Here is a 113,186-nt window from a genome sequence, read left to right on the forward strand (position 1 = left end):
GGCCGACATGGCCGCCAGCACGTAACGGCGGTCGATACGGTCGGAGAGGCGCCCGGCCGGAAGCTGCATTATGGCGCCGGCAAAGATGGTGGCGCTCATCATGACGGCGATCGCGGTATCGGAAAGGCCGGCACCCGCGCCGAAGACGGCGCCGAGCGTGCCATAGGCGCCGTTGGCGATGCCGACGAGCAGGATGCCGAGGCAGGAAACGGGTGAATTGCGATAGAGCGCCGGCAGGTCGAGTTTCACCGCCTTCAGAGGCTGCGGCGAGGCGGCGGTCGACAGCGTGGTCGGCAGCATGGCGATGCAGTAGAAGATGCCGCAGATCATGAAGAGCGCCGGCGTGCGCACGTCTTCCAGCGGGATCATCAGCTGGCCGCCAACGACGCCAAGCAGGGTGATGCCGATATAGAGCGAGAAAATCGCGCCGCGGCTTTCATTGTTCGCCCGCTCGTTCAGCCAGCTTTCGATGATCATCGACGTGCCTGCGGTCGAGAAACCGGTGACCGCGCGCAGGATGACCCACCAGACCGGGTCGATGATGATGCCGCTGACGAGCGCGATGATGGCGATGATGGCGATGAAGCCGGAGAAGGCGCGCACATGGCCGACACGGCGCACCATCTTCGGCGCGATCAGGCAGCCGACGACGAAGCCCGCCGCCCAGGAGGTTCCGAGCAGGCCGAGGGTGGTCGTGGCATAACCTTCGAGATTACCGCGTACGGGAAGCAGAATGCCCTGCAGTCCGTTGCCCATGAAGAGGAAGAGCGTGCCAAAGAGCAGCGCAGCGACGGACAGCAGATTTCTTGTCATATCCCCAGACTCGGCGTGTTCGCTTTGAGAAGGACATAAGGCGAGAGCTTGATCCGCCCAGTCCATAAGAATGTTGATTGTGCCCCGGAATGCCTTTACGGCGAGTAGATATCCTGTGTTCGCGTGAAAAAATGTCCGTCCTGTGACATTCTGATAGATGGAAAAAATAAAGCCATGACAAAGCTGATAGCGTTGCTGCTCATCCTTGCCATGGCAATCCAGGTCATCAAGCCGCTCGGCTATCCGGGGCTGCGCCGCCGGATGGATTTCTGGAAGATCGCGCTGATTGCCTTCGCCGTCTGGGCGGTGGCGCTGCTGACGCGCGATTTTTTCGTGCCCTGAAGCGGGACGCTATCTTTCAGATCCGCTTGCCACGCTTGGGCCTTGTTTTGCATGTCGCTCGCAAGACCGCCGAACGCCTTTGCGCAACCTGCTCCAGGCGGGTTCAGTCCTGCAGGAGGATCTCGCCTTTCATGACCGGCACGCAGCTTCCCGAGATCGTCACGTCGGTGACTGTACCGGCCTTCTTGACGACATCGAGCTCGATGATGCTGCGCCGGCCCATTTCGACGCCCTGCTCGATCGTCACGTGCTGGCTGATGTCCGTCTCCGGCAGCAGCGAGACGAGATAGGCGGAAAGGGCCGCCGATGCGCTGCCGGTCGCAGGGTCTTCGATGACGTTATCCAGCGGCGCGAACATGCGGGCGCGGATCTTCCATGGGGTGGCGGCAGGGCGAACGTAGAGGAACAGGGAGAAATCATGACTGCCGGCTGTCGTCCTTGCCGCGTCCTGGAAGCCGTTGAGATTGGGGCTTGCCGCGGCCAGGGCCTCCAGGCTTTCAAGCTCGGCAACGGCAAATTTCAGGCCGACGGAGACGAAGACAGGGGCATGGGTCTTCTTGCAAATCGAGCCGGGATCGATGGAGACGCAACCGGCGATCACGGTATCCGGTATCGTGCCTTCTATTTCAAGCGGCCGCGGAGCGCGGATCGTCGCTGCGACAACGCGGCCTTCGCTGCGCTGCAGGGCGACTTCCACAAGGCCGGCCTTCTCCTCGAAGCGCAGCGTATCGCCGACGGGGCGGCCGAAAAGCTCTCCCTGCCGCGCGATTACATAGGCGGTGCCGACATTGGGATGACCGGCGAAAGGCACTTCCATCGTCGGTGTGAAGATGCGCACCCTTGCCGTGTTTTCGGGATTCTCGGGCGGCAGCACGAAAGTGACTTCGGAATAGCCGAATTCGGCGGCGATCTTCTGCATCGCCGCGTCGCTGATGCCCCTGGCGTCGCTCATGACCGCGAGCGGATTGCCCTCGAAGCGGGTTGAGGTAAAGACATCGACGGTGACGTAGGACAGGCTGTTCATGGCGGCTCCAGCGGTTGGCGCGCCATGATTAGCGAGGCTGGCGGTTGCAGCGAAGAATTATCTTGTCGCCATGACAAATCGGCTTGGCGGCAGTGGCAGCACAAAAACGGGCGGCGAAGGTGTTCGCCGCCCGCATCATCTTTCAATCGTCAAAAGGCTTATGCGGCCTTTTCGAGCTCGGCCTTCCAGCTGCCCTTGGCGGCGAGGCTGTTCATTTCGGCGCGGTGCGCAAATTCGCGCTGACCGGCGGCGACATTTTCCTGCTTGCCGTTCCAGGCCTTGAGCGCGCTGTCCTGCAGGGCGCGGCCATAGGAGAAGGTGACGAACCAGGGCAGGTCGTAGCCGGAATTGATCGCCGAAAGATGGGCGGTCGCCTCTTCCGTCGTCTGGCCGCCGGAGAGGAAGGCGATGCCCGGGACGGCTGACGGAACCGTGCGCTTCAGGACCTGAACGGTGCGTTCGGCGACTTCGGCGACGGAGGCCTTGCGGGCGTTCTTGCCGTCGATGACCATGTTGGGCTTCAGGATCATGCCTTCGAGGCTGACACGGGCATCGGCCAGTTCCTCGAACACGATGCGCAGCGTGGATTCGGTGACTTCGGCGCAGCGGTCGATATTGTGGTCGCCCGGCTTGCCGTCCATCAGGCATTCAGGCTCGACGATCGGCACGATCTTGGCTTCCTGGCAGAGCGCGGCATAACGGGCAAGTGCCTGGGCGTTGGCGCGAACGGAGCCGCGGCTCGGCAGGGTCCCGGAAATGGCGATGACGCCGCGCCACTTGGCAAAGCGGGCACCGGCTTCGTAATATTTGGCAAGGCGGTCTGCGAGACCGTCGAGGCCTTCGGTGACGGTTTCACCCGGGAACTTGGCCATCGGCTTGGCGCCGGTATCGACCTTGATGCCCGGAATGCTGCCGGCGGCCTTGATGATGTCGACGAAAGGCGTGCCGTCGGCCGCCTTCTGGTACAGGGTCTCCTCATAGAGGATGACGCCGGAAATATACTTCTTCATCGCGTCTTCCGACCGGAAGAGCATCTCGCGATAGTCGCGGCGGCTGGTTTCGGTCGATTCAAGATTGATCGCATCGAAACGCTTCTTGATGGTGGAGGTCGATTCATCGGCGGCAAGCAGGCCCCGACCGCCAGCAACCATCTTCACTGCAATGTCTTCCAGTCGTTCGCTCATCTCGTTCTCTCCACAATGAAATCCGGCAGAATTGATAATATAGAACTCGGATAACAGAAGTTTATAGGCAGAAAAAAGAGCGGGCTAAGTCATTGAAACGATTGAAATGATTTCAATCGTTTGAAAGTTTGGGAATTTTTTCTCCGTTTGAGCAAAAGACCGCGGAAGCGTTCGCCTCCGCGGTCTATCCTGCTGGAATATCTGGTTAATCGACCGATCGATTATCGGGAGAGAACGGCCACTCCCGGCAGTTCCTTGCCTTCCATCCATTCAAGGAAGGCGCCGCCTGCCGTCGAGACGTAGGTAAACTCTTCGGCAACGCCGGCATGGTTCAGCGCCGAGACCGTATCACCGCCGCCTGCGACCGAGGTGAGCTTGCCGGCCTTGGTGCGTTCGGCTGCATATTTTGCGGCGGCAACGGTCGCCGCGTCGAAAGGCTCGATTTCAAAGGCGCCGAGCGGACCGTTCCAGACGAGCGTCGTGGCGCGTTCGATCCAGGCCTTGACGGAATCGACCGACTTCGGGCCCACATCGAGGACCATGGCATCGGCCGGAATGGCTTCGATGGAGACGATCTCGTTGGCGGCCCCGGCCTTGAATTCGCGCGCGACGATGCCGTCTTCCGGCAGGACGATCGCGCAGCCGGCGGTCGCGGCTTCGATCATGATCTGCTTGGCGGTATCGGCGAGATCATGCTCGCAGAGCGACTTGCCGACATTGGTGCCGCGGGCGGCGATGAAGGTATTGGCCATGCCGCCGCCGATGACGAGAGCATCCACCTTCTTCACGAGGTTCATCAGGAGATCGATCTTGGTCGAAACCTTGGCGCCGCCGACGATTGCGACGACCGGACGGGCCGGGTTGCCGAGGCCCTTTTCCAGCGCTTCGAGCTCGGCCTGCATGGTGCGGCCGGCATAGGCCGGCAGGTGATGGGCAAGGCCTTCGGTGGAGGAATGGGCGCGGTGAGCCGCCGAGAAGGCGTCGTTCACATAGAGATCGCCGTTGGCGGCAAGCGCCTTGGTGAATTCAGGATCGTTCTTTTCCTCTCCCTTGTGGAAGCGGGTGTTTTCCAGAAGCAGGATATCGCCGTCGTTCATCCTGGCGACAGCGGTGGCTGCTGCATCGCCGATGCAGTCGGAGGCGGTCAGGACCGCGTGGTCGAGGACTGCCTCAACCGACGGAGCGATCAGCGAAAGCGAGAACTCTGCCGAAGGGCCATCCTTCGGGCGACCGAAATGGGCAAGCAGGATGACCTTGGCGCCCTTTTTCGACAGTTCAAGGATCGTCGGCGCGACGCGCTCGATGCGTGTCGTATCCGTAACCTTGCCGTCCTTGACCGGGACGTTGAGATCGACGCGGACGAGAACGCGCTTGCCGGCGATGTCGTTGAGGTCGTCGAGGGTCTTGAAAGCTGCCATGGGAAGATCCGTTCGTGGTTGGCGAAAGTTGGCCGACCATAGCAAGGATCGAGGGAGACGCAAGGCAGTCGGCCGTCGTTTTAGCGTGGGCTTTCGTCACGTCCGGCAGTGCTTTCCGCCGCGGCTGCCTCGTGTTTTTTGCGCCCCTTCATACGGTCGCGCGTGCGCTGGATAATCTCGCGCAGATTGATGAAGATCGGCAGCGTGATGGCCGGTTCCACGGCCTCCAGCGACATGCCGACGGAGGTGATGTGGTCCTGGTCGTCGAGGTCGCGGACGATGAGGATGAGCGAGCCGAGACGGACGCGATCGGCATAATCGGCCTTGCCGCCGAGGCGCTGTTTCATCAGTTCGGCAATCGTCAGGCCCTTCTCGGATTCGTTGAGAAGGCCCGGACCATAGGCGGCATCGAGATCGGCCGCCGGGCGGGCAGGCGACAGCGCGAAGGCGCCGAAGAATTCGGCGTCATCCTCGTCGACAGGCGCGCGGCTGGCGAAGATGCGGTCGAGCAGACGCGAATAGCTGGGCGCGATGAAGAGGTAGACGAGGTCGTTCTCCCGCAGGCGACCGGCATATTGGTAACGCATCGACTTGCCGTCGCGGATCACCAGCGAAGGGGTGGCCCAACGCGGGATGCGCTCGCCGCGAAGGATCGGACTGTCCTTTATGACGCGGTAGGAGAGCAGTTCGTGATTGGCCGCACCCGGCAGGTCGACCTCGACTTTGTCGACTGCGCCGATGCGCGGCGGGATGATGAGGCCGAGGCGCTTGGCGACCGGTTTGATCGTCCAGCCCTGCACGAGCAGCGAAACGAGCACGATGATGAAGGCGGTGTTGAAATAGATCTGGCTATGCTCCAGCCCGCCGAGGATCGGCATGATGGCGAGCAGGATCGAGACGGCACCGCGCAGGCCGACCCAGGCGACAAAGCCGATTTCCTGCTGCGTATAATCGAAAGGCAGCAGAGACAGCCAGACGGCGAGCGGCCGGGCGACGAAGATCAGGAACAGGGCGAGCAGGACCGCCGGCACGATGATGACGGGAAACTGCGAGGGCGTCGCCAGCAGGCCGAGCACGAGGAACATTATGATCTGGGCAAGCCAGGTCATGCCGTCCTGAAAACGCCTGATGGTGCCGATCGCCTGCATCTTGCGGTTCCCGGCATAGATGCCGGCGACATAGACCGCAAGGAAGCCGCTGCCGCCGACAGCGCCGGTGAAGGAGAAGACGAGAAGGGCGAGTGCCAGCACGAAAATCGGTGTGAGGCCGCGATCCGTTTCCAGCCGGCCGGCGATGAGCACGATCATCATGCCGCCGAGCAGGCCGAGGATGACGCCAAGGCCCATCTGCTGGATGAACATGGCCAGCATGCCGATATTGATGCCGGCATAACGTTCGCCGCTCGCGAGAACCTCGACCAGGGCGATGGTCAGGAAAATTGCCATCGGATCGTTGGTGCCGGATTCGACTTCCAGCGTGGAGCGCACCTTGTCCCTGATATTGATGCCGCCGATGCGCAGCAGGAAGAAGACGGCGGCGGCATCGGTGGAGGCGACGATCGAGCCGAGCAGCATGCCTTCGAGCCAGGTGAAGTCGAGCAGCCAGCGGGCGGCGAAGGCGAAGAGTGCCGCGGTCAGAAGCACACCGATCGAGGCGAGCGTCAGTGACGGTATCGCGGCGATGCGGAAGGCCTGCATCGGCGTGCCGAAACCGGAATCGAACAGGATGATCGCAAGCGCGATGGAGCCCAGAATATAGGCGAGATAGTTGTTGCTGAATTCGATGCCGAGACCGTCGACGCCGGCGGCAAGCCCGATCATCAGGAAGAGCAGAAGGAGGGGAGCGCCGAAGCGGAAGGCCAGCAGGCTGGAAAAGGCTGCAAGAAGCACGAGCGCCGTCGCGACCAGCACCACGATATAAAACGCTTCCATGCCCACCCCTTTCGCTTCATCACGCCATTCCGCAGCTGCCCCGGCTGTTCCATGCCCCCACGTCCAGCGCGATCTATCAGTAAACGGCAAAATACGGCAGAAGGGTAGGCCTCGCGGCTTAACCTCGGCTGCATTGCTGCATCATGCTGCTGGACGGTCCTTGGGCTTGGGACCAGTGAAGAATGCTACGGGAAAAAGTCTGTATAAAGAATGTATAAGCAAATCAGGCGAGAGCAGGGCAGACAGAGGCCGCGCCACACTTTTTGTTGATGAGGCCGTTAGCGGCCGCTTCGATCTTCCTTGACCTGATATTGCTTCTGGATCCGGTCAACCGGCGTCCCGTCCCTGAGGGGCACTTTCTCGAGCGTGTTATAGGTGCGGAAGCCCATTTTCTCGTAATAGGCCAGTCCGCCGGTATTGTCGGCGCGGATGGTCGCGTTGATGATGTCGATCTTGCGCTTCCTGGCGGCGGCAAGTGTTGCGGCAAACAGCGCGGTGCCGACGCCGGGGATCTTCGGGTTCAGCCGCGCGAAGGTCGCGATATCGGCCCACGCCTCCGGCAGATCGCCGTAGAGGCTGAGAGACTGAAAGCCGGCAAGCCCGGAGCCTGCCTGCGCCACATGGCAGATGAGGGCGAATTCGCCCGATATGAACCAGTCGGCCAACAGTTCGGGGGAAAGGGGTTCCTCGATAGCAGTCGTGCCGCCGGCTTCGATGATCTCATTGATAAGCCCGCAGAGTTCCTCTGCGTCATCGACGGTCGCTTCGCGGATGGTCAATTGTGCCATGCTCTCCATCTTCCCGATCGCCGGAAACGAAAACGGCCCGGTTTCCCGAGCCGTTTTCCCGATCTCTGCGCCTTGGGCTCAGATGAGCTTTGCGAAGGCCACGGCCGTGTCGGCCATGCGGTTGGAGAAGCCCCATTCGTTGTCGTACCAGGTGAGGATACGAACGAAATTGCCTTCCATCACCTTGGTCTGGTCGATCGCGAAGATCGAGGAGTGGTTGTCGTGGTTGAAGTCACGCGAAACCAGCGGCTCCTCGGTGTAACCGAGAACACCCTTCAGCGCGCCGTTGGACGCGGCCTTGATGGCTTCGTTGATTTCGGCAACCGTCGTGGCCTTCTTGGCAACGAACTTGAAGTCGACGACCGAGACGTTCGGGGTCGGAACGCGGATCGAGGTGCCGTCGAGCTTGCCCTTCAGGTGCGGCAGGACGAGGCCGACAGCCTTGGCAGCACCCGTCGACGTCGGGATCATCGAGAGAGCGGCAGCGCGGGCGCGGTACAGATCCTTGTGCATCTGGTCGAGCGACGGCTGGTCGTTGGTGTAGGAGTGGATGGTCGTCATGAAGCCGTGGTCGATGCCGACGGCGTCGTCGAGAACCTTCACGACCGGCACCAGGCAGTTGGTGGTGCAGGAAGCGTTGGAGATGACCATGTGCTCCTTGGTGAGCTGGTTATGGTTGACGCCGAAGACGACCGTCAGGTCAGCGCCGTCGGCGGGAGCCGAAACGATAACGCGCTTGGCGCCGGCCGTCAGGTGAGCGGCCGCCTTGTCGCGGGCGGTGAAGATGCCGGTGCATTCCATGGCGATATCGACGCCCAGCTCCTTGTGGGGAAGCGTTGCCGGATCCTTGATGGCCGTGACCTTGATCGGCTTGCCGTTGCCGACGATGATCGTGTCGCCTTCAACCTTCACGGTCGCCGGGAAGCGGCCATGGATGGAATCGTAACGGAGCAGGTGGGCGTTGGTTTCGACCGGGCCGAGGTCGTTGATGGCGACGACTTCGATGTCGGTGCGGCCGGATTCAACGATGGCGCGAAGAACGTTGCGGCCGATACGCCCGAAACCGTTGATGGCAACCTTGACTGTCATGTTCATTCACTCCCTAGAGATTGGGATTGCGGATAGTAGTTGAGGAAGTGCCCGAAGGCACTCCCCTTAGAGCTTGGCTTCCGCCGCGGCGACGACGGCGTCGGCAGTGATGCCGAAATGCTCGAAGACCTTCTTGGCCGGACCGGAGGCGCCGAAGCCCTTCATACCGATGAAAGTACCTTCCGGGCCGATGAAGGCATCCCAGCCCTCGCGAACCGCCGCTTCGACGGCGATCTTGACCGGCGAGTTGCCGATGACGTCCTTGCGATAGGCTTCCGGCTGCTCGAAGAAGAGTTCCGTGCAGGGAACGGAGACGACGCGGGTGCTGACACCCTTGCCTTCCAGCGTTGCGCGGGCGGCAACGGCGAGTTCCACTTCCGAACCGGAGGCGAAGATCGTGACCTTGGCGTCGGCATTGCCGGCCAGCGTATAGGCGCCGAGTTCGCAGAGGTTCTTCTCATTATATTCGGTGCGGACCGTCGTCAGGTTCTGGCGCGTCAGTGCCAGAGCGGACGGATGATCCTTGCTCTTCATGGCGATCTGCCAGCACTCGGCGGTTTCAACCGCATCCGCCGGGCGGAACACATGCAGGTTCGGCACGGCGCGCAGGCCGGCGATCTGCTCGACCGGCTGATGGGTCGGGCCGTCTTCGCCGACGCCGATCGAATCGTGGGTGAGCACGTGGATGACGCGGATGCCCATGAGCGCGGCAAGGCGGATCGGCGGACGGCAATAGTCCGAGAAGATCAGGAAGCCGCCGCCGTAGGGGATGAGGCCACCGTGCAGCGCGATACCGTTCATGGCAGAGGCCATGCCGTGTTCGCGGATACCCCAGTGCATGTAGCGGCCGGCGAAATCCGTCGGCGTGATCGAATGCATCTGGCTGGTCTTGGTGTTGTTCGACGGCGTCAGGTCGGCAGAGCCGCCGAGCGTTTCCGGCACGAAGCCGTTGATGACTTCGAGTGCATCTTCGGATGCCTTGCGGGAGGCGATTGTCGGCTTGGTTTCGGCAAGCTTCTTCTTGTAGTCGTCGATGGCCTTGTCGAAGCCTTCCGGCAGGTCGCCGGCGAAACGACGGGTGAACTCGGCCTTGGCCGGCGACTTGGCAAGCGTTTCTTCCCAGGCCTTGACGATATTGTCAGAGCGGGTGCCGGCGGCGCGCCATGCATCGAGCACGTCGGACGGGACGACGAAGGGCTCGTAATCCCAGTTCAGCGCCTTGCGGGTAGCGGCGATTTCGTCGGCGCCGAGCGGATTGCCGTGCACCTTGTGGGTGCCCTGCTTGTTCGGAGCGCCGAAGCCGATGACGGTCTTGCAGGCGATGAAGGTCGGGCGGTCGGACTTGTGGGCGGCTTCGATCGCCTCGGCGATGGCGGCCTGGTCGTGACCGTCGATCTCGATCGTGTTCCAGTGAACGGCCTTGAAACGGGCGATCTGGTCGGTCGAGTCCGACAGCGAGACGGCGCCGTCGATGGTGATCGAGTTGTTGTCCCAGAAAAGGATCAGCTTGTTCAGCTTCAGGTGGCCGGCAAGCGCGATCGCCTCATGGCTGATGCCTTCCATCAGGCAGCCGTCGCCGTTGATGACGTAGGTATAGTGATCCTGCAGTTCCCGACCGAATTCCTCGCGCAGCTTGCGTTCTGCAATCGCCATGCCGACGGCATTGGCAATGCCCTGGCCGAGCGGGCCGGTGGTGGTTTCGATGCCGGTGGCATGACCATATTCCGGATGGCCGGCGGTCTTGGAGCCGAGCTGGCGGAACTGCTTCAGGTCCTCGATGGACATGTCCGGATAGCCGGTCAGATAGAGCAGCGAATAGAGCAGCATCGATCCGTGGCCGGCAGAGAGCACGAAGCGGTCGCGGTTCGGCCAATGCGGCTTCTTGGGGTCGAAGCGGAGATATTTGGTGAAGAGGACCGTTGCCACATCCGCCATGCCCATCGGCATGCCCGGGTGGCCGGAATTCGCCTTTTCGACAGCATCCATGGAGAGGAAACGGATCGCATTCGCCATCCGGTCGTTTTGTTCGCGTGAGGTCATGGCTTTTCCGCTGGTTCCGGGTTGGGGATGGCCTCGAGCCTGCCAAGACCATCAAAGAGAGCGGTCGAGACATAGCAGTTGGAACGGCCAAGTCAACAAAATGGAAGCCGTTTCGAGGCCGGGTGCGACGATTTTTGACATTTGACCGTCAAGTTTTACAAAAGACGAATTTTGTGTGACGGACTTATGTAAATCGCTCATCCACAGAATAGGGCGGGTGCGGGCAGGGCGGCTTTATTGACGTGTTCCAGCCTAGCTGCATATCCTTTTGAAAATACAGGATCGGCAGCAGGGGCCGATTCGCGGGTCTTGCGCGGGGAACCGGAAAGACATGACGCCCAACGGCAAAACCATCGAAGCTGCGCTTACGGAGCTCAAACAGGCAATCTCAGGCCTCGAGAACGCCGTCGACATGCGTATCGAGCGCCAGCGCGAGCAGGGCGAGATCGAGGGCGAGGTTCGTCGCGTCCATGCCGACCGTTCACGCCTTGCCCAGGAGCTCGACCAGGCCGAGTTCCGCGCAAACCGTCTGGAAGAGGTCAATCGCGAGGTTTCGCGCCGGCTCGTGACGGCGATGGAAACGATCCGCGCGGTGCTTGACCGCTAAGAGGACTTGGAAGACATGGCGCAGGTAACGGTGACGATCGACGGCAAGGCCTATCGCATGGCCTGCGAAGAAGGGCAGGAAGATCACCTGACCGACCTTGCGACCCGCTTCGACCGCTATGTCGGCCATCTCAAGGGGCAGTTCGGCGAAATCGGCGATCTCAGGATCACCGTGATGGCCGGTATCATGGTGATGGACGAGATTTCGGAGCTGACGCGGCGCGTCGCCGGGCTGGAATCCGAGCTGGAGACGCTGCGCAGCAACCGGGACACCGTGCTTGCCGCCACCGCGCGCACCGAAGAGGGCATTGCGGCGGCGCTTTCGGAAGTGACCAGCCGAATTCAGGGCATTACCGACAAGCTCAACGGCCGTGCGCCCGCCGAGCTTAATTAATTTGAGACAGCACCGCTGCCCCACTGGTGCGGCGAGATAAATGCCCCTATATTCGCGGTCGCGGTCTGTGCTTCTCGACAGGAACAAATGAATCCTCGGGGCCATACCCGATCCTTAGGGAGCTGTCCCTGTCCGGGCTCGTGGGTCTGGACACACGGCGCCCACCTACTTTCGTAGGCGCCCAGGATCGAAAGTTTCCACCGGTTGTCATGGATCGCACTTCTCTCGTTTCGGCCCGGTTCTTTTCAATCGGCCGGGCACGTCTCCCCAAAAGGCTTTGTTCTCAGTCGCCCGGTGGTTCCATCCATCCGGTAAGCCTTGCCCAATCGTAGGCGCCGTCCATGATGATATCGAAGACCGGATCCTTGATGTCGTAATAGGCATCGGCATTGTCGGGAAAGAAGCCGGCGAGGCGCTGTTTGATCAGCCCGTAGGCGGCGGCAGCCGTCGCATGGGCGCGCAGGAAGTCCCGGCAGAGGAGCGCGTAGCGCTGATTGAAGCGCCCCTTTTCCCGAACGTGGATGTTCGCAGGGCGGCCGGTGCTTTTGAAGTAGCGCTTCCTCAACTCGTTTTCGGCCAGATCGAGACCGGGCGGGCAATGATCCGCCACGATCGAGCGGCTTTTGAACCCTTCGCGCTCAAACGCCGTTTCATCGACCAGGTCAAGCGTATCGACGCTGACCTGAATATCGATGATGTCCTTCGCTGCGAGGCCGGGCACTGCGGTAGAACCGATGTGGTGGATCGTTGCGCCAGCGGGCGCGGCGCGCAAGATGGCCTGCTTCAGGTCTGCGAAGTCGTCGAGCCAGCTCTGTCGTGGCGGATGAATTTCTATCGGCATGAAGCGCTCGTTATGCTTGGCCCATGACGGGGCGATGACGGCGGTTCGCTGTCCCGGCCTCTTTATCTGATGTTTCTGACCAGGAAATCGATGAAGGCGCGAATGCGGGCGGCAAGATGCTCGTGACCGGGATACACGGCGTGGATGAGTTCGATATCCTCGGCGTTATAGGCTTCCAGCACGGGTACCAGCGTTCCGGCATCGATATCCGGCTGCACATGGAACTGGCCGACGCGGGCGAGGCCGAGACCGGCGATGCAGAGACTACGCGCGGTCGGTCCGTTGTTGGTTTCGAGATTGCCGAAGACGGGTCTCGAAAAACGGTCGCCATTCCCGGGATCACGAAACGGCCATTCTTCCGCGGTCGAACGGAAGCTGAAGGTAAGGCAGTTGTGGCGGTCGAGATCCTCGGGGCTTTCCGGCATGCCTGCTCTTTTCAGATAGTCGGGGGAGGCGACGATGACGCGGCGGCTTTCGAGCAGCTTGCGAGCCTTCAGCGAGGAGTCGCGCAGGGCGCCAGAGCGGATGGCGATATCGGCGCGCTCGCCAACAATGTCTATGATGCCGTCGCTGAGGGCGAGGTCGAGATCGACTTCCGGATAGAGTTTGAGGAAATCCGGCACCAGCGGCACGATGTAGCGCACGCCGAAGGCGACGGAGGCGCTGACACGCAGGCGCCCGCGCGCTGCCGTCGTGCCGCCGGCCGAAACCGCACGTTCCGTCTCCTCGATGTCGGCGAGGATGCGGCGGGAACGTTCGAGATAAATTTCCCCTTCGGGCGTCAGTTGCAGGGCGCGGGTGGTGCGCACCAGCAAACGCGTGCCAAGTCGGTCCTCCAGCCGGGTGACGAGCTTGCTGACGGCGGAGGGCGAGAGCTTGAGCTTGCGACCGGCGGCCGAAAAGCTCCTGAGCGCGGCCACCTGCACAAAAACATCCATCTCGCCGATCCGGTTGTCCATCCGTTTCCCATCTTGAATTGAATTCACAACTGTTGAGCCATTATAGGTGATTATCGAGCAAGTGCGCCACGCCCATATTCCGGCCCGAACAAGAACCAAACCATCGGGTCACTCTCATGCCACTTGCTCTCTTTGCGTTGACGATCGCAGCCTATGCGATCGGCACGACGGAATTCGTCATCGTCGGCCTGCTGCCGACGGTTGCCAACGACCTCCACATCACCCTGCCGCTCGCCGGCCTCATCGTCAGCGTCTATGCGCTTGGCGTCACCTTCGGCGCGCCTATCCTGACGGCACTGACCGGACGGATCGAGCGCAAGCCGCTTCTGCTCGGGCTGATGGCGCTCTTCATCGTCGGCCATATCATCGCCGCGCTCAGCCCCGGTTATGAAGTGCTGCTGATTGCGCGCGTCGTCTCGGCTTTTTCGCATGGCGTCTTCTTCTCCGTCGGCTCGACGATCGCTGCCGATCTGGTGCCGGAAAACCGCCGCGCGTCGGCCATCGCCATGATGTTCATGGGGCTGACGGTCGCCATCGTGACCGGCGTGCCGCTCGGCACCTTCATCGGCCAGACCTTCGGCTGGCGCACAACCTTTGCCGTCGTTGCCGGCCTCGGTGTCGTTGCCTTCGCAGGCATTGCCTTGCTGCTGCCGTCCAATCTCAAGAAGGCTCCGCCTGCCGGTATCGGCGAACAGATCCGCGTGCTTGCCACGGGCCGGCTGCTGCTCGTCTATGCGATGACGGCGCTCGGATACGGCGGCACTTTCGTCGCCTTCACCTTCCTTGCGCCGATCCTCGAGCAGATCACCGGTTTTGCCTCCTCCGCCGTCGGTCTGATCCTCATGCTCTATGGCGTGGCGATCGCTGTCGGCAACGTCGTCGGCGGGCGCATCTCCAACCGCGATCCCGTCAAGGCGCTGACCTTCCTGTTCATCGCCCAGACGCTTGTGCTTGTGCTTTTCGGCTTCACCGCCGTCTCGCCCTGGCTGACCATCCCCACGCTCGCGGTCCTCGGCTTCCTGTCCTTTGCCAATGTTCCCGGCCTGCAGCTCTACGTCGTGCAGCTGGCGCGCCAGCTGCGGCCGAATGCGGTCGATGTCGCCTCGGCGCTCAATATCGCCGCCTTCAACCTCGGCATTGCCATGGGTGCCTGGATCGGCGGTCTGGTGGTCGAATCCCGATTCGGCCTGGGCGCCACTCCGTTCGTTGCCGCGGGTCTCGTCACCGTCGCCCTTGGCCTCACCATAAGGAGCGGCGCGCTTGACCGCCGCTCCGTCCCGGCCGCAGCCGTTGCCGGAACTGCCGCCTGAATTCTCCCTCTCGAAAGGATAAAGACATGACATTCATCAGCGCCAACGGCGCCTCCATCCCCGCCCTCGGTTTCGGCACCTTCCGCGTGCCGGGACCGGATGCCGAACGCATGGTCTCGCATGTGCTTGCCAGCGGTTATCGTCATATCGATACGGCGCAGATCTACGGCAACGAGGCCGATGTCGGCGAGGGGATACGCCGTTCGGGTGTCGCCCGCAGCGATATCTTCCTGACCACGAAGGTCTGGGTGGAAAACTACAGGCACGATGCTTTCCTCGCTTCGGTCGATGAGAGCCTGAAGAAGCTGAAGACGGATTATGTCGACCTGCTGCTGCTTCACTGGCCGAACGAAGCCGTGCCGCTTGCCGAGCAGATCGGCGCGCTGAACGAAGTCGCCAAGGCGGGAAAGGTGCGTCACATCGGCGTGTCGAACTTCAACACCGACCTGATGCGGCAGGCCGTGGCGCTCAGCAGTCAGCCGATCGTCACGAACCAGGTGGAATACCATCCCTATATCGACCAGACGCCGGTTCTGCGCGCCGCAAAGCAGCTCGATATGTCGGTGACGGCCTACTACGCCATGGCGGACGGCAAGGTGTTCGACGACGCGGTGTTGACGGCGATTGCCGCCCGGCATGGCAAGTCGGTTGCGCAGGTCGTGCTGCGCTGGATCGTGCAGCAGGGCGTGATCGCGCTCTCCAAGACGGTTTCGGAAAACCGCGCGAAGGAGAATGCGGCAGTCTTCGATTTCGAGCTGTCGTCCGACGAAATGGCGGCAATCCATGCGCTGGCGAGGCCCGAAGGCCGTATCGTCAGTCCGGAAGGGCTGGCGCCGGTGTGGGACAAGGTCGCTTAGAGCCGCTTCAGGAAACGGGGCCTGGCCCCGTCTCCGTATGGCGATTGCATTGTTGGAGCGGCGGCGAAGACGAATGATCCGCCGCCGTTTGGCGTTTTACTTCCGCAGGCCCGGCAGGGTGACTTGATAGACCTGGAACATGGTATCGACATCGGCGCCGCCGTCAGCCTTGTAGGCAGCGCCCACCTGGAAGCCGTCCTGGGTGAAGAAATCGTTATCGTTGGCGATGAAGAGGAAGTAGTCGTCAGGCAGGTTCGGATCGAGGACGCTTGCAAGACCCATAGCTTCCCACTTTTCCGACAGGTCGTTCCTGTCGTTCGGCGCGCCATTGTGCAGGCCGAAGCGAGCGAGGTTCGCCTTGTCGTTGATATCGATGAAGGGCGTCAGGCTGGCCGGCGTGATCGAAGCATCGACGATGCCCTTGGGCGCGACCGGCTTGTCGGAATCGAAATCCGTGCCGGCGATATCGGTTGCACCCGACGTATCGACGATGCTGATGATGCGGTAGAGCGAAGTATCGTTTTTCAAACCCTGGCCGTTGCCGCTGTCGCGGGCCAGCATCAGGAAGCTCGTATCGGATAGCGCGACGATTTCGCTCTGGGCGGCGACCGTCGTCTTGTCCTTGGCATCCTTGAAGACCGGGAGCGGAACGACATATTCGTGCACCAGCTTCAAGTGATCGGGATCGGCAGCATCATAGACCATGGCACGGGTATTCTGGCGGGTCGCGCCGGAATCGCCACCGTCCTGACGGGCGGCCGATTGCAGCACGGCGACGATGAATTTGCCATCCGGCGTCATGGCCATGCCTTCGAGGCCCTGGTTGTTCTGGCGGCCGGTTTCGGGGTCCTTCGGATCGGGCGCGGAAGCGCCGGGGCCGGGATTGTTGGAAGCAAAGCTCAGCATGCCCTTGCGCATCGGCAGCAGTGCCTTCGGCGGTTGGGTTGCGCCGGTCAGACGGCCGTCGGCCGAGAAACGGTAGATGTAGGGGCCATATTCGTCGCTGATGAACATGCTGCCGTCGGCCATGCGGATGATCGCTTCATTGTCGAGGGCGATCTTGCCGTTGGTTGCCTGCGGCAGCGCCGGAAAATCGCCCGACGGGGCGCGGATGCCGGATTCCGGGTCGAGGCCGGTCGTGTCATTGCCCTTGTCGTCGAGCAGCAGCATGGAATCGGCAAGTGTCGCCTTGACGCCGGACTGTTCCTTGCCGGCTTCAGGCGTGGCGCCCGGAGCGACCGGTGTGAACTCGATCGACAACGTGTTCAGGCGCGGGCGATAATCGGTGGTGCCGACGGCGTTATAGCCGCGGTCCGGCAGCAGGTAGAGCGTGCCCTTGTAGGCGACGCCATCCCTTGTCCAGGCGGCGGGGTCGATCGCCATGCCGGAGCCGGAGCCGAAGGTCTCGCCGAACTTGTCGCGCTGATTGGCCGCGATGCGGCCGACGCCGACCAGGCCCTTGTTGACGAAGGCTGCGCCACCGACGGTGACGGAGCCGTCCGCAAAGGCGGCGGCGGGAAGGACGGCGGACGCCAGCAGCGCGGCCGTCAGCAGGCGCGTTGCAAATGAATTTGCGGTCATGATGGAAATATCCTCTCGGTCGAAAAGCGTTACCGAAACGGCGGCCGGCCGGCAGGCTGGACACCGCTTCAAATGACACCCCGGCTTTGGATTCGATTTCCGGCCGGTACGCACAGACCGCGGATTTCGCCCTTATTCCCCGCCAGACGATCTAGGATGCGAACGTGATATTCCGATGACGGTTTCCGTGAAGAGCGCGGCTTTTCTCCGAACTGGATCAACGGTGTCGGAGGGGGTAAGGCCCATCCGTGAAAAGCTCGTCATGATAACCTTTGGAGCCGACTGCCAGAGCAAGGGGGCTCCTCCATTCCCTGCCTTCGCGAAGGCAATCGAGCACATGGGAAAAATCATATTTCGGGCTCCAGCCGAGTTCCCGTCGTGCCAGCGCATTGACATAGACGCGGTCGAACTGGGCAAACATGGTCCAGCCGCGCGCAGCGTAGAGCGCCGTCATGCCGGGAAAGAGACGTTCCACCGTCGCGGGGGCGCAGCGACGCAGGTCGGCGAGATCGGTTTCGGTGAAAGGCGTGGTCGCAGAGACGATATAGCGGCCGAAACCGATGGCCGGCGCCCTGTCCAGGGCCAGCAGGTGGGCGTCGACCACATCCTCGATATCGACACGGCGATAGAGGAGTTCGTTGGCCTGAGCATTTTCGGTCGAGTAGCGGTTGCGGATATCGGCATCGTCGTCATCCTCCGGGAAAAAGCGCGAAGTTCTCAAGACGATGACGGGGAGGGACATGGTGCGCGCGAAGAGTTCGCAGACACTTTCCGCGGCTGTTTTCGTGACACCGTAGATATTGCGGGCAACGGGCAGCACATCCTCTGTGACCCAGGCGGCGGGTTGGCCCGGTGCCGGGCGCAGGGCCGCTCCGAAAGCACTTGTGGTGCTTGTGAAGACGAAGCTCCTGGCGCCGGCGGCAACCGCCTGTTCGAGAAGGACCAATGTGCCGGTTACGTTCGTATCGACAAAATCCTGGTTGCCGTGTGTTCCGACATGCGGCTTGTGCAATGTGGCGGCATGGATGACCGCAGTGATGCCCGTCATCGCGCGGCGGACGAAATCTGCATCGGCGATCGAGCCGGTCATATCGGTGAAGGGCGACGGCTTGATATCGATGCCGCGCGCCTGGCGGCCTCGATCCCTCAATGTCCGCATCAGCGCTTCGCCCAGATGGCCGGCGCTTCCCGTCACCAGTATCGTCATTCTGCATCTCCCGTCAGATGGAGACGGACGCTAACAAAGGCGACTTCCGCGGGACAACGCATAATTTATGCACTGGAATGCAGGAAATCTGAAGGCTCAGCCGAGGGTCGTGACCAGCCGGGCGGCGCGGCCATCGGCGAGGAGGATACGCTCCCACAATACCTGCCCTGCGACGATCGGCAGGTGTGGATTGCCGTTTGCGCCCGTTTCCAGCGTCAGCGAATTCACCTCGCCGTCGTGCCAGCCGAGGTCGACGAGGTCACGGTCTGCCGCCGCGATCTCGTCCGAGGCATAGGAGAGCAACGGTTTGCCGAGGAAGGCGGAGAGCGGCAGGCGCCATTCGCTCTGGCGGGCATGGGAGGCGGCGAGGAGCCGGTGCGTCCGGTCGCAGATCAGATGAACCTTGCGCCTGGAATCCTCGACCAGCCGCTTAAGGGCGGCATCCGCGGAAGATGAGGTGGAGGCGAGGATGTCTTCCAGGCGCCTTGCCTGCGCGGCCGTGACCGGCAGGATGCCGCGCTCCCAACGGGAGACGGTCGCCTGATTGACAGAAAGCAGTTCGGCCAGATGCTCCTGCTTCATGTTGCGCAGCCGGCGCATGCGCCGGATCGTCGATCCCTGTATCGGCATGGTTCTTTTCCCTGCCTGCACCGTAAGGCAGCAGCGCGTATCGTGGCAAGCTAGCGCGACGAGCCCTCGAGATCGCTTTTCAGCCGGTCCAGGATGGAGAGCGCATGGCCGGCATAGGCACTGATCCAGCGGTCGTGGATCTGCTTGATCGGCAGGCTGTTCAGCTGGTTCCAGCGCTCCCGTCCCTCCTTCCTCGCAATCACCAGGTCCGCCTCCTCCAGCACCTTCAGATGCTGCATGACCGTGCAGCGGTCCATCTCCGGAAAGGCGTCGCAGAGCGCGCCCGTCGTGCGCGGTTCCTCCTTCAGAAGGTCGAGAATATCGCGGCGGCGGCGATGGGCCAGCGCCTTGAAAATGGGGTCGTCATCCGATTCGCTTGACATGTTATATTTTTATAACATAATTGGGCCGGATACAACGCAGAAGGGGAGGAAGTCGCATGTCCCTCAATATTCGCGTCTCGGGCCGCATCGGCCGCCCGGTGGCCGATGTTTTCGACGCGGTGGTCAATCCGAAGAAACTGTCGAGCTATTTCACCACGGTAGGCGGAGCGAGCGCGCCGCTGGTGCAGGGGACGACGGTGATCTGGTGGAAGGATGTGCCGGTCGAGGTGATCGAACTCGTGCCCGACAGCAAGATCGTGCTGCGCTGGGACGGCGCAACGGACGAGCAGAAGAAGCCGTACAAGACGCTTGTGGAGATGAATTTCAAGCCGCTCGACGACGGGGGCACCATGGTGACGATCGCCGAGGACGGCTGGCGCGAGGATGAGCCAGGGCGCCGCGGGACCTATCTGAACATGGAGGGCTGGACGCAGATGTTCTGCTGCATGAAGGCCTTTGTCGAATATGGCATCAATCTGCGCGAAGGCATGTTCCTCAGCGAGATGCGCGGTGAGCAGGCCAAGGCGCAGGAAGGCTGACGTTCGACGGCAATCCGGCGGTTCGATCGATATGAAGCAGGACGATATGGCCGCCGCGAGGCGGCTATACGTCTTTTAGAGACTTGGAATTCCGCTCCAAAGACGGCAGATTGTTGAGCGCGGAGAATGCAGCCCGTGCAAGGTGCAACAGACGCGCTCGCCTTTGTGACAGAGACTTCGCTTGCCTGTCACGGTGCCAGTGTTAGTTTCCGGAATCATATCGATTAAATCCCAGGAGATTTCATATGCAGCTTGGCATGGTTGGTTTGGGCCGTATGGGCAATTACATGGTCCAGCGCTTGATGCGGGGCGGCCACGAATGCGTGGTTTATGACACCAGGCCGGAAAGCGTCGCCGAGCTTGTGGGGCTCGGCGCCGATGGCAGCGCTTCGCTCGAGGAATTCGTGTCGAAGCTCGCCCGGCCGCGCGCGGTCTGGCTGATGCTGCCGGCTGCAATCACCGACAAGGTCATCGCCTCGATCGTTCCGTTGCTGAACGACGGCGATATCCTCATCGATGGCGGCAATTCCTACTATCACGACGATATCCGTCGTGGCGCCGAACTCATCACCAAGGGCATCCACTATGTCGATGTCGGCACCAGCGGCGGCGTCTTCGGCCTCGAACGCGGCTATTGCCTGATGATCGGCGGCGAAAAGGGCATCGTGCAGCATCTGTCGCCGATCTTCGCGACGCTGGCGCCGGGTGCGGGCACCACGGAAAACTCGCCGAACCGTACGCCGGAAGCTGCGGCCCTGAGCACCGCCGAGCAGGGTTTCCTGCATTGCGGCCCGCACGGTGCCGGCCACTTCGTCAAGATGGTCCATAACGGCATCGAATATGGCCTGATGGCCGCCTATGCCGAGGGGCTCAACATCCTCAAGCACGCCAATGTCGGCGCCCTGACGCACGAGGCCGATGCCGAGACGGCGCCGCTCTCCCATCCCGAATATTACCAGTACGATTTCAACCTGCCGGAAATTGCCGAAGTCTGGCGCCGCGGCAGCGTCATCACCTCCTGGCTTCTCGATCTGACGGCCGATGCGCTGCACAAGGACCCGGTCCTTACCAAATATGCGGGCCGTGTTTCGGACTCCGGCGAAGGGCGCTGGACGATCATGGCCGCCATCGATGAAAGTGTGCCGACGCCGGTGCTCAGTGCCGCGCTGCACGGCCGTTTCTCCTCGCGCGACCAGGACGAATTCGCCAACAAGGTGCTTTCGGCCATGCGCGCCGGCTTTGGCGGCCATGCCGAGAAGCCGCACAAGTAAGCGAAGCATATCGTTTCATGCCAGCCGCCGGTTCGCGAGGGCCGGCGGCTTTCTTTTGGCTGTCGTTGCAACTTAGACCATTTGTTCGTCTGGCTTTTCCGCTGCAGCACTTGCATAAATACATGACGTGCAAAACCGGAGGCGGGTATGGGGCGAATTTCTGCGATCGGCATCTGCAGCACCATGATGCTGCTTTTTCTTTTCGGTGCGGTCCGCGCCCAGACGACGCCGGCCGCTTCCGCTGATGTCGCACCACCGCCTGCCCAGGTGCGGCAGATGATGGAGCTGATGCAGACGCCGGAGGTCAAGCAATGGATGGCGACGCAGATGGCCACACCTGCGGCCCCGACCGATAACGACGAAGAAATGTCGATCTTGTCCGGCCGTCTCCAGCATGCCCGCAGGCACATCGCCATGGTTTCCGGTGCCGCGATGACGCTGCCCTCCGAAATTACCCGGGCTTCATCGCTCTTCTTCGGCGAGCTGGCCGATGCTGGTCCGCTGCGCATGATCGGGCAATTTCTCGCTATCCTGCTCGCCGGCTTTGTCGTCGAAATCCTGGCGCGAAGGGCCGTGCGCGAAAGGCGCGAGCGGGCAGCGCAGATGACCGGCACGCGGCTTGTCGCGCGCATCGTTCCCGCCATCGTCTTCGGCCTGGCAACAGGGCTCGCCTTGATCAGCTTCAGCTGGCCGCCGGTCAGCGAGAATATCGCGATTGCCATTGCCATCGCTCTCGTCGTGCAGCGCTTCGCCGGTTCCATCGGCGGCGTCATCGTCGATCTCGTCACCCTGCCGCGCGGCGAGGGAGAGACGGTTGCGGTTGATCCGGCTGTCGCGCAATTCTGGTTCCGCCACTGCCTGCTGTTTGTCATCTATTTCGTGTTCGGCTGGGCCGTTCTGCAATCGATGGAACCGCTCGGCTATTCGATGGGCGCCCGGTATCTGGTCGGCTACGTGCTCGGTATCGGCCTTTTCCTGATCGCGACCGAGACGGTCTGGTCGCGGCCGGGCAATCACACGCGACGCAGCTACGCCGTTACCTGGCTGCTCACTTTCTATTTTCTGCTGCTCTGGGGCATATGGGTGCTGAGCTTCGACTGGCTGCTCTGGGTCTGCATCTATGCCGTCCTGCTGCCAAGGGTGCTTGCCGTCTCGACGCTTGCGGTCAAGTCCTTCCATCACGCCGAGGCAGGTTTTCTCGCCAAGCGCCGCATCGCGACCGTGCTGCTCGATCGCGGCGTGCGGGCGCTGATCATCGCCTTTGCAGCGATCTGGCTCGGGCGCATGCTTGGGGTCGAAACCGCGACGATGATGACATCGAACGAAACGATGATCGACCGGGTGGCGCGCGGCATCATCGGCGGCATCGTCATCCTGCTCGCCGCGGACCTGCTCTGGCATCTCGTCAGGGCCTATATCGACGGCAAGCTGCTGGATTCTCCGGTCGAGGGCACGGTCAGCGACGAGGAGAAGGTCAAGCGCGCCCGCCTGCAGACGCTGCTGCCGATCTTCCGCAACATCCTTGCCGTCGTCATAGTCGTCATTGCCGTCCTGATGGTTCTCTCCGGTCTGGGCATTGAAATCGGACCGCTGATTGCCGGCGCCGGTGTCGTCGGCGTTGCGGTCGGTTTCGGCGCCCAGACCATCGTCAAGGATGTGATCAGCGGCATGTTCTATCTATGGGACGATGCCTTCCGCGTCGGCGAATATATCGAAAGCGGCAGCCACAAAGGCGTCGTCGAGGCGTTCAGTCTGCGTTCCGTCAAGCTCCGTCATCACCGCGGGCCGCTGACGACGGTACCGTTCGGCGAGCTCGGTGCGGTCAAGAACCTCAACCGCGACTGGACGATCGACAAGATCACCCTGAACGTGACCTACGATACCGACCTCGTGAAGACGAAGAAGATCATCAAGCAGATCGGCCAGCAGCTTCTCGAGAATCCGGAATGGGGTCCGAACATCATCGAGACGCTGAAAATGAAAGGCGTCGAGCAGTTTGGCGAATTCGCAATCGAGATCCGGCTGTCGATGATGACCAAGCCCGGCGAACAGTTCGTCATCCGTCGCAACGCGCTGGCGATGATCCGCAATGCCTTCAAGGAGAACGGCATCGAGTTCGCCGTTCCGACCGTGCAGGTTGCGGGCGAGCGTGAGGTCGACGCCAATGCCGCTGCCGCCCGTTATGCGGCGCAGGCGCATAGCGGAGGCCAGCCGCCGGCCTGACCATCCTGCACAAGGCAGGCTTACGAAATTGCAATGCGACCGGGCTTCGGCGCTGCGCAAATTTGCCCCAATTGAGGATGAAGGAGGCGGCAAGCGCGCGGGTGTGGGTAGACGCAACTTGGTTCATAGAGCTTGCATGCTGCCTATGTTACGTCTTTCAAAAGAGATTCCCGCCAAACTCGCAATTGCGGCAGGTACGAAATGTCGGGTCACGACAAGTTGGAAGAGAATACGGGATCGGAAGAAGGCTTTTCGCTAGGCGTGCTTTTCCGGCGCTACCGCACGCCGCTGACGGCTTTCGCCACCCTGCTTATCTTCTGTCTCGTCGGCTACGCGATCATGCAATTGACGGACGAGGTGCGCTACGACGACGTAGTGGAGGCCCTGGCCGAAACGCGGCTCAGCTCGATCCTGCTCGCGCTGTTCTTCACGGCGCTGAGCTTTCTGGCGCTCGTCTTCTACGATCTCAACGCCATTGACTATATCGGCAAGCGCCTGCCTTTCCCGCATGTCGCGCTTACGGCGTTCAGCGCCTATGCGGTCGGCAATACCGCCGGTTTCGGCGCTCTGTCGGGCGGGGCGATCCGTTACCGGGCTTACACCCGGCTTGGGATTTCGCCGGAAGATATCGGCCGCATCATTGCGTTCGTAACGCTTTCCTTCGGCCTTGGCCTTGCTGCCGTGGCGGCAATCGCGCTTCTCATCATCGCCGACGAGATCGCGCCGCTGATCAATGTCAGCAGCCTCTGGCTTCGGATCATCGCGGCTGTCATTCTGGCAATTCTCGGCTCTCTGATGATCGTCGGCCGCGAGGGCCGGGTCATCGAAATCGGGTCGATCGCGCTTCGCCTGCCGGATTCACGCACATGGTCGCGTCAGTTCCTGGTGACGGCGTTCGATATTGCGGCTTCCGCCTCGGTCCTCTACGTGCTCCTGCCGCAGACGGCGATCGGCTGGCCGGTGTTCCTCGCGGTCTATGCGATTGCCGTCGGGCTTGGCGTGCTGAGCCACGTGCCGGCGGGCCTCGGTGTCTTTGAGACGGTCATCATCGCCTCGCTCGGCAGCGCGGTGAATATCGATGCCGTTCTCGGTTCACTGGTTCTCTATCGGCTGATCTATCACGTCCTGCCGCTGCTGATTGCCATCCTTGCGGTCTCTGCCACCGAGCTTCGCCGCTTCGTCGATCATCCGGCCGCCTCCAGCGTGCGGCGTGTCGGCGGACGGCTGATGCCGCAATTGCTTTCGGCGCTGGCGCTGCTTCTCGGCGTCATGCTGATCTTTTCGAGTGTGACGCCGACGCCGGATCAAAATCTCGAATTCCTCTCCAACTACCTGCCGCTGCCGATCGTGGAAGGAGCGCATTTCCTCTCCAGCCTGCTCGGGCTCGCACTGGTCGTTGCGGCGCGCGGTCTCGGCCAGCGGCTCGATGGTGCGTGGTGGGTCGCGGTGTTTTCAGCCGTCGCCGCGTTGACACTGTCGCTGCTGAAGGCGATCGCGCTCGTCGAAGCGGCCTTCCTGGCGTTCCTCGTTTTCGGCCTGTTCGTCAGTCGCCGGCTTTTTACCCGCCATGCCTCGCTTCTCAACCAGGCGATGACGGCTTCCTGGCTGATGGCGATCGCGGTCATCATCGTCGGCGCGGTCGTCATCCTGCTCTTCGTCTATCGCGACGTGGAATACAGCAACGAACTCTGGTGGCAGTTCGAATTTGCGGCGGAAGCGCCGCGCGGATTGCGCGCCGTGCTCGGCATCACCATCATTTCCTCGGCCATCGCCATCTTCAGCCTGCTGCGGCCGGCGGCCTTCAAGCCGGAGCCGGCGGACGAGGAGGCGGTGCGCCGGGCCGTCGAGATCGTCGAGAAACAGGAGAGTGCGGACGCCAATCTCGTGCGCATGGGCGACAAGTCCATCATGTTCTCGGAAAAGGGCGACGCCTTCATCATGTATGGCCGGCAGGGCCGCTCGTGGATCGCGCTGTTCGATCCGATCGGCGATCATCATGCCGTGCAGGAACTGGTCTGGCGCTTCGTGGAAGCGGCGCGTGCCGCGGGCTGCCGTGCCGTCTTCTACCAGATTTCCCCGGCCCTGCTGTCGTACTGCGCCGATGCCGGCCTGCGTGCCTTCAAGCTCGGTGAACTCGCCGTGGCCGATCTGCGCACCTTCGAGATGAAGGGCGGCAAATGGGCGAACTTGCGCCAGACCGCAAGCCGTGCCCAGCGCGACGGGCTGGAATTTGCGGTTGTCGAACCTGCCGACGTGCCTGCCATCATGGACGATCTAGCCAATGTTTCCAGGGCATGGCTCGAGCACCACAATGCGAAGGAGAAGGGTTTTTCGCTCGGCGCCTTCGATCCCGACTACGTGGCGTCGCAGCCGGTCGGCGTTCTCAAGAAGGACGGCAATATCGTCGCCTTTGCCAATATCCTCGTGACCTCGGCAAAACAGGAGGGGACCATCGACCTGATGCGTTTCTCGCCCGACGCGCCGAAAGGATCCATGGACTTCCTGTTCGTGCAGATCATGGAATATCTGCGCGCCCAGGGTTTTGCGCATTTCAACCTCGGCATGGCGCCCCTCTCCGGCATGTCGAAACGCGAGGTGGCGCCCGTCTGGGACCGTATCGGCGGTACGGTCTTCGAACACGGCGAGCGCTTCTACAACTTCAAGGGGCTTCGCGCCTTCAAATCCAAGTTTCATCCGCACTGGCAACCGCGCTATCTTGCTGTTTCCGGAGGGGGCAATCCGATGATCGCATTGATGGATGCGACACTTCTGATCGGGGGCGGATTGAAAGGGGTAGTGAGAAAATGATGAAAAAGTTCCTGTTTGCCGCTGCGTGCGTCGGCATGCTCGCGGCTGTGCCGTCTTATGCTGCGGACGAAGCCACGCAGAGTTTCGAGACCGGCCTTATCCCTTCGCCGCACATCTTTCTGCCGCAGGGCGAGGTGAAGGGTGCCGTATTCCTGATTTCGGATGCCGGCGGCTGGGGAGACAATGAAAAGACCGAGGCCGATCGCCTGGTGTCCCAGGGTTCGGTCGTCGTCGGCATCGATTTTCCATCCTATATGGAAGCGCTGAACCGCTACGATGTCAGCCTTAACGACGGCTGCATCTATACCGTTTCCGATATTGAATCGCTAAGCCAGCAGGTGCAGCGCGCCGCCGGCAACAGTCCCTATCACCTGCCGATCGTTGCCGGCATCGGCGAGGGTGGCGCGCTGGCGCTTGCCATTGCTGCGCAGACGCCGGATGCGACCATCGGCCAGACATTTGCCGTCGATCCGCGCGCGGGCATTCCGCTCACCAAGGAGCTTTGCACGCCAGCCACACGGCAGGTGGTCGGAGACCGGAGCGTCTACGGGCTCACCGATGGCGCTCTTCCGGACCCGATCATCGCCACTTTCACGCCGCAGGCCGACAAGGACGGACGCGCGCACGTCGAGGATCTGAAGAAGGCGCATGACGCTATCGAAATCCGCGACTCCACTGACGATGCGCAGACCGTATTTGCCGATACGCTCGACGATCTGGTCACGGCTTCGGGCGCCTTCGACAATCCGCTCGCGCTGCCGCTTGCCGTGCTCGACGCGACACCGAACCTCGACACGATGGCGGTGATCTATTCCGGCGACGGCGGCTGGCGGGATATCGACAAGGAAGTAGGCAGCATGCTGCAGAAGGAGGGCATCCCCGTCGTCGGCATCGATTCGTTGCGCTATTTCTGGACGGAACGGAAACCGCAGGAAACGGCCGACGATCTCGCGCGCATCATCGAGTTCTACCGAAAGCAATGGAAGGTCAAGCATGTCCTGCTGATCGGCTATTCCTTCGGCGCGGATATCCTGCCCGCCACCTATCAGCGGCTGAAACCTGCCGAGAAGACGACGGTGGCGCAGATTTCGCTCCTGTCGTTGTCGCATCAGGTTGATTACGTCATTTCCGTCATGGGCTGGCTCGGCCAGAAGACGGAAGGGGCAGGGGGCGATCCGGTCAAGGACCTCAAGGGGGTCGATCCGAAACGCGTGCAGTGCATCTACGGCAAGGATGATGACGACGATGTGGCTTGCCCGGCCGTCAAGGATGTCGGCGGCGAGGTCATCGAGCTGCCGGGAGATCATCACTTCGATGAAAACTACGACCTCCTGACCAAGACGATCATCGATGGCCTGAAGGCGCGCCTCAAGGGCTGAATTTTGCTCACTGACGCGAATGCGAAGGGAAGACCGCGGCGCGTGTTCGCGGGCATATTCTAGCGCATCAGCATCTGTTCGCTCCAGCCGAGGGCGGCCATCTCGCCGCCACGGAACCTCGCGTCGTCGTCGACAATGAATTCGTCGAGTTGCGGCGGCGCGACGCTGGTGCCGGAAAGCATGGCATGCACCTGGCCGCGATGGTGCGTCTGATGCTGGAAGAGGTGGCTCAGCACATCTTCCATGCGTTCCCGCTGGATGCGGCCGTCGCGCTGAAGCTCCACGGTCGAGACAAGTTTCTCGACTGTCAGTCCTTCGCAGATTGCTACAAGGCGCCGGTCGACTTTCGCCTGTTCTGCCGACAGCGATCGGATGTCGTCGAAGGGTTCTTCGACATCGAAAGCGCGAAGGCCGAGCGAGCCGCCTTCCAACCCGTCGACATAGAACCAATCGACCGTGAGGATGTGGTTCAATGTCGATTTGATCGACGGGAAGAAGCTTGTGCGCGTGGCTTCGAATTCACCGGGCCTGAGCGATGCGCAGGCGGCAAGAAGCCGGTTGTTGGCTAGGGCATTGTTATAGGCAAGCTTTCGGAACATGCGGCAGGGGTCGAAACTCGTCATCGCGCCTCCTCCTCAGAGCCTTTCCGGTTTTCACTGAAACACGAAAATGATCCATCCCTTTGTTTATCTGAATTCCGGACGCAAAACGCCGCGCACTTGCAGGAATTGCCTCAGTCCTTGTCGTCGAGATCGCCGTCGCGCCACACCAGGTGACGCGGCGAGGCGGGCAGGTTTTCTATCTCGCTGGCGATGAAATAGGGCGGAATATCGAGCGCGCTCAGGGCCTGGAATGTCGCCGGCACCCATTTGAATTCCAGATGATTGTCGCCATCTTCCACGCGGTGGATGATCTCATGCGTGCGGAACGGGAAATGCTCAGGTATTTCCATGAGATAATAAAAGCCGAGTTCGTGCCAGTCGCGGCCCTCGTAGTGGAAGAAGTTCTCGACGATCCAGAGCAGGCGATCGACGGTGACTTCGACGCCAAGCTCTTCCATCATTTCTCGTTTCAGCGTTTCCTCCGAGGTTTCGCCGATCTCGGCGCGGCCGCCGGGAAAGGTCCAGAAGGGTTCGTGAACGGCGCGATGGACGAGCACATGCCCGTCACGAAAGCCGAGCCCGGCGATGCGGTAGTTGAAGCGCTGACTGCCTGCATTGAGGCGAACGACGGTTCGCTTGGGCATGGTATTATCCGAGATCGATGACCAGAATTTCCGGCGGGACGCCAAAGCGAATGGGCGCGATGGAGCAGCCGAGACCGCCGGAGACGATGATATTACGGCCGTTCTCGATGATATGGCCATAGGCATAACGATCGCCATAGCGCGAGGGCACGACCGGCGAATAGCCGAAAAAGCGGATCTGCCCTCCATGCGTATGGCCGGACAGGGTCAGCGATACACGTTCGGGCACGCGCGGAAATATGTCGGGCTCGTGGGCAAGCAGGATAACGGGCGCGTCGTCGGATACTTGCGCAAGCGTTCCGCCGAGATCGTCGAGGCCCTGCATCTGGCTGCGGCCCCACTTCCTGCCCGGCAGCAGCGCCAGCTGGTCCTCCAGGCCTGCCAGCCAAAAGCCATGGCCGTCCTTTTCGAGCCGGGCCGCGCGATTGCTGTAGACGGGGATACCCACGTCCGCCAGGGCCCTGTGCGCGAAGGTGTCACCTCCGCCGTTCGTCTGCGCGGTTCTGTCCTCCCACCAATCATGGTTGCCCATGATCGCGTGGACGCCGAGCGGCGCCTTCAGCGTAGACAGAGCCTTCGACCACTCACTGGAATGGACATAGCGCGTCACCAGGTTCATGCCGGACACGTAATCGCCAAGCAGAAGCGTGATATCGCCCCCCAATTCGTTGGCGAAAGAGCAGATCGAGGCGATGCGGGCCGCCGACATCCAGGGTTCGCAGGCGTGAAGATCGGCAAGTGCCACGAGCCGCAGCTTCAGCCCCGGCGGCCATCCCGGCGGGCTCAGCGCGTAACGGGAAACGGTCAGCCGTGCCAGCGGTTCATAGGCCAAGGCATAACCGCCAAGGGCCATGAGGCCGACGAAGCTGCTGCCCATCAGCTTGAGAAGGCCGCGCCGGCTGATCAATCAGTCGTCCTCCCGGAACAATCCGAACTGGGCAGCCTCCATATCCTTCGGCGGCTGCATGCCCAGATGTTTCCAGGCGATTGCGGTCAGAACACGGCCGCGCGGCGTGCGCTGGATAAAACCCTGCTGGATCATATAGGGCTCGATAATGTCCTCGATCGCATCGCGCGGCTCGGAGAGGCCGGCGGCGATGGTTTCGATGCCGACCGGGCCGCCGCCGAAATTGACGGCGATCATATTGAGATAGCGTTTGTCGAGCTGGTCGAGGCCCATATTGTCGACCAGCAGGCGGGTGAGAGCCTCGTCGGCGATCTCGCGGGTGACGGCTTCGGCCCTTGCGACTTCGGCAAAGTCGCGCACGCGGCGCAGCAGGCGGCCGGCGATGCGCGGCGTACCGCGGGCGCGCCGCGCGATCTCGCGGGCGCCGTCATCGGTCATGCCAAGACCCATCAGGCGGGCGCCGCGGCGGACGATCAGCTCCAGTTCCTCCACCGTATAGAAGGAGAGGCGGACGGGAATGCCGAAACGGTCGCGCAGCGGCGTCGTCAGCAGGCCGAGGCGGGTGGTGGCGGCGACGAGCGTGAATTTCGACAGGTCGATCTTCACCGAACGGGCGGCGGGGCCTTCGCCGATGATGAGGTCGAGCTGGAAATCTTCCATGGCCGGGTAGAGGATTTCCTCGACCGCCGGGTTGAGACGATGGATTTCGTCGATGAAGAGAACGTCGCGCTCTTCAAGATTGGTCAGCAGAGCGGCAAGATCACCGGCCTTGGCGATGACTGGGCCGGAAGTCGAGCGAAAGTTGACACCGAGTTCCTTCGCCATGATCTGCGCCAGCGTCGTCTTGCCAAGGCCCGGCGGACCGACGAAGAGAACGTGATCGAGCGCCTCGCCGCGGTTCTTGGCCGCTTCGATGAATATCTTGAGATTGGCGCGTGCTTCCGCCTGGCCGGTAAACTCGTCCAGCGATTGCGGGCGCAGCGTCGTATCCAGGTCTTCGCCACGCTTTTCCGACGATATCAGGCGCGCATCATTCATCAGGCATTTCCGTTAAAAGCTTGATCCAGTCCATACACCAAGCTGATGCCATTGACATCCCGCCGGGCGATCAACGCGAAAGTTCCCGCAGGCCAAGGCGGATCAGCTTGGCGCTGTCTGCATCCTCACCGGCCGTCTTCATGGCGGCGGCGACGGCATTGGCGGCCTGATCGCGGGAATAGCCGAGATTGGTCAGCGCCGAAACGGCATCGGCGACAGGGGCCGCGGCGACGCCTTCGCCGATCTCCTGCTTGAGGCCGATATTGATCGCCTCGCCGGCGAAGGCGGGCGCCTTGTTCTTCAGCTCGGTGACGATGCGAACCGCGACCTTGGGGCCGACGCCCTGGGCGCGCGAGACAGCGGTCTTGTCCTGCAGGGCGATCGCATTGGCAAGCTCAGGCGGCGTGAGCGCCGACAGCACGGCAAGCGCCACTTTCGCACCGACGCCCTGCACGCTCTGCAGCAGATTGAACCATTCCCGCTCAAGCTGCGTCTGGAAACCGAAAAGCTTGAGCTGGTCCTCGCGCACATAGGTCTCGATGAAGAGAACGCAGGCCTCGCCGACGGAACCGAGCTTGGAAAGCGTGCGGGCCGAGCAATAGGCGACGTAGCAGACGCCATGCACATCGACGAGCACATAGTCGTCGCCGATCTCGTCTATGGTGCCTTTCAGCTTGCCGATCATGATGTTGTTCCGTCAGGGGTGGGTTTCGGGTGAAATGATATCGAGCGAAGGGAAGTAGGAGCGGTAGCGGGCCGGATCGCGGGTCAGCAGGCGGTGGCGATGCCACTCCGCGTGGGCGCCAACCAGAAAATCGGGAAGCGTCCGCTCCCGCTGGCCGCCCGCAGCCCGATAGTTGCGATGCGCCTGCCCGGCGCGGTAGGCTGCCTCGAAAGGCAAATTCTCTCGTTCGAGATTAAGCCAGGCAAAGGCAAACAGAAGCTTCTCCTCTGTCAGCGGCGCAGCGCCGAGCTCAGCCCAGACAATCGGGGTCAGCACCAGATTTCCCTCCGACGCACAACGCTTAAGAGCGTCAAGCGACCATTGGCGAAACGAGCTTTGTGGTCCCAAAATGTCGATGAGAATATCCGTATCAATGACGGTCGAGATCTTCACGCGGACCCCTTAGCCATTCCATATACTCGTCCGTCGTCATGCCGTCGAGGTCCAGCAGCCCCTCGACGCTGGCGGCCCATTCTTCGAAATTTCGAACCTGCGAGCCACTTTCGCTAACCTTCACCAAAAGGGCTGCATCGTCTTTCGCGATAAATTCCACTTCGGAACCCGGAACGATTCCCAGTCTGTCGCGAATTTCCTTCGGGATGGTCACCTGACCTTTTTCAGTCACACGCATGGTAATACCTCTGCGGTAATACCTACGTGGTTACTGAGAACAAGTCAAGAACATATCAGCCGGCAAGCGCCTGCCGCATCTTGTTTCCGCCGCGATGATGAGCGTGGCAAATGGCGATCGCCAGAGCGTCGGCGGCGTCGTTGCCCTTGAACTCGGCCTTCGGCATCAGGATCTTCAGCATCATGTGGATCTGCTGCTTCTCGCCGTGGCCGACGCCGATAACGGTCTTCTTCACGGCGTTCGGGGCGTATTCGGACACCGGCAGGCCGGCGCGGGCCGGCACCAGCATGGCGATGCCGCGGGCCTGGCCGAGTTTCAGGGTCGCCACCGCGTCCTTGTTGACGAAGGTCTGCTCGACGGCCGCCTCTTCCGGCTTGTAGCAATGGACCACATCGGCGAGGCCGTCATGCAGCTGGCAAAGGCGGGAAGCCAGATCCATGTCGCCATCCGAGGTGACGGTTCCCGAGGCGACGAAGCGCAGCGAATTGCCGAGCGTATCGATAATGCCCCAGCCGGTGCGGCGAAGGCCGGGATCGATACCGATGATGCGAATCGTATTTTGCATGGTTCACCCTATAGCGGAGGGCGAATAAGTGCCATCGATATGTGAACAAAGCAAAAACATATCCGGTTTTCGGGTGGCATTTACCGCGAATTAAACCGGATGCACGAATTCTGATCCATCAAATGTGAGAGGGGCCGGCTTCTGCGGAGCTTAAGGCCTCCAATGTTCTGTTAACAGGTCAATCGGCCGGGTGATTTCCCGGCCGACGGTGCCGTTCCGGAAGGGTTCGTTTTTCATGGCTCAGAGATTCCAGTCCCTGTCCTTCAAGGTGATAGCCACCTTCATCCTGCTGACCACGCTTTCGGTCGCGGTGATCAATATCCTCGCCTATTTCGCCAGCAGCCGCGTTTCGGACGAGCAGGCGCTGAAGGCCAAGGAGAGCGTGCTGATCTTCCGCGGCGACATGCTGCAGGACCAGCTTGTGCAGCTTGAGAACCAGGCGACCTCGATTGCACGTATCGAAGCGCTGCAGATGTCGATCACCAACCTGAAGAGCGGTTGGAAGACGATGGAGAAGAGCTCCGGCGATGCACGGGGCGAGCTGAAGTCGGTCTTTATCACGAACAATCCGAACCCGGCCGACCAGCGCGAGAAGCTCGTCAAGCCGGAGGGGCCGAGCGGCTTTTATTATTCCAGCCACGAGAAGACGCAGGGCGAAGTGGCGCGCGATCTCGCCGACACCGCCTTCAGCGATCTCCTGATCGTCGATCTCGACGGCACCGTGCTCTATTCCTACAAGAAGAACGACGATTTTGCCGAGAACCTGAAGTCGGACGCCTGGAAATCGACAGGTGCGGGCATCGCCTATGCCAAGGCGATCGAAAATACCGCCAAGGCGACCGACGATTCGGCGCCCACGGCTTTCTCCGGCCTGCGCGTCGATGGCGGCAGCGGCAGGTCGGCGATCTTCTATGCGGTGCCGATCGTCAAGCTCGGTCAGGCGAAGGGCCTGATGCTGTTCAAGGTGCGCGACGATATCGTGACCGGCATTCTGGCAAAGGGCATCGTCTCCGGCAGCACGGCGAAGGCGGCGATCATTTCGGCCGATGGTTCGGCTGTCGGTCTCAATGCATCCGGCCAGCTTGCGACGCTCGATACCGCGCCGTTCTCCTTTATCAAGGCTGCGCTTGCGAGTTCGGCGATGACGGTTGCCGATTTCGATCGCGCCGATGGGGCAGCACGGGCCTATGTGCGCGGCATCGATTATCGCGGCGACCGTTTCCTCGTCGTCGAAAGCGTGCTGCTCAGCGAACTGAATGCCGGCTCGATCGAGATCGCCACGCTGTTGACCTGGATCGGCATTGCCGTTCTCGTCGTCATGGCGCTCGCCACCGGGCTCATCACCAACTTCCTGTTCTCGCCGCTTGCCCGCCTTGCCGGCGTGACTCGCGAGGTCGCCGACGGCAGGCTCGAAGTCGAGATCGGCAGCCAGAATCGCAAGGACGAGATCGGCACGATGGCGAAGGCGCTTGCCCGCTTCAAGCAGTCGCTGCTCGAAGGCCGCGAACTCGAAGCTCAGAGCGAGCAAACGCGTGCGCGGGCTGAAAACGAGCGCCAGCAGAACCTGGCCCAGCGCGAGGCGGAGGCCCGCAGCCTGCAGGATGTCGTCACGGCACTCGACGAGGGGCTTCATCATCTGGCGAGCGGCGACCTGGCCTACCAGATCGAAACCCGCTTCCCGAGCGAGCTCGAAAGCCTGCGCGTGAACTTCAACGAGGCGCTGGCAACGCTCAGCGAAACGATGACGGCGATCGGCGGCAATTCCATGGCCGTGCGGGCCGGTTCCGAAGAAATGCGTACAGGCGCAGACGAACTGGCCGGCCGCACCGAGCGGCAGGCGAGCTCGATCACCGAGACGGCCAATGCAATCAGCGCCATCACACAGTCGGTCCGGCTGCAGATCGAACGCGCCGAGCAGGCCGAGCGCATCGCCCGCGACGCCAAGAAGGAGACGGCCGGGTCCAGCCAGATCATGCGCGAGACGATTGCCGCGATGGAAGCGATCCAGGCTTCGTCACGCCAGATCAACACCATCATCTCGGTCATCGACGATATCGCCTTCCAGACAAACCTGCTGGCGCTCAACGCCGGCGTCGAGGCGGCGCGCGCCGGCGAAAGCGGCAAGGGCTTTGCGGTCGTCGCCATGGAGGTGCGCGAGCTGGCGCAGCGCTCTTCAAGCGCCGCCAAGGAAATCTCCAGCCTGCTGCAGAAATCCACGCATGAGGTGGAAAGCGGCGTTGCGCTCGTCGAAAGGGCCGGTATCGCGCTGACCGGCATCGGTAGCCATGTCGAAGCCATCAACGGCCAGATCAACGAGATCATGGAATCCACGCGCGAAGAGGCCGACACGCTGAAGCAGATCAACAGCTCGGTCGCCGAACTCGACACCATGACGCAGCAGAATGCGGCGATGGTGGAGGAGACGACGGCTGCAATTCATCGCCTCGCAACGGAAGCGGTGGAGATGGACCGCCAGCTTGGCAACTTCAGGCTTGCGGACGGATATCAGCAGCTGTCCGGCGCCGAGGTGCATCAGCTGCGCAAGCGAGCCTGATCGCAATGCTGATCCGGCTCGAACGGCCTGAAGATGCGGATGCCATCCACGAGCTGACGTGGATGGCGTTTGAGCCGATGCCGTTCAGCAACAATGCCGAAGCCCGCATTGTCCGGGACCTGCGCGCGTCGGGCGATCTGACACTGTCGCTTGTCGCGGAAGACGGCGGCGAGATCGTCGGTCATGTGGCTTTTTCGCCAATTGCCGTCGGTGACATCAAGGACGGATGGTATGGGCTGGGACCGATTTCGGTAAAGCCGGAACGGCAGCGGCAGGGCATCGGCCGGGCGCTGATCCTGAAAGGGCTCGACCTGTTGAGAGCGCGGAACGCGACCGGCTGCGCGCTGATCGGCGATCCCTCGGTCTATCGCGGCGTCGGTTTCGAGAGCGACGGGAAGCTGACCTATGGCGATCTCGACACGCGGTATGTCCAGAGGATCGTCTTCAAGGGGACGCCACCGTCCGGTGCGTTGAAATTCTCCCCGGCTTTCGACGAATGACGGTTATTTTCCGCGGCGCTTATGTGCGTTCCGCGATTTGGAATAGCGCTGCCGAGAACCTACATAGACCGCACTCCCATTCTTGCGCGGCAGGTTTCCATGGTTCCCTTTTCCATTCTTGATCTTTCCCCCGTGGCCGAAGGCACGACCATCGGCCAGTCCTTCGAAGCCTCCAAGCGCATGGCGCAGAAGGCCGAGGAATTCGGCTATACGCGTTTCTGGATGGCGGAACATCACGGCATGCCGGGTGTTGCGAGTGCGGCGACCTCGGTCATCCTCGGGCAGATCGGGGCGGTGACGAAGACGATCCGGATCGGTTCGGGCGGCGTCATGCTGCCGAACCACGCGCCGCTCGTCATCGCCGAACAGTTCGGCACGCTGGAAGCGCTGTTTCCAGGCCGCGTCGATCTCGGTCTCGGCCGTGCGCCGGGAACGGATATGCGCACGGCGCAGGCGCTGCGGCGCAACCTCGATGCCGGCGCAAACAGTTTCCCCAACGACGTGGTGGAGCTGCAGCAGCTTCTGGGTACGCCGATAGACAACCAGGCGATCCTCGCCGTGCCCGGCAACAATTCGCACATCCCGATCTGGCTGCTCGGCTCCAGTCTCTATAGCGCCCAGCTTGCAGCCATGCTCGGCCTGCCCTTCGCCTTCGCCTCGCATTTTGCGCCGGACATGCTGCTCGATGCGATCGCGATCTACCGCGACCGGTTCCAGCCCTCGGCCGAACTCGACAAGCCCTATGTGATGGTCGGCGTCATGGGCGCCGTCTCCGAAACCGACGAGGAGGCGCAATATCACTTCACCTCGGCCCAGCAGCAGTTCGTCAATCTCAGGCGCAATGTGCGCGGGCCTTTCCCGCGGCCGGTCAAGGATATGGATGCTTTCTGGTCGCCGATGGAAAAGATGAATGTCGAGCATACGCTGCGCTACGCCGTCGTCGGTTCGCCGGCCACGGCCGAAGCCCAGCTCAACGAATTCCTCAAAGAGACGCAGGCGGACGAGGTCATCATCTCCATGCCGATCCACGATATCGAGGCGCGGTTGAAATCGGTGGAGCTCTTTGCCGGGCTCGGCAGTTTCATGCGGGCTGCGGCCTGATCGCGGAAGATCTCGGCAAACAAAACCCGGCGGAATGAACTGACCCCGAAGTTGGCTGTCCAACTTTCGGGGTCAGTTCAGAATGGCCGGGTTTTCGATTCCATATTTGGGGAGGGCTCAGGCCGAGAGCTTGGCCAGGACTTCCTCGGAGACTTCGAAGTTCGAATAGACGTTCTGAACGTCGTCGTCGTCTTCCAGCGAGTCGATCAGCTTCAGCAGCGACTGGGCTCTTTCTTCGTCGATCGGCACATTGTTCTGCGCGCGCCAGACCGCCTTCACGGTCTCGGCTTCACCGAGCGAAGCTTCGAGCGCCTTGGCGACTTCGCCGAGGGATTCGAAAGCGGTGGTGATGTAGTGGCCGTCCTCGTCGGTCTCGACATCGTCGGCACCGGCTTCGATCGCGGCTTCCATGACCTTGTCGGCATCGCCGGCAGAGAGCTTGTAGGTAATCTCGCCGACATGATCGAAGGAGAAGGAGACGGAACCGGTTTCGCCGAGGGCGCCGCCGGCCTTGGTGAAGATCGAGCGGACGTTGGAGGCGGTGCGGTTGCGGTTGTCGGTCAGGGCCTCGACGATGATCGCCGTGCCGCCCGGGCCGTAGCCTTCGTAACGGACTTCGTCATAGTTCTCGGTGTCGGCGCCCGAAGCCTTCTTGATGGCGCGGTCGATATTGTCTTTCGGCATCGACTGGGCCTTGGCGTTCTGGATCGCCAGGCGCAGGCGGGCGTTCATCGTCGGGTCGGGCAGTCCGGCCTTGGCGGCAACGGTGATTTCGCGCGCGAGCTTGGAGAACATTTTCGACCGCACGGCATCCTGACGGCCTTTGCGGTGCATGATGTTTTTAAACTGTGAATGGCCAGCCATGGCACCCCTGTTCACGTCTCATTGTTCGGAATGGGCCGCCTTATAAGATCGCAAGGGGCGATATTCAAGGAAAAAGCAGCTTTTCGATCTGCCCCTGGCGGTATCGGGGACGGCGGAACAAAGCGTGGGAGGCGACGTTTTCAACCGACAACACCAGCAGGAAAGGAACGGCCATGGCAAGCTTCAGCGAAGCCCGTGAACAACCGGCACGTCAGCTGTGGGACCAGATCAACGATATCCATGCCGGCATGCTCGGCCTTTCAGGCGTCGACATGCACATGCAGCCGATGGCTCCGCATGTCGATCCGACCACCAATACGATCTGGTTTTACACCAAGACGGATGCCGCACTCGTGCAGATGATCAAGCCCGGCAGCCGCGCGCATTTCTGCGTCGTCGGCAAGGACCATGATTATCATGCCTGCCTTTCCGGGGTGATCGAAGTTCGTCCGGATCCCGCCAGGATCGAGGAGTTCTGGAATTCTGTCGTGGCCGCCTGGTACGACGGGGGCAAGAAGGATCCGAAGCTGACGATGCTGTCCATGCATGTCGATGATGCCGACATTTGGGTTTCGACCGGCAGCAAGCTGAAATTCGGCTGGGAAATCGCCAAGGCCAATTTCGACGGGGAGAAGATGCCCGAGGTCGGCATCAAGCGGCATCTGCAATTCGCATGAGCCGATTGGGCCTTTTACTGAACGTCTCTCATCACATAGATCAGCGGCTTCTTCGGCAGCGTGCGCAGCGAAACGGTGATGCTGTTGTCGGGCGCGTAATTGACGTCGAAGCCGCTGCCGAACATCGAGACGAAAGTGTTGACCGGCGGACCGCGGCGATGCATCGGCAGGATCAGCGACGAGCGCAGCCGCTTGATGACGCGGCTCATGCTGTCAGCGCCCATGGTCAGGCCGCCGTCGACCGGAACCATGACCACGTCGAGCCTGCCGATTTCCGTATAATGCGTATCCGTCAGCTCGTAGTGGAGGTGGCCGAGATGGCCGATGCAGAGGCCGGCGATTTCGAAGATGAAGATGGAATTGCCGTCGAGCTGCGATCCGCCCAGCCCGTAGCTGAAGCGGATATCCGTCGTGACATTGCGGATATAGGCATCGCCGACCACAAGATTGATCTTTGCCTTTTCACCGGGCACATCGCTCCAGCCGTGCAGCACATGTTTGATGCCGGGATCGGGCGTCAGTGTGAAATGCGTGGAATGCGCCTTGTTCATGGTCACGACGTCGGGTGTCACGACCGGCCGGTACCAGCCATTGTAATCGGTGGCGATGACGATGCCGCCGGGCGTGTCGATCTCGAAGGTGGAATGGCCGAGATAGGTGAATTTGACGTCCTCGCCCTCGGAGACGGCCGGGATTACCGGTGCCGGACCCGAGACGCTGGCGAAGCTTGCCTTCGGGATATTCTGGGCGATGGCCTGGCACTGGCTGACAGGTCTTCGTTCGTCCTGGGCTTCGGCAGGATTTGCTGCGGTGAATACCGCGAGGCATGCGATAGCGAGGACAAGACAATGCGGCTTCATGCCACCCCTCCGGCGCTTTCACGACGCGGCGAGGATGCGGCATGCCGTCGCAGCGGTCCAGACGGAGCGTGCTCACAATTGCGTGTTGCGATCGGCTAAAGCGTGTCGCGAATCTGCAGGATTCGCTTGTCCTGCTTCAGGTCCTTGTTTTTGCGCATGTCGTCATCCGAGAACAGCTGCGCAATTTTTCGCGACAGGCTTTAGCGCCAGAAGTCGGGGATCGTTTCGGCAAGCCTTGGACCAAGGCGCAGCGGAGCGATCTTTTCCGCAAGGCCCGTCGCATCCGAAATTTCCACGCCGACACCGCAAATGGTGGCGGGGCCGGTGGCAGCTTCCATGCGGCCCTTCGGCATCTTGGAGATGAAGCGATTGAGCGGCTCTTCCTTGTCCATGCCGAGGGAGGAATCGTAATCGCCGCACATGCCGGCATCCGACATATAGGCGGTACCGCCGTTCAATATCTGCGCATCGGCAGTCGGGACATGGGTGTGCGTGCCGACGACGAAGCTGGCGCGGCCATCGACGAAATGGCCGAAGCACTGCTTCTCGCTGGTGGCTTCCGCGTGAAAGTCGAAGATGATGGCATCGGCCTGCTCCTTCAGCGGGCAGGCGGCGAGGATCGTCTCGGCCGCCTTGAAGGGATCGTCGAGCTCGGGATGCATGAAGACGCGGCCCATGATGTTGGCGACGAGCACGCGCGCACCGTTGCGCGCATAGAAGAGACCGGAGCCGCGACCGGGCGTTCCCTGCGGGTAGTTTGCCGGACGCAGGAACTGATCGTGACGGCCCGCAAAGGCGACGGCATCCTTCTGATCCCAGACATGGTTGCCGGTCGTCACCACATCGGCGCCGGCATTGATCGTTTCCAGAAAGATGTCTTCCGTAATGCCGAAGCCGCCGGCGGCATTCTCGCCGTTGACGATGACGAAGTCGAGCTTCAGGTCGGAAACCAGACCGGGCAGGCGATCCCAGACCGCCGTCCGTCCCGTCTTGCCGACCATGTCACCCAGAAATAGCAGTCGCATTCCCTATCCAATCCGCGAGGTAAAATGGCGCAGGCCGCTTTCCGTCAGGATGGCATCCAGGCTTATGTCATGCGGCTCAGCGGGTACCTCTGCCACTTCCTGGCAGTCAAATGCAATGCCGATCAGCTTCGGAGACAGCCCTTTTTGCCTGGCACGGTCGATTGCCCGGTCATAATGGCCCGCACCGTAGCCGATCCGGTGGCCGCGGGAATCGAAGGCCGACAGCGGCACGAGCATGATTTCCGGGTCGAGGACGGCAGCCTCTTCGCTGGGGCCGACCGTGCCGAAACCGGTGCTGACCAATGCCGTGCCGTGGACGAGTTCGCGGAAGACGATGGTCTGCCTGTCAATGATTGCCGGTACGCAGAGACGGGCGCCGCGGCCGCGCCACCGTGCCATCAACGGCTGCAGATCGGCTTCCGAACGGATCGGCAAAAAGGCGGAAATGATCGTGCCCGGCACAAAAGCAACCGCATCGCCGGCGTGAGCCGCCATGTCGAGGCTCTTGGCTGCACGAAGATTCGCCGGGATGGCATCCCGGGCCGCCAGACGCTCGGCGCGCAATTGAGCCTTCAATTCCTTGGGGGTCATTTCATATCCAATATCGTTGTGCGGCGAGGATAATCGCTTGCGACTGCCTGCGGTGGGCGAAAATGGTCTATTGTTCGCCCGATTGCGCCTCGTCCTCGTTATGGGCATCGGCGAGCTTCAGCATGATTTCCGACGCCTCCATCAGTGTTTTGCGTTCTTCCGGCGTCAGGCGGTCGTCCATCGCTTTTTCCAGCCAGGCGCGGCGGGAGCCGATGTCCTGCGAGAGTACCGTGCGGCCGTGAGGTGTGATCGACAGTTCGATCTCGCGGCGGTCGGTTTCGCTGCGCGCGCGGCTGATAAGCCCGTCGCGTTCAAGGGCCGCGATGATGCGCGTGACCGATTGCGGTTGCAGGTGTTCCTCAAGGGCAAGCCGCCATGCGGGCATCGGCCCCAGGCGGTGGAGGGTGGCGAGAATCGCGATCGTCGACAGGCTGTGCGGGCCATCCGGGCGCGCGGCGCGCAGCCGGCGGCCGAGCAGCAGGACGGAACGCAGGATCAGTGTCGCAGGCGCATCGCGGTTGCTAGACATATCATACGCACTGCGTATTATTTCGATCGAGCCCAGCTTCGGGCTTGAGGGGCAGCTGATGGAAAAGACACTCAATCACGTAGCCGGAGCCTTTCGCTGGTCGACTGAAAAGGAAGTGACGGCGATCGAAATCGTCGTGTCGGCGCTTGCCATGGCCGTTCCGGCACTGCTTGCGGCGAGGGGCCATCATACGGGGCTCGGCCTGATCGGCGGCATGGCGATGAGCGGGACGGTAGCGCAGGGCAGACTGCAGGCGCAAGCAATGAGCGCGGGTGCTGCCTTGCTCACCCTGATGCTTGCGGCGGGAATTGCCTGCGCATTCGGTCGTTTCGGGGGAGCCTGGCAGATCGGCCTTTTGGCGACGGCTGCGTTTGCCGGCGTTATCGGCGGTTTTGATCGCGCAACGGTCGCCGCCTCCATACGCTTCATCTTCTATCTCGTCATGGTCGGCGGCATCGTTTCGACAACGACGGCAAGTCCGCCGCTTATTTTTGCGGTCGTCACTGGCGGGGCGCTCTTTGCCGTCGTCCTGCACATGGGGATGGCAGCCATCGTCGCCCAGGTAAGCGGCCATGCCGCAGGGGCCGCGGAGGAGGAAAGGAAGCCGACCGCCCGACAGAAATTCATGAGGCTGCGGCGCTCGCTGACGGAGCCGGCTGGCTGGCAATATCCTGTCCGGCTGGTCTCCTGCCTGGGCGCCGTCTCGCTCGTCCACCTGTTGTTTCCCGGTCATGACGTGCATTGGGCGGGGCTGGCGCTGGTGCTGCTGATCGAGCGGCGGCCGGAACGTTTGCCGCTCAAGACGACGCAAAGAGTGATCGGCGTCCTTTTCGGCGTCTGCTGCGCGGGACTGCTGTCTTTCCTTGCCTTGCCCGCCTGGATCGATGTGCTTCTTGTTGCCGTGCTCGGCGGTATCAGGCCCTTTCTGCGGGCCAGGAACTATCTCGCCTATTCGATCGTAACGACGCCGCTGCTCATGATGGCGATGGGAACAGCCGATCATGCCCTGCCGGCCTCCGCCCTGCTGGACAGGCTGTTTGCGACCGTCTTTGCGGCCTGCCTCGTCCTGCTCGTCAACCAGGTGACCATTTATCTGCTGCCGCAGACGGCAGCGCCGAGAGCCTAGACCACGATACTGGAGGGAATGGTCGCCGCCGGCACCGCAGCCGAGAGGCCGGTCACGGCCGACTGCGCCGCACCGATCGCAGCGTCTGAAGCGGCATCGCGGTTCTTCTCGCGCAGGTCGCGCATCGCCTTTTCGAGAATCTGCTTCAATTCGCGGACGATGGATTTGAACTCTTCCATCGCCTTGCGGTCATCGGCCGAAATTGCCGACGACTTCGGGCCATCTTCGACGATTTCCTGATAGGCCTTGCGGGCATGGGCCGCACCATCCGTTTCCGCGGCATTCGTGCCGTCGTCGGTCGCTTCCGTCGTCGCTTCTGTATCCTGCGTCGTCTCGGTGGAAGCCGCCGCATCGCTTGCGACAACGCTGGCCGTAGCATTCGTGGCGGTATCGGTCGTTGCGGCGGCGGAAGCCGATGCTGCTGCCGTGCTGGTCGCGGCACTTGCGTCGGTGGAACCGCCGGTGGCCACGGCCGAAGCGAATTCGGAGGCAGCGGCGCCGACCTTGCGCGCGAGTTCGGCGGCAAGACGCGCAATCACTTCAGGCGGAAAGCCCGCCGTTTTCAGCGCCTGCAGCTCCTGCTTCGCTTCTTCGAGCTTGCGCTGGGCGCGGCTCTTTGCATCGTCGGCGGAGCTTGCGAGAGAATTGCGCACCTGCTCCAGCGCCAGCGATTGCTGCTGGATCTTCAATACGCCGGTGTCAGGCTCGTCCCCCGTGGACGAAACGCCGGATTGTGCCGGTTGAGTGCCACGCAGAAGGGTGGATGCCGAAACGGTTGCAATCTGCATAATAGACCCCCGATTACATTTGGGGCGCACTTTGCCAGATCAGACTTGCGTGGAACTGGGCCGGGGAAGCATTTGTTTCTCGGCTAACTGCCCCATCGTCTGCTCGAAAAGAGGCATGCCGCCGGGCTTCCAGCCAAGCGCACGGATCTTGCCCGTATTCATGGCACAAAGCTTCGTCTTGTCCGCTCCCTCGGGCAGCGGGAAGGGACAGTGGGCGCGATGTTTTATCGGTGAAAGAATATCCCTTGTGTCGACGGCGATATCCGAGACGTTGAAGACTTCCCCGGAAATCCGGGTGCTTTCCGTTTCCAGCATCAGCCGCACGGCGCGGCCGAGATCGCGCCCGTGTACTTCGGTTCCGGCGCGCGCGGGGACAGGTCGGCCGGTGAGATAGTCGTCGATCAGGCGATCCCATTTGTTTGGAGAACGGTCGCCATAAACGCCGGTCGAGCGCAGGCTTGCTCCCGCAAAGCCTGGGCCGGAAAGGTGGGCGAGCGTGCGTTCCGCGTCAAGCTTGACCTGGCCGTAGAGGGTTTCAGGTGCTGCGGCCATGGTTTCGAAAAGTTCGGAGCCCGATGCGTGTTCGCCATAGGCGGCGCGGCTGGACAGGAAGATGCAACGGCGCGTGCCGGCGCGCTTTGCCGCTTCGAAGAGCTTTGCCGTGCCGTCGAGATTCTGGCGGCGGAACGCCTTCGGGTCATCGCCTTCGCCGCCGCGGTATTTTCCTTCGACGTGGCTGAAGGCGGCGTGCACGAAGAAATAGGCGTCATCGAAGGCGCCGATAGCGTCCTCGTCCGGATCGAGCGAGAGCGGAGCGAAATCGACCGGACGGGAGAAGGACCGAGGGAGCGGTGCGCGCCGTCCGCCGACTATCACCTGATATCCGGCCGACAGCAGCTCTTCGACGATATAACGTCCGACGAGGCCTGTCCCGCCCGATACCAGTACTTTCATCCCGCCTCATCCGGATTGGCCAGAGATGCGATCTCCGGCACAGGGCCGCCCGTGTGGAAACTGTGCCACAAATCGATCAAGGGTTGTAGCCTTGTCGCCTTGGGATGATCTTTTTCCCAAGGTTTTTCATATTGATAGTGCAGGATGGAAATGCTCTTCCAATCCCACAGGGCCGGCATTGTGAACCAGACATATTGCAGCATGTTGTAATAGACCGGCAGGCCGTGCCAATCGGGAAAGAACGTCTCGAGGAAGGTCTGGTCGGTGCGCCGCCAGAAAATGGCGGGCTGATCCAGAAGCTCGAGCATGCGCCGGAAGGTTTCCTCCGACGGACGGGCAACGAAGACGCCGGAATTCATGCGGCGGAAGTCGGCGAGACTTTCATAGACATTCGGTGCTGCGGAGAATTCCGGGTAGTCGAAGAGTTTGTCGATGTTCTTCAGAACGATCGCGTCCGCATCGATGAAAACGCAACGCTCATATTCGACGAGCTGCCAGAGGCGGAGCTTGCAGAAGTTATCGAGCGGCGAATGAAAGGCCGGCTTGCGGCCTTTGGTGAAAGGGGCGGCTGCGTGGAGACTGCCGCGTGCATGGCGCTCGTTGAAGGCATCGGACAGCGGCAGATGCTCGACTTCGATCAGCCGGCAGCCGAGACTTTCCAGCGGGGCGAGGCTGGCCGCGACGACACCGCCGGTATGCAGGATGACGATGGCGGCCTCCGTGCCCGTGCGGCGCAGGGAGTTTGCCAACGCCGTGGCACCCAGGGCGTAATCGGCATTGGTGACAAGAGTGACGTAGGCGAAACGCGGGGCGGGGGTCATGGATGCGGAGCACTTTCCTGAACGGCCTCGCTCCCGCGGGGGCGGTACGTCGAAAGGAAAGCGCCACTCATGATACGGACTTCAGCCGCTTGCCTTCCGGGTCGTGATTGATCGTCGCGGCAATATCCTTCGTCCAGGCGGAGACGGCCGGGACACGGGAGCGGTCGACGCGGTAGGCGAATTTCCTGGCGACCTCGACGATTTCGTCCAGCAGGCCTGCCTGCAGGGTGATCGGATTGAGGCCGAGGCCCAGGAACTTATCGTTCTTGACGACGAGATCGTTCTCGGCCGCTTCCTTGCGCGGGTTGGGCAGCCAGACGATCTCGGCGCCGCTCATCCTGGCGATCATCTCGGCGAGATCGCGCACGCGATGGGTCTCCGTCATCTGGTTGAAGATCTCGACGCGGGAGCCGCGGGCGGGCGGGTTCTTCAGCGCCAGTTCGATGCAGCGGACCGAATCCTGGATATGGATGAAGGCGCGTGTCTGGCCGCCGGTGCCATGAACCGTGAGCGGATAACCGATGGCCGCCTGAATGAGGAAACGGTTCAGGACCGTGCCGTAATCGCCATCATAGTCGAAACGGTTGATGAGCTGCGGGTGACGGCGCGTCTGTTCGGTGTGCGTGCCCCAGACGATGCCCTGATGCAGATCGGTGATCCTGAGGCTGTCATTCTTGGCATAGAACTGAAAGAGCAACTGATCCAGGCATTTGGTCATGTGGTAGATCGAGCCGGGATTGGATGGGTAGAGAATTTCCTGGGAGGCCGTTTCGCCGTCCATCGTTTCGATGCCGACGGGCAGATAACCTTCGGGGATGGCGGCTCCAACAGTCGAATAGCCATAGACGCCCATCGTGCCGAGATGGACCAGATGTGCATCGAGCTGCAGTTCGACCAGCGCGTTCAGGAGGTTATGTGTGGCGCTGACGTTGTTGTTGACGGTGTAGTTCTTGTGGCGGTCGCTCTTCATCGAATAGGGCGCGGCACGCTGCTCGGCGAAGTGGATGATCGCGTCCGGCCGGTTTTCCGCGAGCCATTTCTTCAGCAGTTCGTAGTCGCGGGCAAGGTCGATGAGATTGAAGTGGATGCGGCGGCCGGTCTCTGCGTGCCAGATACGGGTACGCTCCTGGATGGAATCCATCGGCGTCAGCGACTGGACGCCGAGTTCGGTGTCGATCCAGCGGCGCGAGAGATTGTCGAGGATGTGGACGTCATGCCCGGCATCGGAGAGATGCAGCGAGGTTGGCCAACCGATGAATCCGTCTCCGCCCATCACTGCAATCTTCATGCCACTGGCTCCTCATGGGTTGCTTCCTAACGGGAATAATTAGGAAATATGACAATTGTTCAATGCTTGCCTGTCGAGACGCGTTGCGTCAAACAGGGCCGGAAAGTTTGGAGAAAATTATGGCGGAACACGGCTTTTCTATTTCCGGAGAACTCACCGAGGCGGGGCACCGGCTCGTGCAGCGGGTCTATTATGAAGATACGGATTTCTCCGGTCTGGTCTATCACGCACGCTATCTGCATTTCCTCGAACGCGGCCGCACGGACTATCTTCGCTGCCTTGGCGTCGAGCAGCGCGAACTCGTCAATGCCGACGAGGAAGGGCTCGTCTTCGTTGTCCATCGCATGGAGATCGACTTCAAGAGCCCGGCGCGCATGGACGATATCCTGACCGTCGTGACCCATACCGAAAAGGCCGGCGGCGCCAAGATGGTGCTCAACCAGGAGATCCGCCGCGACGAAACGCTGCTGATATCGGCAAAGGTCATCATCGCCGTCATCAACGCAAAGGGGCGGCCGCGCCGGTTGCCGGAGGCACTGGCGCGGCAGATGCTTATTCCGGAAAGCTGAAAGGGTCGGGATGGGCAGCCGTTTCCTGCGTCAAACTGGCGGAATCGAGGGCTTGTAAAAACTTGAATTTTGTGAAGGAATTGCCGCGCTGCAAGATGAGCGCTGTGTTCAGCAACCGGACAATTCTCCGGTCAAGTTAATCCAGGAACAAAATCTCCCGCGACATTCCCGCTGTCATAGTCCGGCACTAACGATCTATTAACCATAATGGTGTCTTACTCGCGGAGTCGGAGTTTGTGCGACGCACGCCTTCCTTTGACCAAATTTGACGGCAAGAAGGCGGAAGAAGAGCTTGGAAGCTTGACCAGGGCTTTGGGCGGCGGCCGCCAGACATTCTTGCGAGATCACTTTGTGCCGCCCGGTCAAGCGCCGGGCGTTTGGATTCGGGGATTTTGGATCTATGGAACAAGTAGGATTGGCAGCAGCCACGACCGACGTCAGCCTCTGGTCGCTTTTCATGCAGGCTGGTCTTGTCGTCAAGCTGGTCATGCTCGGCCTCATCGCCGCCTCGGTATGGACCTGGGCGATCGTCATCGACAAATATCTGGCTTACGGCCGTGCCCGCCGCCAGTTCGACAAGTTCGAGCAGGTCTTCTGGTCGGGCCAGTCGCTGGAAGAGCTCTACCGGACGCTTTCGGAGCGCAACAATACCGGCCTTGCGGCGATCTTCGTTGCAGCGATGCGCGAATGGAAGAAATCCTTCGAGCGCGGCGCGCGGTCGCCGATCGGCCTGCAGATGCGTATCGACCGCGCCATGGACGTAACGCTTGCCCGTGAATCCGAATATCTCTCGGCCCGCCTCGGCTCGCTTGCAACGATCGGCTCGGCCGGCCCGTTCATCGGCCTCTTCGGCACGGTCGTCGGTATCATGACCTCGTTCCAGGCAATCGCCGGTTCGAAGTCGACCAACCTTGCGGTCGTCGCACCCGGTATCGCGGAAGCGCTTCTGGCGACCGCCATCGGCCTCGTCGCCGCTATTCCGGCGGTTATCGCCTACAACAAGTTCTCCGCCGACGCCGGCAAGCTCTCGGCTCGCATGGAAGGCTTTGCGGACGAATTCTCCGCCATCCTTTCGCGCCAGATCGACGAGAAGCTGCAGCCGCGCCAGGCCGCGCAGTAACGGAGTAGACGACCATGGGTATGGCTGTAGGAGGCAATAGCGGAGGAGGCGGCGGACGCCGCCGCCGCGGTGGCCGCAGCAAGGGAGTAATCTCCGAAATCAACGTGACGCCGCTGGTCGACGTCATGCTCGTGCTGCTCATCATCTTCATGGTGGCGGCCCCGATGATGACGGTCGGCGTGCCGATCGACCTGCCGGAAACGCAGGCCAAGGCGCTGAATTCCGAGACGCAGCCGATCACGATTTCGGTCAAGAACAGCGGCGAAGTCTATCTGCAGGAAACGCCGATCCCGGCCGAAGAGATTGCGGCAAAGCTCGAGGCGATCGCCACCACCGGCTATAACGAGCGCATCTTCGTGCGCGGCGATGCGACGGCGCCTTACGGCGTGATCGCCGACGTCATGGCCCGCATCCAGGGCGCGGGCTTCAAGAATATCGGCCTCGTGACGCAGCAGAAGAAGGACCAGTAACGCTCAAGATGAAGACCAGCGTCGTCACATCTGCGGTTCTGCACGGGCTGGTGCTCACCTGGGCGCTGGTGTCGCTGAGCGCTCCGGAATCCTTCAAGGTGGAGGATTTCGAGGCGATGCCGGTCGATCTCGTGCCGGTGGAATCCATTACGCAGATGCAGCAGGGCGACAAGAAGGCTCCGAAGAAGGAGACTTCTGCGCCGGTGCCGACGACTCGCCCGCCGATCGCGCAGCCCGCGGAAAATGCCGGCGACAACAATGTCGACCTGAAGACGCCGCCGGTTCCGAACGCAAAGCCGAGCAACAGCGAAGCGGCTGCCGCCAATTCGAGCGACAAGCCGCAGCCACAGATCGACCCCAAGCCGAACGACGTCAAGGAAATCAACAAGGAAGAGACCGAGGTCGAACAGCCGAAGGAAGTCGCTTCCATTCCCCAGACCAAGCCGGCAGAAATAACGCCGCCGCCGAAGCCCGAGGAAAAGCCGCCGGAAGAACAGGCCAAGCCTGAAGAGCCGCCGAAGCCGGATGCGGAAGCATTGCCCGACAAGGTGCCGACGCCGGTCGTCAAGCCGCAGGTCAAGCCGCCGGAGCCGAAGGCTGCCGAAAAGCCCCCGGAGAAGACCCCGGACCAGCCGAAAGCTGCGGAAACGCCGACGGACAAGAAGAAAGCTGACAAGAAGCAGGAAGTGGCGAAATCCGCGTCGTCGATGAAGAGCGACTTCAATGCGGACGAGATTTCGGCACTTTTGAACAAGACCGATCCCTCTGCCGGCGGTGCCAAGCGTTCGACGCAGGAAGCGTCGCTGGGCGCAAAGAAGGCCACCAACGGCGCTTCGAAACTGTCTCTCAGTGAAATGGATGCGCTGAAGAGCGCAATCGCCGGCAACTGGTCGGTCATTCCTGGCATGGAAGGCATGGCGGATGTGCGCATCAAGGTGCACATGAAGCTCGATCAGGACGGCAATATCATCGGTGAACCGGAAGTCGAAGCGACCGGTGGCGATAATGATTCTACCCGCCGGGCTCTGGCAGGCGGCGCTTATCGTGCCATCATGAAATCGGCGCCGTTCTCAAGCTTGCCGAAAGACAAATACGACGCCTGGAACGAAGTCGTCGTCAATTTCGATCCGAGCGATCTGGGAATCTAGATGCTGACGGACCTCTCGCACGGTACCAAGTCTCTTGCCGCCGCGATCCTGTTCGGCGCGCTGACGGGCTTTGCCTGCGAGGTATCGGCGCAGCCCTTCGGGACAGCGACATCCGACGCGTCAGCGGAATCAATCCGTCAGGCAGTATCCACTTATTTCAATGTCCCGGCAGATTCGCTGAAGAGTGGCAAGGTTCTGATCACTGTTCACCTGAAGCTTGCGATCAAGGGGTCGCCGCTGGTAACGGCGTCGGGCGGCGATGAGGCTGCGCGGCAAAGTCTGTCAGCTGCAGCTCTCCGCGCGGTGCAGCGCGCGTCCCCATTCACCACGCTTCCGAAAGACAAATACGAATCCTGGAAAGAAGTCGTCCTGCGCTTCGAACCCGGCGATCCGACTCCATAGATGCTGAAAGGCTGTTTGGTATGACAAAGTGTTCCTTCTTCCGCGCCATCATGGTCGCAGCCGGCCTGATGACCGCCGCCGCCTTTGCAACGCCGGCCAACGCGCTTGTTGAGATCAACATCAACAAGGGTAACGTTCAGCCGCTGCCGATCGCAGTGACGGACTTCCTGCAGGGCAACATGGGCGCGCAGGTTTCCCAGGTCATTGCCGCCGACCTGCAGAGGTCCGGTCTGTTCGCGCCGATCAACAAGACGGCCTTCATCGAGAAGATTTCCAATCCGGACGCCTCGCCGCGCTTCGAGGACTGGAAGGTCATCAATGCCCAGGCCCTGGTCACAGGCCGCGTCACCCAGGAAGCGGATGGTCGCCTTCGCGCCGAATTCCGTCTCTGGGACACTTTTGCCGGCCAGCAGATGACCGGCCAGCAGTTCTACACGCAGCCGGAAAACTGGCGCCGCGTCGCCCACATTATCGCTGACGCGATCTACAAGCAGATCACCGGCGAAGAGGGTTATTTCGATACCCGTGTCGTCTTCGTATCCGAATCGGGCACCAAGCAGCAGCGCAAGCGGCAGCTGGCGATCATGGACCAGGACGGTTTCAACGTGCGCATGCTGACCGATGGCAGCGACCTCGTCCTGACGCCGCGTTTCTCGCCGAACCGGCAGGAAGTCACCTACATGTCCTTCGCCAACCAGCAGCCGCGCGTCTATCTGCTGCAACTCGAGACCGGGCAGCGTGAGGTCGTCGGCAATTTCCCGGGCATGACCTTCTCGCCGCGCTTTTCTCCCGATGGCCAGAAGGTCATCATGAGCCTGCAGCAGGAAGGCAACTCGAACATCTACACGATGGACCTGCGCTCGCGCACGACAACCCGCCTGACGTCGACGGCTGCGATCGACACGTCGCCCTCCTATTCGCCCGACGGCAATCGCATCGCCTTCGAAAGCGACCGCGGCGGACAGTCGCAGATCTATGTCATGAATGCCGACGGCTCGGGCCAGACCCGTATTTCCTTCGGTGACGGCCGCTATTCCACGCCGGTCTGGTCGCCGCGCGGCGATCTGATTGCCTTCACGAAGCAGTCGGGCGGCAAGTTCTCGATCGGCGTGATGAAGCCGGACGGTTCGGGCGAGCGCATTCTGACGACCGGTTTCCATAACGAAGGCCCGACCTGGGCGCCGAATGGCCGCGTCATCATGTTCTTCCGTCAGGCCGCGGGGGCGGGCGGTCCGCAGCTCTATTCGATCGACCTGACGGGTTACAACGAACAGCTCATCAAGACCCCGACCTTTGCATCCGACCCGGCCTGGTCGCCGCTTCTGGAGTAGTGGAGGGCTGAAAAATCGCCTTCATGTCGCCGCAAAGTCCTGAAAATGGGCAATGCAGGGACAAATCAGCAAATCGTTAACCATAATCTTTGATGGCCGGTTAACCGAGTGCGGTTACTGTCCGGCAACCCTGATTGAAGTCGCAAGGAGACCCGGCCATGAGCCGAATTCACACCCCGGCAATGAGCCGTCTGCAGAATTTCGCCCGCAACCCCGTCATGATCGCACTTGTCGCCGGCCTCGCTCTTGCGAGCTGCGCCAACAAGAAGAACGTGCCGAACAGCGCTGGCGATCTCGGCCTCGGTGCCGGCGCGGCAACGCCTGGCTCCGCCCAGGACTTCACGGTCAATGTCGGCGACCGTATCTTCTTCGACACCGATTCCACGACGATCCGCGCAGACGCTGCCCAGACGCTCGACCGTCAGGCCCAGTGGCTTGCCCGCTATCCGAATTACGCAATCACGGTCGAAGGCCATGCCGACGAACGCGGTACGCGCGAATACAACCTCGCTCTCGGCGCCCGTCGTGCGGCCGCTGCCAAGGATTATCTCGCTTCGCGCGGCGTTCCGGCCCAGCGTATGAAGACGATCTCCTACGGCAAGGAACGTCCGGTTGCCGTCTGCGACGATATTTCCTGCTGGTCGCAGAACCGCCGCGCCGTCACCGTCCTCGGTGGCGCAGGCATGTAATTTCCGGCAAAACCGGGATTTTGAGGAGGCGGCCCCTTGCAGGCCGCCTTTCTTTTTGACCACACTTTGGCCAGACTCCGTTGCTTTTTGACAGCAATTGGAAAAATCTCCTGTTCGTGCCATCGGGGCGCGAAGAATCACTGGGACAGGACGATACAGATGAAGAAACTAGTCGTGGCAGGCATGCTGTGCCTTGCGGCCGTGACCGGGAGCGAGCGAGCGGCTTATTCCGCTTCGTTCTTCGGCTTGCATATCGGCGGCCAATCCGCGCAACAGGGCCAGCCGACAGCGCCAATTGTCAAGGTGCAGAGCGGCGATGCGGAAATCCGCATCCAGCAGATGGAAGACCAGATGCGGCAGCTGAACGGCCGTATCGAGGAAATGAGCTATCAGCTCCTCCAGATGCAGGAGACGATCCGCAAGCAGCAGGAAGACAACGAATTCCGCTTCCAGCAGCTCGAGAAGACGGGCGGCGCAAGCGGTGGCGGCGGAGCCAAGACGCCGGTGAAGAAGAGCGAGGCCGATGTCGCGCCGCCGGCATCCGGCGGTGGTGACGATATCGCCAGGGTCATCCAAGCCCCGCAGGGAGCCGAAACGGCTCCCTCCACCGATGTGCCGGCCAATGACGGCCTCGGTCAGCCGCCGCGCGAACTCGGTTCCATCCAGTTCGACCAGAACGGCAACCCTGTCGGCAATTCCATGAACGAAAACGCGACGGTCGGTTCCGCACCGCTGCCGGATGCGGCCGGACCACAGCAGACGGCCTCGCTCGGTAGCGAGGGCGACCAGTACAGGGCGGCCTACGGCCACGTGCTTTCCGGCGACTATGGTACGGCCGAGCAGGAATTCACCCAGTACATTTCCCGTTATCCGAACAGCGCACGCGCCCCGGATGCCAATTTCTGGCTCGGTGAGGCGCTTTATTCGCAGGGCAAGTTCAACGAAGCGGCGAAGACCTTCCTGAACGCCCACCAGAAATACGGCACGTCCGAAAAGGCGCCCGAGATGCTGTTGAAGCTTGGCATGTCGCTTGCCGCGCTCGACAATACCGACACGGCCTGCGCCACGCTTCGCGAAGTCACCAAGCGCTATCCGAAGGCCTCCCGTGCCGTTATAAACAAGGTCGCGAGCGAACAGAAACGTCTCGCCTGCTAAGGTCTTCCGGTTTGCTTCCGGAAGACCCCATTTCTCCCGAGGCGGCAATCAGCCGTTTCCTCGCTTCGCTTAAGACGCCCGCGCGCATTCTCGTCGCGATTTCCGGCGGGAGCGATTCCAGTGGCCTGCTGCTTTTGCTGCGAGACGCGCTGAAGGCCAACCCTGATATTCCCATTTCCCTTTGCGCCGCGACTGTCGATCACGCTCTGCGCAGCGAATCCGCGAATGAGGCCGGCCGGGTCGCCGCTCTCTGCGCGTCGTCGGGCATTGTGCACCGGACGATGGTCTGGCAGGGGGAAAAACCGAAAACCGGCATCATGGCCGCAGCACGCGAGGCGCGTTACGGCCTTCTTGCCGAGGCGGCGCAAGCGCTCGATGCGAGCCTCATCGTGACCGGGCATACGCTGGACGACCAGCACGAAACGCTGCAGATGCGTGGAATGCGCGCGGAGCAGATTTCGACCGGCATTGCGGACGGCGTGCTGTTCGACCGGCGTTTCTGGATCCTGCGGCCGCTACTTTTCTCCACGCGGGCCGATATCCGCCGCTATCTGACCGCGCGCGACGTGGCCTGGATCGACGATCCCAGCAACGAGGATGTGAAATACGAGCGTGTGCGGATGCGCCGGCAGCTTGCCGCCGAGGGGAGCGCCGGGACCGATGTCCGCGCTGCCTGGAGGGAGCGGCTGGCCCTTTCTTCCGATGGGGCCGCGTGGCTGGATCGCCATTTCCGGCTCCATGGCGGTTTGCTGGGGCAGGTGATGCCTGAAGGCTTGAGGCAGGATCGCGGAGTTCTTGACTATGCGCTCGGTCGTCTGACGGCCGTTTTCGGCGGCCAGCCGTTTGTACCGGGACGGATGCAGATGGAGCGACTTCTGGCATTCGCCACCGCTGGCAAGCCCGGGCGCACGACTGTCGGCCGCGTCGTATTCGATCTGCGGCATGACGGGCTTTACCTGGCACGCGAGAGCCGGGGCATCCTGCCTCTGGTGCTGCGGCCGGGAGAGCTCGGGGTCTGGGATGGGAGATTTGCTGCGAGAAACAGGTCAGGGGCAACCATAGAAATCGTGGCGCGTGCCGGCGCGACGAATGACGTAACAAGGCGGAAGGGGTCTTCCGCCCCCGAGGACCAGGATTTGCCGGATCCCGGTCACGGGCGGGGCGATGACCGGGACTGGAGCCGGGATCTGCCCCGGGCGATATGGAAACGGGCAGCCGCCTCTGCGCCGGTCATCTCTGCCCGGGAGGGGTCTTTATTGCCGGAAACGGCGCGGTCGGTCGATTTGGCGCCCCATTTTGCCCCCTTCGACCGCTTTTTGACACGATTTGATTTCACCTTTGCCGACAGGCTTTCGGCAGTTTTCTCAAGGGCGCCCTATGCGGAGCCGCCTTTAAGAAGTATTGACGGAAAAACGATCTGACAGAGTGGATTGCCTTGGCAATGGCCTGGCGCAACCCTATGTTAGAGACCAAATATGACGGCCGCCATGAGGCGACCGTCCAGTGCTGGGGAGTTCGATGAACCCTAACTTACGTAATTTCGCCTTGTGGGCGATCATAGCGCTTCTGCTGATCGCCCTCTTCAGTATGTTCCAGACGGCTCCGGCGCAGACGGGTTCGCGTGAAATCCCTTATTCGCAGTTCCTGCGTGAGGTCGACGCGGGCCGGGTGAAGGATGTCGTGGTCACCGGCAACAGGCTGACCGGAACCTATCTGGAGAACAACAATACGTTCCAGACCTATTCGCCCGTGATCGACGACAGTCTGCTCGATCGCCTGCAGTCCAAGAATGTTGCCGTCACTGCGCGTCCGGAAACCGATGGTTCTTCCGGCTTCCTCAGCTATCTCGGAACGCTGCTGCCGATGCTGCTGATCCTTGGCGTCTGGCTGTTCTTCATGCGCCAGATGCAGGGCGGTTCCCGCGGAGCGATGGGTTTTGGCAAATCCAAGGCCAAGCTTCTGACCGAGGCGCATGGCCGCGTCACCTTTGACGACGTTGCCGGTGTGGACGAGGCCAAGCAGGATCTCGAAGAAATCGTCGAGTTCCTGCGCGACCCGCAGAAGTTCCAGCGCCTCGGCGGCAAGATCCCGCGCGGCGTGCTGCTCGTCGGCCCTCCCGGTACCGGCAAGACGCTCCTTGCCCGCTCGGTTGCCGGCGAAGCCAACGTACCGTTCTTCACCATTTCCGGTTCGGACTTCGTCGAAATGTTCGTCGGCGTCGGTGCAAGCCGCGTGCGCGACATGTTCGAGCAGGCCAAGAAGAATGCGCCCTGCATCATTTTCATCGACGAAATCGACGCCGTCGGCCGCCATCGTGGCGCCGGTCTCGGCGGCGGTAACGATGAACGCGAACAGACGCTGAACCAGCTCCTCGTCGAGATGGACGGCTTCGAAGCCAATGAAGGCATCATCCTGATCGCCGCGACCAACCGTCCCGACGTTCTCGATCCGGCGCTGTTGCGTCCGGGCCGTTTCGACCGGCAGGTCGTGGTTCCCAACCCCGATATCGTCGGCCGCGAGCGCATCCTCAAGGTTCATGCCCGCAACGTTCCGCTGGCGCCGAATGTCGATCTCAAGGTCCTGGCTCGCGGCACGCCCGGTTTCTCCGGTGCCGATCTGATGAACCTCGTCAACGAAGCTGCCCTCATGGCCGCCCGCCGCAACAAGCGCGTCGTCACCATGCAGGAATTCGAAGACGCCAAGGACAAGATCATGATGGGTGCGGAGCGCCGCTCTTCGGCCATGACCGAGGCGGAGAAGAAGCTCACGGCCTATCACGAGGCCGGTCACGCCATCACCGCGCTGAACGTCGCCGTCGCCGATCCGCTGCACAAGGCAACGATCATTCCGCGCGGCCGCGCACTCGGCATGGTCATGCAGCTCCCCGAGGGCGACCGTTACTCGATGAGCTACAAGTGGATGATCTCGCGCCTGTGCATCATGATGGGCGGCCGCGTTGCCGAAGAACTGACCTTCGGCAAGGAGAACATCACGTCGGGTGCTTCGTCCGATATCGAGCAGGCGACCAAGCTTGCCCGTGCGATGGTCACTCAATGGGGCTTCTCCGACGAACTCGGGCAAGTTGCCTATGGCGAAAACCAGCAGGAAGTCTTCCTCGGTCATTCGGTTTCGCAGTCGAAGAACGTTTCGGAAGCCACCGCGCAGAAGATCGACAACGAGGTGCGCCGCCTGATCGACCAGGCCTATCAGCAGGCCAGGGACATCCTGACCGAAAAGCACGACGAGTTCGTCGCCCTTGCCGAGGGGCTGCTCGAATACGAAACGCTGACCGGCGAAGAGATCAAGGCGCTGATCCGTGGGGAAAAGCCTGCGCGCGACCTTGGCGATGATTCGCCTCCGAGCCGTGGCTCGGCCGTGCCGAAGGCCGGTGTGCGCCCTGCTTCCAAGGGTGACGAACCCGAGGGCGGGCTGGAACCGCAGCCCCACTGAAATAAAAGGGGATTTCTCCTAAAGGGCCGGATTTCCACAGGGAATCCGGCCCTTTTAATATTAGTAACAGGATATAATCGGTTTTCTTGGTAATTTACGTGCCGGTTGCGCGGTTTTGTGGCATTCCGCTGACTGAAGACAGGTCTGAATCAAGGTTTCAGGCGCAGCACCAATCTTGACGACGGATTCCTGGTTGAGAAATGCGTAAGCTTCTACGACGCGCGGAAAGCGCAGGAGTGCATATGAAAAGACGTTATTTTGGGACGGACGGCATCCGTGGCGAGGCCAACATCTTCCCCATGACGCCGGACCTTGCCATGCGGGTCGGCATCGCTGCAGGCACGATCTTTCGCAACGGCGCCCATCGCCATCGCGTGGTGATCGGCAAGGATACGCGCCTTTCGGGATACATGCTGGAGAATGCCCTGGTGGCAGGTTTTACCGCGGCCGGGTTGGACGTGTTCCTGCTCGGGCCTATTCCGACGCCGGCCGTTGCCATGCTGACCCGTTCGCTCAGATGCGATATCGGCGTGATGATTTCGGCTTCGCACAATCCGTTCCAGGACAACGGTATCAAGCTTTTCGGCCCCGATGGTTACAAGCTCTCCGACGATATCGAGGCGCAGATCGAAGACCTGCTCGAGAAGGACCTGTCGGGACAGCTTGCCAAGGCTGAGGAAATCGGACGCGCCAAGCGCGTCGACGGCGATATCTACCGTTATCTCGAGCACGTCAAACGCACCTTGCCGCGTGACGTGACCTTGCAGGGCCTGCGCGTCGCAGTCGATTGCGCCAACGGTGCAGCCTACAAGGTGGCACCCGCCGTGCTCTGGGAGCTCGGCGCCGACGTGGTGACGATCGGCAACGATCCGAACGGTACGAACATCAATCTGAATTGCGGCTCCACCAGCCCCGTCGCCCTGCAGAAGAAGGTCGATGAGGTGCGCGCCGATATCGGCATTGCCCTCGATGGCGATGCAGACCGCGTCATCATCGTCGATGAGAACGGTTCGATCGTCGATGGTGATCAGCTGATGGCCGTCATCGCCGAGAGCTGGGCCGAGAGCCAGCAGCTGCGCGGCAACGGCATCGTCGCGACCGTCATGTCCAACCTCGGCCTTGAGCGTTTCCTCGAGGACAAGGGCCTCGGCCTTGCGCGCACGAAGGTCGGCGACCGCTATGTCGTCGAACACATGCGCCAGCACAATTACAATGTCGGTGGCGAGCAGTCCGGCCATATCGTGCTTTCGGACTATGGCACGACCGGCGACGGTCTGGTGGCGGCGCTGCAGATCCTTGCCGCCGTCAAGCGCACGGGCAAGACGGTCAGCGAAGTCTGCCGCCGCTTCGAGCCGGTGCCGCAGCTTCTGCGCAATGTCCGCATCGCGGGCGGCAAGCCGTTGGAAGACCTGCAGGTGGTCAAGGCGATTGCCGATGCGGAAGCCGAGCTTTCCAAGAACGGCCGCCTCGTTATCCGCCCGTCCGGTACCGAGCCCCTGATCCGCGTCATGGCCGAGGGCGACGACCGTGCTCAGATCGAGCGTATCGTCAACGATCTGATCGGCACGATTTCGAGCGTCCGCAGCGCAGCCTGAAAGCGCCGCAAAAGAGATTGAAAAAGCCGGCCCTCGCGCCGGCTTTTTCATTGGTGGCTCTATCGGTGTTGGGCGAGCCAGACCGTGTGGTTGCCGCAGGTCGGGTCTTCGGCTTTGTGAGCGACAACTGCAAAACCGTGATCCTGCAGCAGGGCACGGTATTCGTCCGCGCCGAGGCTGCTGTGATAAAGCGGCTCGCCGACGAAGACGCCCATGGCTTCACCATGGGCCGGACCGCTGGTGAACATCAGCGCCGTTCCCGGCTTCGAATGGGCACGGAACAACGGGAACATGCGCCGCTGATCTTCCGCTGTCAGATGGAAGAAGCTGTCCCAGGCAATCAGCCCATCGAAACTTCTGCCAGACGAGAGGCGGCGCATGTCTGCGACCTGCCAGCTGGCATTCGGGAAACGCGTTCGGCACATGTCGATCAGGCTGGGTGAGGAATCGATGCCGGTCAGCGCATAGCCGCTTTCGATGAAATGGCGCGCGAGGGGCTCGCCGGACCCGCAGCCGATATCGAGAATCGCGCCGCCTTGCGGGATCAGTGCGGTGAAGCGATCCAGCCAGCTGCGCTCAAAAAGCGTCTTGCCGCGGCTCGCATCCCAGATTTTGGCATGCCGCTCGTAGAGCTCGGTAATGTTATCGGCGGCCTGGCTGCTGCTGTTCTGCATATGCTGATCCGACATTGAAAATATTAGCCTTCTTAAGCGGTCCGCGGCTCAAAGACCATGCGTGTGATGCGGTTTGCCTCTCTTTCCGCTCTCTTTGTCTGCTGCCGTGAAATTAGCGTCCCTTTTATTTGTCCGGTTGCCGATCTTGGAAGTCAAAACGGGAGGGGCGCGCGCATTTACTTTTCTGAAACATGTTCCGCTGCGAATATGCGAATTACTTCTTATGGTTAAGCAGCTTTTAACGTTTCCGATTCATTATCCATAAAAAGCGTATCCGTTTTGGCGGCCACTGCGCGCCGACGCAACCGACTGGGGTGAATCCATGAAACGAACTTTGTCCGGTATTTTCGCCGCGCTGCTGGTCGCGTCGAATGCATATTCTGCCGATCTTGCTCCGGTCGAGCCCGTGCCGGAACAGCCGCCGGAAGTCGCCGTCAGCGAAGCCACCGGCTGGTATCTGCGCGGCGATGTCGGCTATGCCTTTACCGACCTGCGCGGCGCGAAGTTCTTCCAGGGCAGCAATGCTCTCGAAGCCGATTTCGACAGTGCGGATCTGGACGATACCTGGACCCTCGGCGGCGGTGTCGGCTATCAGATCAACAGCTATCTGCGCACCGATTTGACCTTCGACTATCTCGCCAAGTCTGACTTCCACGGTTCGACAACGGGCGGCGGCGCTGCCTTCGGTGCCTGCGTTGTCGCATGTACTTCGCGCGACGTATCGTCGATGACGGCCTACACGCTTCTCGCCAACGCCTACGTCGATCTCGGCACCTATGCCTACTTCACGCCTTACGTCGGCGCCGGTATCGGTGGTTCCTACGTCAAGTGGAAGGACCTCCGCAACGTCGCCTGCGCCGATGACGGCAGCGGTTGCGATGACGAGGTCGTCCATGGCGGTCGCGGCGGTTGGCGGTTCAGCTACGCCCTCATGGCCGGCGCTTCGATCGACGTGACCTGCAACGTCAAGGCCGACGTCGGCTACCGTTACCTGCATATCGATGGCGGGAACATGTTCGGCTACAACGAAAACGGCGGTCCGGGCCGCGACCGTGGCGTCAATGTCCACGAAGCTCGCGTCGGCGCCCGCTACCTGTTCGGCGGATGCGCACAGCCGGTCGCCTACGAGCCGCCGGAAATTCCGCTGCAGCAGCCGGTCTATAAGTAAGCCCAGAGCTTCAAGGATAATCGAAAGCCGTCCGTAGAGGGCGGCTTTCTGTTTTGGCGGATGATTCCTGAGGCCACTGCCAGGATGCCCCCGCGCCGAAGGGGCGGGCGCGGATCTGCGCTGGTCCATGAAACCAGCGGGACCTGACTGAAAACGTGATCGCCGCTGCGGCAAAATAGCTTCCAGAAACGACATCACCCGCTTGACTATGACGGGCTTCGCCCATAAACACGGCGGCGGGACACTCCTCCCCAACGAGGAGCCATCTATCTGGAAGGGTAGCAATATGGCGAATACCGCAAAGCCGGACGTGCGTCCGCAAAACACCCATTTTTCTTCTGGCCCCTGCGCGAAACGTCCTGGTTGGACGCTCGAAGCTCTTTCCGACGCGGCCCTTGGCCGTTCGCACCGTGCGAAGGTCGGCAAGGCCAAGCTGAAGCAGGCGATCGATCTTACCCGCGAAATCCTGGAAGTGCCTGCGGATTACCGCATCGGCATCGTACCGGCTTCCGATACCGGTGCTGTCGAGATGGCGCTGTGGTCGCTGCTCGGCGAGCGCGGCGTCGATATGGTCGCCTGGGAAAGCTTCGGTGCAGGCTGGGTCACTGACGTCGTCAAGCAGCTGAAGCTCAAGGACGTTCGCAAGATCGAAGCCGGCTACGGCGAGCTTCCGGACCTTTCCACCGTCGATTTCGACCGTGACGTGGTCTTCACCTGGAACGGCACGACCTCTGGCGTGCGCGTTCCCAACGCCGATTTCATCCCTGCCGACCGCAAGGGCCTGACGATCTGCGATGCAACCTCTGCCGCCTTCGCGCAGAACCTCGATTTCGCCAAGCTCGATGTCGTCACCTTCTCCTGGCAGAAGGTTCTGGGCGGCGAAGGCGCGCATGGCATCCTCATCCTGTCGCCGCGTGCCGTCGAGCGGCTGGTTTCCTACCAGCCGGCCTGGCCGCTGCCGAAGATCTTCCGCCTGACGTCGGGCGGAAAGCTGATCGAGGGCATCTTCCAGGGCGAGACGATCAACACGCCGTCGATGCTTTGCGTCGAGGATTATATCGATGCGCTTCTCTGGGCCAAGCAGCTCGGCGGGCTCAAGGCGCTGATCGGTCGCGCCGATGCCAATGCCAAGGTGATTGCCGATTTCGTCGCTGCAAACGACTGGATCGCCAACCTCGCCGTCAAGCCGGAGATCGAATCCAACACGTCGATCTGCCTGAAGATCGTCGACAAGGATGTTGCAGCTCTCGATGCCGATGGCCAGGCGAATTTTGCCAAGGGCCTCGTCGCTCTCCTCGAAAAGGAAGGCGTTGCCTTTGATATCGGCGCTTATCGCGACGCGCCGTCCGGCCTGCGCATCTGGGCAGGTGCGACGATCGAGACCGCCGACATGCAGAAGCTGATGCCCTGGCTGTCCTGGGCCTTCGCAACGCAGAAGGCTGCGCTTTCCCAGGCTGCTGCCTGATGTGATCGCATCCGGCTCCGCCTGATGGCGGAGCCTCGCATTCCCGATTCAAGTTTATCGCTGAACTCTTTGAAGGAGGCCCGCATGGCACCTCGCGTTCTCGTATCCGACGAACTGTCGGAAACCGCCGTCCAGATCTTCCGCGATCGCGGCGTCGAAGTCGATTTCCAGCCGCAGCTCGGCAAGGACAAGGACAAGCTGTTCGAAGTCATCGGCAATTATGACGGCCTTGCCATCCGTTCTGCCACCAAGGTGACGGAAAAGATCATCGAAGCCGCCAAGAACCTCAAGGTCGTCGGCCGCGCCGGTATCGGCGTCGACAATGTCGATATCCCGGCCGCCTCGCGTCGCGGTATCATCGTCATGAACACGCCCTTCGGCAACTCGATCACGACAGCCGAACATGCGATCGCCCTGATGTTTGCCGTTGCCCGCCAGCTTCCGGCAGCCGATCTCTCCACGCAGGCCGGCAAGTGGGAAAAGTCGAAATTCATGGGTGTCGAAATCACCGGCAAGACGCTGGGCGTCATCGGCGCCGGCAATATCGGCTCCATCGTGTGCGCCCGCGCCATCGGCCTGAAGATGCATGTCGTTGCCTATGACCCGTTCCTTTCCAAGGAGCGCGCCGAGGAGATGGGCGTCACCAAGGTCGAGCTCGACGAGCTGCTCGCCCTGGCCGATTTCATCACGCTGCATGTGCCGATGACGGACAAGACGCGCGGTATCCTGAACAGGGAAGCGCTTGCCAAGACCAAGCCCGGCGTTCGCATCATCAATTGCGCCCGCGGCGGTCTCGTTGATGAGGCAGCCCTTGCCGATGCCATCAAGTCCGGCCATGTCGCCGGTGCGGCTTTCGACGTGTTTGAAGTCGAGCCTGCCAAGGAAAGCCCGCTCTTCGGCCTGCCGAACGTCGTCTGCACGCCGCATCTGGGCGCATCGACCACGGAAGCGCAGGAGAACGTCGCCCTGCAGGTTGCCGAGCAGATGGCCGATTACCTCGTCAAGGGTGCGGTTTCGAACGCCATCAACATGCCGTCGATCACGGCGGAGGAAGCGCCGATCCTGAAGCCGTTCATCAAGCTCGCCGATGTTCTCGGCGCCTTCGTCGGCCAAGTCACGGAAGAGCCGATCAAGGAAATCGAAATCCTTTATGACGGCGTAACCGCCAGCATGAATACGCGGGCGCTGACCTCGGCGGTTCTTGCCGGCCTGATCCGCTCGCAGGTGGCCGACGTCAACATGGTTTCGGCACCGATCATGATCAAGGAAAAGGGCATCATCCTCTCCGAGGTCAAGCGCGACAAGTCGGGTGTCTTCGACGGTTATATCAAGCTGACGGTGACGACGGAATCCATGACGCGCTCGGTTGCCGGAACGGTCTTCTCCGACGGCAAGCCGCGTTTCATCCAGATCAAGGGCATCAACCTCGACGCCGATGTCGGCAGCCATATGATCTATATCGCCAATACCGACGTCCCCGGCATGGTCGGCTTTATCGGCACGACGCTTGGCGCGGCCGGCGTCAACATCGCCAACTTCCAGCTCGGCCGTGACAAGCAGGGCGGTGACGCCATCGCTCTTCTCTATGTGGATGCAGCCGTGGACGATGTCGTTCTGGGCAAGCTGACGGCCCATCCGGCGATCCGGCAGGCCAAGCCGCTGACCTTCAACGTCGATTGAGTTTTCCTCCCAAGGAAAGACATGAAAAACCGGCCCGGTCTCCGTGCCGGTTTTTTATTTGGTCCAGCTGCACCGTCCGTGGCCCGTGATCAGTGGCGGGTCGTATCCGTGTCGTGATGCAGGAAACTGTCTCTGCTCGCGTCGAAAACCCTGAAGAATTCGTCCCAGGAAATATTCTCGACAGAGGTTTCCTGCCTAACTCGACTCCGACCAGGCCGCTTTTCATCCGGGCGGGATGGCCGCCGCGTGCTTCGATCCATTTCCGGATCTTGTCGTGGTTTGTCATTGCGGAGGTGCCCATCGTTGCCTCCCTGCAGATGGGTTGTATTTTCAGCTGGAAATAACTCTTTGGAAATGAATTGGTTCCACCTGACAATCAGCTATGTGTTCGAACCTTGGGGTGGCGGTCGGCAGAACTTTCAACTGTATCGCGAATTGGCTGAGTTTTGAAACGTCCGCTGCTTATTTTACAGGCGGCCGCCCAAAGTTTGGGCCTCTTATGATTGTGATTTTATTTAGCTTTCTCGGCTATACCACTTTCCATATTGGTTTCAGTTCCGCGTGAATTTCTCAATGGCCTCGTTTCAGACGATATCCGGGCAGCCCGAAGCCCTTGTCGACGATTTCCGTTCGCTGTTTGCGACGCATCCTTCCCCGATGTGGGTCTACGATCCCGATACGCTACGCTTCCTGATCGTCAACGATGCGGCGCTCACGCTCTACGGCTACAGCCCGCAGGACTATCAGCGCATGACCGTGCTCGATATCCGCCCGGCAGCCGAGCGGGAGCGGATGCTCAGCGCCGTTCATGATCGTTCCGACATGGAGAAGGCCGAGCGCTGGACGCATCTGAAGGCCAATGGCGAGACCATCGAAGTTCTGACATACGGACGGGAAGTGCGTTTCGAAGGAAGGAATGCCATCCTGGCGATCGTGCAGGACCGGACCGAGGTGAATGCCGCACAGCGCCAGATCACCGATACGCGTTCCCTGCTCGACAGCATCGTCGATAACCTGCCGGTCGGCGTCTTCGTGAAGGATATGGGCGAGGATGGCCGCTATATTCTGCTGAACGAGGCCTGTGGCGAGATCATGGGCTTTGATGCCGGCGACGTGGTTGGAAGGACGGACCGGGACTTCTTCCCGCTCGAGCAGACCGCGATCTTCCGTAAACAGGATCACGAGGCATTCGCCACCGGTGCGACGATCAGCTTCGAGGAAACGATGGAGCGGGCTGACGGCGGCAAGCGGATCCTGCGCACTGTCAAGCGTGCCCTGCCAGCGCCCGAGGGCAAGGAGCCGCGCTATCTGCTGGGCATCTCCCACGACGTGACGGAAGAGCGCGCGGTGGAGGCAAAGCTTGCGCATCTTGCCATGCACGACTCGCTCACGCGCCTGCCGAACCGCGCCGCCTTTTCCAAGCATATCCGCAAGCAGGCCATCACTGCTTCCGTCGAAAAGCCGGTAGCGCTGCTCTATATCGACGTCGATCATTTCAAGACAATCAACGACAGCAAGGGCCATGCCGCCGGCGATGCGCTTCTCTGCCAGGTGGCGGAGCGTTTGCTGGCTCTTGCCGACGAGGGCGATCTCGTGGCGCGTCTCGGCGGCGATGAATTCGCCGTCGTGCTGCAGCTCGTCGAACCCGACCGAGCCGAGCGTTTTGCCGATCTGCTGCTCAAATCGCTTGCCAGGGCCTTTGATCTCGATGGCACGCGAGAGCATGTCACCTGCAGTATCGGCATTGCGCTGGCACCTGTCGATGCCGGCGAAGCGGAGGTGCTGATGCGCCATGCCGACCTTGCGCTCTATGCCGCCAAGGAAAGCGGCCGCTCGACCTACCGGTTCTACGAGCCGGCGATGCGGCTCGAGGCCGAACGCCGGCACCATCTGACCGGCGAATTGCGCGATGCGCTCGAACATGGCCAGTTCGAGCTTTACTACCAGCCGATCATCCAGCTCGATGATGATGACATCGGCGGTTTCGAGGCGCTGATCCGCTGGCGGCATCCGCTGCGCGGTCTTGTGCCGCCGATGGAATTCATTCCGCTGGCGGAAGAAACGGGGCTGATCGTTCCGATCGGCGACTGGGTGTTGCGGGAGGCCTGCCGTGCGGCCGCTTCCTGGCCGGACCATGTGAAGATCGCGGTCAATCTGTCTGTCAGCCAGTTCCGCCATGCGAGCCTGCTTTCCAGCGTTGTCTCGGCACTCGACGAGGCGGGTCTGCGCCCCGAGCGGCTGGAAATCGAAATCACCGAATCCGTCTTTTTGACCGATGTCGCGCAGAGCCTGCCGCTGCTGCGGGCGCTGAAGGAACTCGGGGTGCGCATTGCCATCGACGATTTTGGCACGGGCTATTCCTCGCTCAGCTATCTGCGTGCCTTCGCTTTCGACAAGATCAAGCTCGACCGCAGCTTCGTGTCCGGCATCGAGACGGACCCCGGCAACCTTGCCATCGTGCGGGCCGTGGCCGGCATCGGCTCCGGTTTCAACGCGGTGACGCTCGCCGAGGGCATCGAGACCGAGGAGCAACTGCAGAAGCTGCGGGCGGAAGGCTTTGGCGAGGTGCAGGGATTTCTGCTCGGCAAGCCCATGCCGCAGCATGAGGCGGAAGCATTGATCTACGGTCGCCAGCAGAAGAAGGCGTCAGCCTGAAATCATCGCATCGAAAGCATCGGCTGCCTTGCTGCGATAGCGCTCCTCATGGCGCAGCAGGAAGAAGGGCCGGGGCAGGGGTGGCATATTCACCTCGGCCAAAAGACCGGTTTCCAGCTTCATGGCAATGACGCTGCGCGACATCAGCGTCGCGCCGATTCCGGCTTCGACGACGCCGACGAGCGGCTCGTTCTCCGGCAGCACCATCGCCACGTCGAGCGCTTCGATATCAAGGCCGGCCTTGTGCAGAAGGCTTTCGAAGGCAAGGCGGGTGCCGGAGCCCCGTTCGCGCAGAACCCATTGCGTCTGGGGAAAATCAGCCGGACCGCGCGCCTTGCCGTCCGCCCAGGGGTGGCTGGGGGCAACGACGACGATCATCTCGTCCATTGCCACCTGCCTTGCCGAAAGGCCGCGCCGGTCATTCGGCCACTCGATGAGGCCCACCTCCACCTCGCCGTTGGCAACGGCGTTCGACACTTCGGCCGTATTGCCGATGCGAACGGCGAGTTCGATCCCCGGATAGTTCCGCCGGAACGCTGCGAGCCGCGGCGAGAGCCAATAACCGCCGATCGTCTGGCTTGCCATCAGCGAGAGTTCGCCATGCATGAGGCCGGAGAGATCCATCAGCGCAGCCTCAGCCGCCTTTGCGCTGGCAAGTACGGCCTGGGCTTCCTTCAGAAACAGCTGGCCGGTCCGGTTGAGCACGATCGAGCGGCCGACGCGGTCGAAGAGGGTAATGCCGTGGCGGGTCTCCAACGCGGTAATTGCCGCGCTGACGGCTGATTGGGTCATGTTCAGGTGGTCGGACGCCTTGGTAATGTGCTGCCGCGCCGCCACCTCAGCGAATATTCTCAGCTGTTCCAGTGTCATGCCGGCCTCCAGAAATCATTCGATTTTATCGAACAAAATTACAAATATAAATCGTTGGAATCGATTATTTAGCAGAGATAGGAAAACGGTCAACGAAAGGAATTCGTCATGACCGCTCTCCAATTTTCTCCCTCCGTGCCGACCGTTCGCCCGCGGGCGCGGGCTCTGCGCCATTTCACGCCGAACTGGTTTGCAACGACGATGGGAACCGGCATCCTTGCCGTCTGCCTCGGGCAGTTCCCCGCTTCGCCGGCGCTGCACGCGGCAGGTGAGGCGCTGTGGCTTGCGAATATCGGCTTGTTTGCGGTGCTGACCTGCCTGTATGCCGCAAAGTGGGTGCTGCATCCCGGCGTTGCGCTCAGGGCTTTTGACCATCCCGTCGTCTCGATGTTCTTCGGGTGCATTCCCATGGGGCTTGCCACCATCGTCAACGGCCTGCTGATCTTCGGCCCGGATTTGTTCGGCAGTGCAGCTGTTCCTGCCGCCGCGCAATTGTGGTGGCTGGATTCGGCGCTGGCGGTCGTGGCGGGGCTTGCCGTTCCGTTGGTCATGTTCACGCGACAGCAGCATGCCATCGAGCATATGAGCGCCGTGTGGCTTCTGCCGGTCGTGGCCTCCGAGGTCGCCGCTGCCAGCGGCGCGCTGCTGCTGCCGCATCTTGCCGGGGGCGCGCGGCTTCCTGTGCTCTTTGCGAGCTTCGTGCTCTGGTCCTGTTCGGTGCCGCTGGCGCTCGGTATTCTCGTCATCCTCTTCCTGCGCATGGCTTTGCACAAGCTGCCGCCGGCCAGCATGGCAGCGACGAGCTTCCTGGCGCTCGGTCCCATCGGCACTGGGGCACTGGGTCTTGTCCTGTTTTCCGTGAATGGCCGGCAGGCTCTTGCAGCCGGTGGCCTCGATGCGCTGGCCCCGGCAATTTCCGGTGCGGCTCTGCTGGGCGCGGTCCTGTTGTGGGGTTACGGTCTCTGGTGGCTTGGCCTGGCGGTCGCTATCACCGTCAACCAGCTGCGGCAGGGGCTGCCCTTCAATCTCGGCTGGTGGGGTTATACTTTCCCGATCGGCGTCTATGCCGTTGTGACGCTGCGGCTTGCCGGTATCTTCCCGCTGCCGGCGCTCACGCTATTCGGGGAGGTTCTGGCCGCCGTGCTCGCCGCAATCTGGATCATCGTTGCCATCCGCACGAGTTGCGGCGCCTATAACGGATCGCTCTTCGTCGATCCCAGCCTGGAGAACTGAAGGGCCGGCCTGCACACTGGCTTCAATCATTCGTTATTTTGATAATGCCGGTCGGCATTGCATACTTCCGGCGGGCTGGAAAAGGAGGATGCACATGAAACGCTACACGCTTTCGATGATCGGGCTGGCGATCGTGACTGCCATCATCGCCAATCCGGGCATCGCGCTTGCCTGCAACAAACTGATCGGCACCTGAGCCAGCAACATCCACCTCTTTGCTTCAAGGCGCAGCTTCGGTTGCGCCTTTTTTGGTGCTCCCTTTTCGCAGGTCGCGGCGCGGCCTGAATGTGATCGCATGGCGGCTTCCGGGTGCCTGGCGACCAAACGCACTATCGTGTCGGCGCGGCGGCCTCGCCTTCGACCGGGGTCGTGGCAATCGGCGACTGGGCATCACCTGAAGCGACGGCCGCAGGCAGGGGCACATGGCGCTTGCGCTCGCGGATCAAGGTCAACAGGCCCGAGCAGATGATGAGCACGATACCCAGGGCCATCGGCAGATCGACGCTGTCGTTGAAGAAGAGGTAGCCGAAAGCGATCGCCCAGATCATCTGGCTGTATTGCGGCGTTGCGACGAGCGTTGCCGGGGCAAGCCGCGCGGCGGTCATCAGCATCACGTTGCCCGCTGCACCGAGCAGGCCGTAGCTTGCAAGGAACAGCCATTGCTGCGGCGTCGGTGCAACCATCTGCGACAGCATGAGAAGGCCGCTGACGATCAGGGTGCCGAGCAGCGAGGCGCCATAAAGCGAAAGGCGCTTCTCGGCCGGGCCGAGCTTGCGCAGGATGACGATGGCGACGGCAGCCGCGATCGCACCGATGGTCGCCGCCAGATGGCCGACGGACAATTCGCGGAAACCGGGCCTCAAAACCACGAGCACTCCGAGGAAGCCGACGATGACGGCTGCCCAGCGCTGCCAGCGCACATCCTCCTTCAGGAAGATCACCGAGAGGATGGTAACGAAGGACGGCAGCAAGAAGAGCAGGCAGAAGGCTTCCGCCATCGGCAATTTGGTGAAGGTGATGATCGAGGCGATTGCGCCGGTTGCGCCGGCCGCGAAGCGCACCAGCCAGAGCGGCCGGTTCGTCGTTCTGAAAATATCCAGCCAGGAATCGCCCGGTCCCTTGATGAACGGCAGGGCGGCAAGGCTGAGGATCGCACCCGTGAACGCGACCTGGAAGGAGGGAACCGTGCCGTGCAGGGCCTTGATGGATGCATCGCTGAAGGCAAAGACGGCATAGGCCGCAAATGCGACGAGGACGCCACGAAGCGTGGTGGAGGCGGCTGTCATTTATCCGAATCTTTTAGAAGGTGGGTTGTTTCATCTATGGGATGAAATGCGGCCTATCAAAGGTCGATTGCGAATAGCTGCAATGCATGACCCGCGCATGACGTTGCCGGAAAGGCCGGAACGCCGGGCCTTGCGCGCAGACGCAATAGTTTCTATATCCGTCGCCCATGCAAGCTGGCGGCCGATCCCGCCGGAAATACAGGAAATCCGCCATATTTCGCGATCAGGAAGGCGGATCGAAACAGCACAGAATTTGGCAGCACTCGTGAACACACTGGATTTTGACAAGCAGCCGGAAGACACCCGTGTCGTCGTCGCCATGTCGGGCGGCGTTGACAGCTCCGTCGTGGCCGGGCTTCTCAAACGCCAGGGATATGATGTGCTCGGCATCACGCTGCAGCTTTACGATCATGGCGCGGCTGTTCATCGCGCCGGTTCCTGCTGCGCGGGCCAGGATATCGACGATGCGCGCCGTGTCTGCGAAACGCTCGGCATTCCCCATTATGTGCTCGATTACGAGAAGCGGTTCCGTGAAACCGTCATCAATCCGTTTGCGGAAAGTTATGTCGCCGGCGAGACGCCGATCCCCTGCGTTGCCTGCAACCAGACGGTCAAATTCGCCGATCTTCTGGCGACTGCGAAGGAGCTTGGCGCCGATGCGCTGGCAACCGGCCACTATATCCGTTCGCGCCCCAATCCGTCTTCCGGCAATCCCGGCCGCCGCGCGCTCTATCGCCCGGCCGATGCCGACCGCGACCAGAGCTATTTCCTTTTTGCCACGACACAGGAGCAGATCGACTATCTGCGCTTCCCGCTCGGTGGTCTGCCGAAGTCGGAGACCCGCCGGCTGGCCGAGGAGATGGGTCTCGTCGTCGCCAAGAAGGCCGACAGCCAGGACATCTGCTTCGTGCCGCAGGGCAAATATTCCGATATCATCACCAAGCTGAAGCCGAATTCGGCTCTGGCCGGCGACATCGTGCATCTCGACGGCCGCATCCTCGGCCAGCACGAGGGCATCCTGCATTACACGATCGGCCAGCGGCGCGGCATCGGCATTGCGACCGGCGAGCCGCTCTATGTCGTCTATCTCGACGCTCGCTCGCGCCGCGTCATCGTCGGCCCCAAGGAGGCGCTGGAGACGCACCGCGTCTATCTGCGCGACGTCAACTGGCTTGGCGACGAGCCGCTTCAGGTCGCAGCCTCGGGCGAGGGTTTTGCCTGCTACGCCAAGGTCCGCTCCACCCGCGCGCCGGCGCCTGCCGTGCTGCATGCCGATGCGAGCGGCATCTATGTCGACCTGACGGTGGGCGAAGCGGGTATTGCGCCCGGCCAGGCCTGCGCGCTCTACTCGGCTCCCGGCGACGACGCCCGCGTCTTCGGCGGCGGCTTCATCGAGCGGTCCGAGCGCGAGCCGGCAGCGGAAGCCTCCCTGAAGGCGCTGCTTTCCACTCACGCCATGGCCTGAAAGGGCGAAAAACGGTGCTGCGGAAAGCCCACCGTTTTTCTCCATCATGTGCTTGACACAAAGCGGAAGCGCACCTTATAAGCCGCACATCCCACGAACCGGAAGCGCTTCGCGAACGGTGTCGTTTGACCAGTGGCGGAGTAGCTCAGTAGGTCAGAGCAGAGGAATCATAATCCTTGTGTCGGGGGTTCAAATCCCTCCTCCGCTACCATATTTCCGAAAAGTAAATCAGTAAGTGCGCACCACCCGCGCAAGCGATATAACTTTGTCGCAGGACGCTTTGCTATCCGGGGACCCCACGATGAAATACGCCGTTGTCGCAGCGCTTCTTCTTGCCGCCGGCTGCAGCACGACGACGCAGGACCAGCCGGTCCCGGGCAGCCTGACCTATGGCGGCAAGGTTATTCACTCGCCTTACAAGCCCGGCACGGTGATAAAGCACACTTTCCTCGGTGAATTCGGTTATCGGCAGTTCGAGCGTTATGTCGTGCAACCCGACGGAACGCTGAAGCTTGCCTCCCGCATCGAAAGCCAGGATTTCCTCTGGGATTGAGCGCGGCGCCAAGATTGACCTGCGTCAAGGCGCGGGATTACGATTGCGGCTGAATTCCTTCCATCTGAATTCAGCCAGCAGAACGGATCTCCCATGTACAATCGCATATTGCTGCCCACCGACGGTTCGGACCTTGCCGCCCGGGGTGTCGACCACGGTCTTGCGCTTGCCAGGGCGCTCAACCTTCCGGTGACGGTCGTCAGCGTCATCGTGCCGCTGACCGGCTTTGCGCTGCAGGGGGTCGTGCAGGCCGAGGCGATCGACAGCTATAACGAGGGCCGCCGCAAAGAGATCGAGGATCTGGAAAAGATCGTCGGCGAGAAGGCCAGGAATGCCGGGGTTGTCGCCGACTTTGTCAGCAAGGTAAACCTTTCGCCGGCGGCAGCCATTCTGGAAACGGCTGCGGAACGGGGCTGCGGCCTGATCGTCATCTCCTCGCACGGCCGCCGCGGGATCTCGCGGCTCATGCTTGGCAGCCAGACCTCCGAGGTCCTTTCCGAGGCTGGCATCCCGGTTCTGGTGGTAAAGTAACCGGCTCAGTTTTCCGCCAGCGCGGCAAGGGGCATTCCGCGCTCGGCAGCATGATCGGCCACCTTTGCCGGAGGCGCGCCATTTTCCCTTTCGACGCGGTCGGTTTCGTTGCGGCTGCTTGCCTCCGGCGTCATGTAGAAGGCAAGCATCTCCTCCAGTCGGGAGGCGGTCAGGTTGGCTGCAAAACCCTTCATGGCTTTCCTCGGCGGTGTTTCCGGTCGGGGAATTCATAACCCAGGTCCCGGCAAATCCGGAACGTGGGCGGCAAGGTTGTCACCAACTTTCGAAGATCGTCATCTAGTGGCCGATGCGTTCGAGGCAGAATTCGATGAAGGCATTGACCTTGGCCGGCACATGATGCCGGGAGGGGTGGATGGCATAGAGCGGAAAGGTCTCGCCCGGCCAATCGGGATAGAGTTCGACAAGGCGCCCCTCGGCCAGAAGATCCTTGACGCTGAGCGCGAGCACCTGGGCGATGCCGGCGCCTGCAAGGCAGGCGTCCAGCATGGTGCCTGGGTCGCTCATCAGAAGCGGCCCGCGCGCGCTAAGCGACACGATCTTCCTGCCTCTGTGCAATTCCCATTCGAACGTCCGTCCGGTCAGCGGATCCCGGAACTGGATGCAGGAGTGGCCGGCAATATCGGCAGGTGTCTTCGGCGTGCCGTGTTCGGCGAGATAGGCCGGCGCTGCGACCGTCAGGACGCGGGTTTCCATCAGCTTGCGGGCGATGCGCGAGGAACTCGGCTGCTGGCCGAAGCGGATGGCAATATCGATGCCGTCGGCGACGAGATCGCTCATCAGGTCGCGGGTTATCAATTCGAGCTCCAGCCCCGGATAGCGGATCATGAATTGCTTGAGATGCGGTGCGAGGACCATGCGGGAAAAGATCGGATCGACATCGACGCGCAGGCGGCCACGGACGGTCTGCGAAGCGCCTGACGCGAGCATCGCGGCTTCCTCGATGCCGTCAAGATGCGGTGCGACCTGCTGGTAGAAGCGGGCGCCTTCATCCGTCAGCCGCACCGAACGGGTGGTGCGGTCGAGCAGGCGTACGCCGACACGTGCCTCCAGCCTCGATATGGCCCGGCTGACGCCGGAGGCTGAAAGACCGAGCGCATCGGCCGCCTTGACGAAGCTGCCGCTTTCGACCACGGCGGCAAGCGTGCTGACACCGGAAAGCAGGCGGCCGTCGAATGCCATGGATTACTCCTGATTTGATGTCATGGATGATGCTGACGAAATGCGACCTGGTCAAGAAAGCGGAGGGTTGTCGCTTTGCGGATAGATCCGAAAAACCGCTTCAATGGAACATCTTGCCGCCAATTTTGTTTCTCCGTTACAGATTGGAGGATCAAGCGATGACCCAATATGGTGACGACAAGAACCGGATTGTGGATGAGAATACAGGCATGCCGCTCGGGCAGGCATCTTACCAGGAGGAAAAGACGCTCGCCGATGAGCGGCGCAGCGTCTCGCTCTGGGGCATGCTGGCAGCCGGCATTCTGGTCATTCTGATCGCTGCGGCAAGCTTTGCCATCTGGCCGGGCACGAGCAACGAACCGGCTTCGACCGCGTCCACGACTTCGGACCCGATCAATGCCCAGCCCTCGGGCCAGGGCACGCTCGACAACAATCCGGCAACCGGCTCGATCAAGCCGCCGGCAGCGGCAGAGCCGGCGCCTGCCGGCGGCGCCAGCGGCCCGACGGGCGCGCCCGCGCCGAGCGCACAGTAATATCGTGATCCTGCATCACGGCTGGGGAAGGGCCGCGCGGCTTCCACGCGGCCCTTTTCGTTTCGTCTGCCCTCGGCTCAGGGCGCCGGCCATTTCCAGTTGCGCACTTCAGGCATGTCCTCGCCATATTCGCGGACATAGGCATGATGTTCGACGAGCTTGGCCTTCAGGCTCTCCAGCACTTCAGGCACTTTTTCCTTCAGGCCGGGAACCCGTTCGATCGCCTCGATGGCGAGGTGGAAGCGGTCGAGTTCGTTGAGCACCGTCATGTCGAAAGGCGTGGTGGTCGTGCCTTCCTCGATGAAGCCGCGCACGTGGATGTTGCGATGGTTGGTGCGCTTATAGGTCAGCCGGTGGATGAGGTAGGGATAGCCGTGATAGGCGAAAACGACCGGCCTTTCCGTGGTGAAGATCGCATCGAAATTCTCGTCCGTCAGGCCGTGCGGATGCTGGTCCTTCGATTGCAGGGCGAGCAGGTCGACCACGTTGACCGTGCGGATCTTCAGTTGCGGAATATGCCGGTGCAGAAGATCGACCGCGGCGAGCGTCTCCATGGTCGGCACGTCGCCGGCGCAGGCCATGACGATATCGGGCGCCACCGTGTCGTCCTCATGACTTGCCCAATGCCAGATGCCGATGCCGGCCTCGCAATGTCTTACCGCCTCGTCCATCGTCAGCCATTGCGGCTCCGGCTGCTTGCCGGCAACGATGACGTTGATGCGGTCATAGGTCTTCAGGCAATGGTCGCCGACCCAGAGCAGCGTATTGGCATCCGGCGGCAGGTAGATGCGCACGATATCGGCCTTCTTGTTGGCGACGAGGTCGACGAAACCGGGGTCCTGATGCGAGAAGCCGTTGTGATCCTGCCGCCAGACATGTGAGGTCAGCAGATAGTTCAGTGAGGAAATCGGCTTCCTCCATTCCAGTTCACGCGTGACCTTCAGCCATTTGGCGTGCTGGTTGAACATGGAATCGATGATGTGGATGAAGGCCTCGTAGCAGGAAAACAGGCCGTGCCTGCCCGTCAGCAGGTAGCCCTCCAGCCATCCCTGGCACAGATGTTCGCTCAGCACCTCCATGACCCGCCCGTCGCCGGAGAGGCTGACGTCATAGGGTTCGATCCTTTCCATCCAGACGCGGTCGGTCACTTCGAAGACGCTGCCGAGACGGTTCGATTCCGTTTCGTCGGGGCCGAAGATGCGGAAGTTGGCGTTGGCCGCGTTGAGCGTCAGCGTGTCGCGCAGGTAGCGGCCGAGGATTTCGGTGGATTGCACCATGGCATCGCCGCGCTTCTCGATCTTCACCTCATAGGCGCGGATATCGGGTGTCATCAGTTCCTTGCGCAGCAGACCGCCATTGGCGTGCGGATTGGCACCCATGCGGCGCTTGCCTGCGGGCGCGAGTGCGCGCAGTTCCGGCTTCAGTTTGCCGGAGGCGTCGAAAAGCTCTTCGGGACCGTAGCTGCGCATCCAGTCCTCGAGGATTTTTCTGTGCCCCTCGTCATCGCGGCAATTGGAAACCGGCACCTGATGGGCGCGCCAGAAACCTTCGACCTTCTTGCCGTCCACCTCCTTCGGTCCGGTCCAGCCCTTGGGGCTGCGCAGCACGATCATCGGCCAGCGCGGGCAGGCCTGCGGCGCCTTGCCGTCGCGCGCCTCTTTCTGGATGGCGCGAATGCGGTCGAAGACGGTTTCGAAGGTCGCCGCCATCTGCTGGTGCATCTTTGCCGGTTCGTGGCCCTCGACGAAAAAGGGCTCGTAACCGTAGCCTTCGAACAGGTGCGTCAGATCTTCGTCGCTGGCACGGCCAAGGATGGTCGGATTGGCGATCTTGTAGCCGTTCAGGTGCAGGATCGGCAGAACGGCGCCGTCGCGGGCGGGGTTCAGGAACTTGTTGGAATGCCAGCTTGCGGCAAGCGGACCGGTTTCGGCCTCGCCGTCACCGATGACGCAGGCGACGACGAGATCGGGATTGTCGAAGGCTGCGCCATAGGCATGGACAAGCGCATAGCCGAGTTCGCCGCCCTCGTGGATGGAGCCGGGCGTTTCCGGCGCGGCATGGCTCGGGATGCCGCCCGGAAAGGAGAACTGGCGGAACAGCTTGCGCATGCCGTCTTCGGTCTGGGCAATATCGGGATAGATCTCGCTGTAGATGCCTTCGAGATAGGTGTTGGCGACCATGCCGGGGCCGCCGTGACCGGGGCCGCACATATAGATGATGTCGAGATCGCGGGCGCGGATGACACGGTTCAGATGCGCATAGATGAAGTTGAGGCCCGGCGTCGTGCCCCAATGGCCAAGCAGACGGGGCTTGATATGGTCTGGCATCAGCGGCTGGCGCAGCAGCGGATTGGACAGGAGATAGATCTGGCCGACCGAAAGGTAGTTGGCTGCCCGCCAGTAGCGGTCGATAAGCATAAGTTCGGCGTCGGAAAGAATTGCTGGAGTCGAGACATGCTTTTCCATGGATTTCTCCCGTTTAAACTTGTTCAACGTCAATTCTAGCTGATGGTACCGGCACGCATTTGATCTGGATCAGCCAGGGCCAAGAATAGAAAGCGCCTCCTGAGCGATGACCTGTTCCTCGTCGGTAGCAATGACATGTGCCGTTATGCGGCTTGCGGGGGTCGTGATGGTGAAGCCGTTGGCGGCATTCGCCCTTTGGTCGATCGCAAGACCGAGCCAGCTCAGGTGCTGCAGGACCGCCGTCCGGATCTGCGGCTGGTGTTCGCCGATGCCGGCCGTGAAGACGATGGCGTCGAGCCCGCCGAGCGTCACCGACATGCGGCCGATCTCGCCGGCAATGCGCAGCGTGAAGAGGTCGAGCGCCTCGCGGGCTTGCGGACTGCCGTCCTCGAGAAGATCGCGACTGTCGGCATTGATGCCGGAAACTCCAAGCAGACCGGAGCGATGGTAGAGCATGTCTTCCACCTGATCGACGGATTGCTTCTTTTGCTGCTGCAGGTGCAGGATCACGCCCGGATCGAGCCAGCCGGGTCGCGTGGCCATCGGAATGCCGTCAAGCGTCGAAAAGCCCATGCTGCAATCGCGACTGGCGCCTTTCTCCAAAGCGCAGAGGCTTGCGCCGCTGCCGAGATGGGCAGCGACGATTTTAGGTTTGCTCGACAGTCTCCGACCGACCTCACCGGCGATGAACTTGTAGGAGAGGCCATGAAAGCCATAGCGCTTGATGCCCCCGTCATGGAGCGCGCGAGGGATGGCGAAGCGGCGCACGAGATCGGTCTGAGTGGCGTGAAAGGCGGTATCGAAGGAGGCTGTCTGGGTCAGATGCGGCTTCAGGTGCTTCAGTGCGCGGATGAAGCGGAGCGCCTGCGGCTGATGAAGGGGGGCAAGCGGTGTCAGCGCATCGACAGCATCGATTGCCGCGTCATCGAGCACTGTCGCTTCGATGAAACGGTCGCCGCCATGAACGACGCGATGGCCGGCAGCGCGGACGGCGCCGATATCGAAATGCTGCGAAAGCAACGCAAAGGTTTCGTCGATAACAGCGTGCAGATCGTCGGTGAGCTCGGCCTCGAGCGGCGTGTCGAAGGTCTTCGGGCCTTCCGTAATGCTGAAGGTGAGGGGCTCGGCGCGGAAGTCGATCATGCCCTTTCCGATACGCCGCACCTTTGCATCCTCGATTGCAAAGATGCCGATCTTCACCGTCGAGGAGCCGGTGTTGAAGGTCAGGAGAAGGTCGGTCGACGGCATTTGCTTGATGCTCCCCGGCAAGCGTGACGATGAACAAACTTAGCGTCGTCGCGCCGGGTGGAAAGCCTCTTCCGCAAACGCCGGGCAATTTTTGGTTGTCGATTTCGGCCCGTGGACGATGCGCGCCCAAGGGAGGGCGCACGTGGGCCGCGTCATGAGAGCTTCACGCTAGGGATTTATTAACAAATGGCAATTTTGCAAATGGAACAAGGAACTATGCCATGGCTGACATTGCCCCAAGCCAAGGCGACGTTTCCCATCCGCTGCAGCATTCGAACTCCACCGGCAAGTGGTTCCTGCCGGTGTTCGGGCTCGTTGTGGTCTGCGGCCTTGGATATGTTGCCTATGCCCTCGCCCGTGATCTGACTGCCGCAATTGCCGTTCCCTGGATACTTCTCGGCCTTGCGCTGCTGATCGCGCTCGGCTTCGAGTTCGTCAACGGTTTCCACGATACGGCCAATGCCGTGGCAACCGTCATCTACACCCGCTCCATGCCGGCGGAATTTGCCGTCATCTGGTCGGGCTTCTTCAACTTCCTCGGCGTTTTGACGTCGACAGGCGCCGTCGCCTTCGGCATCCTGGCGCTGCTGCCGGTCGAGCTCATCCTGCAGGTCGGCTCCGGCTCCGGTCTTGCCATGGTCTTTGCACTGCTGATCGCGGCGATCATCTGGAACCTCGGCACCTGGTATCTCGGCCTGCCGTCCTCAAGTTCGCACACGCTGGTCGGCTCCATCATCGGCGTCGGTCTCGCCAACCAGTTCCTGGCGCCGGCCGGCACTGCCACCAGCGGCGTGGACTGGTCGCAGGCCACCAGCATCGGCCTGTCGCTGTTGATCTCGCCAGTCATCGGCTTCGGCCTTTCCGCCATTCTCCTGGTGGTCCTGAAATTCCTCGTGCGCAAGCCCGAACTCTATCAGGAGCCGAAGGGCAACCAGCCGCCGCCGCTGTGGATCCGCGCCATCCTGATCTTCACCTGCACCGGCGTCAGCTTCGCTCACGGCTCGAATGACGGTCAGAAGGGCATGGGTCTCATCATGCTGATCCTTATCGGTCTTGTGCCGACCGCCTTCGCGCTCAACCGCACGCCCGACGTCAACTATCTCGAAGCCTACAAGTCAGCCTCCGCGCAGGTCGAAACGGCGCTCGGCAAATATGTGAAACCGGGCGTGACCGTCACCGATTACAAGGCTGAGGTCGGCAATGCCGTCAAGAACAGGGTCTGGACGGATGCGACCACGCCGGCGCTGCAGCAATATATCCACCAGACGAGCGCCGAGGTAGCCGCCTTCCCGACGCTGGAGGCCGTTCCGACCAATCTCGTCAGCAACATCCGCAACGATATCTATCTGATCGGCGAGGCGCTGAAGCTCATCGACAAGCAGAAGCTGCTGCCGATGGATGCCAATGACCTGAAGGCGGTCACGGCCTATCACGCCTCGGTCGACAATGCGACGAAGTTCATTCCGCTCTGGGTCAAGGTCGCCGTGGCGCTCGCTCTCGGCCTCGGCACCATGGTCGGCTGGAAGCGCATCGTCGTCACCGTTGGCGAAAAGATCGGCAAGACGCACCTGACCTACGGGCAGGGCGCTGCGGCGGAAGTCGTTGCCATGGTGACGATCGCCTCGGCAGACCATCTCGGCCTGCCGGTTTCAACCACGCATGTGCTGTCGTCGGGTGTCGCCGGCACGATGGCGGCAAACGGTTCGGGCCTGCAATGGTCCACCGTGCGCAACATGATCATGGCCTGGGTGCTGACGCTGCCGGCCTCGATTGCGATCGCCTTCCTGCTGTTCGTGATCCTGCGGCAGGTTTTCTGAGGTCGGTTAAGCTGTAGAGGCCAGATTGGCATTCTGGCTTTTGATGAAGGTGGCCGCTTCTGCGGCGGGCATCGCCTTGCCGAAGAGATAGCCCTGGCCGATATCGCAGCCGAGTTGCAGCAGATAGGCGAGCTGGGCATGTTCCTCCACGCCTTCCGCCGTCGTCTTGATATTGAGGCTTCTTCCGAGAGCGAGCATGGCGCGGACGATCTTTTCCTGTTTCTCGTCTTCCCGGCAGGTGGCGATGAAACTCTTGTCGATCTTGATCTTGTCGAAGCGATAGCGGGCGAGCTGGGCAAGGCTCGAATAGCCCGTGCCGAAATCGTCGAGCGCGATCTGCACGCCTGCCGCGTGCAGTTCATCGAGAATATGGGCAGCGATCACCGGATCCTGGATCAGTGCGTTTTCGGTGATTTCAACTTCCAGCCGCCAGGCCGGCAGGCGGCTTGCCGCGAGCACTTTGAGGATGCGCGAGGCAAGCAGCTTGTCTTCCATCTGCACGGGCGACACGTTGAAGGAAAGCCTGACGTCGTCTGGCCAGGCGAGCGCATCGCTGCAGGCCTGGGCGAGGAGGTCTTCAAACAGTTCGGTAATCATGCCCGTCTCTTCGGCAATGCCGATGAAGACCGGGGGCGGAATGTTCATGCCGTCTTCGTCCGTCCACCGGGCCAGCGCTTCGAAGCCGCAAAGCCTGCCGCTCCTGAGATCGATCAGCGGCTGATAATTGGTTCTGATGGCCTTGTTCTGGATGGCACCGCGCAGCTTGGTCTCCAGCGATGCGCGTTCCGTCACCCTGTCCTGCATGGATGGTTCGAAGACCAGCTGATGGTTGGGGCCGCGCGATTTCGCCTCGTACATGGCAAGGTCGGCGCGGTGGGCGGCATCGTCCAGCGGCTCTGCGCCTTCGCTCCAGCGGTCGTAGCCCACGCTGGCGCCGACCTCGACGGCGAAACCGTCGATCAGGATGGGTCGCGTAACCGCCTGGATCAGCACCTTGGCAAACCATTCCTCGCGCGCGGCTGTGAGACCAAGGGCGATGATGATGAACTCGTCCCCGCCGAAGCGGTAGACGCAATCGGCATTGCCGAGCGCGCAGATGCGCTTGGCCACTTCCACCAGCAGCACGTCGCCGCCCTTGTGACCGACGAGGTCGTTGACTTTCTTGAAGCCGTCGAGATCCACGGAAAATATCGTGACGTTGCCCTTGGCTTCGTCGGGAATAGTGCCATCCTTGTCAGCGGGCCTGGGCAGGATCTTGCGTTCGAAGGCGTAGCGGTTCGGAAGCTTCGTCAGGTGGTCGTGGGTAGCGGTCCAGTCGGCGCGTGCCTGGGCGGCATCGCGAAGCTGCATTTCCTTGCGAAGGTCGGCGATACGCAGCACGGAATAGATGAAACTCATGGCACCGGCAATGCCGAGGGCGAGCACAAACTTGTCGGCGCCGTAATTCTCGAAGCGGCTCATGAAGGTGACGAGCCAGCTATCGACATCCAGCAGGGCGCCCGAAATCCACAGCGCCGCACCGAGCGCCACGATCGTCAGACATTGCCTTCCCGCCCTGCTTTTGAAGAACTCCAGCATCGATTTCTCCATCTCCACCCGCGGCGGAAATATCATCAAATTCTGAAATGTTTATTGAAACCTGAAGGCGAATTGTCGGGGCCATGCCAGCAGGCGGCAGCAGGTTTGGCGGGGACGGGCTTGCATTCGATACCCGGAAAAACGTTTCCCGACAGGTGACGGGGCGTTGAATTTCACCGGCGATTTGAAACCTTTCGCCGGCTCCCGCCTTATGGCTTGGCAACGGACGCTGCCAGATGTCGCACTTCTATTTCAAGACCATGGACAATGACGGCATGATCCCGGGGGATCTGCCCTTCGAATTTCCCGATCTCTTCGCCGCGGTGGAGGAGGCAAAACATGTGCTTGCCGAAATGGCGCTCGATGGCCTGCCGCAACGGCCGGGCGGAACCTTGGGCATCGAGGTGCAGAATGGCAATCGGTCCGCGATCGTGCGCCTGCGGCTGGAGCTGAAAGTGGACTACATCGATTCGTCCTGAGCGGAACCAATGCAGCGTTCAGGCCGTTTTCCGGAACCACCCACGAGAGAGGACGATCTCATGCAACTTGTCGGTACCCAAGTCATACCCGCCTATGGCGGCAAGGGCGGCTTCACGGTCGAGTTCGTGGGCGATGGCGGCGAAGTCGTCTCCGTGCAGATCAGGAACGAGCACGGTCAGCAGCTGAACCGGCTGAACGCGGTCGAAAAGGCGAGGGAAGTGATGAGCCGCTTCGCCACGGCGCAAATCCGAGACGACGCGGGCGATCATGCCGCCGCCCGGCGCAGTGCGCGGTCGGTGAGGGACGAGGAGGCGATGGAAGAACAGCTGGACGAGGGACTGGAAGGCACTTTTCCGGCCAGCGATCCGGTCTCCGTCACCAACACGGCCATACCGAAGGGCAGCAAACACTGATCCATCCTTTCATGGCCGTCATACAAGCAGGCGCCCTGCGATCATCGGCTTGATCGCAGGGCGTTTTTCGGTCACTGCTATTTCAAACCCGCTCAGAGATCGCCCTTCATGCCCTCCTCGAATGCTTCCTTCGTGCGCTCTGCGCTGATCATGCTGGCGCTCGGCGTGCTGATCCTGGTGGCGATTGTCGGGGCCTCGCTCTGGCTTGTGCGGCAAAACAGCTTCTATTCCGATGAAGTGGCGCAGATCCGCCGCGTTCGCAGCGCGGCAGCCGACCTGTTGTCGACGCTGCAGGATGCCGAAACGGGCCAGCGCGGTTTCCTGCTGACGCTCGACCGGGCATATCTCGACCCCTACAACACGGCGATCCAGAACCTGCAGCAGCGGCGTCAAAGGCTGCGGGAGGCGACAGAGGATGTTTCCCGTTACAGCGAGAGCCTGGCGCCTCTCGACAATGCGATCGATGCCAAGCTCAAGGAACTTTCGTCGACCATTACGCTCGCCTCCGAGGGGCAGATGGCGGATGCCCTCTCGATCGTCCGCAGCGATACCGGCAACGCGGCGATGGTGGTGGCGCGCTCGACGCTGATCGCCCTAATCGCCTCGACCGATGACCGGCTGCGCGTCATCGTTACCGAACAGCTGGAAGCGGCCGACGATCTGCAATGGGTCACTATCGGCGGCGCGCTTGCCATTGTCATCGTCATCGGCGGCGCCATCCTCATCATCGTTCAGCATGTGCGCGAGCTCTCGCGAGCGCAGGCGGAACTCGAAATCCTCAATGCCGGTCTTGAGGAGCGCGTCAGCGAGCGTACCGAGGACCTGATGCGGGCCAACCAGGAGATCCAGCGTTTCGCCTATATCGTGACGCACGATCTTCGCGCGCCGTTGGTCAATATCATGGGCTTCCTGAGCGAGCTGGAAACCAGCCTGAAGGCCGTGACCGCCTATGTTCTGGCAGATGGCAAGCCGCTCAATGACGATGAAATCAAGGAAGCAAGGCTTGCGGTAGAGGAGGACCTGCCGGAAGCGATGGGCTTCATCCGGTCTTCTACCCGCAAGATGGATGCGCTGATCAATGCCATCCTGAAGATTTCACGCGATGGCCGGCGCAAGCTTGTTCCCGAGCGGGTCGACCTCAAGGCGGCACTCGAGACGGCTGCGGCGAGCGTCCAGCACCAGATCGCGGCCTCCGAGGGCAAGGTGGAGATCGACGTGCGCGTGCCCGTGCTCGTGACGGACCGCTTCTCGCTCGATCAGATCTTTGGCAATCTCTTCGACAATGCCGTAAAATACCGATCGTTGAACCGCCCGCTCGATCTGCATGTGACGGCGGTGCCCGCCGGCAAGGGGCGCGTCCAGATTGATGTCAAGGACAATGGCCGTGGTATCGGCAAGACCGATCTGGAGCGCGTATTCGAGCTTTTCCGGCGTGCCGGCGAGCAGGATCAGCCGGGTGAAGGCATCGGGCTTGCCTATGTGCGTTCGTTAATACGAAATTTGGGAGGCGATGTTACGGTCAACTCGACCGAAGGCGTCGGCAGCACATTTTCGCTGGTGCTGCCTGCAGACCTCAGCACAATCATAAAGGCAGAGACATGAAAGCCACCGGCAAGGAAGTCACGATCGTCATGATCGAGGACGATGAGGGGCATGCCCGCCTCATCGAGAAGAATGTGCGCCGCGCCGGCGTCAATAACGAGATCGTCCCGTTCACCAACGGCACCGGCGCGCTCGATTACATTCTCGGCGCGGATCGCAGCGGTGAAGTCAGCCGCGACCGCTATCTACTCGTGCTTCTGGATCTGAACCTGCCGGATATGTCGGGCATCGATATCCTGGAAAAGATCAAGGGCAACGACCATACCAAGCGTCTGCCGGTCGTGATCCTGACGACGACCGATGACGAGCGCGAGATCCAGCGCTGCTACGATCTCGGCGCCAATGTCTACATCACCAAACCGGTCGATTACGACAATTTCGCTCACGCGATCCGTCAGCTCGGCCTGTTTTTCGCCGTTATCCAGATTCCGCAATAAGGCGGCAAAGAGAAAGGCGAGCGGCCGCGGCACGCTCGCCTTTGACGTATTCTGACAGTTCAGGCGACGTTGATCAGCAACGGCAGGCCGATCATGACGCCGACGAGAACGGCGACGACAGTTGCGACACGCACGATGCGAATACGCCGCGTGCGCTCCCCACTCCAGTCATAGGTCATTTTTCGTCTCCTCAGGGAAGGACGTAGAGCCCGGGGTTCCGGGTTCGCTATGTATGATCGCGTTTGCTTGTGTAAGGCTGGACTAATTTACGAGGATCATTCAGAAACGCAGCGACCAACGGCGGCCGTCATGGGTCATGCGCACCATGCCGAGCGGCGGGACGTCGATGGTCCAGAAGGCGGCGGGCGGGGCCTTCAGCACATTCAGGATCGCTGCGCGAATGACGGCTGCATGGCTGATGGCAACGGTGTGGCCACCAAGCGGCATTTCCTCGTTCATCCAGCCGGCAACGCGGCTTGCAAGCTCCTGCAGGCTCTCGCCCTCATGCGGGGCTGCTTCGGGATCGGACATCCAGAGGGCGAAATTTTCAGGTTCTTCCGCGTGAAGGCTCATGAGCGGCCTGCCCGCCCAGCGGCCGTAGTCGCAATCCCTGAGAGAGGGGGCAAGGATCGCGTCGAAGCCCAGAATCTCGGCGGTCTGGCGCGCGCGCAGAGCCGGGCTGACGAACACCGTGTCCGCTCGCCCCGGTGCCGGGAGGGCGGCTTGGCCCGGCGCGTTTTCCTCCAGCGGCTCGTCGGTTGGGAAGGAGGCGGTGCGGTTGGCTGCTGTCGCGCCGTGGCAGATCCATGTGAGGCGGGTGGTCACGTTTCGCGCCCTCCGAAGATAGGGCGGGATGGCAGCCGCCCGCATATGAAGTTTCGTTGACAGTCTCTTTGAGCAGCAGATATAACCGTGACGTTGCGGGTTTGGAAGCCGGTGAAAATCCGGCGCGGTCGCGCCACTGTGACCAGCGTGTCGAAATTCTTCGCGTTGGAAGTCAGACCCTACCGTACGCAAGATCTTCGACTGAACGCGTCATTCCAGGAGGAATACATGTCTGACACCACTCTCGCGCCCGTCGCGTCACCCGCGCCAATTCCCGTAGGCCAGATCCTGCCCTGGGCGATCTTCGGCGGCCTGCTGATGCTGATCGCCATCTATTTCGTCGGCACGGAAGAAGGGGCGATGGCGCTCTTCAACGGTATGTACGTGCACGAATTCGTGCATGACGGCCGCCACCTGCTCGGCTTCCCCTGCCACTAAGGGAGTGTCTCACATGGTTGGAAATCTTCTGCTCCGCGGCATGGTCGCGGGCGTGATTGCTGGCATCCTGGTTTTTGCCTTCGCGCGCTTCTTCGGAGAGCCGCTTGTCGATGCGGCGATTGCCTTTGAGGAGGCGACGGCGCAGGCTGCCGGCGAGGCCGCCGAGCCGGAAATCGTCAGCCGCGCCACGCAGGCGGGGCTTGGGCTCTTCACGGGCGTCATGGCATACAGTGTTGCCGTCGGCGGCCTGTTCGCACTTGTCTTCGCCTTCGTGCATGGTCGCTTCAGCAGCCTTTCGGCGCGCGGCACGTCGGCCGCCATCGCCGCAGCCGCTTTCGTTGCCGTCGTCATCGTTCCCGCCATCAAATATCCGGCCAATCCGCCGGCTGTCGGCAATCCGGATACGATCGGCGTGCGCACCGAATTGTTTTTCCTGATGATCGTCGTTTCGATTGCTTCGCTGGTCGCCGCCATCGCGATTGCCCGCCGGCTGGCTGCGAATTTCGGCACCTGGAATGCGGCGATCATCGCCGGCGTCCTCTTCGTCGTCTTCATCGGCCTCGTGGAATATCTGCTGCCGCCGATCAACGAAGTGCCGGAGAATTTCTCGGCCATGGTGCTGTGGCGGTTCCGCACGACCTCGCTCGGCATGCATGTGATCCTCTGGTCCGTTCTCGGCTTTGCCTTCGGCGCCCTGGCGGAAAAGCGCCTCGGCTTGAAGAGCGGGCTGCGCCCGGCCTATCGATAGAATGCGGAGCAGGGGCTTTTGAGCCCCTGCCTCTCCGGGCTCATGGCCGCTTCGTTTCGGATCGCCCTGTTGTGAAAAGATCATTGCTCAGCATCTGGTTCGGGCTTGCCTTGCTTGTCGCAGGCAGCGCATCCGCACATATCCGCAGCGGCGAGGGCAGTCATGCCGGTCTGCCGGTGGCCGAAATCTCTCACGGCGAGATGGCGGTCATTGCCGATTATCGCGGACGCATCATGGATCTCGCCTCGCGGGCGGTCGATACGAACGAAGCTTTCCGGCGCGTGCTGAACTACGCGGAAATCCAGTATTCCTATTGCCTCTGGGGTCGAATGCCGGGGAGCGTGACGGATGAGGAAAGCCCGTTCAACGAATGCGCCCATGCTTATCTCGCGGCGACAAAGGCGGTGCTGCTGGCGATGCGGGATATGCCGCAAGAGGCAGCGGCGGCGGCAGAAATCATATCGGCCGTGGATATCGACATGGTGCGGCGCGGGCTTTCGCTTGTGACCTGTCGCTTCAGCGGCGAAGGGTTCAATACGGCGGATATCGTGCGCCCGCACTGGGGTGAAATTCCATTGCACCCGGCGAGCATGGCTTCGCTCACGGGACTGGCGGCGATCCTTGCCGCAGGATACTTTGCCCTGAGGCGGGTTCTTCGCGTTCAATCTTCCGAATAGCGCTGCTCGCGCCACGGATCGCCGTACATGTGGTAGCCGTTCTTTTCCCAGAAGCCGGCCTTGTCCGACGGCATCAGGTCGATGCGGCGCAGCCATTTGGCGCTTTTCCAGAAATAAAGGTGCGGCACGACAAGACGCATCGGCCCGCCGTGATCGCGGGTGAGCGGCAGGCCCTCCCACGCGGTGGCGAGGATCGCATCCTCGGCTGCGAAATCCGAAAGCGGCAGATTGGTGGTGTAGCCGTCATAGCTGGTCAGCATGACGTAGCTCGCCTCCGCCTTGGGCATGGCGAGATCGAGCAGATCGCGGGTGGCAACGCCCCTCCATTTGTTGTCGTAGCGCGACCATGTCGTCACGCAATGGATATCGCTGACCATGCTACTCTGTTCCAGGGCGTGGAAGGCCGCCCAGTTGAGGTCGAGTTCCGTCTCGACGAGACCTCGCACCTCCAATTTCCAGCTGTCGATGGCAATGACCGGCTGCTGGCCAAGATCGAGCACCGGCCAGTTCTTGACCAGATGCTGGCCCGGCGGCAGGCGCTCGGCTTCCGGGCGGCTGACGCGGCCGGTCAGGAATTTTCCCTCTGCCGCCCAGCGGCGCTTGGATGTCGTGAGCTTGCTGTCTTGCGGGATCTGCTCGTCGCTCATGGCGGTCTCCTTGCGGTGCGGCAATCAGACATGCGTGCCTGACAAGTGTCAAGTTTCGGCGCCCCTTGGAAAACTCTGCCGTGCTCATTACACTTGAGCGGTCGGGTTATGCCTCCACGGGGAGCGGAGGCGGAAAGGGAGGAGCGAGACCCTGTCTTCGCGCTATCGTGTCATTGCGGCGCTTTGCGCCGCACCCTTGCTGGTCTTCGCTTTCTTCTACTACGGGAGCGCGGTCGCGACACGTGCCTATATGGGGGAAGCGTCGGCGCAAGCGGGCACGGCGCTGCGGCTCGCGGTCTCGGCGCTCAGCGGCCATCTCAGCCGCTACGAGGCTCTGCCGGCACTGATTGCCGATCACGACGATATCAAGGAGCTGGTGAGCCGGCCGGAGGATCGCTCGCTGCGTGACACCGCCAATCTTTACCTCAAGGAAATCAACGGACTGCTGAAATCCTCCGACATTTACGTCGTGCGTCCGGACGGTGAGACGATCGCTGCCAGCAACTATGACGGTCCCGGCAGTTTCGTCGGTGAAAACTTCAGCTACCGCCCCTATTTCCAGGAGGCGATCGGCGGGCGGCAGGCACGCTTCTACGCGCTCGGCACGACGTCGCTGAAGCGCGGCTACTATTTCTCTTCGCCGATCCGGGTGGATGGGCAAATCCGCGGCGTCATCGTCTTCAAGGTCGATATCGATGTGATCGAATCCTCCTGGAGCGGCGGCGAGTACCGTATCTTCGTCTCCGATCCCGAGGGCATCATCTTCATGTCGGATAGTCCGGACTGGCTCTATGGGGCAATCCTGCCGCTGAGTTCGGATCGGGTAGCGCGTACCGAGGCGTCGCGGCGTTATGCTAATGCGAAGCTTGTCGAACTGCCGGTCGTCCGCCATCACTTCGAGGATCATGACCTGATGACGCTGACCGGCGACCACGGGCAAAGCGAATATCTCGTGCTCTCTCACTATATGCCGGCCGAAGACTGGACGGTGAACGTGCTGATGGACACGGGCTCCATCCGGGCGCGGGCGCGCACCGCGCTTGTCGTCGTCTTTCTCATTCTCTGCATCGCCGGCCTGACCTTTGCCATTCTTCGGCAACGGCGCATGCGGCTTGCCGAACGCCTGCAGCTGCAGGCCGAGGCGCAGAACGAGCTGGAGCGGCGGGTCGAGGAACGCACAGCGGATCTTGCCCGCGTCAACAGCCGCATCGAGCAGGAGATTGCCGAGCGGCGCCTGACCGAGCAGCGGCTGCGCCAGACCCAGGCCGATCTCATCCAGGCGGGCAAGCTTGCGGGTCTCGGTCAGATGTCGGCGGCGCTTTCACACGAGTTCAACCAGCCGCTTGCCGCCGCCAAGACCTATACGGACAGCGCCGCCGTGCTGCTGGAGCGCGGCCGAACGGCCGAAGCGCAGGACAATATCCAGCGCATCGGCGGGCTGATCGATCGCATGGCGTCCATCAGCCGGCACCTGCGCAATTTCGCGCGCAAGCCCAATGAGAAGCTCGGTCCGGTGCCGCTTGACGAGGCGATCCGCGATACGCTGGAGATCATCGCCTGGCGGCTCAAGGCGGCTGACGCCGATCTCCGGCTGCATCTCGGGCCGCGGCCGCCGGTGGTCAAGGCCGGTTCGGTGCGCCTGCAGCAGGTGCTGGTCAACGTGATCTCGAATGCAGCCGATGCCGTCGAGGGGCTGGAGGACCGTCGCATCGAGGTTTCGGCTTCCGAGGAGGCCGGCAGGGTCATCCTGGCCGTGCGCGACCACGGGCCGGGCGTGCCGGCGGCGATTGCCGAGCGCATCTTCGATCCCTTCTTCACCACCAAAGGGGTGGGCAAGGGGCTCGGCCTCGGGCTTTCCATTTCCTATAACATCATCAAGGATTTCGGCGGCAGCCTGACCGTTTCCAACCATCCGGAGGGCGGGGCGGTGTTCCGTATCGAGCTTTCCGCGGCAGCTGGCATGATGCCGGAGGCGGCGGAATGAACGAGCAGAAAATATTGCTCGTCGATGACGAGGAGGAACTGCGCCGCTCGACCGCGCAGGCGCTGGAACTCTCCGGTTTCAGCGTCGAAACGTTTTCGAACGCCGATCACGTGCTGGAACTGATCGGCTACAGTTTTCCCGGTGTCGTCGTTACCGATATCCGCATGCCGGGCATGGACGGCATGACGCTGATGCAGAAGATCCGGGAACTCGATGCGGAAGTGCCTGTCATTCTCGTCACCGGCCATGGAGATGTGCAGCTCGCCGTCAAGGCGATGCGTGAGGGTGCCTATGATTTCATCGAGAAACCCTTCACGCCGCAGATGCTCGCCGGCGTCATCCGTCGCGCCATGGAGCGGCGCAGCCTCGTGCTGGAGAACCGGCTGCTGAAGGCCGTTGCCGGCAAGCGCGACGATATCGAGGCGCGGCTGCCCGGACGCACGCAGATCATGGTCGACCTGCGCTACCGTATTCGCGCGATCGGGGCGAGCGATGCCGATACGCTTGTCGTCGGCGATACCGGGGCGGGCAAGGAAGTGGTGGCGCGGGCGCTGCACGATATCAGCGCACGGGCAAGCCGGCCGTTCATCGCCATCAATTGCGCCGCCCTTCCGGCAAACCTGATCGAGAGCGAACTTTTCGGGCATGAGGCCGGCGCTTTTCCGGGTGCCGTGCGGCCCCGCTACGGCAAGTTCGAGCATGGCCGCGGCGGGACCATTCTGCTTGACGAGATCGGCTCTATGCCGGTCGATCTGCAGGCGAAGTTCCTGCGGGTGCTGCAGGAGCGCATGATTTCACGGCTCGGGTCGAACGAGACCGTGCCGCTCGACGTGCGGTTCATCGCCACGAGCAAGGTCGATCTGGAGGCCGAGGTCGCCAGTGGCCGGTTCCGCGCCGACCTGCTTTACCGGCTCAACGTCGCGACCATTCATGTGCCGTCGCTCTCACAACGCCGGGCCGACGTTCCGCTGCTCTTCATGCAACTCGTCAGGGAGGCGGCCGCGCGCTACGGCAAGGACGATATGGCCGTGCCGCCGGATGTGATCTCCGACATTGCGCAACGCGAGTGGCCGGGCAATGTCCGCGAATTGCGCAATGCCGCCGACCGCTTCGTGCTCGGCCTTGATGGCGGCGGGCGGCAGGTCGAGGCTGCGGGGCTTGCCGAGCGCGTCGCCGAATTCGAGCGCGGCGTGATTGCGAGCGCGCTTGTCGCCCATGGCGGCAGCCTGAAGCCGGTCTATGAATCGCTCGGCATTTCGCGCAAGACGCTTTACGAGAAGATGCAGAAATACGGTCTCGACAAGAAACTGCTGGCCAACGAGATGGCCGGTGAGATGCGCCGCGAGTTCTGATCCCGTTCCGAATTCCCGGTGTCGTGGCCTGCTTTCAGGCCTTGTCCGCGTCAGGTCTTGACAGGCAACCATTTGGTTGCCTATAAAATGAAAACAGGCAACCAAATGGTTCCATATCGGCATGGATGAAGACACGGTTTTTCGGGCTTTGGCGGACGGCAGCCGGCGTCGCCTGCTGGACCGCCTGCATGCGCGCAACGGCCAGACGCTCGGCGAATTGTGCGACGGGCTGGAGATGACGCGCCAGGCGGTAACGAAACATCTCGGCATTCTGGAGGAAGCAAATCTCGTTTCCACGCGCAGGCAGGGGCGCGAGAAGCTGCATTACATCAACCCGGTTCCGATCAACGAGATCGCGGATCGCTGGATCAGCAAGTTCGAGCGCCGTGCATTGGACGCGCTCTCCGATCTCAAGAAGAGCCTCGAAGGCAGCAAGGACGAATGAATCGCCCGGCCTGCCGGCGAGGGTGTGACCCAAGCCTTGGCCAAAAGGGAGTATCATCATGGCAGGCAGCGCATTCAACTACGTCACCTATATTCGCACCACACCGGAACAACTCTGGTCTGCGCTCACGACATCGGAATTCATGAAGAAATTCTGGCTTGGAGTGCAGTTTGAAACCGATTGGAAGGCCGGCTCTGCCTGGCGGATGCGTTATTCCGACGGCACCGTCACCGATACCGGCGAAATCCTCGAGTTCGATCCGCCCAGGCGGCTTGTCCTGAAGTGGCATAACCAGTTCAGGCCGGAGCTCAAGGCCGAAGGGTTTTCCGAGTGCGTGATAGAACTCGAGCCGGCTGGCGAGGCGGTCAAGCTGACGCTGACGCATTCCATCCCGGTCGAGGGCTCGAAGTTCATCGGTGCCGTCTCCGGCGGGTGGCCGCAAATTCTCTCCAACCTCAAGTCCCTCCTGGAAACGGGCGAGGTCGTCCTGCCTCCGAACCGTTGAAGAACAAGCGATGGGTGGATTTCCACCCATCGCTTTAACCATTTGTTTCCGAATCGACCCATGCTGCGGCGCACTGTCGCAAAATCGTCATTCCTCCCTTCGTGCCGTGATTGCGGCTGCTGCTTTCCCGCCTGCAAATGGGTCATCCGAGCCGGTGCGGAGGATGCGTCGGCGGGACAACCTATTTTCATCAGGGAGGAAAACGATGAAAATCCTGAAGGCCATGCTCGGCGTGACCGCCGCCGCTGCCGTTTCGCTTCTTGCCCATGCCGCTTCGGCGCAGACCTATCCCGAGCGCACCATCACCATGGTCGTGCCTTTCTCGGCCGGCGGCCCGACCGATACTGTCGCGCGCCTCGTCGCGGAATCCATGTCGAAGGATCTCGGCCAGCAGATCGTCGTCGAAAATGTCGGCGGCGCGGGCGGCACCCTGGGCGCCGGCCGGGTGGCCGCTGCCGATCCGGATGGTTATACGATCCTGCTGCACCATATCGGCATGGCTACCAGCGCCACGCTTTACCGCAAGCTCGCCTATGACACGCTGAATGCTTTCGAATATGTCGGCCTCGTCACCGACGTTCCGATGACGATCGTCGCCCGCAAGGATTTCGAACCGGCCGACCTGAAGGGTCTGGTCGAATATGTGAAGGCCAACAAGGACAAGGTCACTGTCGCCAATGCCGGCATCGGCGCGGCATCCCATCTTTGCGGCATGATGTTCATGAGCGCCATCCAGACGCCGCTCACGACCGTTCCCTACAAGGGCACCGGCCCGGCCATGACCGATCTTCTCGGCGGCCAGGTCGATATCATGTGCGACCAGACGACCAATACGACGAAGCAGATCCAGGGCGGCACGATCAAGGCCTATGCCGTGACCTCGCCAGCCCGCCTTGATGTGCTCAAGGACATTCCGACCGCCGTCGAAGCCGGCCTGCCTGGCTTCGAAGTCGGCATCTGGCACGGCATCTACACGCCGAAGGGCACGCCGGCCGAAATCAACGAGCGTCTGTCGAAGGCGCTGCAGGTCGCGCTGAAGGATCCGAACGTTGCCGCCCGTTTCGCGGAGCTTGGCACGGCCCCCTCATCGGACGCCGATGCAACGCCGGCGGCGCTGAAGGCGAAGCTTGAGAGCGAAATCGCTCGCTGGAAGCCCGTTATCGAAGCTGCCGGCGAATACGCAGACTGAGCCTGACTGCGACCTTCGCACCCTCCTCCCGGCCGGGAGGAGGGTGTCTGCGCAGCCCGGCATCGGCAGCGACGCTCCATCTCCAACACCGGGAGACATTATGAAATCCCTCAGTTTCGACACAACCAACGTCATCTGCGGCGCCTTGCTCGCCGCAACCGGCGCCTTCTTTGCCTATCAGTCGCTGGAACTTGAAATCGGCACGGCGCTGCGCATGGGGCCAGGCTATTTCCCGCTCGTCCTGTCGGGCATCCTCGTTCTGCTCGGCCTCATCATCCTCGTGCAGGCGGTACGGGTTCAGGGTGAGCCGATCGAGCCGTTCGCCTGGCGCGGCATGCTCTTCATTCTCCCCGCACCCGTCTTCTTCGGGTTGACGGTGCGCGGGCTCGGCTTTGCGCCGGCCATTTTCCTGACGGCCCTCATCGCCTGCTTTGCGTCTTCCCGCATGAATGTGCTGATGGCGCTTGTCCTTTCCCTGGTACTGACGGTCTTTTCTGTCGCCGTCTTCAGCTACGGGCTCGGGCTGCCGTTCGAACGTTTCGGCCCCTGGGTGCGGTTCTAGGAGGCGGGGATGGAACTTTTCAGCAATCTCGCCCTCGGTTTCTACACGGCCGGAAGCCTGGCAAACCTGTTCTTCTGCCTCATCGGCGTGCTGCTCGGCACGTTGATCGGCGTGCTGCCCGGCATTGGCGCAACAGCCACGATCGCCATGCTGCTGCCGATCACGTTCCAGCTCGAGCCGGTTTCTTCGCTCATCATGCTCGCCGGCATTTATTACGGTGCGCAGTATGGCGGCTCGACGACGGCGATCCTCATCAATATGCCCGGCGAATCCTCCTCGGCCGTCACGGCCATCGACGGTTATCAGATGGCGCGGAAGGGCCGGGCCGGGGCGGCTCTTGCAATCGCCGCGCTCGGCTCGTTTTTCGCCGGCACGGTCTCGACCTTCCTTGTGGCGATCTTTGCGCCACCGTTGACGGCAATCGCGCTGCAATTCGGCTCGGCGGAATATTTCTCGCTGATGATCGTCGGTCTCGTGTCTTCGATCGCACTGGCGCACGGCTCGGTCGTCAAGGCGCTGGCAATGGTGGCGCTCGGACTGCTGCTTGGCCTTGTAGGCACGGACATCTATACCGGCACGCCCCGTTTCACGCTCGGCATTCGCGAATATGCCGACGGACTGAATTTCGTGGCGCTGGCGGTCGGCGTCTTCGGTATTGCGGAAATCCTGCGCAATCTGGAGGGCGAGAAGACGCGCACGGTGCTGATGGCGAAAGTTACGGGTCTGCTGCCGTCGAAGGAGGAATTCAAGGAGATGATTGCGCCGGTTGTCCGCGGCACGGTCATCGGCTCGGCACTGGGCATTCTGCCGGGCGGCGGAGCAATCCTCGCGTCATTTGCCTCCTACACGGTGGAAAAGCGCGTTTCGAAGAAACCGGAAGAGTTCGGCCACGGTTCGGTTGCCGGCGTCGCGGGGCCGGAATCGGCCAATAATGCCGGGGCTCAGACTTCATTCATTCCACTGCTGACGCTCGGCATTCCGGCAAACCCTGTCATGGCGCTGATGGTCGGCGCGATGATCATCCAGGGTATCGTGCCGGGGCCGAATGTGGCAACGGAACAGCCCGCCCTGTTCTGGGGCATTATCGCCTCCATGTGGATCGGCAATCTGATGCTCGTCATCCTCAACCTGCCGCTGATCGGGCTTTGGGTGAAGCTGCTGACGGTGCCCTATTACGTGCTTTTCCCCGTGATCATGGCTTTCTGCTCGATCGGGGTCTACAGCGTCAATTCCAACGTCTACGACCTCTATGCCATCGCCTTCTTCGGTCTCATCGGCTACGTGCTCGCCAAACTTCGCTGCGAGCCGGCGCCGCTCCTGCTCGGCTTCGTGCTCGGGCCGTTGCTCGAGGAGAACCTGAGGCGCGCCATGATCCTGTCGCGCGGCGATGCAACGACTTTCCTCACCCGGCCGATCAGCGCCATCCTGCTGGCGATCGCGCTTGCCGTGTTGATCGTCGTCTTCCTGCCCAGCGTGAAGCGCAAGCGCGAAGAGGTCTTTGTCGAAGAGGCGTGAGGGCTTGCGCTCCCGGCCTGTTTGATGAAGAAAGAACGATCTGATACGGGCGCTATCGGGCGCCCGTTTTCGTTTTACAGGATATCCAGGCTCATGAGCATTCCCGCCCGGATCAGCAACGATCTGCCTTTTCTGACCTCTCTGCGTCGCGATCTGCATGCCCATCCCGAACTCGGCTTCGAGGAGGAGCGCACCAGCGGGATCGTCGCCAGGCTTCTGGAGGAGGCCGGTATCGTGGTCCATCGCGGCCTCGGCGGCACGGGCGTCGTCGGCACGCTGCAGATCGGCAACGGCACACGCGCGATCGGGCTGAGGGCAGACATGGACGCGCTCGCCATGCCCGAGACGGCAGAGCGGCCTTACAGGTCGACAGTGCCGGGCAAGATGCATGCCTGCGGTCATGACGGGCATACGGCGATGTTGCTCGGCGCGGCACGCTATCTCGCCGAAACGCGGAGTTTCTCCGGTACCGTGCATTTCATCTTCCAGCCGGCAGAAGAGGGCCGCGGCGGCGCAAAACGCATGGTGGAGGAGGGGCTGTTCAAGCTCTTTCCCTGCGATGCCGTCTATGGCCTGCACAACATGCCCGGCCTTGCCGTGGACGAGATCGCTGTCGTCGAGGGGCCGCAGCTTGCCTCGTCCGACAGCTGGCGGATCACCTTCCGCGGCATCGGCACGCATGGGGCAAAGCCCCATCTCGGGCGCGATCCGATCACGGCAGCCGCCACCTTCCTTTCGTCCCTGCAGGCGATCGTCGGGCGGGTCGTCGATCCGCTTCAGCCGGCAGTGGTCAGCGCCTGTTCGCTGCAGGCCGGCAATCCCAAGGCCCTCAACGTCATCCCCGATATCGTCGAGATCGGCGGGACGGCGCGGGCCTATTCGCCCGAGGTGCGCGATCAGCTGGAGTCCGAAATCGGCCGTCTGGCGCGGGGCACGGCCGCCATGTTCGGCATCTCGGCGGATTATGAATTCGAACGCCGCATTCCGCCCGTGGTCAACAATGCGGATGCGACGGCGCGGGCGCTGGCTGCCGCAAAGGCCGTCTTTGGCGAAAAGGCCCGCACGAGTTTTCCGCCGTCAACCGCCGGCGACGATTTCGCCTTCTTCGGTCAGAATGCTCCCGGCTGCTATGTCTGGCTTGGCAATGGCCCGGCCGTCGATGGGGCGCTGCATCACAATACGGCATATGACTTCAACGACGAGGCGATGCAATATGGTGCGGCCTATTGGGTGTCGCTGGTGGAGCGGGAGCTCAAGGCTGAGGCTTAAATCGCCTCAGAAGACCTCCAGTATCGGGCTCTCAAGAACCTTGCCGGCGATGACGTCGGCGATGCCACGATCGGTCTGGTGCGGCCCGGCATTGCAGGCGAGCGTCGCGCCGAAGCAGGCCTTGAAGACCAGATAGGGTGGTTTCCAGTCGACGATCTTCTCCATCGCCTTGCGGATGCCGGCAAAGCCGTTGGCGGTTTCCTCCAGCGACGCATCGGTCACGAGGCCGGAGAGCGGCAGGGGCAGAAGGACTTCGACGCGGCCGTCCTTTGCCACGGCCATGCCGCCGCCGACCTCGATGACCGCGTTTGCTGCAAGGGCCATGTCTCGCGCATTTCCGCCGAAGACGGTGAGATTGTGGCTGTCATGCGAGACGGTGGTGCAAAAGGCGCCGTGCCATTGGCCCCAGCCCGTCAGGAAGCCGACACGCGGCCTGCCGTCCGCCAGTCCATGACGGTGCGCGACCGCGATCATGGCGCTGCCGGCCGGGGGGACGACAAAGCCGTCGCGAACGTCTGCCTCCGCTTCGCCCCACTGGGTGAAACGCGGGCGGTCGATCGTTGCCACGCGCACCCTGGTGCCCGCTGAGCGAATGCGGAAATCATCGTCGGCAAGCGGCGCAAGCTTGACCGATTGCATGAGCGGGCTGGTATCGAGCGGCGGGATCGGATCCCTCACCGCGCCATTTTCGGCAACCAGGCGGCCGTTGGCGATGACGGCGCGGGCTTTGAATTCGCTCATATCCGCAAACAGCACGAGATCGGCGCGGCGTCCGGGAGCGATGAGGCCGAGATCCGAGCGTTTCAGACGCTGCGCAGCGTTGAAGGTCGCAGCGCGCAAGGCCCATTCCGGGCGCATGCCATAACGCACGAGGCGGCGCACCACATCGTCGAGGCCGCCATTCTCGTGAAGTTCGTCGGGGAAGACGTCATCGGTGCAGAGTGTGACGGTCGGCGGAAGATGGCCGATGCCGTTCAATGCATCGACGAATTCCTTTAGCAGGTGATCGTGCGAGCCGCGCAGCTCGATCGTCATCCCGGCCGCGAGTTTCTGCAGCAGGTCCTGGCCGGACGTGAGTTCGTGATCGGACGTAATGCCGGCAGCCATGAAGGCATTGAGGTCGGCGCCTTCCAGCCCGCGGGCATGGCCGCAGACGAGTTTGCCGGAGGCCAGGCCGGCATTGACGATCGCCGTCATGCGAGGATCGCCATCGATGACGCCGTGCATGTTCATGACCTCAGCGACACCCCCGATCGCCGGCGCGCGCAGCAGTTCGGCGATGACGCCGGCGTCGAAATCCGCGCCGGCCAGTTCAAGCCCGGGGGCGGAAGGGACGCAGGAAGGAGCCAGCAGGATCATGCGCAGCGGCAAGTTGCGCGCAGCCTCGATCGCCCATCGCACCCCGTCAAGGCCATGGACATTGCCGAATTCGTGGGGATCCCAGACGACCGTCGTCACGCCGCGCGGCAGCACGGCTTCAGCATATTCGGCCGGCGTCACCATCGAGCTTTCGACATGCATGTGCGTATCGATGAGACCGGGAGAAACGATGCTGCCGGCGGCATCGATTACATCGGCCGCGTCCGTGCGGCTTGCCGGTACGTGCACGCTCGCAATCAAGGCGCCGACGAGGCCGATATCGGCTTCGCGGATCAGGCCGGTGACGCTATCGAGAATGCGGCCGCCGGTGATCAGCAGATCGAAGGGGCTGTCGCCACGGGCGGCGGCCACGGCGCGGGCGCGTAAGGCGGGCTCGTTGAGATCGCCAGGTTCCTGGCGCGGAGTGGCGGTCATTTGCGGGCCTCGTTGACCAGGGCGGCGAGAATGATGACACGCGCCATGTCGGCATCGATGTCGGCGGCGAACTGTGCATTGAACGTTGCGTGGGTGGCGCGGGTTTCAACGACCGTGCGCCCGCGCGTATGTTGCCCCTGCAATTCCACGTCGATGCGGGCAGGGCGGAAACTCACCACTTGCGGAGCAACGAAGGCGACGGCGGCCGAAGGATCGTAGATCGCCATGGCGGGGCGACCGCGGCTGGTGCCGATCGCGATATAACCAGCAAACATGTCGGCGATCAGATCGGCATTGGCGCCGCCCGCGGCGCGGACCGGATCGGCATCCTCGGGTTTTGCGAGGACCTTGCGGCAGAGATCGAGATCGACCATGCGCAGCGGCAGTTTGTGGGCGATGACGATCGCCAGCGCTTCGGGGTCTGCGAGCGCGTTGAATTCGGCCGATGCCGTGTGGTTGCCCGAGGTGACGCCGCCGCCCATCCAGACGAGTTCGGTGATGCGGGCGGCAAGATCGGGGCGGGCAAGCGCAAGGGCTGCGATGTTCGTCAGCGGTCCAAGCGCCAGGATACGGTGCGGGCCTTCCAGTTCCAGCCAGCGGCAAAGTGCGGCAAAGGCGTCGCTATCCGGCAGGATCGCGGCAGGCGGCAGGTGTCTGCCGGTCGTGGGGATGCCGCTTTCGCCAAGCACTGCCTGGGCCGTCTCGAGCTTGCCGAGGACGGGCATGTCGCGGCCGGTATGGATCGGAAATTTCCAGCCGAAGGCTTTGGCGGCACCCGCCGCATTGGTGCGCACCTGCGGCAGCGGGGCATTGCCGAACACCAGGGATACGCCGTCGATCGTGAGTTCGGCATTCGTCACCACCATGATGGCGGCGATATCGTCGAAACCCATATCCGTGTCGATCCACACACCCATGATGTCACCCGAAACGCTTGAGGCTTGCGGCGGCCGCGACCGGCAGGTCGAAGGCGATGGCGCTGCCGAGTTCGTATTGCGGCAGGGCGGCATCGACCTCCGCCTTGATCGGCCCGAGCGTGCTGTCCAGCAGATATTCGCGGCTGTTGCCGGCAAAGGATGTGCCGCGCACGGTGCCCTGGAAAGGACCGGAACCAAGCATCACCGCGCGCGGCCGCCAGGCCAGGCCCGCCGTACCGTCCGGCGCCGGAGTTGCAAGCGCGACCGGGCCATTTGCCGTCGCAAGCTTTCCGTCCTTCAGCGCAAAGATATTCTCGAAGCCGACGAAATCGGCGACGAAGGAGGAGACAGGCTTGTTGTAGATGTCCTCGGGCGTGCCGATCTGTTCGATTCCGCCATTCAGCATGACGATGATGCGGTCGGCAAGGGCGAGTGCCTCTGCCTGATCGTGGGTGACGAAGATCATGGTGACGCCGGTCTCCTTCTGCACGCGTTGCAGTTCTGCGCGCATTTCAAGGCGCAGACGGGCGTCGAGATTGGAGAGCGGTTCGTCGAGCAGCAACACTTTCGGCTCCATGACCATGGAACGGGCAAGCGCCACACGCTGCTGCTGGCCGCCGGAGAGTTCAGCCGGTTTGCGGCCTGCGAATTTCGCCAATCCGACGGACTTCAGGCCGCCATTGACCCTGGTGTCCAGATCCTGGCCGCGAAGACCTTTCAGGCGCAGGCCGAAAGCAACGTTTTCGTAGACCGTCAAATGCGGGAACAGCGCATAGGATTGAAAGACGAGACCGACAGCACGCTTGTTGGCGGAGACGCGGGTAATATCGGCGCCATCGAGATTGATGCGGCCGGAGGCTGGGGTGAGCAGACCGGCTATGGCGCGCATGGTCGTCGTCTTGCCGCAGCCGGAGGGGCCGAGAAGCGCAACCAGCTCACCCTTTGCGATCGACAGGTCGAGGCCCTTCACCGCGACCGTATCGCCATAGGCAAGCGTCAGCTTGTCGAGTTGAAGGTAGGCATCAGACATAGCGAGAAAATCCCAGGAAGCGTTCGGCGAGGAAGACGATGCCGATCGAAAGGAAGGCGAGCAGCGCCGAGAGCGCGGCAACGGACGGGTCGTAAGTGGTCTCCATATAGCCCAGCATGTCGATCGGCAGCGTGCGCACGCCGGGGCCGGAGAGGAACAGCGAAACGGGCACCTGGTTGAAGCTGGTGACGAAGCCGAGAATGAAGGCGGCGAGAATGCCGCCGCGAATATTCGGCATGACCACGCGGAAGAAGGCGCCAAACCGCGACGAGCCAAGCAGGACCGCGGCTTCCTCGATATCCGAGCGAAGGTTCCCGAGGCTCGCAGACACCACGCGCACGGCATAGGGCAGCACCAGGGCGGTATGGGCAAAGAACAGCGCCAGCGTGATGTTGAAGCCGAAAGGAACGACGAGATAACGCAGCAGCGCCAGGCCCACGATGATGCCCGGCACGATGATCGGCAGCGAGACGACAGTTCTCATCGCCTCGGAGCCGGGCAACCTGTAGCGCGACAGGGCATAGGCGGCGGGAATCCCGAGGACGAGCGCTGCCAGCGTGCCGAAAACCGCGAGAAACATCGACATGGCAAAGCTGTCTCGGAAGCTGTCGATGGTGAAGACCTTGGCAACCCAGCGCAGCGACAGGCCCTGCGGCGGGAAGGCCAGCGTATCGCCGGCCGAAAGGGAGGCGGCGATGATGATCAGGAAGGGACCGATCAGGAAGACCAGCAGCAGGAACAGCACGACCGGTGAGAACAGGCGGATGCTCATCGACGGTTCCTCGCAGTTGCGAGCCGTTTCAACAGAATATTGGCGGCAAAGCTCATGACGATCAGGATGAAGGCGATGACGCTCGCCGAGACGAAGTTGTTGGCGACCGATACCTGCTGGTACATCAGCGTTTCCAGCATCAGCACCTTGGAGCCGCCGAGAATGGCCGGGGTGATGTAGGCCGTCAGCGAGCCGGTGAAGACCAGCGTGCCGCCGACGACAAGCCCCTCCCTGGTGAGCGGCAGAATGACCTTCCAGAAAACCTGGAACCAGTTGGCGCCGAGCACGCGGGCGGCGGGAATGGCATCCTTCGGCATGTTCTCCAGCGCGCTGATGAGCGACAGGATCATCAGCGGCAGGAAGAGCTGCAGCAGGCCGATGAAGACAGCGGTTTCCGTAAAGAGAAGGCGCAGCGGCTCTGCGCTCAGGCCGAGGCCGGTGACGGCTTCGTTGACGATGCCGGTACGGCCGAGAATGACGATCCAGGCATAGGTACGGGCAACAGGCGAAATCATCAGCGGCAGGGTGACGAGGCCAATCATGCGGCCCTTGCCCTTGGCGGGCAGATTGACGATCGCGAAGGCTGCGGCATAGCCGATAACGGCCGAAACGGCCGTCACTTCAAGGCCAAGCCGGAACGTGCGGAAGAAGACGGTGCGGTTCAGCGTCTGCGCGAAGAAATCCGTATAGGCCGCAAGCGTCCAGGCCCCGCTGCTGCGAAAGCCTTCGGAGAGCAGGATCGCGACGGGCAGCAGAAAGACCACGGCTGCGAAGATCGCTGCCGGCAGGGCAAGTGCCAGGGCTTCGGCGCGGTTCTGGAACATGGGACGCCTTTCGAGCGGGGGAGAGGTCGGTCCCGGCCGGCGCCGGGACCATTATCGGCGGCGGATTACTGGCCGACCTTTTCGTTCCATTCCTTCAGCCAGCCGTTGCGATTGTCGAGCGCGGCGGCAGAGGGGATGAGCTTCAGGCTCTTGGCGGTTTCCTCGCCGTAGGTGATGTTGTTGGCGACCTCGTCGGAGACCTTGACCTCCTTGTTCGCCGGGCTGTCGATCAGCTTTTCGGCGAGCTTGGTCTGAACTTCGGTCGAGAGCCAGAAATCCATGAACTGCATGGCGAGGTCCTGGTTCTTCGAGCCCTTGGTCATGACCAGCACGTTCATGCCGCCGGTCTGCCCTTCCTTCGGCGTTGCCCAGGCAACGGGAACATTAAGCTTGGTGAAACCTGCCCAGGAGAACCGGCCGATCGGAGCCGCCCAGATTTCTTCCTGCTGCATGAGCTGCACGAGCTGGGAGGATTTTTCGTAGAAGGTGACGATCTCGTCCTTCTTCTCGCCGAGCGCTTCGATCGGCGCCTTGAGATCGGGCGTGTCCTTGCCAAGCGCGAGGCCGAGCATATAAAGCGCCGGCGGACCCTGGTTGGTCGTGACATTCGGGAAGGCGACGTGGCCGACATATTCCGGCTTCAGCAGGTCGGCCCAGGATTCGATCTTCATCTTGTCGGAGCGGTAGGCGATCGAGGTGGCGTAGAAGGTGTAGCCGACGCTCATGCCGTCGCCGTTCGGATCCTTGGCGACATCATAGAGCTTGGAGAAATTTTGAAGCTTGGACGTATCGACCTTGTCGATCAGGCCGGCGCGGGCGGCGGCAAGACCGTCAGCCATGGAGACGGCGGCAAGATCGACCACCGGATTGGCCTTGTTGGCTTCCATCTTGGCGAGGCGCTCGACGCTGTTGCCGGTTTCGACGACGAGCTTGCAGCCGCACTTGGCTTCGAATGGATCGTAGACGATCGTCTTGTAGTCGTCCTGCGCAAAGGCATAGACGGAAATGGTCAGCGTGCGGTCCTGTGCTGCGGCGCCGAGCGGGAAAAGTGCGGCAAGCGCCACCGATGCGATGAGGGCTTTCTTCATTCTACATGTTCTCCATCTCTGAGGTTTTTTGTGCCGGGTTCGCAGGCCCGGAGGATTGGCGGACGATCAGCTGCATGGGCACGCGTTCGGTCTCCGCCGTAACCAGCACGCCCTCTCGTGTGCCGCTTTCGTTTATTCTGTCGACCAGCGCCGAAACGGCGATTTCGGCGATCGTATCCATGTCCATCCTCACCGTCGTCAGCGACGGCGTGACGACAGGCGACCAGATGAGGTCATCGAAGCCGGTGACGCTGACATCGGCAGGCACGCTGATACCCTCCTGCTGCAGCTCGGTCAGCGCGCGCAAAGCCTGCAGGTCGGAAAGCGCGGCAAAGGCGGTGAAGCCCTGACCTGCCTTTTCCGCAAGGCCCAGGCGGCAGCCGGCGCCTGTCTCGGCCTCGAGCCGCTCGATCCAGAGCGTTTCCGAGCGCATGCCGGGCTGCAGGCCGGCCCTGATGCCGCCGGCCCTGTCGTTCTGGACATTGGACTCGTGATTGTTGCCGATGATCAGGATCTGCCTGTGACCGAGGCCGGCGAGATGGGCGGCGATCTCCCTGCCGCCTTGCCAGTGGTCGGCGGCGACCGTATTGCCGGGCGTGGAGGCGGTGTCGATAACGGCAACCGGGCAGCTTGCGCCAGAAATGCGGGTCGCACGACGCGGCACAACCACCATGCCGTCAACGCCACGTTCCACCAGCCGGTTGATCGCCTCGGTCTGCGCCGTGATATCGCCGCGGGAGTCGGCAATCAGCACGCCGTAGCCTGCAGCGGATGCAGCATATTCGATGGCCTGGGCGATCTTGGGAAAGAGAGGGTTGGCGATATCGGGCAGGACAAGGCCGAGCACGCCGCTGCGACCGGTGCGCAGGGCCCGGCCCGCCTGGCTCGGCACATAGCCGAGTTCGGCTGCATGCGCGCGAATTCTTTCGATGAGGGCGTCGGACACCCGGCCCTTGCCGGACAGCGCATTCGAGACGGTGGCAACAGAGACGCCGAGCGACGTCGCTATCCTGCTGAGGTTGGGTCCCGGGCGTTGTGAAGCCATTGTTCCGACGTGCTTCGCTTAATCGTTTAAGCAACTGCATAGCGTAGCGATCGCGGCTTGTCGAATCCAAATTCCTCCGATGCGCAATTATCTGTCCGGTCGAATGGTCGCGCAAACAAAAAGCCCCGCGAGAGACCTGACCCGCGGGGCTTCACGATAAGATTATGCGAGGACCTCAGCTGCCCTTGGCAACCTTGACCGGTGCCGGAGCCGTGGTCTTGCCGCCGGGAGCGAAGCCGCCGCCGGTTGCGATGTTGAGCGCGGCGTAGTCCTTCGCCATCTGCTGAACAGCGGCGGCGAGGCTTGCCTGAGCGAGAGAAACCTGACGCTGGGCATCGAGAACGTCGAGCAGCGAGGAAGCACCGTCCTTGTAGGATGCCGTCGAGAGTTCGAGCGTTTCCTGCGTCGTGCGGACCTGTGCGCGCAACGCATCGACCGTCTGAGCATCGCGGCGAACGGCCGACAGGGCGTTTTCGACCTGCTCGACCGCCGTCAGCACGGTCTGCTTCCAGGCGAGGTAGGCTGCGGCCGCGTCGGATTTGGAAACGTCGACATTGGCGCGCAGGCGGCCGCCATCGAGGATCGGCAGGTTCAGCGTCGGGCCGAAAGACCATGCCGACAGGCCGCCGTGCATGCCGCGCTGGTTGATGTAGCTCGGCGAGATCGAACCGGACAGCGAGATCGACGGATAGAGCTGCGCCTCGGCGACACCGATCTGGGCGGTGGCGGCAGCGAGATTGCGCTCAGCCTGACGAATGTCGGGACGGTTGCGGATCAGGTCGGCCGGAATGCCGGAATTGATGCCGCCGCGGAAAGTCGGCTGACCGGAGCCGCGCAACAGTTCATCGACCATGGAGCCGGCCGGCTGGCCGACGAGGGTGGCGATATGGTGGGCCGAAACGCGGATATTGGTTTCGAGGCCGGGGATTTCTGCGAGCGTCGACTGGACGAGGCCTTCGGCCTGCACGACGTCGAGGCGGGAGGCCGCACCGGCATCAAGCTGGAACTTGGTGAGGTCGTAGGTTTCCTGACGAGACTTCAGGTTGGCCTTCGAAAGTGCCAGGCGCTGCTGATAGAAGCGCAGATCGATATAGGTTGAGACAAGGTCCTGGATGTAGGAGAGCTTGGCGATGTCGGCGGCCGCGTAAGCGGAGTCGAGCGAGGCGAGGGCGCTTTCCTTGCTGCGCTTGTAGAGGCCGAACATATCGAGCAGCCAGGACAGGGAGAGCTGTCCGGCGCTGGTGTTGCGGGTGTTGAACTGGGTGCGCAGTTCGCCGGTCTGGCCGCTGACGGTGTGAGAGGCGCCGACATCGAGGGCGGGCAATGCGCCGGCGCCGGCGATGGTCACGTTGGCGGATGCGGAATTGATACGTTCAATGGCCTGCTGAACCGTCAGGTTCTGATCGAGGCCGATCTGAATAAGGCTGTTGAGCTTGCGGTCGTTATAGGCGGTCCACCAGGCCGTGGTGGCGACGTCGCCGTTGCTCTTTTTGCCGCCTTCGCTGAATTTTCCAGGGAGCGGCATTTCAGGAGGTACGTGATCAGGGCCTAAAACACAGCCCGACAGCAATAACAATAGCGCCGGTGTGGCATAACGAAGAGGTACCATGCATTTCATCCTGTAACTCGAGCAAGTCAATTCTTGTCCGAAGCGTCATGCTTCACTATCGGCCCGACGCGCCTCGTTTCTTACGCTAAACACATGCCGAAGCAGTCCGTGCGCAATGTAGCAATCCGGAAAGCTTTCTCACAGTGCATTTTTATCACACTCCCGCCTCATTTTTTTGCCGTGTGGCAAAGATGCGGCGGATGACGACGAAGAAGGACGGCACGAAGAAAATGCCGAGCATCGTCGCAGCAAGCATGCCGCCGAGGACGCCGATGCCGATCGCGTTCTGGGCGGCGGAACCCGCGCCCGTTGCGATGGCCAAAGGCACGACGCCGAGGATGAACGCCAGAGAGGTCATGACGATCGGGCGCAAGCGCAGCCTTGCCGCTTCCAGCGTCGCTTCGAAGAGCCCCATGCCGGTCTCCATTCGGTCCTTTGCGAATTCCACGATCAGGATCGCGTTCTTCGCCGCAAGGCCGATGGTCGTGAGCAAACCCACCTTGAAATAGACATCGTTCGCCTGCCCGAACAGCGTTGCTGCCGCGAGCGCGCCGAGCACGCCGACCGGGACCGCCATGATGACCGAGAACGGGATCGACCAGCTCTCGTAGAGCGCAGCCAGGCAGAGGAAGACGACGAGAACCGAAATCGCGTAGAGCATGGGGGCTTGCGAGCCCGAGAGCCGTTCCTGATAGGAAATGCCCTGCCAGGCGACCGTATAGCCGCCGCCGAGCTGTGCCGTCAGGGCCTCCATCTCGTTCATGGCTTCGCCCGAGGAGACGCCAGGGGCGGCCGCACCGTCGAGCGGGATGGCGCTGACGGCATTGAACCGGGCAAGCGACGGCGCGCCTTCGACCCATTGGGTTGTCGTGAAGGCGGAGAAGGGCACCATTTCGCCGGCGTTGTTGCGGGCATACCAGTGATTCAGATCGGTCGGCTGCATGCGGAAGGGGGCGTCACCCTGCACGTAAACCGGCTTGATCTCGCCGTTCAGCGTGAAGTCGTTGACGTCGCGTCCGGTGAAGATGATCGACAGCATGGAGTTGACCGACGCAAGGTCGACACCCATGGCGCCGATCTTCTCCTGATCGATCAGGATCTTCATCTGCGGCTCGACTTCCTTGTTGTTGGAGCGAAGGGCCACGACCTTGCCGGTGCCGCCGGCCATCTGGATCAGCCGCTTGGAGGCGGCCGTCAGGGCCTCATTGCCGTGGCCGCCGGTATCGACAAGATACATGGAGAAGCCGCTCGATACGCCGAGACCCTGGATCGCCGGCGGCAGCAGCGCAAAGACCTGGGCTTCGCGGATCGTAAAGAAGTTCCTGAGAGCCCGGTTGACCACCGATTGCGCGCTGAGATTGGGATCGGTGCGCAGCGAGAAGTCCTTGAGCTTTGTGAACACGATGGCGCTGTTCTGGCCGGAACCGTTGAAGCCGAAGCCGAGCGCGCCAAAGACGGAATCCACCGCGTCCTTCTCGTTCTCACGGAAGTATTTTTCGACCTTTTCGACGACGGCCTGCGTCTGCTGCGTGGTGGAGCCCGGCGGCGTGGTGACGATGGTGAGCAGCACGCCCTGGTCTTCCTGCGGCAGGAACGAGCTCGGCAGGCGGGTGAAGAGATAGGCGCAGCCGGCGCCGACCAGCAGGAACACCAGCATGACCCGGATCGGCCGCTTCAGGAGATAGCCGATGGCGCGCACATAGCCGTTGGTCGAGCGGGTGAAGTTGCGGTTGAACCAGTCGCCGATGCGGTGCTTCTTGTGCTCGTCGACCGGCTTCAGCATCGTGGCGCAGAGCGCCGGCGTCAGCACGATGGCGACGAGTGCCGAAAGCAGCATGGCCGAAACGATGGTGACGGAGAACTGGCGGTAGATGATGCCGGTCGAGCCGCCGAAAAAGGCCATCGGGATGAAGACGGCGGTCAGCACGAGAGCGATGCCGACGATGGCGCCGGTGATTTCACCCATCGACTTCTCGGTCGCTTCGAGCGGCGAGAGCTTTTCCTCCGACATGATGCGCTCGACATTTTCGACGACGACGATGGCGTCGTCGACGAGAAGGCCGATCGCCAGCACCATGGCAAACATGGTCAGCGTATTGATCGAGTAGCCAGTCGCCGCGAGGATGCCGAAAGTGCCGAGAAGCACGACGGGAACGGCGATGGTCGGGATCAGGGTCGCCCGCAGATTCTGCAGGAAGATCAACAGAACCACGAAGACGAGCACGATCGCCTCGATCAGCGTGTGCACGACCTTTTCGATCGACAGTTCGACGAAGGGCGTCGTGTCGTAGGGATAGGTGATCTCGACGCCTTCCGGCAGGCCGCGACCGATCGTCTCGAGCGCGGTGCGCACACGCGCGGCGGTGTCGATGGCGTTCGCACCGATCGCAAGGTTGACTGCAAAGCCCGACGACGGCAGGCCGTTATACCGTGAGCTGCCCCCGTAACTTTCCTGACCGATCTCGACGCGGGCAACATCGCTGAGGCGAACGGTCGAGCCGTCCTTTTCGACCTTCAGGATGATGTGCTCGAAATCCGCAACCGTGGTGAGCTGGCTCTGGGCCGTGATCGTCACGTTGATCTGCTGGCCCGGAACGGAGGGCTGGGCACCGAGCGAGCCGACGGAGACCTGCGTGTTCTGCGCCTGGATGGCGGAGGTAACGTCGCCGGGGGTGAGCTGGAATTTCTGCAGCTTGAACGGGTCAAGCCAGACGCGCATGGCGTAGCCGGAGCCGAACACGTTGATGCTGCCCACGCCTTCCAGGCGCTGGATCTGATCCTCGATCGAGGTCGACATGATGTTGCCGAGGTCGACGGAGGTGCGCTTGCCGTCGGTCGAGATCAGCGAGCCGACGAGAAGAATGCTCGAGGTGGAGCGCGTGACGCTGATACCGGCATCTATGACGTCGCCCGGCAGCTGCGACTGGACGAGCTGCAGCTTGTTCTGCACCTGGACCTGCGCGATGTCGGGATTGATGCTGGTGCCGAAGGTCAGCGAAATGCTGGCAGAGCCTGTCGACGAGGTCGAGGTCATGTAGGTCAGATCGTCGAGACCGGTCATGCCGTCTTCGATGATGGTCGTCACCGATTTTTCGACCGTTTCGGCGCTGGCGCCACGATAGGTGGCGTTGATACGGACCGTGGTCGGCGCAATGTCAGGATATTGCGAGATCGACAGCGTGAAGATGGCGAGCAGGCCGGCGAGCATGATGGTGATCGCAATGACCCAGGCAAAGATCGGTCGTCGGATAAAAAACTTGGCCATCGGTTATTCCTGTGCGGCTGGGACGGTGACGATGCGAAAATGCCTGCGCATTATTTTGCTGCGGGCTTCTGTTCGCCTCCGGCCGCGGGCTGATCGGCAGGGACAACCACGCCGTTGTCGTTGATCTTCATCGGGACCGGTTTCACCGGCATGCCTGAAACAATCGACTGCAGGCCGCTGACAATGAGCTGGTCGCCATCTTTCACGCCCTCGGTCACAAGCCAGGAGTTGTTGGAGGGTGCGGCGTTCTGGAATACGCGAGTTTCGACCTTGCCCTCGGCGGAAACGAACTGCGCGGTCAAACGACCGTTGGCGTCGCGGGTGGTCGCAAGCTGCGGCAGGGAATATCCGGATTCTGCGCCGAGTTCGACGGTGGCGCGCACATACATGCCCGGCAGGATGACGCGGTCCGGATTCGGGAAGACCACGCGGATGATGAAGGTGCCGGTCGTTTCGCTGACGACCTGCTTCGACATGTCGAGCTTGCCCTTCTGATTATATTCACGGCCGTCCTCGAGGATCAGCCGGAACGCGACATTGCTGTCCTCGCCCTTGACTTCGCCGGCAGCGATCGCGTCACGCAGCTTCAGCAGGTTGATGCTCGATTCCGTCAGCGAAATGTAGATCGGATCGAGTTGACGGATCGTGGTCAGCGCAGTTGTCTGGTTGGCCGCAACGACGTTGCCGATATTGTAGGCCGTCTGGTCGATCACTCCGTCGAACGGAGCAATGATCTTCGTATGGTCGAGATCGATCTGCGCCGCGGTAAGGGCGGCCTTGGCTGCTTCGACTTCGGCATTCGCCTGAGCAAGGGCCGTGCGGGCGGTTTCGAATTCGATCTGCGTTGCGCCGCTGCCGACCAGGCGCTGGTAACGGTCGAAATTGCTCTGGGCGCTGGGCACGCTTGCCTCGGCCTTGGAAATTGCGGCCTGGGCCTGCTCGACGGCCGCGCGGTAGGCGGCGTCGTCGATCTGGTAGAGCAGGTCGCCCTTCTTGACCTCGCCGCCTTCCTTAAAGGCAATTTCGCGGATGATGCCGTTCACCTGCGGGCGGATATCGGCCACCTGGAAGGCTTCGGCGCGACCGGGCAGGATCGTGGTGATCGGATAGGTATCCTTCTTCAGCGTGACAACACCGACGGGGGCGGCCTGCTGGGCGGCTCCGGCACCTGCATTGCCGGCGGGCTGGCTGCCGCTGTCGTTGCAGGCGGCAAGGCCCATAACCAGCAGGAGGGCCGAGGAGACGATGAGGGAACGCCGAGTCATGCTGAATTCCTGTGCGGTTGGCAGTAGCGGTTCAATCGCCGGCCCTGTGATGCGCCGCTCTATATAAGCGTGACGATTGATCCGGAAACAGATGCCGTTATCCGATATTAAGAAAAGCTTTCTGAAGTGACGTAATTCAGCAATCGTCACTTAGCAAGGGTTATTTTGCAGTGCGGCATCCACGAAACACACGATTTTTTCGGCACGGTGCACAAGCGTGTTTTTGTCGTCCTTGGCGATGAGAATGGGGTGCAGAACGCAAGCCAGAACGTCTGCGACGGTGCGCGCGGCCGCGTCCGTATTGTCGCAGCGGTAATTGCCTTCGGCTACGCCTTCACGGATGATCTCGCCAAGCTTCTGCTCTATCCGCTCGCGATAGCGATGACCGGCGTCGAGCTTGGCATCGATCGTCGAGATCACCATTTCGAAGATGTAGGGGTTCTGCTGTATGTCCTGCAGATGGCTGTCGAGCAGGCGCAGGACGAAGCTCAGCAGCTGTTCCTTCGGCGGCAGGCTGGTGTCGACGGCAGCGAAGCGCTCGGTGGCGTTGCCGAGATGGCGTTCGGCAATCGCATCGACGAGCACCGCCTTTGAATGAAAATGCTTGAAAACGTTGGCCGGCGACATGTGCAGCGAAGCGGCGATATCGGCGATGGAAACCGCGACGAAGCCGCGCTGGCGAAACAGGGTCTCTGCCATCGAGAGGATATCCTCCCGGGTTTCCTCGGCCTTGCGTCTGGGCCTGCGTGCCATCTGTCCCCCGCCGGGCTTGGCCCGGCACCTCTTTTTCACGATGCTAGCGCGATTGGCCAAAAACCTGCAAGCGGTCTCGCAGCTTGGCCTTCAACGGTTCAGGGGAAATAGGGCGCGAGATTTGCCCGGATACGCGCCGCGGGCGTTTCGCCGCTGATATCGGCGACGAAAGGTTCGCCGGTAATCCATTCATAGGCCTTGATATAGACGGCGGAGGTCTGCTCGATCAGCTCGACCGGAATTTCCGGGATCTCGTCTTTGTAGGGATCGCAGCGCTCCGCCACCCAGGCGCGGACGAAATCCTTGTCGAAGCTTTCCGGCCGTTGGCCCGCGTCGAAGGCCGCGGGATAGGTTTGCGCCACCCAGTAGCGGCTGCTGTCAGGCGTATGGATCTCGTCGGCAAGAATGATGTTGCCGTTTTCGTCCGTACCGAACTCATATTTCGTATCGACGAGGATGAGGCCGCGCTTTGCCGCCATTTCCTGGCCGCGGGCAAAAAGAGCCAGCGCATAGTTCGACAGCGTTTCCCACTGCTCTTTCGTCAGCAGGCCGCCGCCGACGATTTCGGCCGGTGTCAGCGGCTCGTCGTGGCCGCCGTCGAATTCCTTGCTGGTCGGCGTGATGACCGGTTCAGGCAGGATCTGATTGTCGCGCATACCATCGGGCAGGCGGATGCCGTACATTTCCCGCTCGCCCTTTTTGTAGAGCGTCAGGATCGACGTGCCGGTCGTGCCGGCGAGATAACCGCGCACCACAATCTCGACCGGCAGAATATCAAGACGCTTGCCGATGACGACATTCGGGTCGGGATAGCCGAGGACATGGTTGGGGCAGATATCCTTCGTCGCCTCGAACCAGTAACGGGCCGTCTGCGTCAATACCTGTCCCTTGTAGGGAATGCAGGTCAGGATGCGGTCGAAGGCGCTCAGCCGGTCGGTGCTGATGATGATGCGCCGGCCGTCCGGAAGATCATAGTTCTCACGCACCTTGCCGCGATAGTAGTTCGGCAGTTCCGGGAAATGGGCTTCGGAGAGAATACGCACGGCGCCTGGCTATCCTTCTATCGGCTGAGGCTAAAGCGTGCCGCGATCTTTGGGGTTCGCTTCCGACGCTTCAGGTCTTTGTTTTACGCATGTCGTTATCGCAAAACCGCTCCACGCTTTTGCACCGCATGCTCTGTCCCTGCTCTAGTTTCATTGCCGCGGAAGTCAAGCAAAGGCTCATTCAAAGCCAGAAGAGGGCGATGAGAACGAGCGTCAATATATAACCGGCGAGCGTCAGCGGCCAGCCGGCCCGAAGGAAATCGCCGAAGCGGTAGCTGCCGATGCTCATCGACAGCGTATTGTTGTGATGGCCGAACGGGGTCAGGAAATCCTGCGAGGCGCCGGCGGCGACCGCTATCAGGTAGGCCTGCGGTGCATGCTGTCCGGCGCGCGCAAATTCCAGAGCAATCGGCGCAAGCACGATCGCGACCGTCGCGTTGTTGACGAAGGGCGTCAGCGCCATGGCGAGAAACAGGACGAGCGCAATACCCCACAACGGATCGGCAATGGGGAATACAAGGCTCAGCCAGGTCGCAATGGTTTCGGCCATGCCCGTTGTGGCGACCGCCTGGCCGATCGGGATCATCGCCGCGAGCATAATGATGATCGGCCAATTGAGATCCGCCATCGCCTGGCGGATGTTGAGATAGCCTGGCAGGGCAAGTGCGAGCACAACGAAGGCAAGCGCGATGTCGGGGCGCAGGCCGAAGGCGGAAGCGGCAACGCCGCAGGCAAAAATGGCGAAAGGCCGCCAAGAGGCCGCCGCGGCAGGGGTGGGCGCTGCCGAGGCGAGCGGCAGGCATTCGCACTCTTCGAGCGCTTCCGCGATCGCCGCTTTCGGACCTTCCAGCACTAGGATGTCGCCGATCGAAAGCTGCAGATCGGCAAAGCGCCCTTCGATGCGCGGAGAGCGCATCGACAGCGCCGAGACCGTGACCCCGCGATTGCGGAAGACCTCCAGCGATGCGACACGTGAACCGACGACGGTGCTTTCCGGCATGACGACGGCCTCGATGCTGGTGAAATCCGGCTGCAGCCCGTGCGGATGGGCCTCCGCCACCAGGGCCTGCGAGGCGGCCAGATCCGCGAAGACGGAATCGGCGCCCTGCGCCAGCAGAATGTCGCCCGACTGGATGACGGATTGTTCGAGCGGGCCGAAGACGAAAGCGCGGTCGCGGATCAACGCATGCGGCTGGATGCCGAAACGCTCGGCACATTGGGCAAGCGTTGCGCCGATCAACGGCGAATGCTCGGGAATGGTGCGCTCCGCGACGATGCGGCGGGCCGGCGGAACTGGCGTTTCCGCAGCTTCGTCCGGCTCCGGAAACAGTTGCCGCACGATCAGGGCGATGAGCAGAATGCCTGAAATGGCGACCGGAAGGCCGACATAAGCGAAGTCGAAGAAACGGAAACCCTTGCCGGTCGCGTTTTCAAGCGCGTCGCTGACGAGAAGATTGGCGGGCGTGCCGATCAGGGAGACGAGGCCGCCAAGAAGAGCGGCAAAGGAGATCGGCATCACGAGCTGCCGGCGCGGAATGGCCATAAGCGTGTTCAGCCGGAGCGCCAGCGGCAGGGTAATCGCAAAGGCGCCGATACTGTTCATGAAGATCGAGATGAAGCCGGTCAGGGCGGAGACGCCTGTTATGACCCCGAAGTGCGAGAGGCCCGAGGCCACGAAGCGCTCGGCGAGACTGTCAAAGAGTTTGGTGCGGGCCAGCACCTGGACGATCAGCAGGATTTCGACCACGGTGATGACGACAGGGCTCGCGAAGCCGGCAAAGATACCGTCGGAGGGGTACAGGCCGAGCGCGTAACCTGCAAGCAATCCGCCGATCGAGATGACTTCCATGCGCAGGCGGTCGAGGGAAAACAGGAAGAGCATGGCCGTCAGCAGGATCAGGAGGGCTGCTTGCTCGAGCGTCATCGGGGTTCCTGTC

The 113,186-nt window shown here is 61.8% G+C and carries 104 protein-coding genes, 1 tRNA gene, 1 other RNA gene, 2 pseudogenes and 1 riboswitch (1 of these 109 cut by a window edge); of the genes and pseudogenes, 53 read left to right on the top strand and 55 right to left on the bottom strand.

The features are described 5' to 3' along the window. Window positions 1-813, bottom strand: the 5' portion of a protein-coding gene (locus ACFPWW_RS06045) for an MFS transporter (protein ID WP_112563891.1). It extends 468 nt beyond the left edge of the window; the window shows 813 of its 1,281 coding nt (coding positions 1-813); its start codon is at window positions 811-813; its stop codon lies off the left edge, out of view. Between the two features lie 174 nt (window positions 814-987). Between ACFPWW_RS06045 and ACFPWW_RS06050 the strand changes: the two genes are divergently transcribed. After that, window positions 988-1,155 carry a hypothetical protein gene (locus ACFPWW_RS06050; protein WP_377310972.1) on the top strand — a complete coding sequence of 56 codons (168 nt, stop codon included), beginning with the start codon at window positions 988-990 and terminating at the stop codon, window positions 1,153-1,155. Between the two features lie 103 nt (window positions 1,156-1,258). Here ACFPWW_RS06050 and ACFPWW_RS06055 read toward each other — a convergent pair whose 3' ends face one another. The 7 genes from ACFPWW_RS06055 to tkt form a co-directional block, all read right to left on the bottom strand. Then, the gene (locus tag ACFPWW_RS06055) at window positions 1,259-2,179 is read right to left on the bottom strand and encodes a PhzF family phenazine biosynthesis protein (protein ID WP_377310974.1); all 921 of its coding nucleotides are present in this window, start codon (window positions 2,177-2,179) and stop codon (window positions 1,259-1,261) included. Window positions 2,180-2,337: 158 nt separating this feature from the next. Then, the gene (locus ACFPWW_RS06060; protein ID WP_112563895.1) at window positions 2,338-3,363 is read right to left on the bottom strand and encodes a class I fructose-bisphosphate aldolase; all 1,026 of its coding nucleotides are present in this window, start codon (window positions 3,361-3,363) and stop codon (window positions 2,338-2,340) included. 221 nt (window positions 3,364-3,584) lie between these two features. Further along, window positions 3,585-4,781, bottom strand: a complete 1,197-nt coding sequence (locus tag ACFPWW_RS06065) for a phosphoglycerate kinase (RefSeq protein ID WP_113499995.1) — start codon at window positions 4,779-4,781, stop codon at window positions 3,585-3,587. An 80-nt stretch (window positions 4,782-4,861) separates the two neighbouring features. Next, a complete protein-coding gene (locus ACFPWW_RS06070; RefSeq protein WP_112563899.1) occupies window positions 4,862-6,712 on the bottom strand; it encodes a potassium/proton antiporter in 1,851 nt (616 codons plus the stop codon). A gap of 278 nt (window positions 6,713-6,990) precedes the next feature. Next, window positions 6,991-7,491 (bottom strand): GNAT family N-acetyltransferase, encoded by a 501-nt coding sequence (locus tag ACFPWW_RS06075; RefSeq protein ID WP_377311084.1) that lies wholly within the window; start codon window positions 7,489-7,491, stop codon window positions 6,991-6,993. 87 nt (window positions 7,492-7,578) lie between these two features. Beyond that, window positions 7,579-8,589 carry a type I glyceraldehyde-3-phosphate dehydrogenase gene (gene gap / locus ACFPWW_RS06080; protein ID WP_112564127.1) on the bottom strand — a complete coding sequence of 337 codons (1,011 nt, stop codon included), beginning with the start codon at window positions 8,587-8,589 and terminating at the stop codon, window positions 7,579-7,581. A 66-nt stretch (window positions 8,590-8,655) separates the two neighbouring features. Beyond that, window positions 8,656-10,629 carry a transketolase gene (gene tkt / locus ACFPWW_RS06085; protein ID WP_377310977.1) on the bottom strand — a complete coding sequence of 658 codons (1,974 nt, stop codon included), beginning with the start codon at window positions 10,627-10,629 and terminating at the stop codon, window positions 8,656-8,658. A gap of 331 nt (window positions 10,630-10,960) precedes the next feature. Here tkt and ACFPWW_RS06090 point away from each other — a divergent pair, with 331 nt between their 5' ends. The 3 genes from ACFPWW_RS06090 (at window position 10,961) to ssrS (ending at window position 11,849) form a co-directional block, all read left to right on the top strand. After that, window positions 10,961-11,236, top strand: a complete 276-nt coding sequence (locus ACFPWW_RS06090) for a DUF4164 domain-containing protein (protein WP_007826550.1) — start codon at window positions 10,961-10,963, stop codon at window positions 11,234-11,236. Between the two features lie 15 nt (window positions 11,237-11,251). Beyond that, window positions 11,252-11,629: a cell division protein ZapA gene (locus ACFPWW_RS06095; RefSeq protein WP_112563905.1), complete on the top strand. Its 378-nt coding sequence runs from the start codon at window positions 11,252-11,254 to the stop codon at window positions 11,627-11,629. 59 nt (window positions 11,630-11,688) lie between these two features. Then, a non-coding RNA gene (ssrS, locus tag ACFPWW_RS06100) (6S RNA) lies at window positions 11,689-11,849 on the top strand. A 63-nt stretch (window positions 11,850-11,912) separates the two neighbouring features. Here the strand turns inward: ssrS and ACFPWW_RS06105 are convergent. Next, window positions 11,913-12,470, bottom strand: a complete 558-nt coding sequence (locus ACFPWW_RS06105; RefSeq protein ID WP_377310980.1) for a GrpB family protein — start codon at window positions 12,468-12,470, stop codon at window positions 11,913-11,915. A gap of 62 nt (window positions 12,471-12,532) precedes the next feature. After that, on the bottom strand, window positions 12,533-13,429 hold the full coding sequence (locus ACFPWW_RS06110) for a LysR family transcriptional regulator (RefSeq protein WP_112563909.1): 897 nt from the start codon (window positions 13,427-13,429) through the stop codon (window positions 12,533-12,535). A 116-nt stretch (window positions 13,430-13,545) separates the two neighbouring features. Here ACFPWW_RS06110 and ACFPWW_RS06115 point away from each other — a divergent pair, with 116 nt between their 5' ends. Both ACFPWW_RS06115 and ACFPWW_RS06120 read left to right on the top strand, forming a co-directional pair. After that, window positions 13,546-14,739: an MFS transporter gene (locus ACFPWW_RS06115; protein ID WP_377310983.1), complete on the top strand. Its 1,194-nt coding sequence runs from the start codon at window positions 13,546-13,548 to the stop codon at window positions 14,737-14,739. 26 nt (window positions 14,740-14,765) lie between these two features. Further along, on the top strand, window positions 14,766-15,596 hold the full coding sequence (locus tag ACFPWW_RS06120; protein ID WP_377310985.1) for an aldo/keto reductase: 831 nt from the start codon (window positions 14,766-14,768) through the stop codon (window positions 15,594-15,596). 96 nt (window positions 15,597-15,692) lie between these two features. Here the strand turns inward: ACFPWW_RS06120 and ACFPWW_RS06125 are convergent, their stop codons facing one another. From ACFPWW_RS06125 to ACFPWW_RS06140, 4 genes are all read right to left on the bottom strand, one after another. Beyond that, window positions 15,693-17,177, bottom strand: a complete 1,485-nt coding sequence (locus tag ACFPWW_RS06125) for an esterase-like activity of phytase family protein (protein WP_377310987.1) — start codon at window positions 17,175-17,177, stop codon at window positions 15,693-15,695. 217 nt (window positions 17,178-17,394) lie between these two features. Beyond that, window positions 17,395-18,384 carry an NAD-dependent epimerase/dehydratase family protein gene (locus ACFPWW_RS06130; protein WP_377310989.1) on the bottom strand — a complete coding sequence of 330 codons (990 nt, stop codon included), beginning with the start codon at window positions 18,382-18,384 and terminating at the stop codon, window positions 17,395-17,397. A 96-nt stretch (window positions 18,385-18,480) separates the two neighbouring features. Then, window positions 18,481-19,014: a helix-turn-helix domain-containing protein gene (locus tag ACFPWW_RS06135; RefSeq protein ID WP_377310991.1), complete on the bottom strand. Its 534-nt coding sequence runs from the start codon at window positions 19,012-19,014 to the stop codon at window positions 18,481-18,483. Between the two features lie 50 nt (window positions 19,015-19,064). After that, the gene (locus ACFPWW_RS06140; RefSeq protein WP_112756883.1) at window positions 19,065-19,397 is read right to left on the bottom strand and encodes an ArsR/SmtB family transcription factor; all 333 of its coding nucleotides are present in this window, start codon (window positions 19,395-19,397) and stop codon (window positions 19,065-19,067) included. 56 nt (window positions 19,398-19,453) lie between these two features. On the opposite strand from ACFPWW_RS06140, the gene ACFPWW_RS06145 reads away from it, so the two are divergent. The 5 genes from ACFPWW_RS06145 (at window position 19,454) to ACFPWW_RS06165 (ending at window position 27,617) form a co-directional block, all read left to right on the top strand. Continuing rightward, window positions 19,454-19,936: an SRPBCC domain-containing protein gene (locus ACFPWW_RS06145; protein ID WP_112563923.1), complete on the top strand. Its 483-nt coding sequence runs from the start codon at window positions 19,454-19,456 to the stop codon at window positions 19,934-19,936. A gap of 245 nt (window positions 19,937-20,181) precedes the next feature. Next, window positions 20,182-21,207 (top strand): phosphogluconate dehydrogenase (NAD(+)-dependent, decarboxylating), encoded by a 1,026-nt coding sequence (gnd, locus tag ACFPWW_RS06150; protein WP_112756881.1) that lies wholly within the window; start codon window positions 20,182-20,184, stop codon window positions 21,205-21,207. A gap of 147 nt (window positions 21,208-21,354) precedes the next feature. Continuing rightward, window positions 21,355-23,430: a mechanosensitive ion channel family protein gene (locus ACFPWW_RS06155; RefSeq protein WP_112756878.1), complete on the top strand. Its 2,076-nt coding sequence runs from the start codon at window positions 21,355-21,357 to the stop codon at window positions 23,428-23,430. Between the two features lie 201 nt (window positions 23,431-23,631). Next, entirely contained in the window at window positions 23,632-26,238 is a 2,607-nt protein-coding gene (mprF, locus tag ACFPWW_RS06160; protein ID WP_112756876.1) for a bifunctional lysylphosphatidylglycerol flippase/synthetase MprF, read from the top strand. Further along, window positions 26,235-27,617, top strand: coding sequence for a virulence factor family protein (locus ACFPWW_RS06165; RefSeq protein ID WP_112753230.1), 1,383 nt, complete (start codon window positions 26,235-26,237; stop codon window positions 27,615-27,617). Before mprF ends, ACFPWW_RS06165 begins: the two co-directional genes overlap by 4 nt. Window positions 27,618-27,676: 59 nt before the next feature. On the opposite strand, the gene ACFPWW_RS06170 is transcribed toward ACFPWW_RS06165, so the two are convergent. The 8 genes from ACFPWW_RS06170 to ruvC all read right to left on the bottom strand — a co-directional run bounded on the left by ACFPWW_RS06170 (window position 27,677) and on the right by ruvC (window position 32,728). Then, on the bottom strand, window positions 27,677-28,240 hold the full coding sequence (locus tag ACFPWW_RS06170) for a DinB family protein (protein ID WP_112756873.1): 564 nt from the start codon (window positions 28,238-28,240) through the stop codon (window positions 27,677-27,679). 110 nt (window positions 28,241-28,350) lie between these two features. Then, complete coding sequence (locus ACFPWW_RS06175) at window positions 28,351-28,863, bottom strand: NUDIX hydrolase (RefSeq protein WP_112703663.1); 513 nt, start codon at window positions 28,861-28,863, stop codon at window positions 28,351-28,353. A gap of 4 nt (window positions 28,864-28,867) precedes the next feature. Continuing rightward, on the bottom strand, window positions 28,868-29,770 hold the full coding sequence (locus tag ACFPWW_RS06180; RefSeq protein ID WP_112756871.1) for a metallophosphoesterase: 903 nt from the start codon (window positions 29,768-29,770) through the stop codon (window positions 28,868-28,870). Continuing rightward, complete coding sequence (gene ruvB, locus ACFPWW_RS06185; protein ID WP_112703661.1) at window positions 29,771-30,811, bottom strand: Holliday junction branch migration DNA helicase RuvB; 1,041 nt, start codon at window positions 30,809-30,811, stop codon at window positions 29,771-29,773. A gap of 67 nt (window positions 30,812-30,878) precedes the next feature. Continuing rightward, window positions 30,879-31,493 (bottom strand): Holliday junction branch migration protein RuvA, encoded by a 615-nt coding sequence (ruvA, locus tag ACFPWW_RS06190; protein ID WP_112563942.1) that lies wholly within the window; start codon window positions 31,491-31,493, stop codon window positions 30,879-30,881. Window positions 31,494-31,505: 12 nt separating this feature from the next. Then, the gene (locus ACFPWW_RS06195) at window positions 31,506-31,925 is read right to left on the bottom strand and encodes a type II toxin-antitoxin system VapC family toxin (protein ID WP_112703660.1); all 420 of its coding nucleotides are present in this window, start codon (window positions 31,923-31,925) and stop codon (window positions 31,506-31,508) included. Beyond that, on the bottom strand, window positions 31,903-32,163 hold the full coding sequence (locus ACFPWW_RS06200; protein WP_112563946.1) for an AbrB/MazE/SpoVT family DNA-binding domain-containing protein: 261 nt from the start codon (window positions 32,161-32,163) through the stop codon (window positions 31,903-31,905). Before ACFPWW_RS06200 ends, ACFPWW_RS06195 begins: the two co-directional genes overlap by 23 nt. 55 nt (window positions 32,164-32,218) lie before the next feature. Then, window positions 32,219-32,728, bottom strand: coding sequence for a crossover junction endodeoxyribonuclease RuvC (gene ruvC, locus ACFPWW_RS06205; RefSeq protein WP_112703659.1), 510 nt, complete (start codon window positions 32,726-32,728; stop codon window positions 32,219-32,221). Window positions 32,729-32,963: 235 nt separating this feature from the next. Between ruvC and ACFPWW_RS06210 the strand changes: the two genes are divergently transcribed. The 3 genes from ACFPWW_RS06210 to ACFPWW_RS06220 all read left to right on the top strand — a co-directional run bounded on the left by ACFPWW_RS06210 (window position 32,964) and on the right by ACFPWW_RS06220 (window position 36,883). Beyond that, window positions 32,964-35,282 carry a methyl-accepting chemotaxis protein gene (locus ACFPWW_RS06210; protein WP_377311000.1) on the top strand — a complete coding sequence of 773 codons (2,319 nt, stop codon included), beginning with the start codon at window positions 32,964-32,966 and terminating at the stop codon, window positions 35,280-35,282. Between the two features lie 5 nt (window positions 35,283-35,287). Next, window positions 35,288-35,782, top strand: a complete 495-nt coding sequence (locus ACFPWW_RS06215; protein WP_377311002.1) for a GNAT family N-acetyltransferase — start codon at window positions 35,288-35,290, stop codon at window positions 35,780-35,782. Window positions 35,783-35,881: 99 nt separating this feature from the next. Beyond that, on the top strand, window positions 35,882-36,883 hold the full coding sequence (locus ACFPWW_RS06220) for an LLM class flavin-dependent oxidoreductase (RefSeq protein ID WP_112753235.1): 1,002 nt from the start codon (window positions 35,882-35,884) through the stop codon (window positions 36,881-36,883). Between the two features lie 117 nt (window positions 36,884-37,000). Here ACFPWW_RS06220 and ACFPWW_RS06225 read toward each other — a convergent pair whose 3' ends face one another. Further along, window positions 37,001-37,747: a YebC/PmpR family DNA-binding transcriptional regulator gene (locus ACFPWW_RS06225; RefSeq protein WP_377311005.1), complete on the bottom strand. Its 747-nt coding sequence runs from the start codon at window positions 37,745-37,747 to the stop codon at window positions 37,001-37,003. Window positions 37,748-37,920: 173 nt separating this feature from the next. On the opposite strand from ACFPWW_RS06225, the gene ACFPWW_RS06230 reads away from it, so the two are divergent. Then, entirely contained in the window at window positions 37,921-38,424 is a 504-nt protein-coding gene (locus ACFPWW_RS06230) for a pyridoxamine 5'-phosphate oxidase family protein (protein WP_112563954.1), read from the top strand. Between the two features lie 14 nt (window positions 38,425-38,438). On the opposite strand, the gene ACFPWW_RS06235 is transcribed toward ACFPWW_RS06230, so the two are convergent. The 4 genes from ACFPWW_RS06235 to ACFPWW_RS06250 form a co-directional block, all read right to left on the bottom strand. Then, entirely contained in the window at window positions 38,439-39,284 is an 846-nt protein-coding gene (locus tag ACFPWW_RS06235; protein ID WP_113500023.1) for an MBL fold metallo-hydrolase, read from the bottom strand. Between the two features lie 200 nt (window positions 39,285-39,484). After that, complete coding sequence (locus tag ACFPWW_RS06240; protein WP_112563956.1) at window positions 39,485-40,309, bottom strand: TIGR00282 family metallophosphoesterase; 825 nt, start codon at window positions 40,307-40,309, stop codon at window positions 39,485-39,487. A gap of 3 nt (window positions 40,310-40,312) precedes the next feature. Next, complete coding sequence (locus ACFPWW_RS06245) at window positions 40,313-40,900, bottom strand: 5-formyltetrahydrofolate cyclo-ligase (protein WP_112563957.1); 588 nt, start codon at window positions 40,898-40,900, stop codon at window positions 40,313-40,315. Between the two features lie 67 nt (window positions 40,901-40,967). Continuing rightward, window positions 40,968-41,504: a MarR family winged helix-turn-helix transcriptional regulator gene (locus tag ACFPWW_RS06250; protein WP_377311009.1), complete on the bottom strand. Its 537-nt coding sequence runs from the start codon at window positions 41,502-41,504 to the stop codon at window positions 40,968-40,970. On the opposite strand from ACFPWW_RS06250, the gene ACFPWW_RS06255 reads away from it, so the two are divergent. Beyond that, window positions 41,488-42,555 carry an FUSC family protein gene (locus tag ACFPWW_RS06255; RefSeq protein ID WP_113500028.1) on the top strand — a complete coding sequence of 356 codons (1,068 nt, stop codon included), beginning with the start codon at window positions 41,488-41,490 and terminating at the stop codon, window positions 42,553-42,555. The two genes, ACFPWW_RS06250 and ACFPWW_RS06255, sit on opposite strands and share 17 nt — an antisense overlap. On the opposite strand, the gene ACFPWW_RS06260 is transcribed toward ACFPWW_RS06255, so the two are convergent. The 4 genes from ACFPWW_RS06260 to ACFPWW_RS06275 form a co-directional block, all read right to left on the bottom strand. Next, window positions 42,552-43,343, bottom strand: a complete 792-nt coding sequence (locus tag ACFPWW_RS06260) for a hypothetical protein (protein ID WP_377311012.1) — start codon at window positions 43,341-43,343, stop codon at window positions 42,552-42,554. The genes ACFPWW_RS06255 and ACFPWW_RS06260 overlap by 4 nt on opposite strands. 39 nt (window positions 43,344-43,382) lie before the next feature. Beyond that, window positions 43,383-44,297 carry an NAD-dependent epimerase/dehydratase family protein gene (locus ACFPWW_RS06265; RefSeq protein ID WP_377311014.1) on the bottom strand — a complete coding sequence of 305 codons (915 nt, stop codon included), beginning with the start codon at window positions 44,295-44,297 and terminating at the stop codon, window positions 43,383-43,385. Continuing rightward, entirely contained in the window at window positions 44,294-45,118 is an 825-nt protein-coding gene (locus ACFPWW_RS06270) for a glycosyltransferase (protein WP_377311016.1), read from the bottom strand. Before ACFPWW_RS06270 ends, ACFPWW_RS06265 begins: the two co-directional genes overlap by 4 nt. Window positions 45,119-45,185: 67 nt before the next feature. Then, window positions 45,186-46,406, bottom strand: coding sequence for an NAD-dependent epimerase/dehydratase family protein (locus tag ACFPWW_RS06275; protein WP_112563967.1), 1,221 nt, complete (start codon window positions 46,404-46,406; stop codon window positions 45,186-45,188). Window positions 46,407-46,525: 119 nt separating this feature from the next. Here ACFPWW_RS06275 and ybgC point away from each other — a divergent pair, with 119 nt between their 5' ends. The 11 genes from ybgC to glmM all read left to right on the top strand — a co-directional run bounded on the left by ybgC (window position 46,526) and on the right by glmM (window position 58,335). Beyond that, window positions 46,526-46,975 carry a tol-pal system-associated acyl-CoA thioesterase gene (gene ybgC / locus ACFPWW_RS06280; protein ID WP_112703648.1) on the top strand — a complete coding sequence of 150 codons (450 nt, stop codon included), beginning with the start codon at window positions 46,526-46,528 and terminating at the stop codon, window positions 46,973-46,975. A gap of 400 nt (window positions 46,976-47,375) precedes the next feature. Beyond that, entirely contained in the window at window positions 47,376-48,095 is a 720-nt protein-coding gene (gene tolQ / locus ACFPWW_RS06285; RefSeq protein WP_112563971.1) for a protein TolQ, read from the top strand. 14 nt (window positions 48,096-48,109) lie between these two features. Next, a complete protein-coding gene (gene tolR, locus ACFPWW_RS06290) occupies window positions 48,110-48,565 on the top strand; it encodes a protein TolR (protein WP_112563973.1) in 456 nt (151 codons plus the stop codon). Window positions 48,566-48,573: 8 nt separating this feature from the next. Further along, on the top strand, window positions 48,574-49,713 hold the full coding sequence (locus tag ACFPWW_RS06295) for a hypothetical protein (protein ID WP_112563975.1): 1,140 nt from the start codon (window positions 48,574-48,576) through the stop codon (window positions 49,711-49,713). Continuing rightward, complete coding sequence (locus ACFPWW_RS06300; RefSeq protein ID WP_377311020.1) at window positions 49,714-50,115, top strand: cell envelope integrity protein TolA; 402 nt, start codon at window positions 49,714-49,716, stop codon at window positions 50,113-50,115. A 20-nt stretch (window positions 50,116-50,135) separates the two neighbouring features. Continuing rightward, window positions 50,136-51,446 (top strand): Tol-Pal system beta propeller repeat protein TolB, encoded by a 1,311-nt coding sequence (tolB, locus tag ACFPWW_RS06305; RefSeq protein WP_112563978.1) that lies wholly within the window; start codon window positions 50,136-50,138, stop codon window positions 51,444-51,446. A 158-nt stretch (window positions 51,447-51,604) separates the two neighbouring features. Further along, window positions 51,605-52,135 carry a peptidoglycan-associated lipoprotein Pal gene (gene pal, locus ACFPWW_RS06310; RefSeq protein WP_112563980.1) on the top strand — a complete coding sequence of 177 codons (531 nt, stop codon included), beginning with the start codon at window positions 51,605-51,607 and terminating at the stop codon, window positions 52,133-52,135. Between the two features lie 159 nt (window positions 52,136-52,294). Next, complete coding sequence (ybgF, locus tag ACFPWW_RS06315) at window positions 52,295-53,290, top strand: tol-pal system protein YbgF (protein ID WP_377311030.1); 996 nt, start codon at window positions 52,295-52,297, stop codon at window positions 53,288-53,290. A gap of 11 nt (window positions 53,291-53,301) precedes the next feature. Further along, complete coding sequence (tilS, locus tag ACFPWW_RS06320; RefSeq protein ID WP_377311035.1) at window positions 53,302-54,711, top strand: tRNA lysidine(34) synthetase TilS; 1,410 nt, start codon at window positions 53,302-53,304, stop codon at window positions 54,709-54,711. A gap of 97 nt (window positions 54,712-54,808) precedes the next feature. After that, a complete protein-coding gene (gene ftsH / locus ACFPWW_RS06325; protein ID WP_112563986.1) occupies window positions 54,809-56,740 on the top strand; it encodes an ATP-dependent zinc metalloprotease FtsH in 1,932 nt (643 codons plus the stop codon). A gap of 242 nt (window positions 56,741-56,982) precedes the next feature. Then, entirely contained in the window at window positions 56,983-58,335 is a 1,353-nt protein-coding gene (gene glmM, locus ACFPWW_RS06330) for a phosphoglucosamine mutase (protein WP_377311038.1), read from the top strand. A gap of 59 nt (window positions 58,336-58,394) precedes the next feature. Here glmM and ACFPWW_RS06335 read toward each other — a convergent pair whose 3' ends face one another. Next, window positions 58,395-59,009: a class I SAM-dependent DNA methyltransferase gene (locus ACFPWW_RS06335; protein ID WP_377311040.1), complete on the bottom strand. Its 615-nt coding sequence runs from the start codon at window positions 59,007-59,009 to the stop codon at window positions 58,395-58,397. A 322-nt stretch (window positions 59,010-59,331) separates the two neighbouring features. Between ACFPWW_RS06335 and ACFPWW_RS06340 the strand changes: the two genes are divergently transcribed. The 3 genes from ACFPWW_RS06340 to serA all read left to right on the top strand — a co-directional run bounded on the left by ACFPWW_RS06340 (window position 59,332) and on the right by serA (window position 63,322). Then, window positions 59,332-60,177, top strand: a complete 846-nt coding sequence (locus tag ACFPWW_RS06340) for an outer membrane protein (RefSeq protein WP_112703644.1) — start codon at window positions 59,332-59,334, stop codon at window positions 60,175-60,177. Between the two features lie 286 nt (window positions 60,178-60,463). Next, complete coding sequence (locus ACFPWW_RS06345; RefSeq protein WP_112563993.1) at window positions 60,464-61,642, top strand: phosphoserine transaminase; 1,179 nt, start codon at window positions 60,464-60,466, stop codon at window positions 61,640-61,642. Between the two features lie 84 nt (window positions 61,643-61,726). Further along, window positions 61,727-63,322 (top strand): phosphoglycerate dehydrogenase, encoded by a 1,596-nt coding sequence (serA, locus tag ACFPWW_RS06350; protein ID WP_112753241.1) that lies wholly within the window; start codon window positions 61,727-61,729, stop codon window positions 63,320-63,322. A gap of 89 nt (window positions 63,323-63,411) precedes the next feature. Here serA and ACFPWW_RS06355 read toward each other — a convergent pair. After that, window positions 63,412-63,623 (bottom strand): annotated as a pseudogene (locus tag ACFPWW_RS06355) (hypothetical protein). Window positions 63,624-63,895: 272 nt separating this feature from the next. On the opposite strand from ACFPWW_RS06355, the gene ACFPWW_RS06360 reads away from it, so the two are divergent. Continuing rightward, complete coding sequence (locus ACFPWW_RS06360; protein WP_377311043.1) at window positions 63,896-65,977, top strand: putative bifunctional diguanylate cyclase/phosphodiesterase; 2,082 nt, start codon at window positions 63,896-63,898, stop codon at window positions 65,975-65,977. Here ACFPWW_RS06360 and ACFPWW_RS06365 read toward each other — a convergent pair. Then, window positions 65,969-66,847, bottom strand: coding sequence for a LysR family transcriptional regulator (locus ACFPWW_RS06365; RefSeq protein WP_377311045.1), 879 nt, complete (start codon window positions 66,845-66,847; stop codon window positions 65,969-65,971). The two genes, ACFPWW_RS06360 and ACFPWW_RS06365, sit on opposite strands and share 9 nt — an antisense overlap. A gap of 108 nt (window positions 66,848-66,955) precedes the next feature. Here ACFPWW_RS06365 and ACFPWW_RS06370 point away from each other — a divergent pair, with 108 nt between their 5' ends. Further along, complete coding sequence (locus tag ACFPWW_RS06370) at window positions 66,956-68,080, top strand: TDT family transporter (RefSeq protein ID WP_377311047.1); 1,125 nt, start codon at window positions 66,956-66,958, stop codon at window positions 68,078-68,080. Between the two features lie 329 nt (window positions 68,081-68,409). On the opposite strand, the gene ACFPWW_RS06375 is transcribed toward ACFPWW_RS06370, so the two are convergent. Beyond that, complete coding sequence (locus ACFPWW_RS06375) at window positions 68,410-69,366, bottom strand: DMT family transporter (RefSeq protein WP_112703640.1); 957 nt, start codon at window positions 69,364-69,366, stop codon at window positions 68,410-68,412. Between the two features lie 265 nt (window positions 69,367-69,631). On the opposite strand from ACFPWW_RS06375, the gene mnmA reads away from it, so the two are divergent. The 4 genes from mnmA to ACFPWW_RS06395 all read left to right on the top strand — a co-directional run bounded on the left by mnmA (window position 69,632) and on the right by ACFPWW_RS06395 (window position 71,915). Further along, a complete protein-coding gene (gene mnmA, locus ACFPWW_RS06380) occupies window positions 69,632-70,831 on the top strand; it encodes a tRNA 2-thiouridine(34) synthase MnmA (protein ID WP_112564009.1) in 1,200 nt (399 codons plus the stop codon). Between the two features lie 134 nt (window positions 70,832-70,965). Then, window positions 70,966-71,042: transfer RNA gene (locus tag ACFPWW_RS06385), tRNA-Met, on the top strand. A gap of 90 nt (window positions 71,043-71,132) precedes the next feature. Further along, entirely contained in the window at window positions 71,133-71,384 is a 252-nt protein-coding gene (locus ACFPWW_RS06390; protein WP_112564011.1) for a hypothetical protein, read from the top strand. Window positions 71,385-71,477: 93 nt separating this feature from the next. Further along, complete coding sequence (locus ACFPWW_RS06395; RefSeq protein WP_112564013.1) at window positions 71,478-71,915, top strand: universal stress protein; 438 nt, start codon at window positions 71,478-71,480, stop codon at window positions 71,913-71,915. A 5-nt stretch (window positions 71,916-71,920) separates the two neighbouring features. On the opposite strand, the gene ACFPWW_RS06400 is transcribed toward ACFPWW_RS06395, so the two are convergent. After that, window positions 71,921-72,109 (bottom strand): hypothetical protein, encoded by a 189-nt coding sequence (locus ACFPWW_RS06400; RefSeq protein ID WP_377311051.1) that lies wholly within the window; start codon window positions 72,107-72,109, stop codon window positions 71,921-71,923. Window positions 72,110-72,212: 103 nt separating this feature from the next. Next, window positions 72,213-73,115, bottom strand: coding sequence for a LysR family transcriptional regulator (locus ACFPWW_RS06405; protein ID WP_377311053.1), 903 nt, complete (start codon window positions 73,113-73,115; stop codon window positions 72,213-72,215). Between the two features lie 158 nt (window positions 73,116-73,273). Here ACFPWW_RS06405 and ACFPWW_RS06410 point away from each other — a divergent pair, with 158 nt between their 5' ends. Further along, on the top strand, window positions 73,274-73,648 hold the full coding sequence (locus tag ACFPWW_RS06410) for a hypothetical protein (protein ID WP_377311055.1): 375 nt from the start codon (window positions 73,274-73,276) through the stop codon (window positions 73,646-73,648). A gap of 77 nt (window positions 73,649-73,725) precedes the next feature. Here the strand turns inward: ACFPWW_RS06410 and ACFPWW_RS06415 are convergent, their stop codons facing one another. Continuing rightward, on the bottom strand, window positions 73,726-76,113 hold the full coding sequence (locus ACFPWW_RS06415) for a phosphoketolase (protein ID WP_377311057.1): 2,388 nt from the start codon (window positions 76,111-76,113) through the stop codon (window positions 73,726-73,728). 69 nt (window positions 76,114-76,182) lie between these two features. Beyond that, entirely contained in the window at window positions 76,183-77,361 is a 1,179-nt protein-coding gene (locus ACFPWW_RS06420) for an acetate/propionate family kinase (RefSeq protein ID WP_377311058.1), read from the bottom strand. A gap of 221 nt (window positions 77,362-77,582) precedes the next feature. Here ACFPWW_RS06420 and ACFPWW_RS06425 point away from each other — a divergent pair, with 221 nt between their 5' ends. Next, the gene (locus tag ACFPWW_RS06425) at window positions 77,583-79,178 is read left to right on the top strand and encodes an inorganic phosphate transporter (RefSeq protein WP_112753252.1); all 1,596 of its coding nucleotides are present in this window, start codon (window positions 77,583-77,585) and stop codon (window positions 79,176-79,178) included. A 6-nt stretch (window positions 79,179-79,184) separates the two neighbouring features. Here the strand turns inward: ACFPWW_RS06425 and ACFPWW_RS06430 are convergent, their stop codons facing one another. Beyond that, entirely contained in the window at window positions 79,185-80,756 is a 1,572-nt protein-coding gene (locus tag ACFPWW_RS06430) for a putative bifunctional diguanylate cyclase/phosphodiesterase (RefSeq protein WP_377311059.1), read from the bottom strand. A gap of 236 nt (window positions 80,757-80,992) precedes the next feature. On the opposite strand from ACFPWW_RS06430, the gene ACFPWW_RS06435 reads away from it, so the two are divergent. The 4 genes from ACFPWW_RS06435 (at window position 80,993) to ACFPWW_RS06450 (ending at window position 83,688) form a co-directional block, all read left to right on the top strand. Next, window positions 80,993-81,235, top strand: a complete 243-nt coding sequence (locus ACFPWW_RS06435; RefSeq protein ID WP_377311060.1) for a DUF6894 family protein — start codon at window positions 80,993-80,995, stop codon at window positions 81,233-81,235. A gap of 60 nt (window positions 81,236-81,295) precedes the next feature. After that, window positions 81,296-81,649 carry a hypothetical protein gene (locus ACFPWW_RS06440; RefSeq protein ID WP_377311061.1) on the top strand — a complete coding sequence of 118 codons (354 nt, stop codon included), beginning with the start codon at window positions 81,296-81,298 and terminating at the stop codon, window positions 81,647-81,649. A gap of 108 nt (window positions 81,650-81,757) precedes the next feature. Beyond that, the gene (locus tag ACFPWW_RS06445) at window positions 81,758-83,251 is read left to right on the top strand and encodes a sensor histidine kinase (RefSeq protein ID WP_377311062.1); all 1,494 of its coding nucleotides are present in this window, start codon (window positions 81,758-81,760) and stop codon (window positions 83,249-83,251) included. Beyond that, window positions 83,248-83,688 (top strand): response regulator, encoded by a 441-nt coding sequence (locus tag ACFPWW_RS06450; RefSeq protein ID WP_377311063.1) that lies wholly within the window; start codon window positions 83,248-83,250, stop codon window positions 83,686-83,688. Before ACFPWW_RS06445 ends, ACFPWW_RS06450 begins: the two co-directional genes overlap by 4 nt. Before the next feature lie 279 nt (window positions 83,689-83,967). On the opposite strand, the gene ACFPWW_RS06455 is transcribed toward ACFPWW_RS06450, so the two are convergent. Next, window positions 83,968-84,513 (bottom strand): histidine phosphatase family protein, encoded by a 546-nt coding sequence (locus ACFPWW_RS06455; protein WP_377311064.1) that lies wholly within the window; start codon window positions 84,511-84,513, stop codon window positions 83,968-83,970. A gap of 103 nt (window positions 84,514-84,616) precedes the next feature. Beyond that, a riboswitch (cobalamin riboswitch) is annotated at window positions 84,617-84,691 on the top strand. A 50-nt stretch (window positions 84,692-84,741) separates the two neighbouring features. Between ACFPWW_RS06455 and ACFPWW_RS06460 the strand changes: the two genes are divergently transcribed. The 3 genes from ACFPWW_RS06460 (at window position 84,742) to ACFPWW_RS06470 (ending at window position 86,376) form a co-directional block, all read left to right on the top strand. Beyond that, window positions 84,742-84,951, top strand: coding sequence for a CbtB domain-containing protein (locus ACFPWW_RS06460; protein WP_112753256.1), 210 nt, complete (start codon window positions 84,742-84,744; stop codon window positions 84,949-84,951). Window positions 84,952-84,964: 13 nt separating this feature from the next. Continuing rightward, entirely contained in the window at window positions 84,965-85,699 is a 735-nt protein-coding gene (locus ACFPWW_RS06465; protein ID WP_377311065.1) for a CbtA family protein, read from the top strand. 71 nt (window positions 85,700-85,770) lie between these two features. Next, window positions 85,771-86,376, top strand: a complete 606-nt coding sequence (locus tag ACFPWW_RS06470; protein ID WP_377311066.1) for a hypothetical protein — start codon at window positions 85,771-85,773, stop codon at window positions 86,374-86,376. On the opposite strand, the gene ACFPWW_RS06475 is transcribed toward ACFPWW_RS06470, so the two are convergent. After that, window positions 86,361-87,023 carry a sulfite oxidase-like oxidoreductase gene (locus ACFPWW_RS06475; RefSeq protein ID WP_377311067.1) on the bottom strand — a complete coding sequence of 221 codons (663 nt, stop codon included), beginning with the start codon at window positions 87,021-87,023 and terminating at the stop codon, window positions 86,361-86,363. The genes ACFPWW_RS06470 and ACFPWW_RS06475 overlap by 16 nt on opposite strands. A 108-nt stretch (window positions 87,024-87,131) precedes the next feature. Between ACFPWW_RS06475 and ACFPWW_RS06480 the strand changes: the two are divergent. From ACFPWW_RS06480 to ACFPWW_RS06515, 8 genes and pseudogenes are all read left to right on the top strand, one after another. Beyond that, window positions 87,132-89,007 (top strand): annotated as a pseudogene (locus ACFPWW_RS06480) (sensor histidine kinase). Next, on the top strand, window positions 89,004-90,359 hold the full coding sequence (locus ACFPWW_RS06485) for a sigma-54-dependent transcriptional regulator (protein WP_112703584.1): 1,356 nt from the start codon (window positions 89,004-89,006) through the stop codon (window positions 90,357-90,359). Before ACFPWW_RS06480 ends, ACFPWW_RS06485 begins: the two are co-directional and overlap by 4 nt. A gap of 121 nt (window positions 90,360-90,480) precedes the next feature. Further along, a complete protein-coding gene (locus ACFPWW_RS06490) occupies window positions 90,481-90,804 on the top strand; it encodes an ArsR/SmtB family transcription factor (protein ID WP_113412990.1) in 324 nt (107 codons plus the stop codon). A gap of 58 nt (window positions 90,805-90,862) precedes the next feature. Next, entirely contained in the window at window positions 90,863-91,309 is a 447-nt protein-coding gene (locus ACFPWW_RS06495) for an SRPBCC family protein (protein ID WP_112753260.1), read from the top strand. A gap of 205 nt (window positions 91,310-91,514) precedes the next feature. Continuing rightward, a complete protein-coding gene (locus tag ACFPWW_RS06500; protein ID WP_112564048.1) occupies window positions 91,515-92,498 on the top strand; it encodes a tripartite tricarboxylate transporter substrate-binding protein in 984 nt (327 codons plus the stop codon). A 100-nt stretch (window positions 92,499-92,598) separates the two neighbouring features. Further along, window positions 92,599-93,060: a tripartite tricarboxylate transporter TctB family protein gene (locus ACFPWW_RS06505; protein WP_112753261.1), complete on the top strand. Its 462-nt coding sequence runs from the start codon at window positions 92,599-92,601 to the stop codon at window positions 93,058-93,060. 9 nt (window positions 93,061-93,069) lie between these two features. Next, window positions 93,070-94,575 carry a tripartite tricarboxylate transporter permease gene (locus ACFPWW_RS06510; RefSeq protein ID WP_112564052.1) on the top strand — a complete coding sequence of 502 codons (1,506 nt, stop codon included), beginning with the start codon at window positions 93,070-93,072 and terminating at the stop codon, window positions 94,573-94,575. A 93-nt stretch (window positions 94,576-94,668) separates the two neighbouring features. Continuing rightward, window positions 94,669-95,844 (top strand): M20 aminoacylase family protein, encoded by a 1,176-nt coding sequence (locus tag ACFPWW_RS06515; RefSeq protein ID WP_377311068.1) that lies wholly within the window; start codon window positions 94,669-94,671, stop codon window positions 95,842-95,844. A gap of 6 nt (window positions 95,845-95,850) precedes the next feature. On the opposite strand, the gene ACFPWW_RS06520 is transcribed toward ACFPWW_RS06515, so the two are convergent. From ACFPWW_RS06520 to ACFPWW_RS06580, 13 genes are all read right to left on the bottom strand, one after another. Beyond that, window positions 95,851-97,638, bottom strand: coding sequence for an adenine deaminase (locus tag ACFPWW_RS06520; protein WP_377311069.1), 1,788 nt, complete (start codon window positions 97,636-97,638; stop codon window positions 95,851-95,853). Continuing rightward, window positions 97,635-98,555, bottom strand: coding sequence for a nucleoside hydrolase (locus ACFPWW_RS06525; protein WP_377311070.1), 921 nt, complete (start codon window positions 98,553-98,555; stop codon window positions 97,635-97,637). Before ACFPWW_RS06525 ends, ACFPWW_RS06520 begins: the two co-directional genes overlap by 4 nt. A 4-nt stretch (window positions 98,556-98,559) precedes the next feature. Further along, window positions 98,560-99,585, bottom strand: a complete 1,026-nt coding sequence (locus tag ACFPWW_RS06530; RefSeq protein WP_377311071.1) for an ABC transporter ATP-binding protein — start codon at window positions 99,583-99,585, stop codon at window positions 98,560-98,562. Further along, window positions 99,578-100,357 carry an ABC transporter permease gene (locus ACFPWW_RS06535; protein ID WP_112564062.1) on the bottom strand — a complete coding sequence of 260 codons (780 nt, stop codon included), beginning with the start codon at window positions 100,355-100,357 and terminating at the stop codon, window positions 99,578-99,580. Before ACFPWW_RS06535 ends, ACFPWW_RS06530 begins: the two co-directional genes overlap by 8 nt. Then, window positions 100,354-101,181, bottom strand: a complete 828-nt coding sequence (locus ACFPWW_RS06540; RefSeq protein WP_112703577.1) for an ABC transporter permease — start codon at window positions 101,179-101,181, stop codon at window positions 100,354-100,356. Before ACFPWW_RS06540 ends, ACFPWW_RS06535 begins: the two co-directional genes overlap by 4 nt. Before the next feature lie 65 nt (window positions 101,182-101,246). Next, window positions 101,247-102,269 (bottom strand): ABC transporter substrate-binding protein, encoded by a 1,023-nt coding sequence (locus tag ACFPWW_RS06545; RefSeq protein WP_112564067.1) that lies wholly within the window; start codon window positions 102,267-102,269, stop codon window positions 101,247-101,249. A gap of 1 nt (window position 102,270) precedes the next feature. Further along, window positions 102,271-103,314 (bottom strand): LacI family DNA-binding transcriptional regulator, encoded by a 1,044-nt coding sequence (locus ACFPWW_RS06550; protein WP_112756792.1) that lies wholly within the window; start codon window positions 103,312-103,314, stop codon window positions 102,271-102,273. Between the two features lie 175 nt (window positions 103,315-103,489). Further along, window positions 103,490-104,923: an efflux transporter outer membrane subunit gene (locus ACFPWW_RS06555; protein WP_112564072.1), complete on the bottom strand. Its 1,434-nt coding sequence runs from the start codon at window positions 104,921-104,923 to the stop codon at window positions 103,490-103,492. A gap of 154 nt (window positions 104,924-105,077) precedes the next feature. Next, window positions 105,078-108,188 carry an efflux RND transporter permease subunit gene (locus ACFPWW_RS06560; RefSeq protein WP_112703575.1) on the bottom strand — a complete coding sequence of 1,037 codons (3,111 nt, stop codon included), beginning with the start codon at window positions 108,186-108,188 and terminating at the stop codon, window positions 105,078-105,080. Between the two features lie 50 nt (window positions 108,189-108,238). Beyond that, a complete protein-coding gene (locus ACFPWW_RS06565) occupies window positions 108,239-109,453 on the bottom strand; it encodes an efflux RND transporter periplasmic adaptor subunit (protein WP_377311072.1) in 1,215 nt (404 codons plus the stop codon). Window positions 109,454-109,603: 150 nt separating this feature from the next. Further along, on the bottom strand, window positions 109,604-110,206 hold the full coding sequence (locus ACFPWW_RS06570; protein ID WP_112564078.1) for a TetR family transcriptional regulator: 603 nt from the start codon (window positions 110,204-110,206) through the stop codon (window positions 109,604-109,606). A gap of 98 nt (window positions 110,207-110,304) precedes the next feature. Further along, complete coding sequence (locus tag ACFPWW_RS06575; protein WP_377311073.1) at window positions 110,305-111,249, bottom strand: phosphoribosylaminoimidazolesuccinocarboxamide synthase; 945 nt, start codon at window positions 111,247-111,249, stop codon at window positions 110,305-110,307. 181 nt (window positions 111,250-111,430) lie between these two features. Continuing rightward, complete coding sequence (locus tag ACFPWW_RS06580) at window positions 111,431-113,173, bottom strand: SLC13 family permease (RefSeq protein ID WP_377311074.1); 1,743 nt, start codon at window positions 113,171-113,173, stop codon at window positions 111,431-111,433. Between the last annotated feature and the right edge of the window lie 13 nt (window positions 113,174-113,186).

Origin of the sequence: Rhizobium sp. GCM10022189 (assembly GCF_042656325.1) — a bacterium.
GTDB lineage: Bacteria > Pseudomonadota > Alphaproteobacteria > Rhizobiales > Rhizobiaceae > Rhizobium.

Coding starts and splice junctions, on each gene's coding strand:
- ACFPWW_RS06565 (WP_377311072.1), bottom strand. CDS start 109,453: ATGACTCGGCGTTCCCTCATCGTCTCCTCGGCCCTCCTGCTGGTTATG.
- ACFPWW_RS06210 (WP_377311000.1), top strand. CDS start 32,964: ATGGCTCAGAGATTCCAGTCCCTGTCCTTCAAGGTGATAGCCACCTTC.
- gnd (WP_112756881.1), top strand. CDS start 20,182: ATGCAGCTTGGCATGGTTGGTTTGGGCCGTATGGGCAATTACATGGTC.
- pal (WP_112563980.1), top strand. CDS start 51,605: ATGAGCCGAATTCACACCCCGGCAATGAGCCGTCTGCAGAATTTCGCC.
- ftsH (WP_112563986.1), top strand. CDS start 54,809: ATGAACCCTAACTTACGTAATTTCGCCTTGTGGGCGATCATAGCGCTT.
- ACFPWW_RS06425 (WP_112753252.1), top strand. CDS start 77,583: ATGGCTGACATTGCCCCAAGCCAAGGCGACGTTTCCCATCCGCTGCAG.
- ACFPWW_RS06215 (WP_377311002.1), top strand. CDS start 35,288: ATGCTGATCCGGCTCGAACGGCCTGAAGATGCGGATGCCATCCACGAG.
- ybgF (WP_377311030.1), top strand. CDS start 52,295: ATGAAGAAACTAGTCGTGGCAGGCATGCTGTGCCTTGCGGCCGTGACC.
- ACFPWW_RS06515 (WP_377311068.1), top strand. CDS start 94,669: ATGAGCATTCCCGCCCGGATCAGCAACGATCTGCCTTTTCTGACCTCT.
- ACFPWW_RS06495 (WP_112753260.1), top strand. CDS start 90,863: ATGGCAGGCAGCGCATTCAACTACGTCACCTATATTCGCACCACACCG.
- ACFPWW_RS06415 (WP_377311057.1), bottom strand. CDS start 76,113: ATGGAAAAGCATGTCTCGACTCCAGCAATTCTTTCCGACGCCGAACTT.
- ACFPWW_RS06245 (WP_112563957.1), bottom strand. CDS start 40,900: ATGACCCCCAAGGAATTGAAGGCTCAATTGCGCGCCGAGCGTCTGGCG.
- ACFPWW_RS06440 (WP_377311061.1), top strand. CDS start 81,296: ATGCAACTTGTCGGTACCCAAGTCATACCCGCCTATGGCGGCAAGGGC.
- ACFPWW_RS06120 (WP_377310985.1), top strand. CDS start 14,766: ATGACATTCATCAGCGCCAACGGCGCCTCCATCCCCGCCCTCGGTTTC.
- ACFPWW_RS06200 (WP_112563946.1), bottom strand. CDS start 32,163: ATGCGTGTGACTGAAAAAGGTCAGGTGACCATCCCGAAGGAAATTCGC.
- ACFPWW_RS06295 (WP_112563975.1), top strand. CDS start 48,574: ATGAAGACCAGCGTCGTCACATCTGCGGTTCTGCACGGGCTGGTGCTC.
- ACFPWW_RS06055 (WP_377310974.1), bottom strand. CDS start 2,179: ATGAACAGCCTGTCCTACGTCACCGTCGATGTCTTTACCTCAACCCGC.
- ACFPWW_RS06060 (WP_112563895.1), bottom strand. CDS start 3,363: ATGAGCGAACGACTGGAAGACATTGCAGTGAAGATGGTTGCTGGCGGT.
- ACFPWW_RS06345 (WP_112563993.1), top strand. CDS start 60,464: ATGGCGAATACCGCAAAGCCGGACGTGCGTCCGCAAAACACCCATTTT.
- ACFPWW_RS06525 (WP_377311070.1), bottom strand. CDS start 98,555: ATGGGTGTGTGGATCGACACGGATATGGGTTTCGACGATATCGCCGCC.
- ACFPWW_RS06400 (WP_377311051.1), bottom strand. CDS start 72,109: ATGAAGGGTTTTGCAGCCAACCTGACCGCCTCCCGACTGGAGGAGATG.
- glmM (WP_377311038.1), top strand. CDS start 56,983: ATGAAAAGACGTTATTTTGGGACGGACGGCATCCGTGGCGAGGCCAAC.
- ACFPWW_RS06490 (WP_113412990.1), top strand. CDS start 90,481: ATGGATGAAGACACGGTTTTTCGGGCTTTGGCGGACGGCAGCCGGCGT.
- ruvC (WP_112703659.1), bottom strand. CDS start 32,728: ATGCAAAATACGATTCGCATCATCGGTATCGATCCCGGCCTTCGCCGC.
- ACFPWW_RS06260 (WP_377311012.1), bottom strand. CDS start 43,343: ATGCAGATTGCAACCGTTTCGGCATCCACCCTTCTGCGTGGCACTCAA.
- mprF (WP_112756876.1), top strand. CDS start 23,632: ATGTCGGGTCACGACAAGTTGGAAGAGAATACGGGATCGGAAGAAGGC.
- ACFPWW_RS06300 (WP_377311020.1), top strand. CDS start 49,714: ATGCTGACGGACCTCTCGCACGGTACCAAGTCTCTTGCCGCCGCGATC.
- ACFPWW_RS06130 (WP_377310989.1), bottom strand. CDS start 18,384: ATGACGATACTGGTGACGGGAAGCGCCGGCCATCTGGGCGAAGCGCTG.
- gap (WP_112564127.1), bottom strand. CDS start 8,589: ATGACAGTCAAGGTTGCCATCAACGGTTTCGGGCGTATCGGCCGCAAC.
- ACFPWW_RS06510 (WP_112564052.1), top strand. CDS start 93,070: ATGGAACTTTTCAGCAATCTCGCCCTCGGTTTCTACACGGCCGGAAGC.
- ACFPWW_RS06165 (WP_112753230.1), top strand. CDS start 26,235: ATGATGAAAAAGTTCCTGTTTGCCGCTGCGTGCGTCGGCATGCTCGCG.
- ybgC (WP_112703648.1), top strand. CDS start 46,526: ATGGCGGAACACGGCTTTTCTATTTCCGGAGAACTCACCGAGGCGGGG.
- ACFPWW_RS06125 (WP_377310987.1), bottom strand. CDS start 17,177: ATGACCGCAAATTCATTTGCAACGCGCCTGCTGACGGCCGCGCTGCTG.
- ACFPWW_RS06220 (WP_112753235.1), top strand. CDS start 35,882: ATGGTTCCCTTTTCCATTCTTGATCTTTCCCCCGTGGCCGAAGGCACG.
- ACFPWW_RS06375 (WP_112703640.1), bottom strand. CDS start 69,366: ATGACAGCCGCCTCCACCACGCTTCGTGGCGTCCTCGTCGCATTTGCG.
- ACFPWW_RS06410 (WP_377311055.1), top strand. CDS start 73,274: ATGACCCAATATGGTGACGACAAGAACCGGATTGTGGATGAGAATACA.
- ACFPWW_RS06065 (WP_113499995.1), bottom strand. CDS start 4,781: ATGGCAGCTTTCAAGACCCTCGACGACCTCAACGACATCGCCGGCAAG.
- ACFPWW_RS06070 (WP_112563899.1), bottom strand. CDS start 6,712: ATGGAAGCGTTTTATATCGTGGTGCTGGTCGCGACGGCGCTCGTGCTT.
- ACFPWW_RS06230 (WP_112563954.1), top strand. CDS start 37,921: ATGGCAAGCTTCAGCGAAGCCCGTGAACAACCGGCACGTCAGCTGTGG.
- ACFPWW_RS06140 (WP_112756883.1), bottom strand. CDS start 19,397: ATGTCAAGCGAATCGGATGACGACCCCATTTTCAAGGCGCTGGCCCAT.
- ACFPWW_RS06265 (WP_377311014.1), bottom strand. CDS start 44,297: ATGAAAGTACTGGTATCGGGCGGGACAGGCCTCGTCGGACGTTATATC.
- ACFPWW_RS06145 (WP_112563923.1), top strand. CDS start 19,454: ATGTCCCTCAATATTCGCGTCTCGGGCCGCATCGGCCGCCCGGTGGCC.
- ACFPWW_RS06155 (WP_112756878.1), top strand. CDS start 21,355: ATGGGGCGAATTTCTGCGATCGGCATCTGCAGCACCATGATGCTGCTT.
- ACFPWW_RS06445 (WP_377311062.1), top strand. CDS start 81,758: ATGCCCTCCTCGAATGCTTCCTTCGTGCGCTCTGCGCTGATCATGCTG.
- ACFPWW_RS06365 (WP_377311045.1), bottom strand. CDS start 66,847: ATGACACTGGAACAGCTGAGAATATTCGCTGAGGTGGCGGCGCGGCAG.
- ACFPWW_RS06475 (WP_377311067.1), bottom strand. CDS start 87,023: ATGAGCGACGAGCAGATCCCGCAAGACAGCAAGCTCACGACATCCAAG.
- ACFPWW_RS06505 (WP_112753261.1), top strand. CDS start 92,599: ATGAAATCCCTCAGTTTCGACACAACCAACGTCATCTGCGGCGCCTTG.
- ACFPWW_RS06110 (WP_112563909.1), bottom strand. CDS start 13,429: ATGGACAACCGGATCGGCGAGATGGATGTTTTTGTGCAGGTGGCCGCG.
- ACFPWW_RS06235 (WP_113500023.1), bottom strand. CDS start 39,284: ATGAAGCCGCATTGTCTTGTCCTCGCTATCGCATGCCTCGCGGTATTC.
- ACFPWW_RS06360 (WP_377311043.1), top strand. CDS start 63,896: ATGGCCTCGTTTCAGACGATATCCGGGCAGCCCGAAGCCCTTGTCGAC.
- ACFPWW_RS06095 (WP_112563905.1), top strand. CDS start 11,252: ATGGCGCAGGTAACGGTGACGATCGACGGCAAGGCCTATCGCATGGCC.
- ACFPWW_RS06550 (WP_112756792.1), bottom strand. CDS start 103,314: ATGGCTTCACAACGCCCGGGACCCAACCTCAGCAGGATAGCGACGTCG.
- ACFPWW_RS06255 (WP_113500028.1), top strand. CDS start 41,488: ATGGAAAAGACACTCAATCACGTAGCCGGAGCCTTTCGCTGGTCGACT.
- ACFPWW_RS06420 (WP_377311058.1), bottom strand. CDS start 77,361: ATGCCGTCGACCGACCTTCTCCTGACCTTCAACACCGGCTCCTCGACG.
- ACFPWW_RS06370 (WP_377311047.1), top strand. CDS start 66,956: ATGACCGCTCTCCAATTTTCTCCCTCCGTGCCGACCGTTCGCCCGCGG.
- serA (WP_112753241.1), top strand. CDS start 61,727: ATGGCACCTCGCGTTCTCGTATCCGACGAACTGTCGGAAACCGCCGTC.
- ACFPWW_RS06405 (WP_377311053.1), bottom strand. CDS start 73,115: ATGGCATTCGACGGCCGCCTGCTTTCCGGTGTCAGCACGCTTGCCGCC.
- ACFPWW_RS06270 (WP_377311016.1), bottom strand. CDS start 45,118: ATGACCCCCGCCCCGCGTTTCGCCTACGTCACTCTTGTCACCAATGCC.
- ACFPWW_RS06485 (WP_112703584.1), top strand. CDS start 89,004: ATGAACGAGCAGAAAATATTGCTCGTCGATGACGAGGAGGAACTGCGC.
- ACFPWW_RS06175 (WP_112703663.1), bottom strand. CDS start 28,863: ATGCCCAAGCGAACCGTCGTTCGCCTCAATGCAGGCAGTCAGCGCTTC.
- ACFPWW_RS06530 (WP_377311071.1), bottom strand. CDS start 99,585: ATGTCTGATGCCTACCTTCAACTCGACAAGCTGACGCTTGCCTATGGC.
- tolR (WP_112563973.1), top strand. CDS start 48,110: ATGGGTATGGCTGTAGGAGGCAATAGCGGAGGAGGCGGCGGACGCCGC.
- ACFPWW_RS06050 (WP_377310972.1), top strand. CDS start 988: ATGACAAAGCTGATAGCGTTGCTGCTCATCCTTGCCATGGCAATCCAG.
- ACFPWW_RS06225 (WP_377311005.1), bottom strand. CDS start 37,747: ATGGCTGGCCATTCACAGTTTAAAAACATCATGCACCGCAAAGGCCGT.
- ACFPWW_RS06545 (WP_112564067.1), bottom strand. CDS start 102,269: ATGAAGAAAGCCCTCATCGCATCGGTGGCGCTTGCCGCACTTTTCCCG.
- ACFPWW_RS06170 (WP_112756873.1), bottom strand. CDS start 28,240: ATGACGAGTTTCGACCCCTGCCGCATGTTCCGAAAGCTTGCCTATAAC.
- ACFPWW_RS06500 (WP_112564048.1), top strand. CDS start 91,515: ATGAAAATCCTGAAGGCCATGCTCGGCGTGACCGCCGCCGCTGCCGTT.
- tolB (WP_112563978.1), top strand. CDS start 50,136: ATGACAAAGTGTTCCTTCTTCCGCGCCATCATGGTCGCAGCCGGCCTG.
- ACFPWW_RS06560 (WP_112703575.1), bottom strand. CDS start 108,188: ATGGCCAAGTTTTTTATCCGACGACCGATCTTTGCCTGGGTCATTGCG.
- tolQ (WP_112563971.1), top strand. CDS start 47,376: ATGGAACAAGTAGGATTGGCAGCAGCCACGACCGACGTCAGCCTCTGG.
- ACFPWW_RS06520 (WP_377311069.1), bottom strand. CDS start 97,638: ATGACCGCCACTCCGCGCCAGGAACCTGGCGATCTCAACGAGCCCGCC.
- ACFPWW_RS06570 (WP_112564078.1), bottom strand. CDS start 110,206: ATGGCACGCAGGCCCAGACGCAAGGCCGAGGAAACCCGGGAGGATATC.
- ACFPWW_RS06535 (WP_112564062.1), bottom strand. CDS start 100,357: ATGAGCATCCGCCTGTTCTCACCGGTCGTGCTGTTCCTGCTGCTGGTC.
- ACFPWW_RS06105 (WP_377310980.1), bottom strand. CDS start 12,470: ATGCCGATAGAAATTCATCCGCCACGACAGAGCTGGCTCGACGACTTC.
- ACFPWW_RS06115 (WP_377310983.1), top strand. CDS start 13,546: ATGCCACTTGCTCTCTTTGCGTTGACGATCGCAGCCTATGCGATCGGC.
- ruvA (WP_112563942.1), bottom strand. CDS start 31,493: ATGATCGGCAAGCTGAAAGGCACCATAGACGAGATCGGCGACGACTAT.
- ACFPWW_RS06450 (WP_377311063.1), top strand. CDS start 83,248: ATGAAAGCCACCGGCAAGGAAGTCACGATCGTCATGATCGAGGACGAT.
- ACFPWW_RS06090 (WP_007826550.1), top strand. CDS start 10,961: ATGACGCCCAACGGCAAAACCATCGAAGCTGCGCTTACGGAGCTCAAA.
- ACFPWW_RS06460 (WP_112753256.1), top strand. CDS start 84,742: ATGTCTGACACCACTCTCGCGCCCGTCGCGTCACCCGCGCCAATTCCC.
- ACFPWW_RS06275 (WP_112563967.1), bottom strand. CDS start 46,406: ATGAAGATTGCAGTGATGGGCGGAGACGGATTCATCGGTTGGCCAACC.
- ACFPWW_RS06395 (WP_112564013.1), top strand. CDS start 71,478: ATGTACAATCGCATATTGCTGCCCACCGACGGTTCGGACCTTGCCGCC.
- ACFPWW_RS06580 (WP_377311074.1), bottom strand. CDS start 113,173: ATGACGCTCGAGCAAGCAGCCCTCCTGATCCTGCTGACGGCCATGCTC.
- ACFPWW_RS06465 (WP_377311065.1), top strand. CDS start 84,965: ATGGTTGGAAATCTTCTGCTCCGCGGCATGGTCGCGGGCGTGATTGCT.
- tkt (WP_377310977.1), bottom strand. CDS start 10,629: ATGACCTCACGCGAACAAAACGACCGGATGGCGAATGCGATCCGTTTC.
- ACFPWW_RS06430 (WP_377311059.1), bottom strand. CDS start 80,756: ATGCTGGAGTTCTTCAAAAGCAGGGCGGGAAGGCAATGTCTGACGATC.
- ACFPWW_RS06135 (WP_377310991.1), bottom strand. CDS start 19,014: ATGCCGATACAGGGATCGACGATCCGGCGCATGCGCCGGCTGCGCAAC.
- ACFPWW_RS06240 (WP_112563956.1), bottom strand. CDS start 40,309: ATGCGACTGCTATTTCTGGGTGACATGGTCGGCAAGACGGGACGGACG.
- ACFPWW_RS06555 (WP_112564072.1), bottom strand. CDS start 104,923: ATGGTACCTCTTCGTTATGCCACACCGGCGCTATTGTTATTGCTGTCG.
- ACFPWW_RS06335 (WP_377311040.1), bottom strand. CDS start 59,009: ATGCAGAACAGCAGCAGCCAGGCCGCCGATAACATTACCGAGCTCTAC.
- ACFPWW_RS06340 (WP_112703644.1), top strand. CDS start 59,332: ATGAAACGAACTTTGTCCGGTATTTTCGCCGCGCTGCTGGTCGCGTCG.
- ACFPWW_RS06435 (WP_377311060.1), top strand. CDS start 80,993: ATGTCGCACTTCTATTTCAAGACCATGGACAATGACGGCATGATCCCG.
- ACFPWW_RS06390 (WP_112564011.1), top strand. CDS start 71,133: ATGAAATACGCCGTTGTCGCAGCGCTTCTTCTTGCCGCCGGCTGCAGC.
- ACFPWW_RS06540 (WP_112703577.1), bottom strand. CDS start 101,181: ATGTTCCAGAACCGCGCCGAAGCCCTGGCACTTGCCCTGCCGGCAGCG.